This window comes from Kaistia nematophila (genome assembly GCF_026343855.1).
Classification (GTDB): Bacteria; Pseudomonadota; Alphaproteobacteria; order Rhizobiales; family Kaistiaceae; genus Kaistia; species Kaistia nematophila.
On record NZ_JAPKNK010000009.1, the window covers coordinates 1 to 111,005 of the forward strand.

106 protein-coding genes, 1 tRNA gene and 1 other RNA gene (1 of these 108 running past the window's edge) are annotated in these 111,005 nt (G+C 67.1%); 59 read left to right on the forward strand and 49 right to left on the reverse strand.

Translation table 11 applies throughout. The features are described 5' to 3' along the window. The first annotated feature begins 54 nt into the window (after positions 1 to 54). The 3 genes from OSH07_RS18440 (at position 55) to OSH07_RS18450 (ending at position 2,916) form a co-directional block, all read left to right on the forward strand. Positions 55 to 1,485, forward strand: a complete 1,431-nt coding sequence (locus tag OSH07_RS18440) for a homospermidine synthase (protein WP_266340157.1) — start codon at positions 55 to 57, stop codon at positions 1,483 to 1,485. A 404-nt stretch (positions 1,486 to 1,889) separates the two neighbouring features. Then, positions 1,890 to 2,042: a DUF1127 domain-containing protein gene (locus OSH07_RS18445; RefSeq protein WP_336802369.1), complete on the forward strand. Its 153-nt coding sequence runs from the start codon at positions 1,890 to 1,892 to the stop codon at positions 2,040 to 2,042. Between the two features lie 511 nt (positions 2,043 to 2,553). Then, complete coding sequence (locus tag OSH07_RS18450) at positions 2,554 to 2,916, forward strand: heme-copper oxidase family protein (RefSeq protein WP_266340158.1); 363 nt, start codon at positions 2,554 to 2,556, stop codon at positions 2,914 to 2,916. 73 nt (positions 2,917 to 2,989) lie between these two features. On the opposite strand, the gene OSH07_RS18455 is transcribed toward OSH07_RS18450, so the two are convergent. From OSH07_RS18455 to OSH07_RS18510, 12 genes are all read right to left on the reverse strand, one after another. Then, positions 2,990 to 3,973 (reverse strand): WD40 repeat domain-containing protein, encoded by a 984-nt coding sequence (locus OSH07_RS18455; RefSeq protein ID WP_266340336.1) that lies wholly within the window; start codon positions 3,971 to 3,973, stop codon positions 2,990 to 2,992. A 119-nt stretch (positions 3,974 to 4,092) separates the two neighbouring features. Further along, on the reverse strand, positions 4,093 to 5,175 hold the full coding sequence (locus OSH07_RS18460) for a CobW family GTP-binding protein (RefSeq protein ID WP_266340159.1): 1,083 nt from the start codon (positions 5,173 to 5,175) through the stop codon (positions 4,093 to 4,095). Between the two features lie 290 nt (positions 5,176 to 5,465). After that, positions 5,466 to 6,452 (reverse strand): dipeptide ABC transporter ATP-binding protein, encoded by a 987-nt coding sequence (locus OSH07_RS18465; RefSeq protein WP_266340160.1) that lies wholly within the window; start codon positions 6,450 to 6,452, stop codon positions 5,466 to 5,468. Further along, positions 6,449 to 7,456 carry an ABC transporter ATP-binding protein gene (locus OSH07_RS18470; protein ID WP_266340161.1) on the reverse strand — a complete coding sequence of 336 codons (1,008 nt, stop codon included), beginning with the start codon at positions 7,454 to 7,456 and terminating at the stop codon, positions 6,449 to 6,451. The genes OSH07_RS18465 and OSH07_RS18470 overlap by 4 nt, the downstream gene beginning before the upstream one ends. Before the next feature lies 1 nt (position 7,457). Continuing rightward, positions 7,458 to 8,363: an ABC transporter permease subunit gene (locus OSH07_RS18475; RefSeq protein WP_266340162.1), complete on the reverse strand. Its 906-nt coding sequence runs from the start codon at positions 8,361 to 8,363 to the stop codon at positions 7,458 to 7,460. After that, positions 8,353 to 9,363, reverse strand: coding sequence for an ABC transporter permease subunit (locus tag OSH07_RS18480; protein ID WP_266340163.1), 1,011 nt, complete (start codon positions 9,361 to 9,363; stop codon positions 8,353 to 8,355). The genes OSH07_RS18475 and OSH07_RS18480 overlap by 11 nt, the downstream gene beginning before the upstream one ends. A 182-nt stretch (positions 9,364 to 9,545) precedes the next feature. Further along, a complete protein-coding gene (locus tag OSH07_RS18485) occupies positions 9,546 to 11,135 on the reverse strand; it encodes an ABC transporter substrate-binding protein (protein ID WP_266340164.1) in 1,590 nt (529 codons plus the stop codon). A 146-nt stretch (positions 11,136 to 11,281) separates the two neighbouring features. Continuing rightward, a complete protein-coding gene (locus OSH07_RS18490) occupies positions 11,282 to 12,208 on the reverse strand; it encodes an NAD(P)-dependent oxidoreductase (RefSeq protein ID WP_266340165.1) in 927 nt (308 codons plus the stop codon). Positions 12,209 to 12,325: 117 nt separating this feature from the next. Then, on the reverse strand, positions 12,326 to 13,132 hold the full coding sequence (locus OSH07_RS18495) for a creatininase family protein (protein WP_266340166.1): 807 nt from the start codon (positions 13,130 to 13,132) through the stop codon (positions 12,326 to 12,328). 102 nt (positions 13,133 to 13,234) lie between these two features. Further along, positions 13,235 to 14,590 carry an 8-oxoguanine deaminase gene (locus OSH07_RS18500; RefSeq protein WP_266340167.1) on the reverse strand — a complete coding sequence of 452 codons (1,356 nt, stop codon included), beginning with the start codon at positions 14,588 to 14,590 and terminating at the stop codon, positions 13,235 to 13,237. Positions 14,591 to 14,650: 60 nt separating this feature from the next. Then, positions 14,651 to 16,006, reverse strand: coding sequence for an 8-oxoguanine deaminase (locus tag OSH07_RS18505; protein ID WP_266340168.1), 1,356 nt, complete (start codon positions 16,004 to 16,006; stop codon positions 14,651 to 14,653). 83 nt (positions 16,007 to 16,089) lie between these two features. Then, entirely contained in the window at positions 16,090 to 16,479 is a 390-nt protein-coding gene (locus OSH07_RS18510; protein WP_266340169.1) for a RidA family protein, read from the reverse strand. A 366-nt stretch (positions 16,480 to 16,845) separates the two neighbouring features. Between OSH07_RS18510 and OSH07_RS18515 the strand changes: the two genes are divergently transcribed. The 8 genes from OSH07_RS18515 to OSH07_RS18550 all read left to right on the forward strand — a co-directional run bounded on the left by OSH07_RS18515 (position 16,846) and on the right by OSH07_RS18550 (position 24,914). After that, complete coding sequence (locus OSH07_RS18515) at positions 16,846 to 17,853, forward strand: ABC transporter substrate-binding protein (protein WP_266340337.1); 1,008 nt, start codon at positions 16,846 to 16,848, stop codon at positions 17,851 to 17,853. A 139-nt stretch (positions 17,854 to 17,992) separates the two neighbouring features. Continuing rightward, entirely contained in the window at positions 17,993 to 18,811 is an 819-nt protein-coding gene (locus OSH07_RS18520) for an ABC transporter ATP-binding protein (protein WP_266340170.1), read from the forward strand. Next, positions 18,808 to 19,686: an ABC transporter permease gene (locus OSH07_RS18525; RefSeq protein WP_420909656.1), complete on the forward strand. Its 879-nt coding sequence runs from the start codon at positions 18,808 to 18,810 to the stop codon at positions 19,684 to 19,686. Before OSH07_RS18520 ends, OSH07_RS18525 begins: the two co-directional genes overlap by 4 nt. A 1-nt stretch (position 19,687) precedes the next feature. Further along, complete coding sequence (locus OSH07_RS18530; protein ID WP_266340171.1) at positions 19,688 to 21,001, forward strand: cytosine deaminase; 1,314 nt, start codon at positions 19,688 to 19,690, stop codon at positions 20,999 to 21,001. Positions 21,002 to 21,003: 2 nt separating this feature from the next. After that, positions 21,004 to 22,419, forward strand: coding sequence for an FAD-binding oxidoreductase (locus OSH07_RS18535; protein WP_266340172.1), 1,416 nt, complete (start codon positions 21,004 to 21,006; stop codon positions 22,417 to 22,419). Between the two features lies 1 nt (position 22,420). Beyond that, complete coding sequence (locus OSH07_RS18540; RefSeq protein ID WP_266340173.1) at positions 22,421 to 23,002, forward strand: NAD(P)H-dependent oxidoreductase; 582 nt, start codon at positions 22,421 to 22,423, stop codon at positions 23,000 to 23,002. A gap of 4 nt (positions 23,003 to 23,006) precedes the next feature. Then, on the forward strand, positions 23,007 to 23,594 hold the full coding sequence (locus OSH07_RS18545; RefSeq protein ID WP_266340174.1) for an NAD(P)H-dependent oxidoreductase: 588 nt from the start codon (positions 23,007 to 23,009) through the stop codon (positions 23,592 to 23,594). Between the two features lie 699 nt (positions 23,595 to 24,293). Then, positions 24,294 to 24,914, forward strand: a complete 621-nt coding sequence (locus OSH07_RS18550) for an ankyrin repeat domain-containing protein (RefSeq protein WP_266340175.1) — start codon at positions 24,294 to 24,296, stop codon at positions 24,912 to 24,914. A 163-nt stretch (positions 24,915 to 25,077) separates the two neighbouring features. Here OSH07_RS18550 and galU read toward each other — a convergent pair whose 3' ends face one another. After that, positions 25,078 to 25,956 carry a UTP--glucose-1-phosphate uridylyltransferase GalU gene (gene galU / locus OSH07_RS18555; RefSeq protein ID WP_266340176.1) on the reverse strand — a complete coding sequence of 293 codons (879 nt, stop codon included), beginning with the start codon at positions 25,954 to 25,956 and terminating at the stop codon, positions 25,078 to 25,080. Positions 25,957 to 26,104: 148 nt separating this feature from the next. Between galU and galE the strand changes: the two genes are divergently transcribed. The 3 genes from galE to OSH07_RS18570 all read left to right on the forward strand — a co-directional run bounded on the left by galE (position 26,105) and on the right by OSH07_RS18570 (position 29,813). Next, positions 26,105 to 27,097 carry a UDP-glucose 4-epimerase GalE gene (gene galE, locus OSH07_RS18560; protein WP_266340177.1) on the forward strand — a complete coding sequence of 331 codons (993 nt, stop codon included), beginning with the start codon at positions 26,105 to 26,107 and terminating at the stop codon, positions 27,095 to 27,097. 95 nt (positions 27,098 to 27,192) lie between these two features. Beyond that, the gene (locus OSH07_RS18565; RefSeq protein ID WP_266340178.1) at positions 27,193 to 28,446 is read left to right on the forward strand and encodes a lytic murein transglycosylase; all 1,254 of its coding nucleotides are present in this window, start codon (positions 27,193 to 27,195) and stop codon (positions 28,444 to 28,446) included. Positions 28,447 to 28,505: 59 nt separating this feature from the next. Continuing rightward, entirely contained in the window at positions 28,506 to 29,813 is a 1,308-nt protein-coding gene (locus OSH07_RS18570; protein WP_266340179.1) for an SGNH/GDSL hydrolase family protein, read from the forward strand. A gap of 228 nt (positions 29,814 to 30,041) precedes the next feature. On the opposite strand, the gene OSH07_RS18575 is transcribed toward OSH07_RS18570, so the two are convergent. Continuing rightward, positions 30,042 to 31,463: a glutamate synthase subunit beta gene (locus OSH07_RS18575; RefSeq protein ID WP_266340180.1), complete on the reverse strand. Its 1,422-nt coding sequence runs from the start codon at positions 31,461 to 31,463 to the stop codon at positions 30,042 to 30,044. Between the two features lie 10 nt (positions 31,464 to 31,473). Beyond that, positions 31,474 to 36,159 (reverse strand): glutamate synthase large subunit, encoded by a 4,686-nt coding sequence (gene gltB / locus OSH07_RS18580; protein ID WP_420909658.1) that lies wholly within the window; start codon positions 36,157 to 36,159, stop codon positions 31,474 to 31,476. A 696-nt stretch (positions 36,160 to 36,855) separates the two neighbouring features. Between gltB and OSH07_RS18585 the strand changes: the two genes are divergently transcribed. Next, entirely contained in the window at positions 36,856 to 37,914 is a 1,059-nt protein-coding gene (locus OSH07_RS18585) for a threonine aldolase family protein (RefSeq protein ID WP_266340339.1), read from the forward strand. A gap of 57 nt (positions 37,915 to 37,971) precedes the next feature. Here OSH07_RS18585 and OSH07_RS18590 read toward each other — a convergent pair whose 3' ends face one another. Further along, positions 37,972 to 38,436, reverse strand: coding sequence for an Hsp20 family protein (locus tag OSH07_RS18590; RefSeq protein ID WP_266340182.1), 465 nt, complete (start codon positions 38,434 to 38,436; stop codon positions 37,972 to 37,974). Between the two features lie 263 nt (positions 38,437 to 38,699). Between OSH07_RS18590 and OSH07_RS18595 the strand changes: the two genes are divergently transcribed. Together OSH07_RS18595 and OSH07_RS18600 are read left to right on the forward strand one after the other, a co-directional pair. Next, positions 38,700 to 39,104, forward strand: coding sequence for a hypothetical protein (locus tag OSH07_RS18595; RefSeq protein ID WP_266340183.1), 405 nt, complete (start codon positions 38,700 to 38,702; stop codon positions 39,102 to 39,104). A 205-nt stretch (positions 39,105 to 39,309) separates the two neighbouring features. Next, positions 39,310 to 40,254 carry an alpha/beta fold hydrolase gene (locus OSH07_RS18600; protein WP_266340184.1) on the forward strand — a complete coding sequence of 315 codons (945 nt, stop codon included), beginning with the start codon at positions 39,310 to 39,312 and terminating at the stop codon, positions 40,252 to 40,254. Here the strand turns inward: OSH07_RS18600 and OSH07_RS18605 are convergent. Then, positions 40,251 to 40,745: an Lrp/AsnC family transcriptional regulator gene (locus OSH07_RS18605; protein WP_266340185.1), complete on the reverse strand. Its 495-nt coding sequence runs from the start codon at positions 40,743 to 40,745 to the stop codon at positions 40,251 to 40,253. The two genes, OSH07_RS18600 and OSH07_RS18605, sit on opposite strands and share 4 nt — an antisense overlap. Before the next feature lie 128 nt (positions 40,746 to 40,873). Between OSH07_RS18605 and OSH07_RS18610 the strand changes: the two genes are divergently transcribed. The 3 genes from OSH07_RS18610 to OSH07_RS18620 all read left to right on the forward strand — a co-directional run bounded on the left by OSH07_RS18610 (position 40,874) and on the right by OSH07_RS18620 (position 43,317). Then, a complete protein-coding gene (locus tag OSH07_RS18610; protein ID WP_266340186.1) occupies positions 40,874 to 41,191 on the forward strand; it encodes a DUF1330 domain-containing protein in 318 nt (105 codons plus the stop codon). Between the two features lie 54 nt (positions 41,192 to 41,245). Beyond that, positions 41,246 to 42,493, forward strand: a complete 1,248-nt coding sequence (locus tag OSH07_RS18615) for an aminotransferase-like domain-containing protein (protein WP_266340187.1) — start codon at positions 41,246 to 41,248, stop codon at positions 42,491 to 42,493. Positions 42,494 to 42,579: 86 nt separating this feature from the next. Continuing rightward, positions 42,580 to 43,317 carry an SDR family oxidoreductase gene (locus tag OSH07_RS18620; protein WP_266340188.1) on the forward strand — a complete coding sequence of 246 codons (738 nt, stop codon included), beginning with the start codon at positions 42,580 to 42,582 and terminating at the stop codon, positions 43,315 to 43,317. A 93-nt stretch (positions 43,318 to 43,410) separates the two neighbouring features. Here the strand turns inward: OSH07_RS18620 and hisN are convergent, their stop codons facing one another. Both hisN and OSH07_RS18630 read right to left on the reverse strand, forming a co-directional pair. Continuing rightward, positions 43,411 to 44,196, reverse strand: a complete 786-nt coding sequence (gene hisN, locus OSH07_RS18625; RefSeq protein ID WP_266340189.1) for a histidinol-phosphatase — start codon at positions 44,194 to 44,196, stop codon at positions 43,411 to 43,413. Positions 44,197 to 44,564: 368 nt separating this feature from the next. Continuing rightward, on the reverse strand, positions 44,565 to 45,410 hold the full coding sequence (locus OSH07_RS18630) for an N-formylglutamate amidohydrolase (protein ID WP_336802387.1): 846 nt from the start codon (positions 45,408 to 45,410) through the stop codon (positions 44,565 to 44,567). Between the two features lie 281 nt (positions 45,411 to 45,691). Between OSH07_RS18630 and cpdR the strand changes: the two genes are divergently transcribed. Further along, positions 45,692 to 46,054 carry a cell cycle two-component system response regulator CpdR gene (gene cpdR, locus OSH07_RS18635; protein ID WP_244670002.1) on the forward strand — a complete coding sequence of 121 codons (363 nt, stop codon included), beginning with the start codon at positions 45,692 to 45,694 and terminating at the stop codon, positions 46,052 to 46,054. A gap of 101 nt (positions 46,055 to 46,155) precedes the next feature. Next, a tRNA-Val gene (locus OSH07_RS18640) sits at positions 46,156 to 46,230 on the forward strand. Positions 46,231 to 46,562: 332 nt separating this feature from the next. On the opposite strand, the gene OSH07_RS18645 is transcribed toward OSH07_RS18640, so the two are convergent. Then, positions 46,563 to 46,814 (reverse strand): GlsB/YeaQ/YmgE family stress response membrane protein, encoded by a 252-nt coding sequence (locus tag OSH07_RS18645; RefSeq protein ID WP_266340190.1) that lies wholly within the window; start codon positions 46,812 to 46,814, stop codon positions 46,563 to 46,565. Positions 46,815 to 46,975: 161 nt separating this feature from the next. Next, on the reverse strand, positions 46,976 to 47,350 hold the full coding sequence (locus OSH07_RS18650) for an AprI/Inh family metalloprotease inhibitor (RefSeq protein WP_266340191.1): 375 nt from the start codon (positions 47,348 to 47,350) through the stop codon (positions 46,976 to 46,978). A 112-nt stretch (positions 47,351 to 47,462) separates the two neighbouring features. Between OSH07_RS18650 and OSH07_RS18655 the strand changes: the two genes are divergently transcribed. Next, a complete protein-coding gene (locus tag OSH07_RS18655) occupies positions 47,463 to 49,163 on the forward strand; it encodes a dihydroxyacetone kinase family protein (RefSeq protein WP_266340192.1) in 1,701 nt (566 codons plus the stop codon). A gap of 113 nt (positions 49,164 to 49,276) precedes the next feature. Then, positions 49,277 to 49,594 carry a quaternary ammonium compound efflux SMR transporter SugE gene (gene sugE / locus OSH07_RS18660; protein ID WP_266340193.1) on the forward strand — a complete coding sequence of 106 codons (318 nt, stop codon included), beginning with the start codon at positions 49,277 to 49,279 and terminating at the stop codon, positions 49,592 to 49,594. Between the two features lie 11 nt (positions 49,595 to 49,605). On the opposite strand, the gene OSH07_RS18665 is transcribed toward sugE, so the two are convergent. The 4 genes from OSH07_RS18665 to OSH07_RS18680 form a co-directional block, all read right to left on the reverse strand. Beyond that, the gene (locus OSH07_RS18665) at positions 49,606 to 50,313 is read right to left on the reverse strand and encodes a sugar transferase (RefSeq protein WP_266340194.1); all 708 of its coding nucleotides are present in this window, start codon (positions 50,311 to 50,313) and stop codon (positions 49,606 to 49,608) included. A gap of 486 nt (positions 50,314 to 50,799) precedes the next feature. Continuing rightward, the gene (locus OSH07_RS18670; protein WP_266340195.1) at positions 50,800 to 51,693 is read right to left on the reverse strand and encodes a sugar phosphate isomerase/epimerase family protein; all 894 of its coding nucleotides are present in this window, start codon (positions 51,691 to 51,693) and stop codon (positions 50,800 to 50,802) included. A gap of 29 nt (positions 51,694 to 51,722) precedes the next feature. Beyond that, positions 51,723 to 52,760, reverse strand: a complete 1,038-nt coding sequence (locus tag OSH07_RS18675; protein ID WP_266340196.1) for a LacI family DNA-binding transcriptional regulator — start codon at positions 52,758 to 52,760, stop codon at positions 51,723 to 51,725. 144 nt (positions 52,761 to 52,904) lie between these two features. Next, the gene (locus OSH07_RS18680) at positions 52,905 to 53,705 is read right to left on the reverse strand and encodes an IclR family transcriptional regulator (RefSeq protein ID WP_266340197.1); all 801 of its coding nucleotides are present in this window, start codon (positions 53,703 to 53,705) and stop codon (positions 52,905 to 52,907) included. Between the two features lie 239 nt (positions 53,706 to 53,944). Between OSH07_RS18680 and OSH07_RS18685 the strand changes: the two genes are divergently transcribed. The 5 genes from OSH07_RS18685 (at position 53,945) to OSH07_RS18705 (ending at position 58,852) form a co-directional block, all read left to right on the forward strand. Continuing rightward, positions 53,945 to 54,997 (forward strand): ABC transporter substrate-binding protein, encoded by a 1,053-nt coding sequence (locus OSH07_RS18685; RefSeq protein ID WP_266340198.1) that lies wholly within the window; start codon positions 53,945 to 53,947, stop codon positions 54,995 to 54,997. Between the two features lie 10 nt (positions 54,998 to 55,007). Then, positions 55,008 to 56,516: a sugar ABC transporter ATP-binding protein gene (locus tag OSH07_RS18690; RefSeq protein WP_266340199.1), complete on the forward strand. Its 1,509-nt coding sequence runs from the start codon at positions 55,008 to 55,010 to the stop codon at positions 56,514 to 56,516. Next, on the forward strand, positions 56,513 to 57,484 hold the full coding sequence (locus OSH07_RS18695; protein WP_266340200.1) for an ABC transporter permease: 972 nt from the start codon (positions 56,513 to 56,515) through the stop codon (positions 57,482 to 57,484). Before OSH07_RS18690 ends, OSH07_RS18695 begins: the two co-directional genes overlap by 4 nt. Then, positions 57,481 to 58,455, forward strand: coding sequence for an ABC transporter permease (locus OSH07_RS18700; RefSeq protein ID WP_266340201.1), 975 nt, complete (start codon positions 57,481 to 57,483; stop codon positions 58,453 to 58,455). Before OSH07_RS18695 ends, OSH07_RS18700 begins: the two co-directional genes overlap by 4 nt. A 154-nt stretch (positions 58,456 to 58,609) precedes the next feature. Beyond that, positions 58,610 to 58,852 carry a hypothetical protein gene (locus OSH07_RS18705; protein WP_266340202.1) on the forward strand — a complete coding sequence of 81 codons (243 nt, stop codon included), beginning with the start codon at positions 58,610 to 58,612 and terminating at the stop codon, positions 58,850 to 58,852. Between the two features lie 216 nt (positions 58,853 to 59,068). On the opposite strand, the gene OSH07_RS18710 is transcribed toward OSH07_RS18705, so the two are convergent. Then, positions 59,069 to 60,337 carry a D-amino acid dehydrogenase gene (locus OSH07_RS18710; RefSeq protein WP_266340203.1) on the reverse strand — a complete coding sequence of 423 codons (1,269 nt, stop codon included), beginning with the start codon at positions 60,335 to 60,337 and terminating at the stop codon, positions 59,069 to 59,071. After that, positions 60,334 to 61,494 carry an alanine racemase gene (gene alr, locus OSH07_RS18715; RefSeq protein ID WP_266340204.1) on the reverse strand — a complete coding sequence of 387 codons (1,161 nt, stop codon included), beginning with the start codon at positions 61,492 to 61,494 and terminating at the stop codon, positions 60,334 to 60,336. The genes OSH07_RS18710 and alr overlap by 4 nt, the downstream gene beginning before the upstream one ends. Positions 61,495 to 61,624: 130 nt before the next feature. On the opposite strand from alr, the gene OSH07_RS18720 reads away from it, so the two are divergent. Beyond that, positions 61,625 to 62,080: an Lrp/AsnC family transcriptional regulator gene (locus OSH07_RS18720; protein ID WP_266340205.1), complete on the forward strand. Its 456-nt coding sequence runs from the start codon at positions 61,625 to 61,627 to the stop codon at positions 62,078 to 62,080. Positions 62,081 to 62,186: 106 nt separating this feature from the next. Here the strand turns inward: OSH07_RS18720 and OSH07_RS18725 are convergent, their stop codons facing one another. Then, the gene (locus tag OSH07_RS18725; protein ID WP_266340341.1) at positions 62,187 to 62,372 is read right to left on the reverse strand and encodes a KGG domain-containing protein; all 186 of its coding nucleotides are present in this window, start codon (positions 62,370 to 62,372) and stop codon (positions 62,187 to 62,189) included. Positions 62,373 to 62,592: 220 nt separating this feature from the next. Between OSH07_RS18725 and ykgO the strand changes: the two genes are divergently transcribed. Then, positions 62,593 to 62,718, forward strand: coding sequence for a type B 50S ribosomal protein L36 (gene ykgO, locus OSH07_RS18730; RefSeq protein ID WP_029076697.1), 126 nt, complete (start codon positions 62,593 to 62,595; stop codon positions 62,716 to 62,718). A gap of 201 nt (positions 62,719 to 62,919) precedes the next feature. After that, the gene (locus OSH07_RS18735) at positions 62,920 to 63,384 is read left to right on the forward strand and encodes a tetratricopeptide repeat protein (protein ID WP_266340206.1); all 465 of its coding nucleotides are present in this window, start codon (positions 62,920 to 62,922) and stop codon (positions 63,382 to 63,384) included. A 151-nt stretch (positions 63,385 to 63,535) separates the two neighbouring features. Here OSH07_RS18735 and pyk read toward each other — a convergent pair whose 3' ends face one another. Genes pyk through OSH07_RS18750 form a run of 3 tightly spaced genes read right to left on the reverse strand, consistent with a single transcriptional unit; the run spans position 63,536 to position 66,537 of the window. Next, positions 63,536 to 64,975, reverse strand: coding sequence for a pyruvate kinase (pyk, locus tag OSH07_RS18740; protein ID WP_266340207.1), 1,440 nt, complete (start codon positions 64,973 to 64,975; stop codon positions 63,536 to 63,538). Further along, positions 64,972 to 65,580, reverse strand: a complete 609-nt coding sequence (locus OSH07_RS18745) for a DUF1036 domain-containing protein (RefSeq protein ID WP_336801596.1) — start codon at positions 65,578 to 65,580, stop codon at positions 64,972 to 64,974. The genes pyk and OSH07_RS18745 overlap by 4 nt, the downstream gene beginning before the upstream one ends. A 51-nt stretch (positions 65,581 to 65,631) precedes the next feature. Next, positions 65,632 to 66,537, reverse strand: coding sequence for a DMT family transporter (locus OSH07_RS18750; protein WP_266340208.1), 906 nt, complete (start codon positions 66,535 to 66,537; stop codon positions 65,632 to 65,634). Positions 66,538 to 66,606: 69 nt separating this feature from the next. Between OSH07_RS18750 and OSH07_RS18755 the strand changes: the two genes are divergently transcribed. From OSH07_RS18755 to OSH07_RS18765, 3 genes are all read left to right on the forward strand, one after another. After that, a complete protein-coding gene (locus OSH07_RS18755; RefSeq protein ID WP_266340209.1) occupies positions 66,607 to 67,434 on the forward strand; it encodes an N-formylglutamate amidohydrolase in 828 nt (275 codons plus the stop codon). A 32-nt stretch (positions 67,435 to 67,466) separates the two neighbouring features. Continuing rightward, positions 67,467 to 67,784, forward strand: coding sequence for a DUF1244 domain-containing protein (locus OSH07_RS18760; protein WP_266340210.1), 318 nt, complete (start codon positions 67,467 to 67,469; stop codon positions 67,782 to 67,784). 89 nt (positions 67,785 to 67,873) lie between these two features. After that, positions 67,874 to 68,125, forward strand: a complete 252-nt coding sequence (locus tag OSH07_RS18765) for a DUF2312 domain-containing protein (RefSeq protein ID WP_029076691.1) — start codon at positions 67,874 to 67,876, stop codon at positions 68,123 to 68,125. Between the two features lie 66 nt (positions 68,126 to 68,191). Here the strand turns inward: OSH07_RS18765 and OSH07_RS18770 are convergent, their stop codons facing one another. The 4 genes from OSH07_RS18770 to OSH07_RS18785 form a co-directional block, all read right to left on the reverse strand. Beyond that, entirely contained in the window at positions 68,192 to 68,365 is a 174-nt protein-coding gene (locus OSH07_RS18770) for a hypothetical protein (protein ID WP_266340211.1), read from the reverse strand. Between the two features lie 302 nt (positions 68,366 to 68,667). Beyond that, entirely contained in the window at positions 68,668 to 70,326 is a 1,659-nt protein-coding gene (locus OSH07_RS18775; RefSeq protein WP_266340343.1) for a peptidoglycan L,D-endopeptidase MepK, read from the reverse strand. Positions 70,327 to 70,707: 381 nt separating this feature from the next. Beyond that, positions 70,708 to 72,384, reverse strand: a complete 1,677-nt coding sequence (locus OSH07_RS18780) for a L,D-transpeptidase family protein (protein WP_266340212.1) — start codon at positions 72,382 to 72,384, stop codon at positions 70,708 to 70,710. Between the two features lie 97 nt (positions 72,385 to 72,481). Continuing rightward, positions 72,482 to 73,969, reverse strand: coding sequence for a sigma-54-dependent transcriptional regulator (locus OSH07_RS18785; protein ID WP_266340213.1), 1,488 nt, complete (start codon positions 73,967 to 73,969; stop codon positions 72,482 to 72,484). A gap of 226 nt (positions 73,970 to 74,195) precedes the next feature. Between OSH07_RS18785 and OSH07_RS18790 the strand changes: the two genes are divergently transcribed. Next, positions 74,196 to 76,028, forward strand: coding sequence for a M3 family oligoendopeptidase (locus tag OSH07_RS18790; protein ID WP_266340214.1), 1,833 nt, complete (start codon positions 74,196 to 74,198; stop codon positions 76,026 to 76,028). A gap of 289 nt (positions 76,029 to 76,317) precedes the next feature. Here the strand turns inward: OSH07_RS18790 and OSH07_RS18795 are convergent, their stop codons facing one another. Then, the gene (locus OSH07_RS18795) at positions 76,318 to 78,204 is read right to left on the reverse strand and encodes an ABC transporter ATP-binding protein (protein ID WP_266340215.1); all 1,887 of its coding nucleotides are present in this window, start codon (positions 78,202 to 78,204) and stop codon (positions 76,318 to 76,320) included. A gap of 233 nt (positions 78,205 to 78,437) precedes the next feature. After that, positions 78,438 to 79,364 (reverse strand): AraC family transcriptional regulator, encoded by a 927-nt coding sequence (locus tag OSH07_RS18800; RefSeq protein ID WP_420909657.1) that lies wholly within the window; start codon positions 79,362 to 79,364, stop codon positions 78,438 to 78,440. Between the two features lie 81 nt (positions 79,365 to 79,445). On the opposite strand from OSH07_RS18800, the gene OSH07_RS18805 reads away from it, so the two are divergent. From OSH07_RS18805 to OSH07_RS18840, 8 genes are all read left to right on the forward strand, one after another. Further along, entirely contained in the window at positions 79,446 to 80,273 is an 828-nt protein-coding gene (locus OSH07_RS18805) for an oxidoreductase (protein WP_266340344.1), read from the forward strand. A gap of 248 nt (positions 80,274 to 80,521) precedes the next feature. Continuing rightward, positions 80,522 to 81,877: an ABC1 kinase family protein gene (locus tag OSH07_RS18810; protein ID WP_266340217.1), complete on the forward strand. Its 1,356-nt coding sequence runs from the start codon at positions 80,522 to 80,524 to the stop codon at positions 81,875 to 81,877. A 152-nt stretch (positions 81,878 to 82,029) separates the two neighbouring features. Further along, positions 82,030 to 82,140 (forward strand): aa3-type cytochrome c oxidase subunit IV, encoded by a 111-nt coding sequence (locus OSH07_RS18815; protein WP_266340218.1) that lies wholly within the window; start codon positions 82,030 to 82,032, stop codon positions 82,138 to 82,140. 102 nt (positions 82,141 to 82,242) lie between these two features. Next, the gene (locus tag OSH07_RS18820) at positions 82,243 to 83,442 is read left to right on the forward strand and encodes a Re/Si-specific NAD(P)(+) transhydrogenase subunit alpha (RefSeq protein ID WP_266340219.1); all 1,200 of its coding nucleotides are present in this window, start codon (positions 82,243 to 82,245) and stop codon (positions 83,440 to 83,442) included. 2 nt (positions 83,443 to 83,444) lie between these two features. Beyond that, on the forward strand, positions 83,445 to 83,936 hold the full coding sequence (locus OSH07_RS18825) for a proton-translocating transhydrogenase family protein (protein ID WP_266340220.1): 492 nt from the start codon (positions 83,445 to 83,447) through the stop codon (positions 83,934 to 83,936). 10 nt (positions 83,937 to 83,946) lie between these two features. Then, positions 83,947 to 85,353, forward strand: a complete 1,407-nt coding sequence (locus OSH07_RS18830) for an NAD(P)(+) transhydrogenase (Re/Si-specific) subunit beta (RefSeq protein WP_266340221.1) — start codon at positions 83,947 to 83,949, stop codon at positions 85,351 to 85,353. Between the two features lie 138 nt (positions 85,354 to 85,491). Beyond that, positions 85,492 to 86,013, forward strand: a complete 522-nt coding sequence (locus OSH07_RS18835) for a GNAT family N-acetyltransferase (RefSeq protein ID WP_266340222.1) — start codon at positions 85,492 to 85,494, stop codon at positions 86,011 to 86,013. Between the two features lie 301 nt (positions 86,014 to 86,314). After that, entirely contained in the window at positions 86,315 to 87,067 is a 753-nt protein-coding gene (locus OSH07_RS18840) for a DUF6065 family protein (protein WP_266340223.1), read from the forward strand. A gap of 48 nt (positions 87,068 to 87,115) precedes the next feature. On the opposite strand, the gene OSH07_RS18845 is transcribed toward OSH07_RS18840, so the two are convergent. The 5 genes from OSH07_RS18845 to OSH07_RS18865 form a co-directional block, all read right to left on the reverse strand. Then, complete coding sequence (locus tag OSH07_RS18845; RefSeq protein ID WP_266340224.1) at positions 87,116 to 87,997, reverse strand: tetratricopeptide repeat protein; 882 nt, start codon at positions 87,995 to 87,997, stop codon at positions 87,116 to 87,118. Between the two features lie 155 nt (positions 87,998 to 88,152). Next, positions 88,153 to 88,383, reverse strand: a complete 231-nt coding sequence (rpsU, locus tag OSH07_RS18850) for a 30S ribosomal protein S21 (RefSeq protein WP_201400796.1) — start codon at positions 88,381 to 88,383, stop codon at positions 88,153 to 88,155. Between the two features lie 411 nt (positions 88,384 to 88,794). Next, positions 88,795 to 89,514, reverse strand: a complete 720-nt coding sequence (locus OSH07_RS18855) for a DUF1013 domain-containing protein (protein WP_266340225.1) — start codon at positions 89,512 to 89,514, stop codon at positions 88,795 to 88,797. Positions 89,515 to 89,733: 219 nt separating this feature from the next. Further along, positions 89,734 to 90,039, reverse strand: coding sequence for a hypothetical protein (locus tag OSH07_RS18860; RefSeq protein ID WP_266340226.1), 306 nt, complete (start codon positions 90,037 to 90,039; stop codon positions 89,734 to 89,736). A gap of 299 nt (positions 90,040 to 90,338) precedes the next feature. Next, positions 90,339 to 91,337, reverse strand: a complete 999-nt coding sequence (locus tag OSH07_RS18865; RefSeq protein WP_266340227.1) for an NAD(P)H-quinone oxidoreductase — start codon at positions 91,335 to 91,337, stop codon at positions 90,339 to 90,341. 99 nt (positions 91,338 to 91,436) lie between these two features. Between OSH07_RS18865 and OSH07_RS18870 the strand changes: the two genes are divergently transcribed. Beyond that, complete coding sequence (locus OSH07_RS18870; protein WP_266340228.1) at positions 91,437 to 91,628, forward strand: DUF1192 domain-containing protein; 192 nt, start codon at positions 91,437 to 91,439, stop codon at positions 91,626 to 91,628. A gap of 213 nt (positions 91,629 to 91,841) precedes the next feature. Next, positions 91,842 to 92,369 (forward strand): protease adaptor protein RcdA, encoded by a 528-nt coding sequence (gene rcdA, locus OSH07_RS18875; RefSeq protein ID WP_266340229.1) that lies wholly within the window; start codon positions 91,842 to 91,844, stop codon positions 92,367 to 92,369. A 169-nt stretch (positions 92,370 to 92,538) separates the two neighbouring features. Here the strand turns inward: rcdA and rpmE are convergent, their stop codons facing one another. After that, the gene (gene rpmE / locus OSH07_RS18880) at positions 92,539 to 92,763 is read right to left on the reverse strand and encodes a 50S ribosomal protein L31 (RefSeq protein WP_266340230.1); all 225 of its coding nucleotides are present in this window, start codon (positions 92,761 to 92,763) and stop codon (positions 92,539 to 92,541) included. Between the two features lie 236 nt (positions 92,764 to 92,999). Here rpmE and OSH07_RS18885 point away from each other — a divergent pair, with 236 nt between their 5' ends. Next, entirely contained in the window at positions 93,000 to 94,838 is a 1,839-nt protein-coding gene (locus OSH07_RS18885) for an ABC transporter transmembrane domain-containing protein (protein ID WP_266340231.1), read from the forward strand. A gap of 405 nt (positions 94,839 to 95,243) precedes the next feature. On the opposite strand, the gene OSH07_RS18890 is transcribed toward OSH07_RS18885, so the two are convergent. From OSH07_RS18890 to tkt, 6 genes are all read right to left on the reverse strand, one after another. Continuing rightward, the gene (locus tag OSH07_RS18890; protein ID WP_266340232.1) at positions 95,244 to 96,272 is read right to left on the reverse strand and encodes a peptidoglycan -binding protein; all 1,029 of its coding nucleotides are present in this window, start codon (positions 96,270 to 96,272) and stop codon (positions 95,244 to 95,246) included. 2 nt (positions 96,273 to 96,274) lie between these two features. Next, positions 96,275 to 97,288 carry a flagellar motor protein MotA gene (locus tag OSH07_RS18895; RefSeq protein WP_266340233.1) on the reverse strand — a complete coding sequence of 338 codons (1,014 nt, stop codon included), beginning with the start codon at positions 97,286 to 97,288 and terminating at the stop codon, positions 96,275 to 96,277. A 243-nt stretch (positions 97,289 to 97,531) separates the two neighbouring features. Next, positions 97,532 to 98,563 (reverse strand): class I fructose-bisphosphate aldolase, encoded by a 1,032-nt coding sequence (locus OSH07_RS18900; protein ID WP_266340234.1) that lies wholly within the window; start codon positions 98,561 to 98,563, stop codon positions 97,532 to 97,534. 190 nt (positions 98,564 to 98,753) lie between these two features. Next, positions 98,754 to 99,953 carry a phosphoglycerate kinase gene (locus tag OSH07_RS18905; RefSeq protein WP_266340235.1) on the reverse strand — a complete coding sequence of 400 codons (1,200 nt, stop codon included), beginning with the start codon at positions 99,951 to 99,953 and terminating at the stop codon, positions 98,754 to 98,756. A 143-nt stretch (positions 99,954 to 100,096) separates the two neighbouring features. Beyond that, on the reverse strand, positions 100,097 to 101,104 hold the full coding sequence (gene gap, locus OSH07_RS18910) for a type I glyceraldehyde-3-phosphate dehydrogenase (protein ID WP_266340236.1): 1,008 nt from the start codon (positions 101,102 to 101,104) through the stop codon (positions 100,097 to 100,099). An 81-nt stretch (positions 101,105 to 101,185) separates the two neighbouring features. Further along, a complete protein-coding gene (gene tkt, locus OSH07_RS18915) occupies positions 101,186 to 103,177 on the reverse strand; it encodes a transketolase (RefSeq protein WP_266340237.1) in 1,992 nt (663 codons plus the stop codon). Positions 103,178 to 103,465: 288 nt separating this feature from the next. On the opposite strand from tkt, the gene OSH07_RS18920 reads away from it, so the two are divergent. The 12 genes from OSH07_RS18920 to ruvA form a co-directional block, all read left to right on the forward strand. Further along, positions 103,466 to 103,747, forward strand: coding sequence for a DUF4164 domain-containing protein (locus tag OSH07_RS18920; RefSeq protein ID WP_266340345.1), 282 nt, complete (start codon positions 103,466 to 103,468; stop codon positions 103,745 to 103,747). 11 nt (positions 103,748 to 103,758) lie between these two features. Then, the gene (locus tag OSH07_RS18925) at positions 103,759 to 104,130 is read left to right on the forward strand and encodes a cell division protein ZapA (RefSeq protein ID WP_266340238.1); all 372 of its coding nucleotides are present in this window, start codon (positions 103,759 to 103,761) and stop codon (positions 104,128 to 104,130) included. A gap of 95 nt (positions 104,131 to 104,225) precedes the next feature. Further along, a non-coding RNA gene (ssrS, locus tag OSH07_RS18930) (6S RNA) lies at positions 104,226 to 104,384 on the forward strand. Between the two features lie 31 nt (positions 104,385 to 104,415). Beyond that, positions 104,416 to 104,988 carry a 5-formyltetrahydrofolate cyclo-ligase gene (locus tag OSH07_RS18935; protein ID WP_266340239.1) on the forward strand — a complete coding sequence of 191 codons (573 nt, stop codon included), beginning with the start codon at positions 104,416 to 104,418 and terminating at the stop codon, positions 104,986 to 104,988. An 18-nt stretch (positions 104,989 to 105,006) separates the two neighbouring features. Next, entirely contained in the window at positions 105,007 to 105,828 is an 822-nt protein-coding gene (locus OSH07_RS18940; RefSeq protein WP_266340240.1) for a TIGR00282 family metallophosphoesterase, read from the forward strand. A 112-nt stretch (positions 105,829 to 105,940) separates the two neighbouring features. After that, on the forward strand, positions 105,941 to 106,735 hold the full coding sequence (locus OSH07_RS18945) for an inositol monophosphatase family protein (RefSeq protein ID WP_266340241.1): 795 nt from the start codon (positions 105,941 to 105,943) through the stop codon (positions 106,733 to 106,735). An 89-nt stretch (positions 106,736 to 106,824) separates the two neighbouring features. After that, positions 106,825 to 107,496, forward strand: a complete 672-nt coding sequence (locus OSH07_RS18950) for a thiamine phosphate synthase (RefSeq protein ID WP_266340242.1) — start codon at positions 106,825 to 106,827, stop codon at positions 107,494 to 107,496. Between the two features lie 20 nt (positions 107,497 to 107,516). Further along, the gene (locus OSH07_RS18955) at positions 107,517 to 108,623 is read left to right on the forward strand and encodes a tetratricopeptide repeat protein (protein WP_266340243.1); all 1,107 of its coding nucleotides are present in this window, start codon (positions 107,517 to 107,519) and stop codon (positions 108,621 to 108,623) included. 88 nt (positions 108,624 to 108,711) lie between these two features. Further along, positions 108,712 to 109,461, forward strand: coding sequence for a YebC/PmpR family DNA-binding transcriptional regulator (locus OSH07_RS18960; RefSeq protein WP_266340244.1), 750 nt, complete (start codon positions 108,712 to 108,714; stop codon positions 109,459 to 109,461). Positions 109,462 to 109,595: 134 nt separating this feature from the next. Next, the gene (locus OSH07_RS18965; protein WP_266340245.1) at positions 109,596 to 110,201 is read left to right on the forward strand and encodes a hypothetical protein; all 606 of its coding nucleotides are present in this window, start codon (positions 109,596 to 109,598) and stop codon (positions 110,199 to 110,201) included. A gap of 91 nt (positions 110,202 to 110,292) precedes the next feature. Continuing rightward, the gene (ruvC, locus tag OSH07_RS18970; protein ID WP_266340246.1) at positions 110,293 to 110,802 is read left to right on the forward strand and encodes a crossover junction endodeoxyribonuclease RuvC; all 510 of its coding nucleotides are present in this window, start codon (positions 110,293 to 110,295) and stop codon (positions 110,800 to 110,802) included. A 74-nt stretch (positions 110,803 to 110,876) separates the two neighbouring features. Beyond that, positions 110,877 to 111,005 carry the start of a Holliday junction branch migration protein RuvA gene (gene ruvA, locus OSH07_RS18975; RefSeq protein ID WP_266340247.1) on the forward strand. It continues 489 nt past the right edge of the window, so the window shows 129 of its 618 coding nt (coding positions 1–129); the start codon lies at positions 110,877 to 110,879; its stop codon lies off the right edge, out of view.

Sequence of the window (111,005 nt, forward strand, 5' to 3'; positions counted from 1 at the left end):
AAGGAAGGGTACGGTACCCCACTTGTTGATTTCGACTTTGAGGAGTGTCTCGCTATGACGAATTGGCCTGTCTACGGTCGCATCAACGGCCCCGTGGTCATCATCGGCTTCGGTTCGATCGGGCGAGGTTTCCTCCCGCTGATCAAGCGCCACTTCGCGCTGGACCAGCCGCAGATCACGGTCATCGAGCCGAGCAGTGAAAACGTCGGACTGATGGCCACCTATGGCGTGAAGCACGTCAAGGTCGCGCTGACGCGGGAAAACTACCGCGAGATCCTGACGCCGCTTCTCGGCGCGGGCGGCTTCTGCGTCAACCTCTCGGTCGACACCTCCTCGCTCGACATCATGAAGCTGGCCCGCGAGATCGGCAGCCTCTACATCGACACGGTGATCGAGCCGTGGCCGGGCTTCTATTACGACCACAAGGCCGATCCGGCCTCCCGCTCCAACTATGCGCTGCGCGAGGAACTGCTGGCCGAAAAGCGCGCCAGCCCGGGCGGCCCGACTGCGGTTTCCTGCTCGGGCGCCAATCCGGGCATGGTATCGTGGTTCGTCAAGCAGGCGCTGCTCGACGTGGCGCGCGACCTCAACATCGAGCATGACGAGCCGAAGACGCGGCGCGAATGGGCGGCGCTGATGCAGGCGACCGGCGTCAAGGGCATCCACATCGCCGAGCGCGACACCCAGCGCGCCCGCGTCGCCAAGCAGCTCGACACCTTCGTCAACACCTGGTCGGTCGAGGGCTTCATCTCGGAGGGCCTGCAGCCGGCCGAGCTCGGCTGGGGCACGCATGAGCGCTGGATCCCGGACCATGCCCGCACGCATGACACCGGCTCGGGCGCGGCGATCTTCCTGCTCGGCCCCGGCGCCGATACGCGCGTCCGTTCCTGGTGCCCGACGCCCGGTCCGCAGCTCGGCTTCCTCGTCACCCACAATGAGGCGATCTCGATCGCCGACCATTTCACGGTGCGCGAGGGCGGCGAGGTCGTCTACCGGCCGACCTGCCACTATGCCTATCACCCGTCGAACGACGCGGTGCTGTCGCTGCACGAGATGTTCGGCCGCGCCGGCCAGCGCCAGTCGAAGCAGCACATCCTCTCCGAGGAAGAGATCATCGCCGGTCGCGACGAACTCGGCGTGCTGCTCTATGGCCACGCCAAGAACGCCTACTGGTATGGCTCGCGGCTGACGATCGACGAGGCGCGCGAGAACGCGCCCTACCAGAACGCCACCGGCATGCAGGTGACGTCGGCGGTGGTCGCCGGCATGGTCTGGGCGCTCGAGCATCCGAACGCCGGCATCGTCGAGGCGGACGAGATGGACTATCATCTCTGCCTGCGCATCCAGCGGCCCTATCTCGGCACCGTCGAGGGCATCTACACCGACTGGACGCCGCTCACCGATCGGCCGGGCTTCTTCCCGGAGGATATCGACGAGAGCGATCCCTGGCAGTTCCGCAACGTGCTGGTCCACAACCTCGGCTGATCGCCGTTTCGCAACGTTGTCCACTATCGAGACCGGGCCACTGGCCCGGTCTTTTTTTGTGCGCTCGACGGAGCGGGGCGGGCGCGGCGTGCGGATCGCCCAGGAAATGGGCATGCGGCCGCCATGCCTCGACATGCGCCAGCGTCATGTCTTGACCGATTTGGCGCCCGCCTCCCGGCGCAATCGGCAGCCAGGTGCCGCAATCCGGCCATATCGCTTAATGGTGCGGCGCAATATGACACGAGAATTAATGCTGCTCTGCGTTGCGCGCATCGCTGGCATGAGCAATTTCGCAGTGCTCAATCCGGAAGCAGCAGCCTATATCAGCGTCAACAAGAACGGCGACAGAGAAATCCGGCGCCAGTTCGACAGAGATCACACCCTATCCCAAAAGGACGTCCGAAATGGCTATGAACATCCTCGCTTCCTACAAGACCTGGCGCAAGTTCCGCGAGACCTACAACGAGCTTTCCCGCCTGAACAACCGCGAGCTTGCTGACCTCGGCATTCACCGCGGCGAGATCGAGCGGGTCGCCAAGCAGGCTGTCGGCTACTAATACTTCCGACACCGAGCGATACTTCAGACTGCAAGGAATTCGCAGGGATCTTCCTCCCCTCCATGTCCCTGCGATCGGCGCCGAGCTGACCTCCTCCCCGGCAAGGCGCCACCCTTAAAACGCCCGTCGACCTCCTCCCCGACGGGCGTTTCCTATTTGACGCCATGCGTCAGACGCCGGCCGACGCGACCGAGTTCAGAGCCTTCTCCTTCGGCTCCCGGTCGCGCGCCGGCGTCATCTTTTTCGGCCTTCGCCTTTTGCCCTCGCGCGCATCCTTCGGGGCCTCCCGACTTCCGCCACCCGCCGATCGGCCAGATTGCTGATTGCGCCGAGACGAAAGCATCGCCCAGGGGTTGAGGGTGCGATCTTCCTGGGATCGACTGTCGATCTTCTTCCTTAGAATGATTTTGACTTGGCTTCCGTTACGTCGTAACCGCGTTCGGGGGGCCAGAGCCAAGAACGAGTCGGCCCCGTTTCGTCGGAGGGGTTCGACATGCCAAGAATAAGCCAGATGTTTATCGGCACGGCCGTGATCTATGTCATCGTCGGCATGATCGGCGGCATCATGATGGGCGCCAAGCAGGACTTCACGCTGGCCCCCGCGCACGCGCATCTCAATCTGATCGGCTGGGTGTCGCTCGCGCTGATGGGCTTCTACTACAACGCCAATCCCGCCAAGGCGGCGAGCCGGCTCGCCCTGATCCAGTTCTGGGTGTCGACGATCGGCCTGTGGATCATGATCCCGGGCCTCGTGCTGACGCTGAAGGGACTGCCTCCCGGCGAGAGAATCGTCATTCTCGGCTCGCTGATCACGCTGATCGGCATGGTGCTGTTCGCCGTGTCGATCTTCCGCCCGGTGCCGAGCACGCGCTGACGCGCAGGGTGCACTTCCTTAGCTCTCCCGAAGGGAGAGGTGAAGAAAGCCACGGACAAGCGCCTTGCCGGCCTCAGCCGGCGAGGTCGATCACGCCGGCTTCGCCGCCCTCGGTGCCGAAGGCGAGGCGGACGCCCTTCCGGTCCCAGGCGAGCGCGCTGACCGGGCCGCCCTCTGCCGGCTTGCGCAGGATCGCCTCGTCGCTGTCGGCGAAACGCACGGCCAGAACCATGCCGTCCTTGTAGCCGATCGCCACGACCTCTTCGGTGGGGTGGCAGGCGACGAAGGTGACGATCTGGTCGCGGGTGCCGAGTTGCAGCGGCTGCTTGCCCATCGGGCCGTCCTTGAAGTGGAACGGCCAGAGCACGGCCATTTCCGCGCCCGACGTCGCCAGGAAGCGGCCCTTGGCCGACCACGACATCGACTTCACCTTGCCGGGATAGCCGGACATGCGCATGTGGCCGCCGCCATCGGCGACGCGCCAGCCATGCAGCGAATTCTCCTGCATCGAGGTGATGACGTTCTTGCCGTCCGGCGAGAAGGTGACGCCGAGATGCGAGCCCTTCCATTCGAACTCGGTCGGCTTCGCCTCCGTGCCGATCCACCAGAGCGACACGCCGTTGTAGCGCGCCACGGCGAGGCGAAGCCCCTTCGGCGCAAAGGCGAGGCCGGCGGCGGTGCGCTCATGCTCGAGCACGCGCTCCTTGCCATTGGCGAAGCGGACGAAGACCTGGCGACCGCTCGCATAGGCGATGGCGCCGTCCGGGCCGCAGGCGACCTGGTCGATCCACTTCTTTGGCTGGACGGCGATTTCCTCGACATGGCCGCTGGCGTCGATCGCCATGACGCGGCCGTCATCGCCGGTGGTGATCAACCGCTCGCCATCCTGCGTGCGGGCGGCGGCGAGCAGGCCGCCGGAATGCACGCCGACCTTCTCGGCCGCGGGGCCGTCGACCCGCGCGACATGGCCGTCGCCGAGCGCAAAGACCGGCTCGTGACCGAGGAAATCGGCGGCGACGACATAGGCGCCGAGCGGGAAGGACTGGATGGTGGGCAAGAGACGGTTCCGGTCGATGTCGGTCGTGGTGTGGCGAGTGGTCATCCCGGCGGGCCGGGATGACGAAATGCTCGGGCCGGCGCGGAGTGCGCGCCGCCCCTCATGCCGGGCGTTCCGCCTCAGGCGGCGACGAGGCAGTCCTCGAAGCTCTTGCGAAGGGCTGCCTCATTCAGCTTGCGGCCGATGAAGACGAGGCGGCTCTCGCGCTTCTCGCCCTCGGCCCAGGGACGCTGGTGCGTGCCCTCGATGATCATGTGGACGCCCTGCACGACATAGCGGTCGGGGTCCTTGTCCATCGACAGGATGCCCTTCAGGCGAAGGATGTTCGGGCCTTCGGTCTGGGTGATTTCCTGGATCCAGGGGAAGAACTTGTTCGGATCGAGCGAGCCGCCGCGCAGCGAGACGCTGAAAACGGATTCGTCGTGGCGCGGATGATGGTGGTGATGATCGTGGTCATGATGATGGTGGTGATCATGGCCATGATGGTCGTGGTCGTGATGGTCGTGACCGCAGCCGCAATTCTCGTCATGGACGTGATCGTGGTCGTGATCCTCGCCCTCGAGGAATTCCGGGTCGAGAGTCAGGATGCGCTCGAGATCGAAGGCGCCGCGATCGAGCACCTTGGAGAGGTCGATGGCGCAGCGCTCGGTCCGGTAGATCGTCGCATGCGGATTGATGTCACGGATGCGGTGCTCGACGGCGGCCAGCTTCTCGGCGTCGACCAGGTCGGTCTTGTTGAGAAGGATCACGTCGGCGAAGGCGATCTGCTCCTCGGCCTCCGGCGCGTCGTCGAGCCGGGTCAGCAGGTTCATCGCGTCGGCGACGGTGACGACCGCGTCGAGGCGCGACTTGGCGCGCACGTCGTCATCCATGAAGAAGGTCTGCGCGACCGGCGCCGGATTGGCGAGGCCGGTGGTCTCGACCAGGATGCCGTCGAAGCCGCCGGGGCGTTTCATCAGGCCCTCGACGACGCGGATCAGGTCGCCGCGCACCGTGCAGCAGACGCAGCCATTGTTCATCTCGTAGATCTCTTCGTCGCTCTCGACGATGAGGTCGTTGTCGATGCCGATCTCGCCGAACTCGTTGACGACGACGGCGTATTTCTTGCCGTGGTTTTCCGAGAGGATGCGGTTCAGCAGCGTCGTCTTGCCGGCGCCGAGATAGCCGGTGAGCACGGTGACCGGGATCTGGGTTTCCGTCATGAAATGTCTCCGGCGCGGAACGTCAGCCCGCGCAAAAGGGGGAAGAGGTTGCCGCCTGATATAAGGGATGTCGGCGCCGATTGCGATGGGGTGGAACGGATGCGGTAAAACGAGGGCCCTCACCCCGGCCCTCTCCCGCGAGCGGGAGAGGGGGCGCTGACGATCGGCCGCGAGGTCGATGACGGGGGCCGTTGGGCCGGCGTGACCGACAGCGTTGAGACGGGGCGCCATGGGCTCCCTCTCCCGTACCCGGGAGAGGGTTGGGGTGAGGGCTTGTACCTCGTCGCCACCTATGAAGCGGCGGCGTCGCGTTCCACCGCCCAGCAGGCGACCTCCGTGTCGCCGTGGAAGCGCAGTTCCGGCCGGTCGACGCGGCATTTGTCGAAGGCAAGCGGGCAGCGCGGATGGAAGGCGCAGCCCTTGGGCGGGTTGAACGGGGATGGCAGCTCGCCCTTGAGGCGGATCCGCTCGCGCTGGCGTTCCGGATCGGCCATCGGCGTCGCCGAGAGCAGCGCCTGCGTATAGGGATGCAGCGGCTGCTCGAACAGCTTTTCCCGCGGCGCGCGTTCGACGACGCGGCCGAGATACATGACGAGGATCTCGTCGGCCATGTGCCGCACGACCGACAGGCCGTGGCTGATGAAGAGGTAGGACAGGCCGAGATTTTCCTGCAGCTCGACCAGAAGGTTGAGGACCTGCGCCTGCACGGAGACGTCGAGCGCGGAGACGGGCTCGTCGAGGACGAGAATCCTAGGCTTCAGCATCAGCGCGCGGGCGATCGCGATGCGCTGGCGCTGGCCGCCGGAGAACATGTGCGGATAGCGGTCGGCGTGTTCGGGACGCAGGCCGACCCGCTTCAGCATGTCGAGCACCGCCGTCTTGCGCTGGTAGGCGTTCATCTCCTTGCGGTTGATGATCAGCGGCTCGGCCAGCGCATCGAAGATCTTCTGGCGCGGATTGAGCGAGCCATAGGGGTTCTGGAAGACGATCTGCACCTCGGTGCGCAGCTTCCGCAGAGCCGCCTTGTCGGCGCCGACGATGTCCGTGTCGCCGATCACCAGCTGGCCGGCGCTCGGTTCCTCGATCATGGTGACGAGGCGGGCGAGGGTCGACTTGCCGCAGCCGGATTCGCCGACGACCGCCAGCGTCTTGCCGGCCTGAAGCGTGAAGCTCGCCTCGGCGAGCGCCCGGACGGTGGCGGCGGGCTTGAAGGCGCCGCGGGCGACCGAATAGTAGCGGGCCAGCTTGCTGGCCTCCAGGATGACGGGCGCGTTCATGCCGCGACCTCCCTGCCTTCGGGATGGGGATGGCCGATCGGGCGGCCATGCGTCAGCGGATAATGGCAGAGCGCGAAGCCCGCCATCGCGCCCTGGCGCGGCGGCGCCTTGGTGCGGCAGCGATCGGTGGCGAAGCGGCAGCGCGGCTCGAACAGGCAGGCCGGCGGCCGGTCGAACTGGCCGGGCACGACGCCGGGGATCGACGGCAGGTGCCTGCCGGTCGCGCGCTCCGGCAGCGCCGCGAGCAGCGCCGCCGTGTAGGGATGATGCGGATCGGAGAACAGCGGGCCGACGGGCTGCTCCTCGATCTTCTGCCCGGCATAATGGACGGAGACCCGCTCCGCCGTCTCGGCGACGACGCCCATGTCGTGGGTGATCAGCACGAGGCCGGTGTCGGTCTCGCGCTGCAGCGAGACGAGCAGCTCCAGGATCTGCGCCTGGATGGTGACGTCGAGCGCCGTCGTCGGCTCGTCGGCGATGATCAGCTTCGGCCGGCAGGCGAGCGCCATGGCGATCATCACGCGCTGGCTCATGCCGCCGGAAAGCTGATGCGGGAAGGCGGAAAGCCGGCGCTCGGGATCGGGAATGCCGACGGCGTTGAGGAGCTCGATCGAGCGCTGGCGGCGCTCGCTCTTCGACAGGCCGAGATGCACCTTCAGGCTCTCGCCGATCTGGTAGCCGACCGTGAAGCACGGATTGAGGCTCGACATCGGCTCCTGGAAGATCATCGCCATGTCCTTGCCGACCAGCCGGCGCCGCTCGCGCGGCGAAAGCGTCAGCAGGTCGCGGCCGTCGAAGGCGAGCGTCCTGGCGGTGACCGTGGCGGTCCAGGGCAGGAGCCCCATCACCGCCAGCATGGCGACGGACTTGCCGGAGCCCGATTCGCCGACGATCGCCAGGATCTCGCCGCGATCGACGGTGAGCGAGACGTTGTCGACGGCGCGGAACTGGCCGCCGGCGGTCTTGAAGTCGACGGAGAGGTCGGAAATTTCGAGAAGCGGCATGTCAGCTCCTCCGCATCTTCGGATCGAGCGCATCGCGCAGGCCGTCGCCGACGAGGTTGATGGCAAGCACGGTGATCAGGATGGCGAGGCCGGGTTCGGTGACGATCCAGGGCGCCGATTGCAGGAATTCGCGCGCCGAGGCGAGCATCGCGCCCCATTCGGGCGAGGGCGGCTGGGCGCCGAGGCCGAGGAAGCCGAGCGCCGCCGCCTCGAGGATGGCGTTCGAGATGGTCAGCGCCGCCTGCACGATGATCGGCGCCATGCAGTTGGGCAGCACGGTGCGGAACATGATGCGCAACGTGCCGGCGCCGCCGACGCGGGCCGCCGTCACATAGTCGCGCGTCTTTTCCTGCAGCGCCGACGCCCGCACCAGGCGGACGTAATAGGGCAGGTAGACGACGGTGATGGCGATGATCGTGTTGGTCAGGCTCGGGCCGATGATGGCGACGATGACGATGGCGAGCAGCAGGCTCGGCACCGACAGGATGACGTCCATCGCCCGCATGATAACGATTGAAGGCCAGCCGGGGGCGAACGCCGCGACGAGGCCGAGCACGATGCCGACCACCATCGAGGCCAGCACGACGGAAAGGCCGATGAACAGCGACAGCCTGGCGCCGAAGATGAGGCGCGAGAGCATGTCGCGGCCGATCTCGTCGGTGCCGAGCAGGAAGGCGCGGTTGCCGCCTTCGACCCAGGCGGGCGGTATGCGGGTGAACTCGCGGAACTGCTCGGTCGGCGAATAGGGCGCCAGGAAGTTGGCGAAGATGGCGACGAAGACGAGCAGGCCGAGGATGATCAACCCGACCAGCGCGGCGCGGTTCTCCGAGAAGTCGCGGAAGAAGCTGGCGAAGGGGCCGGGCGGCGCCTTCGGCGCGGCGAGGGCGGCGGTTTTCTCAGCGGGCATGGCGGATCCTCGGGTTGAGTACGCCGTAGAGAAGGTCGACGATGATGTTGATCACGATGACGATGCCGGAAACCAGCAGGATGCCGCCCTGCAGCACCGGATAGTCGCGGCGCTGGATCGATTCGATCAGCCAGGAGCCGATCCCGGGCCAGGAGAAGATGTATTCGGTCAGCACCGCGCCGGCCATCAGCGCGCCGACCTGCAGGCCGATCACGGTGACGACGGGGATCAGCGCGTTGCGGAGCGCATGCACGCCGACGACGCGGAACGGCGACAGTCCCTTGGCGCGGGCGGTGCGGACGTAATCTTCGCCGAGGATCTCGAGCATGGCCGATCGGGTCATGCGGGCGATGGTGGCGAGCGGGATGGTGCCGAGCACGATGGTCGGCAGGATCAGGTGCGACACGGCCGAGGCAAACGCGCCTTCCTCGCCGGACAGCCAGCTGTCGATCAGCATGAAGCCGGTGACGGGCTCGAAATAATAGAGCAGGTCGATGCGACCCGAGACGGGTGTCCAGCCGAGATCGACCGAGAAGAACAGGATCAGCAGCAGGCCCCACCAGAAGATCGGCATCGAGAAGCCGGTCAGCGCCGCGCCCATCAGCGTGTAGTCGACGAAGGAGCCGCGCCGCGTCGCCGCGATCACGCCGGCCGGAATGCCGAGCACGGTGGCGAAGATCATGGCGCAGATGGCGAGTTCCAGCGTCGCCGGGAACAGCGTCGTGAATTCGGTCAGGATCGGCGTCTGCGTCGAGATCGACGTACCGAAATCGCCATGCGCGATCTGCCAGAGATAGTCGAGGAACTGCTTCCAGACCGGCTGGTCGAGACCGAGCTCATGGCGGAAATAGGCGAGGCGTTCGGCCGAGATGCCGCGCTCGCCGGTACGGGCTTCGACCGGGTCGCCGGGCACGAGCCGGATGGCGACAAAGGTCAGGAAGGCGATGGCCAGGAAGGTCGGGATGACCAGGAGCACGCGCCGGACAATGAAACTGAACATGGTGTTTACCGCCTGGAAGGCGAGGCAGGGAGCCGTGTCACTGCCGTCATCCCCGCGCGAAGGCGGGGATTCATCCGGCCCCGCGCGGGGCCGGATGAATCCCGGGGCAAGCGATCGCCTCAGCCATCGCCTTGTCCCGGGACGACGGAGGTGTGGTGCGCCTCCGTCCTCGTCGTCGCTTGCTACTCGAGACCGACTTCCGCGAATTCGCGGCGGCCGAGCGGGCTGACCTTGTAATTCGTCACGTTCTTGCGGATCGGTTCGTAGACGACCGAATGCGCGATGTTGAAGACCGGCGCTTCTTCATGCGCGATCACCTGCATCTGCTCGTAGAGCTTGGCGCGCTCGGCGACGTCGAAGGTCGACTTGGCCTTCTGGAAGAGAGCCTCGAAGTCCTTGTTGCACCACTTGGACAGGTTCTGGCCGCCCGGACGGGCGCCCTCGCAGCCGAGCAGGAAGAAGAAGTTGTCGGGATCGCCGTTATCGCCGCTCCAGCCGAGCTGGCCCATCTGGTGCTCGCCGGCCTGCATGCGCTTGCGGTATTCGCCCCATTCGAACGAAACGAGATGGGTCTTGATGCCGACCTTCTCGAAATCGGCCTGCATCAGCTCCGCGACGCGCTTGGCGTTGGGGTTGTAGGGACGCGTGACGGGCATCCACCACAGGTCGCTCTCGAAGCCTTCCTGGACGCCGGCGGCCTTCAGCATTTCCTTGGCCTTGGCCGGGTCGTATTTGTAGGGCTCGATGGCGTCGTTGTAGCTCCAGATCGTCGGCGGAATGAAGTTCTTGGCCGCCTGGCCGGCGCCGCCATAGACGTCCTTGATGATCGTCGCCTGGTCGATCGCCATCGTCAGCGCCTGGCGCACTTCCTTCTTGTCGAAGGGCGGCTTGGTCACGTTGAAGGCGAGATAGGCGATGTTGAGGCCGGGCTGCGACAGCAGGTTGACGTTCGGGTCCTTGCCCATGGCGTCGAGGTCGGCCGGGTTCGGGCCGATCATCACCTGGCACTCGTTCTTCTGCAGCTTGGCCCAGCGCGCCGTCGGATCCTTGGTGATCGCGAAGACGAGGTCGTCGATCTTGGCCTTCGGGCCCCAGAAGTCCGGGAACGCCTTGAAGCGGATGACGGCGTCCTTCTGGTAGGCGACGAAGGTGAACGGGCCGGTGCCGATCGGCTGCTGGTCGACCGTCTCGGGCTTGCCCGCCTTCAGCATCTGGTCGGCATACTCGGCCGAATGGATGGTGGCGAAGTCCATGCCGAGATTGGCGAGGAAGGGTGCGTTCGGCTTGGTCAGCGTGAACTTGACCGTGTAGTCGTCGAGCTTGTCGATCGACTTCAGCAGCGTCGGCATCTCCATGTCGTTGAAGTAGTCATACGCGCCGCCCGACACCTTGTGGTAGGGATTGTCTTCCTTCCACATGCGATTGAACGAGAACAGCACGTCGTCGGCGTTGAAGTCGCGCGTCGGCTTGAAGATCTTCGACGAATGGAACTTCACGCCCTTGCGCAGATGGAAGGTGACTTCCATGCCGTCGGGCGACACTTCCCAGCTCTCGGCGAGGCCGGGGCGGATCTTCGTGGTGCCCGGCTCGAACTCGACGAGCTGGTTGAACACCGGCCGGGCGGCGTCGAAGGACGTGCCGGTGGTGTTGACCTGCGGATTGAAATTCTCGGGGCTGCCTTCCGAGCAATAGACCAGCGTCTTGGCTTCCGCCATCGAAGCGATGCCGGTGACAAGCATGGTTGCCGCCAACAGGCGGGCAAATTTCTTCATTCCTCAACTCCCCTGGCACGCGCCATCCAAAGCGCTTTCAGCCCGCCCTGCAGTCGGGTTCCTTTTGCTGGAACCTCGGTTTGGCGGGAAAGCCCCAATCCAGCCGAGGCGCGTCACTATTGCAAGAGGGATTTTTTGCCGGATGATCAAGGACCGAGCGCGCCGCGCACCTTGGCGACGATCGCGGCCGAGGAGCGCAGGTGCGATTCGAGCGTCAGGTCGGCGATCCTCGGCGTCAGGATCAGGTTGGGGACGGCGGCGAAGATCGACCCGGCCTCGCTGTTGAGCGGCTCGATCTCGAAGCCGTCGAAGGCGGCGCCGCGCAGGCGGCCGATGGCGAGCATGTTGGCGACGGCCGCCTCGTCGACGACGCCGCCGCCGCCGACCGCTATCACCACCGCGCCCGATTTCATCCGCGCCAGTGCGGCTGTGCCGATCCGGCCGACGAATTCCGGCCGCGCCGGCAGATGCACGCTGACGACGTCGGAATCGCCGAGCAGGTCCTCGAAATCGACCCGCTCGACCTCGTTCCAGACCGGGTGCGCCGGCTTCAGGAACGGATCCCAGCTGATGACGCGCATGCCGAGCGCGCGGGCGCGGAGCGCGGCGGCGCGGGCGCCGAAATCGAGCCCGACCAGGCCGAGCGTCCGGCCGCCGATCTCGCGGCCGACGAGATGGCCGCGCGGCCACTTGCCCTGCATCACGTCGCGGGTGGCGAAGAAGGCGCCGCGCGTCAGCATCATCGCGCTGGCGACGACATATTCGCCGATGGCGTCGGCGATCATGTCGGGCGCGCGGACGATGGCGACGCCGCGCGCCTCGCAGGAAAGCATGTCGATATTGTCGGAGACGGGGCCGACCTGGCCGATGACGCGCAGGTGCAGCGCCTTGGCGATCAGCGGCACGTCGACCACCGTGCGGTCGCGGATGATCAGCGCGCGCGCCTGGCGCACCAGCCGCGACAGGCCCGTCAGGTCGCTGCCGAGCGTCGGCTCATAATGAACCTCGAAGTCGCGGGAGAGATCCGCGACCGCGTTCTTGTGGATGAATTCGGAAATGACAATGTCGACCACGCCCGCCCCCGGGACAAACGCTGGGGCCGATGCCGTCGCGCTGCGACTTCATGCTAGCAACAGACACGGGACATTCCCAAGCGTTTTCCCGAGTGTTTTCGGTCGAATTTCGTCGTGTCAGGCAGGCGCCTTCCAGAGCCGGCCGAGGTCGAAACGCGCCATTTCCTCGAGCAGCTCGACGAAGGCCGCCGCCTGGTAGTCGACCATCTGCCGGCCGCGATCTGCGGTTGCCCGCGTGGCGTTGCCGACCGCGCCCTTCGGGTTCAGATCCTGCGCCTTCCAGGCGGCGCGCGCCGGCGCGCCGTGGAAACGCAGGCGCTTGAATTCCTTCAGCAGGTCGAGCTGGGTCGAGCGGAAATCCTCGGCCTTCGACATGTCGACGAGGTCGGGGCGGAAGTGCAGCATGATCGAGGTTTCAACGTCGCCGCCATGGATGCCGTAGAGATATTCCTCCTCGGGCACCATGCCTTCCGGCTCGCCGACATTGGTCCAGCCGGTCGAGACGACCAGCATCTCGTACTTGATGCGCAATTCGCGGGCGAGGATATCGGCAACCGGGACATTGCCGCCATGCGAGGTGACGATGACGAGCTTGCGGACGCCGGCGCGGGCGATGCTGTCGCCGATCTCCATCCACATGCGGATGGCGGTTTCCCACGTGAAGGTGAGCGTGCCGGGCGAGGAGATGTGCTCGTTCGACTTGCCGATCGACTGCAGCGGCAGGAAGGTCGCCGGCAGGCCGTCGGGCAGCATCTCGACGACGCGCTTCACCATGCCTTCGCCGATGCAGGCATCGGTGAAGACGGGCAGATGCGGGCCGTGCTGCTCGATGGCGCAGACCGGCAGGACCGCGATCCAGTCCTTTTCACCGCCCTGGAAAGCCGGGGCCTGCATCTCGTGCCAATAGGGGCGGGGAAGGGTCATTCCGATGGTCTCTCTCAAGGATCGTTTCGCGGCGGCGTCGAGCCGTGCGCTGCGGTTAGGATCGGGGACGGGCCGGGTGGCCGTCGGCAGGGATGCTTGCTGTCATAGCGCTTCCAAGAAGGCGCGCGAAGCCTGATGATGCTCGTGGCGCAGCCTTGCGACATCGACGCCGACCGGCGCGCCGTCCTCGACCCGCCATTCGCCCTTGACCATGACGCGGTCGGCGGCATGCGCGCCGCAGAGCACGAGCGCGGCGATCGGGTCGCCGGCGCCGGAGAAGCGCAATTCGTCCAAGGACCAGAACGCCATGTCGGCCTGCCTGCCGACCGCGATCGCACCGATATCGTCGCGGCCGAGGCAGCGGGCCGAGCCGGCCATGCCCCAGCGCAACGCATCGAGATGGGTGACGCTGGCGGCGTCATATTTGAGCCGGCCGATCATCAGCGCGTGGCGAACGGCCTCCATCAGGTTGGAATTGTCGTTGGACGCGCCGCCATCGACGCCGAGGCCCACCGCCACGCCGGCCGCTTCCAGTTCCTTGGTCCGGCACATGCCGGAGGCGAGCACCATGTTGGAGGTTGGGCAATGGCAGACGCCGACGCCGTGGCGGCCGAGCTTGGCGATCTCCGCATCGTCGAAATAGATGCCATGCGCCAGCCAGGTGCGGTTGGAGAGCCAGCCGCAATCCTCGAGATAGTCCACCGCCGTCATGCCGTGCTTGTCGCGGGCGAAGTCGGCCTCCTGCTTCGTCTCGACGAGGTGGGTATGCAGGCGGCAATCGTGCTTTTCGGCAAGCGCCGCCGTCTCGCGCATCAGCCGCTTGGTGACGTCGAACGGCGCGTTGGGGGCGAGCGCGACGCGGGTCATCGCCCCGTCGGAAAGGTCGTGGTAGCGGCCGATGATGCGCTCGCAATCGGCGAGGATGACGTCGTCGTCCTGGATGGCGCCGCCGGGGGCGAGCGCCTGGCTGTCCTCGGCGCCGGAGAGATCGAGCGCGCCGCGCGTCAGCGTCATGCGCAGGCCGATCCGCGCTGCCTCCTCCGCCTCGATGTCCATCGCGTCCTCGAGGCCGCGGGGAAAGAGATAGTGGTGGTCGGAGGCGCAGGTGCAGCCCGACATCAGCAGTTCGGTCATGGACAGGCGGGCGGCGAGGCGGAAATTCTCCGCGTTCACGTATTTCGTCCAATAGGGATAGATCGAGGCGATCCACGGCCAGAGCGACTTGTTGATCGCCGCTGGATGCGCCCGCGTCATCGTCTGGAAGAAGTGGTGATGCGTGTTGACGAGGCCCGGCGTGACGACATGGCGCGAGGCGTCGAAGATCTTCTGCACGGGATGGACGGGCTCGGCGCCGCGGCCGACGCCTTCGACGATCCGGCCGCCTTCCACCACGACGCCGCGCTCGGCGCCTTCGGCGAGGATGGCGATGGGGTCGCGGATCCAGATGCGTTCGGTCATGGCGGACTGCCTATCCCTTTCCCGCCAGGCGGGAGAGGGTGGGGTTGAGCTCGATGCCACCTATAGCGACTCCAAGAACGCCTTCGCCGCCTCGCCATGCTCGTAGCGAAGTTTCGCGAGGTCCATGCCGACGGGCACGCCGTCCTCGACGCGCCAGTCGCCCTTCACCATCACGCGGTCGGCCTTGTAGGCGCCGCAGAGCACGAGGGCGGCGAGCGGGTCGCCGGCGCCGGAGAAGCGCAGTTCGTCGAGCGTGTAGAGCGCCATGTCGGCCTGCTTGCCGACGGCGATCGCACCGATGTCGTCGCGGCCGAGGCAGCGCGCCGACCCTTCCGTCGCCCAGCGGAACGCGTCGAAATGGGTGACGCTCTCGGCATTGTAGGTGAGGCGGTTGATCATCAGGGCGTGGCGCACGCCCTCCATCAGGTTGGAGTTGTCGTTCGAGGCCGAGCCGTCGACCCCGAGGCCGACCGGCGATCCCGCCGCTTCCAGTTCCTTGGTGCGGCACTGGCCGGAGGCGAGCACCATGTTCGAGGTCGGGCAATGCGAGACGCCGACGCCGTGGCGGCCGAGCCGCATCACCTCCTCGTCGTTGAAATGGATGCCATGCGCCAGCCAGACCCGGTCGTTGAGCCAGCCGCACTCCTCGAGATAATCGACCGGCCGGTAGCCGAAATGCTCCATGCAGTAGTCGTTCTCGTCGCGGGTTTCGCCGAGATGGGTATGCAGCCGGCAGCCGCAGCGCTCGGCCAAGGCCGCCGTCTCGACCATCAGCCGCTTGGTGACGTTGAAGGGCGCGCAGGGGGCGAGCGCCACCTGCAGCATCGCGCCCTCGGAGCGGTCGTGGTAGCGGCCGATCACCCGCTCGCAATCGGCGAGGATGACGTCGGTATCCTGCACGGCGCCCTGGTCGGCATTGCCGCCTTCCTCGGTCGTGAGGTTGAGCGCGCCGCGCGTCAGCGTCATGCGGACGCCGAGCTTGCCGGCTTCCTCCGCCTGGATGTCCATGGCGGCGTCGAGGCCGGGCGGGAAGAGATACTGGTGGTCCGAGGCGGTGGTGCAGCCGGAGATCAGGAGTTCGGTCAGGGCGAGGCGGGTGGCGAGGCGCAGATTGTCGGGATTGACGTTTTTCGCCCAGATCGGGAACAGCGCCTGCAGCCAGGGGAAGAGTTCCTTGTTGATCGCCGCCGGATGGGCGCGCGTCAGCGTCTGGAACATGTGGTGATGCGTGTTGACGAGGCCGGGCGTCACGACATGGCGCGAGGCGTCGAACACCTTGTGGACCGGGTGGCTCGGCTCGGCGCCCTTGCCTACCAGCTCGGTGATCCGGCCGTCCTCGACGACGACGCCGCGCTCGGCCCCTTCGGCCAGCACGGCGATCGGATCCTTCAGCCAGGTTCTTTCGCTCGTCGTCATGTCGCTCCCCGTCCTGTCGCGCGCCGTCCGGCGCAGGCTGTCGGCTGCGAGGCTCGCAAGATGCGCGCCAGCGCGCCCGGCCTTCAGTCCGCCTTGGCGGCCACGGCCTCGATCTCGACCAGGAATTCCGGCCGGGTGAAGCCGGTGACGATGTAGAGCGTCGAGGCCGGCAGCGGCTCGCTGACGAAACGGTCGCGCACGTTCATGTAGCGGCGCATGTCCTCGCGCCGGGTGACGAAGGCGTTGAGGCGGACGATGTCGGAGAGTTCCATGCCGCCGGCGGCGAGGATCGCGCGGATGTTCTCGAAGCAGATCTCGGCCTGCTCCTCGACGCTGTCGGGAACGCTGTCGTCGGCGCGGACCCCGAGCTGGCCGGAAGTGTAGATGAAGCGGCTGCCGGCCGGCGCCTCGACACCATGGCTGTAGCGGCCGAAGGGCGGGCGGATGTCCTTGGGGGAGAGCGGCTGGTTCACCGTGCGAAGCTCCGGGGCTGGAATGAGATCCCGGAGGGTAGGGGGCGGATGGCGGCACTGGCAAGGCCGGGCGGTCGCGCCGCGCGCCTGTCAGCGGGCGCGTTTTGCCGGGAATGCTCAATTTCCTGGCCGCTGCCGCTATCTTGAGCAGGGTTCGTCGCATAATATGGCGCCACTTCCCGAAATCGGGGCGGATGGCTAGGCGGCGGGCGGATGGTGGCGCTTCGCAGGGCGCCTTGGCATATGTCTTGCGAATGGGAAGCTCGATTTCAGGCCAGGGAGGCCGCGAACCGAGGCAATGCGGTTCGGGAGAAACGCGTTTTGGCGACCGCGGGGGCTGTCGCGACAAGGAAAGGCGGAGTGTTTATGACTTCCATCCGGACGAAGTTCATCGGCTTGGCGGCCGGCGCGGCGGCAGTGGCCTTTTCCGGCCAGGCCTTCGCGCTCGACGAGGTCTCCTTCGGCACCAACTGGCTGGCGCAGGCCGAGCATGGCGGCTTCTACCAGGCCGTCGCTGACGGCACCTACGAGAAGCACGGCCTCAAGGTGACGATCGTGCAGGGCGGCCCGCAGGCGGCCAACCGCCAGCTGATGCTGGCCGGCAAGACCAACTTCAACATGGCCGGCAACCTGGTCGAGACCTTCGCGGCCGCCGACGAGGGCATTCCGCTGGTCGAGGTCGCGGCGATCTTCCAGAAGGAGCCGCAGGTCATCATCGCCCACCCGCAGGTGGAGAAGTTCGAGGACCTCGCCAAGCTCGACACGCTGCTGCTGTCGAAGGACGGCTATGCCTCCTATTTCCAGTGGATGAAGTCGGCCTTCCCGGGCTTCCGCGACGAGCAGTTCAAGCCCTACACCTTCAATCCGGCGCCGTTCCTGGCCGATCCGAACTCGGCCCAGCAGGGCTACATCACCTCCGAGCCGTTCGAGATCGCCAAGCAGGCCGATTTCAAGCCGAAGCTGTTCCTGCTCGCCGATCAGGGCTTCAGCACCTATTCGACGCTGATCGAAGCCACGCAGGAATATGCCGAGGCGAACCCGGATATCGTCCAGCGCTTCGTCGATGCCTCGATCGAGGGCTGGTACAACTATCTCTACGGCGACAACTCGGCCGCCAACGCCCTGATCAAGAAGGACAATCCGGAGATCACGGACGAGCAGATCGCCTATTCGGTCCAGACCATGAAGGATTACGGCCTGGTCGATTCCGGCGACACGCTGGAGAAGGGCATCGGCTGCATCACCGATGCGCGCGTGCATGATTTCTACGACAAGATGGTCAAGGCGGGCGTCACCAAGGCCGGTCTGGACCTGTCGAAGGTCTACACCACCAAGTTCGTCTGCAAGGGCGTCGGCAAGGACCTGAAGAAGTAAGATCGCGAAAAGGGAGCCGCGCGGCTCCCGGCATTGCCGGGCTCGTCCCGGCAATGCCATTTCCACTTGCCGGCCGCGGCTGATAGGGCCGGGCCGGGATCGTGGCATGCCAGGCCACGCAGTTGAGGAAACGGAATACTTGTCTCTCGCAACCAGCAGCCCGCCTTCCGCTGAGTCCGGACGGCCCATCGTGCGTCTCGAGCATGTCTCGAAGACGTTCTCGAACGGCACCATCGCGCTGAAGGACATGTCGCTGTCGATCCGCGCCGGCGAGTTCATCAGCCTGCTCGGTCCGTCGGGCTGCGGCAAGTCGACCGCGCTCAGGATGCTGGCCGGGCTCGGCGAGCCTTCCTCCGGCAGCATCGTCTGGCCCGACGGCTCGCATGTCGCGGGCGACAAGAAGGGCGGCGACATCGGCTTTGTGTTCCAGGAGCCGACGCTGATGCCCTGGGCGACCGTGTTCAAGAATGTCTGGCTGCCGCTGCGGCTGAAGGGCATCTCGCAGGCCGAGGCGCGGCCGCGCATCATGGAAGCGCTGGAGATGGTCGGCCTCGACAAGTTCGCCGATTCCTACCCGCGCGAGCTTTCCGGCGGCATGAAGATGCGCGTCTCCATCGCCCGCGCGCTGGTGACCCGGCCGCGCATCCTGCTGATGGACGAGCCCTTCGCGGCGCTCGACGAGATCACCCGCCAGAAGCTCAATGACGACCTGCTGCGGCTCTGGGAACAGTTCGGCTGGACCATCGTCTTCGTCACCCACTCGGTTTTCGAATCCGTTTACCTGTCGAGCCGGATCGTCGTCATGGCCGCCCGTCCGGGCCGCGTGATCGACGAGATCGAGGTCGATGCGCCGCATCCGCGCGGCATCGGCTTCCGCACCTCGCAGGCCTATGGCGACTATTGCCGCCGCGCTTCGGAATCCCTTCTTTCCGCTATCGGAGCGGCTGACCACCTATGACCAGCATCGATCACGGCCCCGCGGCGGGCGAGACAGCCGCGCCGGCGGCGCACCAGGACGCCGCGCCCGTTCCCGCGCCGGCGATGCCGGTCAGCGAGCGCGTCCTGCGCGTGCTCATCCCGCTCGTCATGCTCGCCATGCTGATCGGCCTCTGGGCCTGGTATGTCGCCGCCTACAATATCCCGAAATACATCCTGCCCGGCCCGAACCTGGTGGCGCAGTCGCTCGTCAACGACTGGCCGATCCTCGGCATGGCGCTGCTGGTGACGCTGAAGATCACATTCGCCGCGCTCGCGATCGCGCTGGTCGGCGGCGTGGCGCTCGCGATCCTGCTCACTCAGTCGAAATGGATCGAGCTGGCGCTGTCGCCCTACATGGTCATCCTGCAGGTGACGCCGGTCGTCGCCATCGCGCCGCTGATCCTGATCTATGCGCCGTCGACGCAGGCGGCGCTGCTGATCTGCGCCTGGATCGTCGCCTTCTTCCCGGTCCTGTCGAACACGACGCAGGGCCTGAAGAGCACCGACCACAACCTGCTGAACCTGTTCGAGCTCTACGGCGCCAGCCGCTGGCAGACGATGATCCACCTGAAGCTGCCGGCGGCGCTGCCCTATTTCCTCGCCGGCCTCCGGATCGCCGGCGGCCTCGCCCTGATCGCCGCCGTGGTCGCGGAGTTCGCGGCCGGCTCGGCCGGTGCAGGTTCCGGCCTCGCCTTCCGCCTGCTTGAATCGCAGTATCGCCTCAACATTCCCCGCCTGTTCGCCGCCCTCATCCTGCTGTGCGCGACCGGTGTCGTGATCTATGGCGCCACCAGCCTGATCTCGCACCTGCTGCTGCGTCGCTGGCACGAGAGCGCGATCCGACGGGAGAACTGAGATGGCGAAAGGCTTCGTCGCGATCCCGGAGGCGGATCGCTATGTGCTCGCCAACGCGACCTTGCCGGCGGTCACGGTCGACGGGTTCGACGGACAGGACGTCGGCGAGGGCCTGATGCGGGCCGACATCGTCGTCGCCGGCGGCAAGATCGAGGCGCTCAAGCCGGCAGGCAGCGTCATCGATGCGCCCGTCGTCGACCTGGACAAGGGCCAGGTCTGGCCCTGTTTCGTCGACATGCACACGCATCTCGACAAGGGGCATATCTGGGCGCGCCGCGAAAACCCCTCGGGCAGCTTCGCCGACGCACTAGCTGCCGTCGATGCCGACCGCGACGCCAACTGGACCACGGCCGATGTGCGGGCGCGGATGGAGTTCTCGCTCCGCTCCGCCTATGCCCATGGCACCAGGCTGATCCGCACCCATATCGACTGCGTGCCGCCGCAGTTCCCGGCCTCGTGGCCGGCCTTTGCCGAGGCGCGCGATGCCTGGGCCGGCCGCGTCGACCTGCAGGCCGTGGCGCTGTCGCCGATCGACCTGTTTCTCGACGCGACGGTGCGGGCGCGCCTGACCGACACGCTGCGGACCTATGGCGGCGTGCTCGGCGGCTTCACCTATATGAGCCCCGGGCTAGAGGCCGGGCTCGACCACCTCTTCGCCATGGCGTCGGAGAATGGCTTCGACATCGACCTGCATGTCGACGAGACCGCCGATCCGAACGCCCGCTCGCTGAAGGCGATCGCGGAAGCCGCGATCCGCACCGACTATCAGGGCCAGGTCACGGTCGGCCATTGCTGCTCGCTCGCCCGCCAGGACGAGGACGAAGCCGACCGCACGCTGGATCTCGTCGCCGAGGCGGGCCTCGCCGTCGTCTCGCTGCCGATGTGCAATCTCTACCTGCAGGATCGCCACCCCGGCCGCACGCCGCGCTGGCGCGGCGTGACGCTGCTGAACGAGATGGAGGAGCGCGGCATCCGCGTCGCCGTCGCCTCGGACAACACGCGCGATCCGTTCTACGCCTATGGCGACCTCGACGCCGTCGAGGTGTTCCGCGAGGCCGTGCGCATCCTGCATCTCGACCATCCGCTCGATGGCGCCGCCCGCGTCGTCACCACCAATCCGGCGGCGGTCCTGCGCCGCCCCGACGTCGGCCGCATCCGCGCCGGCGATCCGGCCGACCTGGTGCTGTTCCGCGCCAGGACCTGGTCGGAATTCCTGTCGCGGCCGCAATCCGATCGCACCGTTTTGCGCTATGGCAATGCGATCGACCGGACCTTGCCCGATTATCGCGAACTCGATTCCCTGTTTGGAAACTGATCATGGCTCACCAATTCAGAAACGACCTCGCCGCGCTGAAGGCCGACTTGGACGGCGTCGCGCTCGAGGAGAATCCGGCGCTGGTGAAGCAGAAGAGCCGTGACTTCTTCTGGTATTCGCCCGTTCTGAAGGCGCAGCTTGATCACATCACCGCCGATTTGGTGGCGACGCCGAAGGACGAGGCGGAGGTGATCCGCATTCTGAAGGCCGCCTTCCAGCATGAGGTGCCCGTCACGCCGCGCGGCACCGGCACCGGCAATTACGGCCAGGCGATGCCGCTCTCCGGCGGCCTGATCCTCAATCTCGCCGAAATGAACAAGGTCAAGGCGATCTTCCCCGGCCGCGTCATCGCCGAGCCCGGCGCCGTGATCGCCCAGCTCGACGCCGAGACGCGTGCCCATTCCGGCCAGGAACTGCGCCTGCATCCCTCCACCGCCAAGACGGCGACGATCGGCGGCTTCATCGCTGGCGGCTCCGGCGGCGTCGGTTCGATCCGCTGGGGCGGCCTGCGCGACATCGGCAACGTGCTGCGTCTGCGCGTCGTCACCATGGAGGCCGAGCCGCGCATCCTCGAGCTGACCGGCTGGGAACTGCACAAGGTGATGCACGCCTACGGCACCAACGGCATCATCACCGAAGTCGAGATGCCGCTGACGACGGCCTATGACTGGGTCGACGTCCTCGTCGGCTTCGACGACTACATGGACGCGGTGCGCTACGCCGACGGCGTCGGCAATGCCGACGGCCTGCTCGTCAAGGAACTCGCCACCGTCGCGGCGCCGATTCCCTACGACTACTTCCTGCGCCACCAGAAGTTCCTGAAGCCCGGCCAGTCGCTGGCGATCGTCACGGTCGCCGCGCATGCGGTCGACGCCTTCCTGGCGCTCACCTCGCGCAGCAAGGGCGAGGTGGTGTTCCGCTCGGATACGGCGGAGGACCTCAAGGGCATTCCGCCGAACTACGAGCTCGGCTGGAACCACACGACGCTGCGCGCCATCCGCGTCGACCCGTCGATCACCTATCTGCAGTCGATGTATCCGCCGCCGCACCACATCGAGAAGATCGAGGCGCTGACCAGGCTGTTTGGCGACGAGGTGCCCGGCCATCTCGAATTCGTCCGCTTCGACGGCAAGATCACGCCGATGGGCCTGCCGATGGTGCGCTACACCACCGAGGCGCGGCTGGAGGAGATCATCCGCATCCACGAGGAACATGGATGCCCGATCTTCAACCCGCACCGCTACACGCTGGAAGAAGGCGGCATGAAGCAGACCGACGAAACCCAGCTCGCCTTCAAGCGCGAGGCCGATCCGAAGGGCCTGCTCAACCCGGGCAAGATGATCGCCTGGGAAGACCCCGAATTCGACTTCACCTCGACCAAGACCTTCCTGTTCCCGGGCCTGCAGCAGGCCAGCTGACATGCGCGTGCTGGTGCTCTATGCGCATCCCGTCGAGACGAGTTTCCAGGCGGCGCTGCACGGCGCCGTCGTTGGCGCGCTGACGCGGGCAGGGCACCAGGTCGATGATTGCGACCTCTATGCGGAGGGCTTCGATCCGGTCCTGTCGCGGCAGGAGCGGATCGACTACCACGACCTCGCCGTCAACCGGCGCAACGTCGATCCCTATGTCGAGCGGGTGATGCGGGCCGAGGCGCTCGTCCTGGTCTATCCGGTCTGGAATTTCGGCTTCCCGGCGATCCTGAAGGGCTTCTTCGACCGGGTGTTCCTGCCCGGCGTGTCGTTCCGGATGGAAAACGGCAAGGCGGTCGGCAATCTCGGCCATATCCGCAAGCTCGCGGCCGTGGCGACCTATGGCGGCGCGCGCTGGCGGGCGCTCCTCGTCGGCGATCCGCCGCGAAAGAGCGTCACGCGCGTGCTGCGTGCGCAGGTCGGCAGGCTCGGCCGCGTGCCCTACCTCACCCATTACGACATGAACCGCTCGACGGAAGCGACGCGATCGGCGTTCCTGGAGCGCGTCACGAAAGAGATGGAACGCTTTTAGCCTCATGCGCGCGCTCGTCGTCTTTGCCCATCCCGTGCCGGAAAGTTTTGGCGCCGCCGTCCGTGACACCGTCGTCGGCGCGCTGAAGCGGTCCGGTCACGAGGTCCGCCTGCTCGACCTCTACGCCTCCGGCTTCAATCCGGTGATGGGCGCCGACGAGCGGCGGGTCTACAACGACCCCGTCGTCAACGAGGTGCCGATCGCCGACCATCTCGCGCATATCAAGTGGTGCGAGATCCTCGTCTTCGTCTATCCGACCTGGTGGTTCAGTCCGCCTGCCATGCTGAAGGGCTGGCTCGAGCGGGTCTGGGTGCCGCATGCCACCTTCATCATGCCGACGGCGACGCGCGGCTCGCGCCCGGGCATGAAGAACATCCGCAAGCTCGCCGTGGTGACGACCTGCGGGGCGACCTGGTGGCTTTCCAAGCTGATCGGCGAGCCGGGCCGGCGCATCCTGCTGCGCGGCATCCGCACGCTCTGCCACCCGCTCTGCCGCACCAGCTACATGGCGCACTACAAGATGGACAGCTCGACGCCGGAGAGCCGGGCGCGCTACCTCGCCAGGGTCGATCGCAAGATCGGCAAGCTGTAGCCCGCGCACATCCTGACCATTGCGAGCAGCGGGGCGTTGCTTCATTTTCATGGAATGAGCGCGAGCCTGACAAAGCACGAGCGGATGGTACTGCGGAAAGCCATCGGCAACCGTTCCGTCCCCGGCCCGGTCATCCGACCCTACTTCCGGGGGCCGGACTATCTGATTTCGCACGCGTGCTTTGCTTGTCGGAAATCGTGGAAATGCAGTGGCGACACAGATCATGCGTGTCCCCAATGCCAGAGACCTCTCGCCTTGATGGGGCGCTCCTTCCGCCCGCCGAGAAAGCGCGACGTCGATCAGTGGGAAAAGCTCAGCAGGCTGTGGGCGGCGGGGTTCCGATTCTGGAGCTATCGAAGCTTCCCCGGTGCCGAGCCGTATCCCGACGATCTCCGAGACGTCGATGCATGGATCCGTCGCAACCCCGTCCATCCCATGCGGATGCCGGGCTTGGCGGATAGGCATTGCGAGGCGGCTCCGACTGGCCCGGCGCAGGATCCATGAGGAGACTGCGGTTCGCGATGACCGCCGCGGTGTTCTACAAGGGAAGCTCCTGACGGGCGGCACGCGCTCGTCGTTTCCCGAGTTTGAGGACCGCTGCCCATGCCGATCCGTCACCCGTCCCGGCGAACGCTTCTGAGCGGCAGCGGCGCCGCCGCCGTTGCCGGGATCGCAACCCTTTTCATGGTGTCCGGTGTCATGACCGCTTCCGCCCAGACCGCCCCGAATGCGGCCGCCCTGTTCGAGGCCGTCGAGCGCAACGACGCGGCCGCCGTCGCCGACCTCCTTGCCAAGGGCGTCGCGCTCGATGCCCGCAACGCCGAGGGCGAGACGGCGCTGCTGGTCGCGACGCATCGGGACTTCGTCGAGGTCGCGCGGCTGCTGATCCTGGCCGGCGCCGCCGTCAACGCCAAGGACCGCATCCAGGACAGCCCCTATCTCTATGCCGGCGCCCGCGGTCATCTCGAGATCCTGAAGCTGACGCTGGCGTATGGGGCGGACCTCGGGAGCACCAACCGCTATGGCGGCACCGCGCTCATTCCGGCGTCGGAGCGCGGCCATGTCGAAACCGTGCGCACGCTCATCGAGGCGGGCGTCGCGGTCGATCATGTCAACAATCTCGGCTGGACGGCGCTGCTCGAGGCGATCCTGCTCGGCGACGGCGGCGAGCGCCATGTCGCGATCGTCGGGCTCCTGCTCGACGGCGGAGCCGATCCGTCGCTGCCGGATGGCAATGGCGTCACGCCCTTGCGGCACGCCAGGGAGCGCGGCTTCCAGCCGATCGTCGAACTCCTGACGAAGGCCGGCGCGCGCGGATAGCCGCCCGGTTGCGAGGGCAGGGATAAAGTCGCCGGCGGCGGCGAACATGAAAACGGCGGCCCGATCGCATCGGAGCCGCCGCTTTCGTATTCCCTTCAGGCGAAGCCTGGGGCCGCAACCGTCACCTTCCCGCAGGGAGAGGCGAAGGCAGGTGCCGGTCGCCTCAGCGCGCCAGGAGCTTTTCGAGTTCCGGGCGGAACTCGTCGGCGATATCCGGGCGGTCGAGCGCGAAGGCCACGTTGGCGGCGAGGAAGCCGACCTTGTTGCCGCAGTCATAGGTCTGGCCGTCGAAGCGGCAGCCGTAGAAATACTGGCGGTCCATCAGCTTCAGCATGGCGTCGGTCAGCTGGATCTCGTTGCCGGCGCCGCGCTCCTGCTTCGACAGGAAGTCGAAGATCTGCGGCTGCAGGATATAGCGGCCGTTGATGTAGAGGTTGGACGGCGCCACTTCCGGCTTCGGCTTCTCGACCATCGCGTTGATGCGGAAGGCGGGGCCGCCGACTTCCTGGCCGATGCCGACGATGCCGTACTGGTGCGTCTGGGCCGGGTCGCATTCCTCGACGGCGAGGACGTTGCCGCCCCATTCCTCGTAGACCTTGACCATCTGCTTCAGGCAGCCCGGCTCGCCCTTCATCACCATGTCCGGCAGCAGCACGGCGAACGGCTCGTTGCCGATCATCTCGCGCGCGCACCAGACGGCATGGCCGAGGCCGAGCGGAACCTGCTGGCGGGTGAAGCTGGTCGAACCCGGCTTCGGCAGGTCTTTGGCGAGGAGGCTCAGGGCCTCCTTCTTGCCGCGGTCGGAAAGCGTCGCCTCGAGTTCGTACTGGACGTCGAAATGATCCTCGATGACCGCCTTGTTGCGGCCGGTGACGAAGATCAGGTGCTCGATGCCGGCCTCGCGCGCCTCATCGACGGCGTATTGGATCAGCGGACGATCGACGACCGTCAGCATCTCCTTCGGCATGGCTTTGGTCGCGGGCAGAAAGCGGGTGCCAAGGCCTGCAACAGGAAATACGGCCTTGCGAATCTTCGGGTTCATGGACGCCTCACAGATGCATCGGTACGGGCAGCATATCGACAGATTCCTAACAAGAATACCAATGAAAAGGTAGCGTTTTGGCCTTCATCAAGACTTCGTTTACCTATTCATAGTTCATTAACAATCGGAATATGCTTGGAGTTTTGAAGTGGCGGTCTTGGTGACTGGCGGAGCCGGCTATATTGGTAGCCACATGGTGTGGCGTCTTGTTGACGCTGGTGAGGCAGTGGTCGTGCTCGACCGCCTGTCCACCGGCTTTCAATGGGCCGTTGCGCCGGAAGCCGTCTTCGTCGAGGGCGACATCGCCGACGAGGCGCTGGTCGGGCGACTGGTCGCCCAACATTCGATCGACGCGGTGATCCATTTCGCCGGTTCGATCGTCGTGCCGGATTCGGTCGCCGACCCGCTCGGCTACTATCTCAACAACACCGTCAAATCCCGCGCGCTGATGGCGGCGGTGATCGGCGCCGGCGTGCGCCACTTCATCTTTTCCTCGACCGCCGCCGTCTATGGCGATACCGGCACCGAACCGGTCATCGAGACTGCGCCGACCGTGCCGCAATCGCCTTATGGCCGCTCCAAGCTGATGACGGAGATGATGCTGGAGGACGCGGCCCGGGCGCATGATTTCCGCTATGTGGCGCTGCGCTATTTCAACGTCGCCGGCGCCGATCCGCGCGGCCGCACGGGCCAGTCGACCCGGGGCGCGACCCACCTGATCAAGGTCGCCTGCGAGACGGCGCTCGGCAAGCGCGACGGCATCGACCTCTATGGCACCGACTACGACACGCCGGACGGCACCTGCGTGCGCGACTACATCCACGTCGCCGACCTCGCGAGCGCGCATGCCGATGCGCTCGCCTATCTGCGCGCCGGCGGCGACAGCCTGGTCGCCAATTGTGGCTATGGCCACGGTTATTCGGTGCGCGAGGTGCTGGCGTCGGTGCGGCGCGTCTCCGGCCGGGATTTTTCCGTCATCGAGCGCGGTCGTCGCGCCGGCGATGTTCCCGCCGTGGTCGCAAATTCGACACGTGCGCGCATCACGCTTGGCTGGACGCCCATGCATGACGATCTCGACCAGTGCGTTGCGACGGCGCTGGCCTGGGAGGAGGCGCTCGGCCGGCGCAACCAGCGCGACTGAGCGAAAGGACCGGGCAAGACCCGGCCGGAGCTTGAGAACGAACCGGACGGGGGCCCGGACTTGCATTGACACGAAGACGAGGAGACCTCTGAGACATGGCATTTTTGAGCCCGCCCGTTTCCGCCGCACGGCCGTTCGCGGCCGCCGGAACCCGCGTTGTGCTTCTGTTCCTGATGCTGCTGGCCGGCCTGGTGCCCGCCATGGCGGATGCGGCAGGCGCGCGATGGGTGGCGAGCTTCTGGCCCACGGCTCAGAAGGCCGGCATTTCGCGCAGCGTCTACAACAGCGCCCTCGGCAACTTCACCCCCGATCCCGACGTGCTCGCCAAGGCGAGCTCGCAGGCCGAGTTCGTCAAGCCGCTCTGGGACTATCTCGATAGTGCCGTTTCCGCCAAGCGGCTGGAGAACGGCCGCGAGGCGATGCGCCAGTATGGCCGGCAATTGCAGCAGATCGAGCAGACCTTCGGCGTCGACCGCAGCGTGGTGGTCGCGATCTGGGGCATGGAATCCTCCTATGGCCAGATCCTGACCAACGACAAGATCGTCAAGAACACCATCCGCTCGCTGGCGACGCTCGCCTATCAGGGTGGCTCGCGCGCGAAATATGGTCGCCAGCAGTTGATCGCGGCGCTGAAGATCCTGCAGCGCGGCGATGTCGATGCTCGCCACATGGTCGGCTCCTGGGCCGGCGCCATGGGCCACACCCAGTTCATCCCCACCACCTACCAGGCCTATGCCGTCGACTTCGACGGCGACGGCAAGCGCAATGTCTGGACCTCGGAGGTCGACGCGCTCGCCTCGACCGCCAATTATCTCGCCAAGATGGGCTGGCGGCATGGCCAGACCTGGGGCTACGAGGTCGAGCTGCCGGCCGGCTTCGACTGGCGCCACGCCGATTCCGGCAAGGCGCTGTCGCTCGACCAGTGGCGCAAGCTCGGCATCCACCGCGTCGCGGGTCGGCCGTTCCCTGCCTCGAACGATACGGCGACGCTCTATGCGCCCGCGGGCGCCGGCGGGCCCGCCTTCCTGCTCCTGCATAACTTCAAGGTGATCAAGCGTTACAACAACGCCGATGCCTATGCGCTGGCCGTCGGCCACCTGTCGGACCGGCTGCGCGGCGGCGGCGAGTTCGTTTCGGGCTGGTCGCGCGACGTGCGGCCGCTTTCGGCGGCGGAGCGGGCCGAATTGCAGCAGCTGCTCGGTCGCCACGGTTACTATTCAGGCTCCGTCGACGGCAAGATCGGCGCCGGCACGCGCCTCGCCATCCGCCAGTACCAGGCGGCCGCCGGCGACATTCCGGACGGCTACGCCTCGACGGGCCTGTTGCAGCAATTGCGGTCTGGCAGGTAAGATCGCCCCCTCAGGAAAGGTCGCGAGGGCAGGCGACCCCCAAATGGCGGGATGTCGTCATGCTGGCTGGTATGCTTCGAAGTTGGGTCGCCCTTATCCTGGCTGCCGTCGCGCTGGCGAGCGCGACGGAGCCCGCCGCCGCGCAGTTCCGCGGCGGACCGGCCGGATTCCTCGACCGCCTCTTCGGCATTGAGCGGCCGCCGCCGCAGGACCTGTATCCCGTGCCGCCGGAGGAACTCGGTCGTCGTCGCGGACCGGGCATGCAGCGCCCGCCGCGTCAGTCGAACGATCAGGCGCCGCCGGTGCGCAAGAAGCGTCCGGCCGCGCCGGCCGAACCGATCTATCCGGCGCTCGAGGTCCAGCCCAAGAACCCGGACGCGCGCAAGGTGCTCGTCGTCGGAGATTTCGTCGGCAGCGGCCTCGCCTGGGGGCTGGACCAGGCCTTCGCCGAGGAGCCGCGGCTTGTTGTTATCGACCGCTCCGACGGCTCGTCCGGCTTCGTGCGCGACGATTACCTGGATTGGGCCAGCCGGATTACCGAGCTGCTCGACAGCGAGAAGCCCGACATCGTCGTCGTCGAGATGGGTGCCAATGACCGTCAGCAGATCAAGACCGCGGAGGGCAGGCTTTCGCCCGGCTCGGACGAATGGCGCAAGGCCTATCAGCAGCGCGTCGAGCGTTTCCTGCTGGCGCTGAAGGTTTATGGCAAGCCGGTCTACTGGGTCGGCGCGCCGCCGCTCCGCTCGTCGGACGCCTCGGCCGACATGGCCGAGCTGAACCAGCTGTTCAAGGCGCGGGCCGACGCGGTCGGGGCGCATTTCATCGATGTCTGGGACGGTTTTGCCGACGAGAGCGGCAAGTTCATCGCGCGCGGACCGGACGTCGATGGCCAGATGCGCAATCTGCGCCTCGGCGACGGGATCAATTTCAGCAAGGCCGGCAAGCGCAAGCTCGCCTTCTTCGTCGAGCGCGACATCCGTCAGAGCAGCGGCCTCGGCTTGCCGATGAGCTCGATCACCCCGACCAATCCGAACGCGGCGACCGAGATCGGTCCGGACGGCAAGGAGCGCAAGGTCGGGCCGGTGGTGTCGCTGACGGAGCCGGATCCGGGCGCCGCCAGCGCCAAGCTCGTCGGCGCCGCCAACGAGGCGGGTCCCGGACCCGCGGCCGATAGCCTGCAATATAAGCTGACCGTCCGCGGCCAGGCGCCGGCGCCGCAGCCGGGCCGGGTCGACGATTTCGCCTGGAAGCCGCCGCATGCGGAGGACGACGGCGCCGCCACGTCCTCGTCCAGCATCGTCGACGGCATCGTCATCCTGCCGGCGCCTACCGCCGCCGTGCCGACCCTGGCGCCCTCGGTGCAGTAGGGGAAGCCCGCACCCCAGCCCTCTCCCGCGCGCGGGAGAGGGGGCCGCATGTGCCCCTCGCCAAAGCGCGTGATTGATGAAGAGCGCTGACCGGAACCCTTGCCCGCTTGCGGGAGAGGGCAGGGTGAGGGGCCTGCCGAATCCCATCGCGGAACGCCGCCACCAAAGAAAGAAGCCCCCGCCGGCGACCGGCGGGGGCTTCTTCTTCGGGGATGAGCGGACCGTGCCCTACCAGGCGAGGTTGGTCGCGCCCATCAGCTGCTTGTCGATCGCATGCGCGGCCTGGCGACCCTCGCGGATCGCCCAGACGACCAGCGACTGGCCGCGGCGCATGTCGCCGGCGGCGTACACCTTGTCGACGGAGGTCTGGTAGTTCTTCGTATCGGCGGCGAGGTTGCCGCGCTTGTCGAGCGTGGCGCCAAGCTCGGCCAGCATGCCCTCATGCACCGGATGGGCAAAGCCGATCGCCAGGAAGACCAGGTCGGCGCGGATGATGAATTCCGTGCCCTCGATCGGCCGGCGCTTCTCGTCGACCCGGGCGCATTCGACGCCCGTGACCTTGCCGTTCTTGCCGACGACTCGCAGCGTCGCGCAGGCGAACTCGCGCTCGGCGCCCTCGGCCTGCGAGGACGAGGTGCGGAACTTGGTCGGCCAGTAGGGCCAGACGCTCAGCTTGTCTTCCCTGAGCGGCGGCATCGGGCGGATGTCGAGCTGGGTGACGGCGAGCGCGCCCTGGCGGAACGAGGTGCCGACGCAGTCCGACGCCGTGTCGCCGCCGCCGATGACGACGACGCGCTTGCCGGTGGCGATGATCGGCTCCTCGTGGATCTCCTCGCGGCCGACGCGCCGGTTCTGCTGGACCAGGAACGGCATGGCGTAGTGAACGCCTTCCATCTCGGCGCCCGGCAGCTTCGGATCGCGCGGAGCCTCGGCGCCGCCCGTCAGCAGCACGGCGTCGTGCCCGTCCACCAGCTCGGCCATCGGCTTGGTGACGCCGATGTTCTGGCCGTAGTGGAAGGTCGCGCCCTCGGCCTCGATCTGCGCCACGCGCCGATCGATGAAGTGCTTCTCCATCTTGAAGTCCGGAATGCCGTAGCGGAGCAGGCCGCCGGCCTTGGCCTCGCGCTCATAGACATGCACGTCGTGGCCGGCGCGGGCGAGCTGCTGCGCAGCCGCCAGGCCCGCCGGGCCGGAGCCGACGATCGCGATCTTCCTGCCGGTCTTGACCGAGGCGATCTCCGGCTTGATCCAGCCTTCGTCCCAGGCCTTGTCGGCGATCGACTGCTCGACCGTCTTGATGGCGACCGGCGTGTTCTCGAGGTTCAGCGTGCACGCTTCCTCGCACGGGGCGGGGCAGATGCGGCCGGTGAACTCCGGGAAGTTGTTGGTCGAATGCAGGTTGCGCGCCGCCTCCTGCCAGTCGCCCGAATAGACGAGGTCGTTCCAGTCCGGGATCTGGTTGTGCACCGGACAGCCGGTGTCGCCATGGCAGAACGGAATGCCGCAATCCATGCAGCGCGCCGCCTGCCGAACGACGTCCTGGTCGTTCAGCGGCAGGGTGAATTCCCGGAAGTGCCGGATGCGGTCCGCAGCCGGCTGGTACTTCTGGTCCTGGCGGTCGATCTCGAGGAAACCCGTTACCTTACCCATTTCTTCCCCCTTACTCGGCCGCCACGCCGTAGCGCGCGCGTTCCATCTCGATCAGTGCGCGCCGATATTCGACCGGCATGACCTTGCGGAATTTTGGACGATAGCTCTCCCAGTTCTCCAGGATCTCCTTGGCGCGGGTCGAGCCCGTGTAGTGGAGATGCTGCGAGATCAGGCGGTGCAGGCGCTCGTCATCGAAGCGGTTCATGTTCGACGTGATGTCGATCCGGCCCTTGTGCTCGATGTCGCCGCCATGGTGATGCAGCTTCTCGAGCAGGTCGTCCTCTTCCTGGACCGGCTGGATCTCGACCATCGACAGGTTGCAGCGCTGCGCGAAGGTCTCGTCCTCGTCCAGGACATAGGCGATGCCGCCGGACATGCCGGCCGCGAAGTTGCGGCCGGTCTGGCCGATGACGACGACGATGCCGCCGGTCATGTATTCGCAGCCATGGTCGCCGCAGCCCTCGACGACGGCGATCGCGCCCGAGTTGCGGACGGAGAAGCGCTCGCCGGCGACGCCGCGGAAATAGGCCTCGCCCTCGGTCGCACCGTAGAGCACGGTGTTGCCGACGATGATCGACTGCTCCGGCACGATGCGGGTCGCCTCGGGCGGACGCACGACGATGCGGCCGCCGGACAGGCCCTTGCCGACATAGTCGTTGCCTTCGCCGATCAGGTCGATCGAGACGCCGCGCGCCAGGAAGGCGGCGAAGCTCTGGCCGGCCGTGCCGCGCAGGGTGATGGCGATCGTGTCTTCCGGCAGGCCGTCATTGCCGTAGCGCTTGGCGACCTCGCCCGAGAGCATCGCACCGGCCGAACGGTCGGTGTTGTGGATCTCGGCCTCGATCTTGACCGGCTTGCCGGTGGCGAGCGCGGGCGCCGCCTCGGCGATCAGCTTGCGGTCGAGCACATGCTCGATCGGGTGCTTCTGCAGCTCGGTATGACGGATCTCTTCCGGCCCGGCCTCCACCTTGTGGAACAGCTTGGTGAAGTCGAGACCGGCCGCCTTCCAGTGGTTGACCGCCGCGACCTTGTCGAGCCGGTCGGACTGGCCGATCAGCTCCACCAGGGTGCGCGCGCCCATGGCCGCCATCAGCTGGCGCACTTCCTCGGCGACGAAGAAGAAGAAGTTGATGACGTTCTCGGGCGTGCCCTTGAAGCGCTTGCGCAGCACCGGATCCTGGGTGGCGACGCCGACCGGGCAGGTGTTCAGGTGGCACTTGCGCATCATGATGCAGCCGGCCGCGATCAGCGGGGCCGTCGAGAAGGCGAACTCGTCCGCGCCGAGCAGCGCGCCGATGATGACGTCGCGACCCGTCCGGAAGCCGCCATCGACCTGCAGGGCGATGCGCGAGCGCAGGCCGTTCAGGACCAGCGTCTGCTGCGTCTCGGCCAGGCCGATTTCCCACGGGCTGCCGGCATGCTTCAGCGAGGTCAGCGGCGAAGCGCCGGTGCCGCCCTCGAAGCCGGAGATGGTGATGTGGTCGGCGCGCGCCTTGGCGACGCCGGCGGCGACCGTGCCGACACCGACTTCGGAGACGAGCTTGACCGAGACATCGGCCTGCGGGTTGACGTTCTTCAGGTCGAAGATCAGCTGGGCCAGATCCTCGATCGAGTAGATGTCATGGTGCGGCGGCGGCGAGATCAGGCCGACGCCCGGCGTCGAATGCCGGACCTTGGCGATGGTCGCGTCGACCTTGTGGCCGGGCAGCTGTCCGCCTTCGCCGGGCTTGGCACCCTGCGCCACCTTGATCTGCATCACGTCGGAGTTGACGAGATATTCCGTCGTCACGCCGAAGCGGCCCGAGGCGATCTGCTTGATCGACGAACGCAGCGAATCGCCGTTCGGCAGCGGCTGGAAGCGCTCCGGCTCCTCGCCGCCCTCGCCGGTGTTCGACTTGCCGCCGATCCGGTTCATGGCGATGGCGAGCGTGGTGTGCGCCTCGCGCGAGATCGAGCCGAACGACATGGCGCCGGTGGCGAAGCGCTTGACGATCTCGGCCGCCGGCTCGACTTCCTCGAGCGGCACCGGGGTCAGGCCGACTTCCTCCGCCATCTTGATCTCGAACAGGCCGCGCAGCGTCAGCAGCGCCTTGGACTGCTCGTTCATCGCCTTGGCGTAGTCTTCGTAGCGATCCCACGAGCCGGTGCGGACGGCATGCTGCAGCGTCGCCACCGAGTCGGGCGACCAGGCATGCTTCTCGCCGCGGATGCGGTAGTTGTACTCGCCGCCGATATCGAGCGTGTTGCGCAGGATCGCGCCGTTGCCAAAGGCCTCGGCGTGGCGACGCACCGTCTCCTCGGCGATCTCGGCGAGGCCGATGCCCTCGATGGTGGTGGCGGTGCCGAAGAAGTAGCGCTCGACGAATTCCGACGCCAGGCCGACCGCGTCGAAGATCTGCGCGCCACAATAGGACTGGTAGGTCGAGATGCCCATCTTGGACATGACCTTGAGGATGCCCTTGTCGATCGACTTGACGTAGCGATGCACGATCTCTTCGTCGTCGACCTCCTCGGGGAAGTCCTTCTTCATGTCGGTCAGCGTCTCGAAGGCGAGATAGGGATTGATCGCCTCGGCGCCGAAGCCGGCCAGCACGCAGAAATGATGCACTTCACGCGCCTCGCCCGTCTCGACGACGAGACCGACGGAGGTGCGCAGACCCTTGCGGATCAGGTGATGGTGCACGCCAGCGGTGGCGAGCAGGGCCGGAATCGGGATCCGGTCCGGCCCGACCATGCGGTCCGACAGGATGATGATGTTGTAGCCGCCATGCACGGCCGCCTCGGCGCGCTCGCAGAGCCGCTCCAGCGCGTCGGCCATGCCTTCGGCGCCCTGCGCCGAGGCGTAGGTGATGTCGAGCGTCTTCGACTGGAACGGATTGTCGTCCAGCTCGCCGATGGCGCGGATCTTCTCGAGATCCGGGTTCTCGAGGATCGGCTGCCGCACTTCCAGCCGCTTGCGGCGGCCGGCGCCTTGCAGGTCGAACAGGTTCGGCCGCGGTCCGATGAACGAGACGAGGCTCATGACGAGCTCCTCGCGGATCGGGTCGATCGGCGGGTTCGTCACCTGGGCGAAGTTCTGCTTGAAGTAGGTGTAGAGCAGCTTCGACTTGTCGGAGAGCACCGAGATCGGCGTATCCGTGCCCATCGAGCCGACCGCTTCCTGGCCGGTGGTCGCCATCGGCGCCATCAGCAGCTTCAGGTCTTCGCCCGTGTAGCCGAAGGCCTGCTGGCGATCGAGCAGCGTCACGTCGGTGCGCGGCGCGCGCGGCGGCACCGGCGGCAGGTCTTCCAGCACGATCTGGGTGCGCGCCAGCCACTCCTGGTAGGGGAGCTTGGTGGCGAGCTCGGTCTTGATCTCCTCGTCCGAGACGATGCGGCCCTGCTCGAGGTCGATCAGCAGCATGCGGCCGGGCTGCAGCCGCCACTTGGTGATGATCTTCTCCTCCGGAACCGGCAGCACGCCGGATTCGGAGGCGAGCAGCACGTCGCCATCCTCGGTGACGAGGTAGCGGGCCGGGCGCAGGCCGTTGCGGTCGAGGGTGGCGCCGATCTTCAGGCCGTCGGTGAAGGCGACGGCGGCGGGGCCGTCCCAGGGCTCCATCAGCGCGGCGTGATACTCGTAGAAGGCGCGCCGCTGCTCGTCCATGAGCGGGTTGCCCGCCCAGGCCTCGGGGATCAGCATCATGGCCGCGTGCGGCAGTGAATAGCCGCCCTGGACCAGGAACTCGAGCGCGTTGTCGAAGCAGGCGGTGTCCGACTGTCCCTCATAGGAGATCGGCCACAGCTTCGAGATGTCGTTGCCGTAGAGCTCCGAATCGACCGAGGCCTGCCGCGCCGCCATCCAGTTGACGTTGCCGCGCACCGTGTTGATCTCGCCGTTATGCGCGACCATGCGGTAGGGATGCGCCAGGCGCCAGGACGGGAAGGTGTTGGTCGAGAAGCGCTGATGCACGAGCGCGAGCGCGCTCTCGAAGCGCTCGTCGTGGAAGTCGCAATAATAGGCGCCCAGCTGCTCGGCCAGGAACATGCCCTTGTAGACGATGGTGCGCGACGACAGCGACACGACGTAGAAGTCGTTGTCGAGGCCGGAATAGGCTGCGTAGATGCGGTTCGAGATCACCTTGCGGATGATGAACAGCCGCCGTTCGAACGCCTCGTCGCTCGCCATGCCCTTGCCGCGGCCGATGAAGACCTGGCGATGGTAGGGCTCGGTCGCCGCGATGTCGGGCGCCTTGGACAGCGACGAGTTGTCGACCGGCACGTCGCGCCAGCCGAGCAGCTCCTGGCCCTCGGAGACGACGACTTCCTCGACGATCTTCTCCATGCCGGCGCGGATCTCCGCGTCCTGCGGCAGGAAGAGGAAGCCGACGGCGTAGCTGCCGGGCGCGCCGATGGCAAAGCCCAGCCGGTCCGCTTCCTCGGAGAAGAAGCGGTGCGGGATCTGGACCAGCATGCCGGCGCCGTCGCCCATCAGCGGATCCGCGCCGACTGCGCCGCGATGCTCGAGGTTGCGGACGATCTGCAGGCCGCTCTGGACGATGCGGTGCGACTTCTCGTTCTTCAGGTTGGCGATGAAGCCGACGCCGCAGGCATCGTGCTCATTGCGCGGGTCATAGAGGCCTTGGGCGCCTATTCCGCCGGCCTTGTTGCGTACGGCAGTGCTTTTGGCGGCGCGGGTAGTCGCCGCTGCTGCCATCTGCATTTCCGTCTCGCGCAAGTCCTTCGGCATCTGAGTGCCCTCTCATCCTCTATGGTTCATCATTCGACGATCCAGCCGGCCGCCCGTCCGCCCGTTCCCTCGGGAACGTCTGGACCGGCAACCGGCGCATCGCCGTATTCACTATAAGACGCATCGCGCCCAAACCGCCGCGCCCCGCCGAACCGGCGTTCGCAACCCCGGCCGTCCGGCCGCATCCTCTTGCAAGCAAGGTTCATTCCGAACCTGCCTGCCCGCTTCCGCAATTCGCGAAACCGTCCTGCCGTTACCCTACGATGGGACAGCAAGGCTGTCCTAATTCAAGGCGCGCCAAAATGCCAGAACTCTCTCGCTGCGGCAAGCGTTTCGCTGATCACGCATTATGTTTGTTACGAAACGAACGAGGCCAACAAACTTTAGGTGATGGATCGGCGGTCGCAGCGCAAGAAAATTTCGAATGCCGGTCGCGCGGGGCCGTCGGTCGGGGAAGTGTTTTGCCGCAGAAATGCGCCGGTTTCCGCCGCTCCGACGGCTTGTTGCACAGGCTGGCAGATTCGACCGATTCCAGCCTCGCTCCTTCCGGCGGGCAGCCAGGCCGCGTCGCGACAAGGCTGTCGAGCGCTTTTGGCGGCCCGCCAGGCGGGGAATCGCCGCGGAGGGCTTGCGCTTCCCGGCGCGCCGCCGCGATATGACGCCATGATCTTTGCAAGCGACAACTGGATGGGCGCGTCCGACCGCGTGGCGGCCGCACTCGTCGAAGCGGCGGCGGGCCATGCCCCCGCCTATGGAAACGATCCGCTGACGGCGGCCGTCGAGGCTTCGTTCTCGCGGGTGTTCGAGCGGGAGGTGGCGACATTCTTCGTCGCGACCGGCACGGCGGCGAATGCGCTGTCGCTCGCGCAGTTCGCCAAGCCCGGCGGCGTGGTTTTCTGCCATCGCGACGCGCATATCGCCGTCGATGAATGCGGAGCGCCGGAATTTTTCGGCGGCGGTTCTCGGCTGCATCGCATCGATGGCGCCGGCGGCAAGCTGCTGCCCGCGGATCTCGCCGCCGCCATCTCCGCCTATCCGGCCGAGGCGCTGCATCACGGCCAGCCGGCGGCCGTCTCGATCAGCCAGCTGACGGAGGCGGGCACTGCCTATACGCCGGCGGAAATCGCTGAGATCGCCGCCGTCGCCCATGGCGCCGGCCTGCCGCTGCACATGGACGGCGCCCGATTCGGCAATGCCGTGGCGGGGCTCGGCGTATCGCCGGCGGAAGCGAGCTGGCGTTCCGGCGTCGATGTGCTGTCCTTCGGCGGTTCCAAGAATGGCTGCTTCGCCGCCGAGGCTGTGGTGTTCTTCGATCCCGGGAAGGCGCGCGGCTTCGAGTTCCACCGCAAGCGCGCCGGCCAGCTGTTCTCGAAGAGCCGCTTCGTTTCGGCCCAGTTCGCGGCCTATCTCGATGGGGATCATTGGCTGGATATGGCGGCGCACGCCAATGCGATGGCGCAGCGCCTCGCCGACGGTCTCGTGGCGGCCGGTTCGGCCGTCCCGCTGCGGCCGCTGGGCAACGAGATCTTCGCCACGCTTTCAAAGGCTGCGGACGGGCGGCTGCGCGCGGCCGGTGCGAGCTACTATGAATGGCCGCCGGCAGGACTGATTGCCGCACCCTTGGACAATGACACCATTTTTGTGCGGCTGGTGACCAGTTTTCGTACTGACGAGGCCGATGTGGAGCGCTTCGTGCAAATAGTTTCGGCAGTTGATGCCTAAAATAAAGGCGCCCCACTTGCGTGGGGCGCCCGGTCAACGGAGTGCGCGGGTCGCCGTTCAGGCGGCCTTGGCCTCGATCTGCTGGCTGGTTTTCTTGCCGCTGGTGATGGCGATCGTGCGCGGCTTCATCGCCTCCGGGATCTCGCGGACGAGATCGACGTGGAGGAGGCCGTTCTCGAGGCTGGCGCCCTTCACTTCCACATGGTCGGCGAGCTGGAAGCGGCGCTCGAACGAGCGTCCGGCGATGCCGCGATAGAGCACTTCCGATTCCTTGCCGTCCTCGGGCTTCTTCTCGCCCTTCACAGTCAGCGTGTTCTCACGCGACTCGATCGACAGTTCGCTGTCGCCGAACCCGGCTACCGCCATGGTGATGCGGTAGGCGTTCTCGCCGGTGCGCTCGATGTTGTAGGGCGGGTAGCCCGGCACGCCGGCGTCGACGCCAGAGGCCTGGTCGAGAAGGGAAAAGAGCCGGTCGAAGCCGACGGTGGAGCGATAGAGCGGGCTCAGGTCAAACGTACGCATGGGTGTCCTCCTTGGAGCGACGGGGTTCGAAATTCACGCCGGCTCCGCCATCTCGGCCGGGCCGCGTGTCTCACTCGCGGACCCGGTATCGGCATCCGCTGATTGGATGTGGGGATGGGGCAAAAGCTGTTCAAGGGCCGGTCCATTTCGGCTGAACGCCACATGAACGACCCATTCCAATGGCGTTCAGGCGGCTGCGGATAGCTTCACCATCAAGACCGGCGATGCACAGATCGTCCGGCTCATCCGCTGGAGAAAGACCCATGATCAAGGCCATTCTTGCCACCTCTGCTCTGATTGGCGCGCTGGTCCTGCCGATCGCCGCGCAGGCCCAGGACTATCGCTTCGAGGGCGGCCGCGGCGGATACAATGACGACCGCGGCTACCGGGACGATCGCGACTATCGCCGCCCGCCGCCTCCTCGCCGCCAGCTCGACGGCCGCCAGATCTACCGCGTGCTCGCCCGCCAGGGTTATGCCCGCATCGACATCGTCAACCGCCGCAGCGACGTCTACATCGTCCGCGCCATCGGCCCGCGCGGCCGCGACGTGATGCTGGTGGTGGATTCCTGGTCCGGCGAGATCCTGCGCCGCCGCGTGATCGAGAATGACTGGCGCGGTGATCGCGGCTGGCATGGCGGCTGGGGCAATGACTGGCGCCGCTGGTAAGCGCAGGGCGCACTGACCTGCTGGTCGATCTCGAATCCGCCCCCCGCGCGAGGTCGGCCTGTCAGCCGGCGACATCCCCGGATGTCGCCGGTTTCTTCGTTTCGGCCTTCGCACCGGTGCGCAGCCGTCGCTTGTCGCCTTCCGGTTGCTCGGCTAAGACCGGAGGACCCACGATGCCATGCTCGAATGCGGAACTGCGCGGCGGATGAGTCTGCAATCCTTTCCCGACAACCCCGTCCCGACAGGCGCTGCCGAACAGACGGTCATGACCGCCGACGGGGTCAGGCTGCGCGCGGCCGTCTGGCGGCCGGAAGGACGCCTCAAGGGCACCGTCTGCATCGTCCATGGCCGCGCCGAGGCGATCGAGAAATATTACGAGGTCGTCGGCGAACTGCTGGAGCGCGGCTTCGCGGTCGCGAGCTTCGACTGGCGCGGGCAGGGTGCTTCCGAGCGCCGCCTGCAGAATCCGCGCAAGGGCCATGTCGATGACTTCGTCGAATATGAGCGCGATCTCGAGGCTTTCATCGAAACGGTGATGCTGCCGGACTGCCCGCCGCCCTATTTCGTGCTGGCGCATTCGACCGGCGGGCTCGTCTGCCTCCGACTCGCCAGGCGCCGGCCGCAGGCCTTCTCCCGCATGGTGCTGGTGTCGCCGCTGCTCGATTTCGGCGGCTTCGCGCCGTCGCGCGGTTTCATCAATTTCGCCGCCGGCGCCTTTTCGCTGCTCGGGCTCGGCGACGCCCTGCCGCCCGGCGCCCGCATCGCCGAGGTCGACGAGCGCGGCTTCAAGGGCAACCCGCTGACGAGCGACCCGCGCCGCTTCGACCGAACGATCGCGATCGCCAAGGCGCGGCCGGAGTTGACTGTCGGCGCGCCGACCATCGCCTGGCTGCATGCCGCCTGCCGGGCGATGAACGAGGCCTCCAATCCCGCCTTCGCGGCCGAAATCCGCATTCCGACGCTGATGATTGCCGCCGGCGAGGACAAGGTCGTGTCGCCGCTGGCGATCGAGCGCTTCGCGCGCGAGATGCGGATCGGGTCGCAGATCGTCATCCCCGGGGCGCGGCACGAGATCCTGATGGAGCGCGACCCGATGCGCGGCCTGTTCTGGGCCGCTTTCGACGCGTTCGTTCCCGGCTCCGACGGCTAGCGCTGCTCGCGGCCGGGGCGCGCGGCGGTGTCGGCCGTCGACAGGCCATTCGATTTCGTCGTGTCGAGAATCACCATGGTCGAGGTCTCGGCGACGCAGGGGATCGCTTGCAGCGCGGCCGAGATGAACTGGCGCAGCGCCTCGATATCCTTGACCCAGACCCGCAGCAGATAATCGACGCTGCCGGTGACCAGCAGGCACTCGGTGATTTCCGGCCGGTCTTCGATCGCGCTCAGGAACTGGCTGGCGGCGTCCGGCGTCTGCTTGGCGAGGCGGACGGAGACGACGACGCAGATCGACAGCCCCAGCGCCAGCGGGTTTATCCTTGCCGAATAGCCCTGGATCACGCCGCTATCCTCCAGCCGCTTGATGCGCCGGCTGCACGGCGTCGGCGACAGGCCGACGCGCTCGGCCACCTCCAGGTTGGAGATGCGTCCGTCCGCCTGCAGCACGGCCAGGATGCGGCGGTCGATCGAGTCGAGTTCGACCATTGGCGTTTTTCACTCCCAGGGCGACGTTTCAGAGCGAGTTCTTGCAGGGATCCCCCGTCGAGGGTTGAAAATTGCACGGATTCACTCGGCACTCGAGCGCTAATGTCTAGCAAACAAGGGAGATGACGATGACGGCCTATGTGATCGCGACCATGTCGATCCACGATCCCGCGACCTACAAGAAATACACCGACCGCACGCCGCCGATCGTCAAGCGGCACGGCGGGCGCTTCCTGACCCGCGGCGACGAGGTTTTCACGGCCGAGGGGACGCCCTTCACCGATCGCATGGTCATCCTCGAATTTCCGAGCAAGGAGCATGTCGACGCCTGGATCAAGGATCCCGACTATGTCGAGGCCTGCCAGTTCCGCTACGCCGCCTCGACCGGCCGGATGATCGTTCAGGAAAGCCGCGGCAATACCGAGGATCCCGATCCCCGGCTCTAGCCGCCGGGGCTGGCGCTCCGCCTTTCGATTTCCGACATTCGAGGATTCATGACTATGGCGAGCGCCAAGACCAACAAGGCCCGGCCCGCGACGGCGCAGTGGCTTCGCTCGAGCAACGACATCTCGCAGCAGTTCCTCGCCTTCGGCGGGCGGGCGGATGTCGTCAGCCTCGCCGGCGGGCTGCCGGCGGCCGAGCTCTATCCGGTCGCCGATGTCGAGGCGGCGGCGCGCTCGGCGATCGCCCGCCATGGCTCGACCATCATGGAATATGGCCCGGTCGAGGGCCTGCCGGCGCTCCGGCAGTTGATCGCTGCGCGCGTCGCGGCCGAGACGGGCGGCAATTTCACAGCCGCCAACGTGCTTCTGACCACCGGCTCGATGCAGGCGCTCGACCTGATCGGCAAGGTGCTGGTCGATCCGGGCGAACTGATCGTCGCGCAGGCGCCGACCTATCTCGGCGCCCTCGACGCCTGGCGTCCGCGCGCGCCGAGCTATCTGCCGCTCGACTGGACGCTGCAGGATCCGGGTTTCGATGCCGCGCTGGAAAAGGCGAAGTTCGTCTATTCGGTGCCGAACTACTCCAACCCGACCGGCGTGCTGGTATCGCAGGAGCGCCGTGTCGCCCTGCTCGACAAGGTGCTCGCGGCGGGCACCTGGCTGGTCGAGGACGATCCCTATCTCTCGATCCAGCTCGATGGCTCGCCCGGGCCGAGCATCCTGAGCCATTCCGTCGCTCGCTCGACCAGCCCGGGTCCCTATGACGGCCCGGTGATCTATCTCGGCACGGTGTCGAAGAGCCTGGTGCCGGGCCTGCGCGTCGGCTGGGTGGTCGCCGAGGCCGGCATGATCCAGAACCTGGCGCTGACCAAGATGGCGAGCGACCTGAGCGGCAGCCTGCTGACGCAGGCGATCGCGCTCGAACTGATGGAGCGCGACTTCGACCACGAGCATTCGAGCGCCATCGTGCCGGTCTATCGGGAGCGTCGCGACGCGCTGCTTCGCGAGGCGGCGCTGCGGCTCTCCGACTGGTTCGAGTGGGAGGTGCCGGTCGGCGGCATGTTCGTCTGGATGCGCTCGAAAGACAGCGCCATCGATACCGACGCGCTCTACAAATTCGCCGTCGAGGAGAAGGTCGCCTATGTGCCGAGCAGCGTCTTCGACTTCACCGGCGAGAACCGCTTCGCCATGCGGGTCAATTTCACCCGCAGCTCGCCCGAGGTGATCGCCGAAGGCGTGCGCCGGCTCGCGCGCGCGGTCGAGCATTATCGGTCGGCCCGCCAGCAGCTCGAAGGCGCCGCCTAGGGCGTTTTCCCGGCAAGCTCCCCTGTGGCAATGGCGGCCTGTTTCTGCGAGCCTGCCCATCTTTCAAGGAACAGGACTACTCGGCCATGGATCTGAAACTGAACGACAAGACCGCGCTCGTCTTCGGCGGCTCGCGCGGGCTTGGCCGCGCCGTCGCCGCGGAGCTCGCGGCCGAGGGCGCGACGGTGGTGATCGTCGCCCGCGACGCCGCCCGCGTCGAGAAGACCGCTGCCGAGCTCGGTGTGATCGGCCTCGCCGGCGATGTCTCGAAGCCGGGCGCGAGCCGCGTCCTGGTCCGCCAGGCAGCGGAGAAGCTCGGCCGCGGCGTCGACATCCTCGTCACCAATACCGGCGGGCCGGCGCCCGGCAATTTCGAGCAGATCACCGACGCCGCCTGGCAAGCCGGCTTCGACAATCTCTGGATGAGTTTCGTCGAGAGCGTCGGCGAGGCGCTGCCGTCGATGAAGGCGAAGGGCTTTGGCCGCATCCTCGCCGTCACCTCGGTCGCGGCGCGCGAGCCGCAGCCGGGCCTCGTCGTCTCGAACGGCCTGCGCGCCGGCCTGCTCGGCCTTGTCAACGCGCTCAGCCGCGACGTCGCGGCGGCGGGCATCACGGTGAACGCGCTGCTGCCCGGCTACACCAATACCGACCGGATGAAGGAAGTCGGCGTCACCAGCGCCTCCATGGGCTCGAAGATCCCGGCCGGCCGTATCGGCGAGCCGGAGGAATTCGCGGCGCTTGCCGCCTTCCTCGCCTCCGAGCGCGCCAGCTACATCACCGGCCAGGCGATCGCCGTCGATGGCGGCCTGCTGCAGTCGATCTGACGGCGGTCGGAAGCGGTTTCGCGAGGGGGCGCCGGCCTCGCGGTCCTGCTAACCTTCACCTCTCCCTCAGGGAGAGGTGAAGCGTTTCCTGCCTCAGCCGGCGCGGTTCAGCATTTCGAGGATCTGGTCGTGCAGGCGCGGATCGCCGCTGGCGACCACGCGGCCGCCGGCTGCTGCCGAGCCGCCGTCCCAGCTGGTGACGCGGCCGCCGGCGCCCTCGATCACCGGGATCAGCGCCACGATGTCGTAGGGATGCAGGCCGACCTCGATGACGGCGTCGACGAAGCCGGCCGCCACCATGCAATAGGCGTAGCAGTCGCAGCCATAGCGCACGAGCCGGACCTGGCTCTCGACGCGATCATAGGCCTCGCGGTCGGCGCCCTTGAACAGCGCCGGGGTGGTGGTGAACAGCACGGCATCCGGCAGGCCGCCGCAGGGGCGCGTCCGCAGCGTCCGCTCGCCCTCCGGACCGCGATACCAGGAGCGCGTGCCATCACCGGCGAAGCGCTCGCCGGTGAAGGGCTGCGCCATCATGCCGAGCGACGGCGTGCCGCCGGTGGTCAGCCCGATCAGCGTGCCCCAGACGGGCAGGCCGGAGATGAAGGCGCGGGTGCCGTCGATCGGATCGAGCACCCAGACATTTTCGGCGTCGAGCCGCTCATTGCCGAACTCCTCGCCCATGATGCCGTGCTCGGGATAGTGCTCGTTGATCAGCGCCCGCAGCGCCTGTTCGGCTGCGCGGTCGCCGACGGTGACGGGATCGAAGCCGGTAGCCGCCTTGTTCTCGATCGAATCGAGCGCCCGAAAATGCGGCATGATTGCTTTTCCGGCAGAATCTGCCAGCCGGTCGAGGAAGGCGATCAGGTTCGGATCGGTCATCAGGCGGGCTCCCAGGGGCTCTGCATGCGAGCCATGCGCTGTCCGCATAGCATCGCGCCATTCGATTTCGGATATCTAACAGGCTGATTTTAAATGTCTATTTCAATCGCATCCGGGGCGCTTCCGCTGCTGCGCGGCGTGCGACCGCCCTCGCCGAAGGGTGCGACATCGGTCACGTTGCAAAGCCTCTTGATCTTTTTGCAGTGCAAGCGCAACTTATTGCGGTGCGGTACATCGATTGGCGTCGATCTACCGCTGCCCTTCTTGGGCGTTTCCTCCCTAGACTTGGGCCGCCTCGTTTGACGAGCGGCCCTTTTTTCTGTCCGCAGCGCAGCGTCGATCCGTTCGGGCTTTCCGTTCCGGTCGGCCTATTCGGCCGCCTCGGCGAGCGGATAGAACGGCGCGTCGGGCAGGCTCGACAGCGCGGCTGCGAAGTTCGCCAGGTCGGCGGCGAGCCGGTCATAGCCGGCATTCGGCTGCAGCGTCCGCTCGTTCATGTAGAGACCGCGATTGATCTCGATCTGCAGCGCATGCAGGCCGCGGCCCGGCCGGCCGTAATGCTCGGTGATGAAGCCGCCGGCATAGGGCTTGTTGCGGGCGACGGCATAGCCGGCGTCGGTCAGGAGCGCATAGGCGGCTTCCGATATCTCCGTCGCGCAGCTGGTGCCGTAGCGGTCGCCCAGCACGATGTCGGCCCGCGCCCGCCCGGGCAGGGTCCGCACCGTGGACGGCATCGAATGGCAATCGACCAGCACGCAATAGCCGAAGCGCTCATGCGTCGTCGCCAGCGTCTGGCGCAGCCGCTCGTGATACGGCTTGTAGATCGTCTCGATCCGGAGCAGCGCCTCGGCCACCGGCATCGGCTCGGCATAGATCTCGACGTTCTCCGAGACGACGCGGGCGATGGTGCCGAGGCCGCCTGCGACCCGCAGCGAGCGGATATTGGCATAGGGCGGCAGGTCGCCCTCGAACATGCGCGGATCGAGCTCGTAGGGCTCGCGGTTCACGTCCAGCCAGGCGCGCGGGAAATGCGCGCGCATCAGCGGCGCGCCGAGCGGCACGACCGAGGCGAACAACTCGTCGACGAACGTGTCTTCCGATCGGCGCAGCGTCCGCTCGTCGAGCTTCGACGCCTCCAGGAAGGCGGTCGGATAGACGCGGCCGCTATGCGGCGAATTGAACACGAAGGGAATGCGCTGCTCGGCCGGGGCCACAACCTCGAAGGGCAGCGCATTCTCGAAATCCGGCGCGGCGTCGATGGTCGTTCTCCTTGAAGTTGCGGCGGGCGAGCCCCGATTCCATACGAAGGAGGCCAGCTTATGTCGTCCGGAGCGGTTCGGGCAGCGAAGTTTCGCGCCATTCACCCGATCTTTACTTCGTTCAGCCGTAATTCAATAACCAAATCGCCAAGAACCCAATCGCCAAGCGCCGCACCGCCGACCCGTTGTCCCCGGTCCCGCTGGCGAACGAGATCGACCGTCCAGCCATGGATTTCCTGATGAACCGCATCCTGCTTGCCGAAGACGACAACGACATGCGCCGCTTTCTGGCGAAGGCGCTGCAGAATGCCGGCTATGATGTCGTGTCCTTCGACAATGGCCGCAGCGCCTATGAGCGCATCCGCGAAGAGCCCTTCACCCTGCTCCTGACCGACATCGTCATGCCGGAGATGGACGGCATCGAACTGGCCCGCCGCGCCACCGAACTCGACCCCGACCTGAAGGTGATGTTCATCACCGGCTTCGCCGCCGTCGCGCTCAATCCGGATTCGAACGCGCCCAAGGATGCCAAGGTGCTGTCGAAGCCGTTCCACCTGCGCGACCTCGTCAACGAGGTGGAGCGGCTGCTGGCTGCCTGAGGAGTTTTCAACAGGGTCGAAAAACGAGGCTTGAAGCTTCGGAAATCGCCCTGTATACCCTCGCTCACGCCGCCGGTCCCGCCGGTCGCGACGAAAAGGATGGGCGTGTAGCTCAGCGGGAGAGCACTACGTTGACATCGTAGGGGTCACAGGTTCAATCCCTGTCACGCCCACCATCCTTTCCAAATCTCCCAAGTTTCCGAAGGTCATTCGCTTCCGGTCAAGGCCGACGCCAGCCGCGCCGACGAGGGTCGGGATCGTGAGCCGGCTCCTTGTTCCAAGCGGCGTGCGCGCACGCGAACGCCCGGCTGATATGGGCCGGTGCGAATTCCCCAGTACATGGCCGGGCTCGACGGCGCGCAAGCGGACGACTGCAGCCGGCCGCCCTTGCCGCTCCAGACACCGAGCCAGATCGCTTCATCGTTTCACGGAAAACGACGAAACGATCCAACTCGTTGTCTTGTCGCGTTTTTTTCGCGAACCGGTATCCATTTCGCTCGAAAGCGCTCTAGCGACTGACGGCTCGAACCACGCCGATCAGGATGCAGGCGCCGACCAGTCCGGCGATCAGGTAACCGAGCCAGCCGGCGAATCCGACGCCGATCAGGCCGAACAGGAAGCTCGCGATCGCCGCGCCGACGATGCCGAGAATGATGTTGGTGAGCAGGCCGGTATCGCTCTTCATGATGTTCGACGCGATCCAGCCGGCGATGCCGCCGATGATGATGGCTGCGATCCAGCCAACGCCAGTGCCACTCATGCTGACCTCCCATGTGACGACCAACGGAATCAATCACGCACGCGCAATCCTTGCGGGCAGGCAATTCTAGCGCGATTCTCGCCTTGGTGCGGATCTTCCTGCGCGCGGGCGGGAAGCGGTCGGGATTCGGGCTGCGGGAATTCGGCTCCGGCCTGCCGGCATCAGCTCGCGGGCGTCAGGTTGAGGTTGTCGAGGCCCTCGGCGCTCCGGTCGGCGTAGAAGGAGCCGTCCTCCAGCGCGTTGAAGCGGACGAGCGCATGGCGGGTCGCGTCGATCAGGACGAAGGATCCTTCCCCGTCGATGAACCAGGCGGCGGGATCGCCGCCGAGCTTCAGTTCGGCGAGGCACGCCTCGTCGCCCTCGAGCGCGAAACCGCCGATCGCCGTCTCGTCGCTGAGCGTGACCGGGCAGACCCTGCCGCCTTCGAAGTCTTCCCAGATATCGAACTTGCCCTTCAGCTTTTCGGCGTAAGCTTCGCTGGCGACGGACGCGATGCAACTGGCAACCAGAAATGCAACGCCGATGATCAATCGCATGCCCCGCTCCTCCGGTTGTTGCCTTGATGAGTGACACGGCTTTCTCGGCCGGGCAAGGCAGGCGGGACAGGGGAAACGCGGGGCTGGACGCGACGTTCGGGAGGAGCAAGACGTGAAGAAGCTGATCAACACGACGGGGGCCGTCGTCGACGAGATGATCGAGGGCATCGTGGCCGCCTCGAATCACCTGGCGGTCCTCGACGGGGCGCGCGTCGTCGTCCGTGCCGATTTCGCCGCGCTGCGCGACGCCGGCAAGGTGGCGCTGATCTCGGGTGGCGGCTCCGGCCACGAGCCTGCCCATGCCGGCTATGTCGGCGAGGGCCTGTTGACCGCCGCCGTCTGCGGCGACGTGTTCACCTCGCCTTCCACCGATGCCGTGCTCGCCGCCATCCGCACCGTGACCGGGCCGGCCGGCGCCCTGCTAATCGTCAAGAACTATACCGGCGACCGGCTGAATTTCGGCCTCGCCGCCGAGATCGCCCGCGCCGAGGGGCTCGACGTGCGGATGGTGGTCGTCGCCGACGATGTGGCGCTGGCCGAGGCGTCGGAGACCGCCGGCCGGCGTGGCCTTGCCGGAACCGTGCTGGTCCACAAGATCGCCGGCGCCGCCGCCGAGGCGGGCCAGCCGCTCACGGATGTCGCCCGCGCGGCGCAGCAGGCGATCGACCATCTGGCGACCATGGGCGTCGGCCTGTCGCCCTGCATCGTCCCGGCGGCCGGCAAACCCAATTTCACCCTTGCCGAGGACGAGATCGAGCTCGGTCTTGGCATTCATGGCGAGGCCGGCGTCGCTCGTGAGCGCTTCACCGACGCCGCCGAAATCGTGCGGCGGCTCTGCGCGCGGGTCTTCGATTTCCTGGAACTTGCGCCGGGAGACCGCGTCGCCCTGCTCGTCAACAATCTCGGCGCCACCCCCGGCATGGAGATGGCCATCGTCGCCCGGGAAACGCTGGACCAGGCGGCCCGGCGCGGCCTCGTCGTCGACGCCGTCTGGGTCGGCACCTTCCTGACGGCGATCGAGATGGCCGGTTGTTCGATCACGGCGCTGAAGCTCTCCGGCTCGATGCTGGAAGCGCTCCGCGCGCCGGCTGCCGCGCCGGCCTGGCCGGGGCTGGCAGGCGAGGGCGGCGTCGTCCGCCGTGTGGCGGCGCGCCAGGCGGCGTCCGCGCCGAAATCGGGCGTCGCGCCAGCCAGCGATCCCCGGATCCGCGCTTCGTTGCAGCAGGTCATCGACGCGCTCGGCGAGGCGGAGACCTATCTGACCGGGCTCGACCAGCAGGTCGGCGACGGCGACCTCGGCCTCAATCTCGCGCGTGGCGCCGCGGCGATCGGGAGCGAGCTGGACGCGCTGGCCGGCCAGCATCCGGCCGAACTGCTGCGCAGCCTCTCGGCCATCGTCCGCCGCACGGTGGGCGGCACCTCCGGCGCGCTCTATGCGGCCGGGCTGCTTCGTGCCGCGGCGACGCTGCAGGCGATCGACGCGCCGGGCCGGGGCGACTGGTCGCGCGCGCTTGGCGAAGGCGCGCGCGCCATCGCGCAACTGGGCGACGCGCGGATCGGCGACCGGACCATGCTCGACGCGCTGCTGCCTGCCGCGGCCGTGCTGGAGGCGGAGCCGTCCTCGTCCGGCGATGGCCTCGGGCGGCTCGGCCGGGCGATCGAGGCCGCGCAGCAGGGCGTGCGCGATTCGTCCTCGACCGCCTCGCGCCGCGGACGTTCCAGCTATCTCGGGGCGCGGGTGGTCGGCGTTGCCGATCCAGGCGCGGAGGCTGTCGTCGTCTGGCTGCAGGCGATCCGGCGCGCCCTCGGCTGAGGGGCGCGCCTTGCCCCGGCGCAGCGGCATAAGTATATAAACGGGAAGAGGAACGACCTCCCCAAATCGGGAACCATGTCCGGGACGGCCCGGCCCTTTCGCAGGAGGGCCCGATGGCCTGGATCTATCTCGTTCTCGCCGGCATCTTCGAAGTCGTCTGGGCTTCGACGATGAAATACTCGGACGGCTTCAGCAAGCTGACCCCGTCCGTCATCACCATCCTCGCCATGATCGTCAGTTTCGGCCTGCTCGCGGTCGCGATGAAATCACTGCCGCTCGGCACCGCCTATGCGATCTGGACCGGCATCGGCGCCGTCGGCGCGTTCTGCGTCGGCATCTTCGTCCTTGGCGAGGCGGCGACCCTGCTGCGCATCGGCAGCGTCGCCTTCATCATCCTCGGCCTCGTCGGGCTCAAGCTCTCGGCGTCGTAGCCAGCCGGCCGTCAGCAGTCGCCGCGTCCCATCAGGACGACGGGGATGGTCCTGGCGAGGATGCCGAGATCCTGCGCCAGGCTCATCTGCCGGACATAGAGCGCGTCGAGGCGGATGCGGGCGTGATAATCGGTGTTCGACCGGCCCGACACCTGCCAGAGCCCGGTCATGCCGGGGCGGCACAGATAGTAGGCCTCGAAGTGGCGCCGGTTGTAGTTGCCGGCGTCGGCGATCTCGCGCAGCAGGCGCGGCCTCGGCCCGATGAGGCTCATCTCGCCGCGGACGACGTTGATGAGCTGCGGCAACTCGTCGAGGCTGAACTGGCGCAGAAGGCGCCCGATCCGCGTGACGCGCGGGTCCCCTCGCAGCTTGTAGCGCTGGCTGTAGTCGAGTCGGGTCCGGGGATCGTTCGCCAGCCAGGCGTCGAGGAGGCGCTCGGCGTCCGGAACCATCGTGCGGAACTTGTACATCGGGAAAGGGCGCCCGTTCATCCCCATGCGCGACGAGCGGAAGAAGACCGGCCCGCCACTCAGGCCGATGACGCCGGCGATGAGGATGCCGAACGGCAGCAGGAACAGGAGCAGCATCGACGCGGCGACGACATCGAGGCCGCGCTTCAGCGGGTATTGCCGGATCGACGCCGTCCGCCGGCGGCGCTCCGGCAGGCCCGGCCGGGCCGCCGTCGAGCGAACGAGCGGCTGACTGGCTGTCGCTTCCACATTCCGGTCCATCGCACACCTACGCGCAGATTGAGGCTGGCTGCGGCGGCGCTGCCGTTCGTCGATGCGATTCCGCCGGGGCGATCTTCTCCGAGGCATGGGACGCCGCCGCCCATGCAGGCGTGCGGCATCTGTCTCGAACGACGCCGAGCGAAATACTCTTCCCGAAGGTGTGGCAGGCCCCGATATTTCAAATTCCGTACCAATTTCAGGCTAAGCATTCGCCCTTTGGAGTCAAGGTGATTTCAAGGCCCTGAATTATAGCCTGACTATACTACTCGGCCGGTGTGGATAGATTGGCGCTCGAGCGAGATCCGGACGTCGCCTCGGGGCGCATGGCCGCTTGATTTACTATCCTTCCCTTTCGGAATGTAGCGCCGTCCCGGATGGTCGTTCGCTCCCTCGCGGCGCTGTCGCGGCGGACGCTCCGCGACATGTCTTGCGCCCATGGTCGCCGGCGCGGGGCCGCCGCGCCGGCGTCGTCTCCTACCAGGTCACGCTGCTGTTGATCGAATGCGCCTGCCTGGCGGCGTGCATCTGGGCCTGGGTGAATTCCATGGCGTGGCGGCAGAGGTCGGTACTGTCCGTCCAGAGATTGCGCCAGATGCCGAGAATGCCGGTCAGCGGCTCGCCGGCCACCGCCGAGGAGAAGGATTCGAAGCAGATCGGGCCCTGGTAGTTCGCCTTCACCAAGCCGCGGAAGATCTTCACGAAGTCGATCGAGCCGGTGCCGAGATAGCCGCGATGCGATTCACCGGTGTGGAAATAGCCGAGATAGTCGCCGGTATCGATGATCGCCCGTTCGGCGTCGGCTTCCTCGATGTTCATGTGATAGCAGTCGAGGTGGACCTTGACGTTGGCCATGTCGACGCGCTTGCAGAGCTCGACGCCCTGGGCGGCGGTGTTGATGACGTTGGTCTCGTAGCGGTTCACCACCTCGAGGCCGAGGGTGATGTTGCTCTTCGCCGCTTCTTCGGCGACGCGCTGCAGCACCTCGACCGCGCCGGCGACGCCTTCCGGCGTGGCGGCGGTGAAATACTTCTGGAAGCCGGAATAGAGGATGCCGGTGATGTGGGTGCCGCCGAGGTCGCGCGTGGTGGCGACGACCTTCATCAGGTGCGCCTCGCCGCGCTTTTTCTTGTCGGGATCGCCGGAGGAGATATCGCAGCTGTCGTCGAGGCCGAGCGAGGTGGTGATGCCGAGCCCGCTCTTCTCCAGCTCCTTGCGGGTGAAGTCGATGTCGATCAGCGACGGATCGAGGGCCGGCGCCTCGATATAGTCGTAGCCAAGCGAGGCCGTGCTGGCGATGGCGCGGGCCGCTTCCTCGTGGCTCCAGCCGCCGACCCAGACCTGCGCGTGGACGCCCAATCGGTTTTTCATGGTTTTCCTCCCTGGTGTGAAAAGCGGGTTCAGCCCGCGTTTGTCGAAATCCCGTCCTGCGGCGAAGGCGGGGCGGTCGAGGCCCTGACCTTCAGGCTGCATTCGAGCTGGATATGCGCCGGCGGCGCGGTGTCGCCCTCGATCCGCGCCTTGAGCCTCGCCCAGATCGCCGCCCCGATCTCCGGCACCGGCTGGCGGATGGCGGTCAGCGGCGTCGCCCGCGCCCGCATCCAGGCATAGTCGTCGAAGCCGATCAGCGAGATCGGCCGCGGAACCGCGATCTGCCGGTCGGCCAGCGCCGCCAGCGCGCCGAGCGTGGTGAAATTGGTCAGCGCCAGGATGGCGGTCGGCCAGGGGTTCTCCTCCAGCCACTGGAAGATCCGCACCGCGGCGCGCTCGAAATGATTTCCGGCTTCGAGGAAGGTCGGTTCCGGCGCGCCGGCGCGCGCCAGCGTTTCTGCGATGCCGGCGCAGCGCTCGCGAATGTTGCCGAGCGACAGCACGGAGGCGGCGACGAGGATGTTGCGATGGCCGAGCTCGAGGAGATGCTGCGCCCCGATCGTGCCGGCGTTCACGTTGTCGACGGATACGGTGTCGGCGCTGGGATCGCGGGTGATGCGGTCGGCGACGACATAGGGGATTCTCGTCCGCTCGATCAGGGCGCGGGTGGGAAACTCGTCGGAGCAGGGGATGACGACCAGCCCGGCCGGTCGCCAGGCCAGCATGGCGGCGAGCCGAGACTGCTCAGTCGCCTCGTCGCCATTCGAGCTCGCGACGATGATCTCGTAGCCCTGGTCGCTCAGGCAGCTCTCCACCGCCGAGACGATGGAGGTGAAGAACGGATTGTCGAGATCGGGAACGAGGACGGCGATGATCCGCGCCTTGCCGGTGCGCAGCAGCGCGCCCGCCCGGTCGGCCTGGTAGCCCAGTTCGCGGGCCGCTTCGCGAACCCGCGCCGCCAGCGCCGGGTTGACCGGCTTGCTGCCGTTCATGACATTGGAAACGGTGCCGGGCGACACGCCGGCCCGCTCGGCGACGTCGCGAATGGAGACCGGCTTGTCCGACATGGACGGGACCTCTCGGCAAGGCGGCATCGCCGCAAAACGATTTACCGAAAAACGTTTTACGACGGCGGCGGTCGCTTCGCAATCACGATCTGATGGGCCAATGCGCCCGGCGAGCCGGCAAGCCGGCGATCCGTCGACGAGGCGCTAGTCGCCGGTCAGGTCGAGGCCGGCGGCGCTCTCGCGCAATTGCGCCAGCAGGGCGACGCGGCGGGCTTCCGGCGTATCGACCGGCAGCACGAAGCACAGCGTCAGCGAGACCTGGCCGCGCCCGTCGAGGATCGGCGCCGCCAGGCACCAGGTGAAGCGGTCGGCGAGCGCCGCGGTTTCGCTGTAGCCCTGCTGCTTCGCCAGCGCGATGTCGCCGAGGAACTCCGCCTCCGCGATGACCCGGCCGTCCGGCAGCCGGAAATCCTCGGCCGGGATGAAGGCGCGGACGGCATCATCGTCCATGTGGCTGAGCAGCAGCCGGCCCGACGCGGTCCAGGGAATGGGCACCTCGACGCCGACCTGGCTGGAGATGCGGAACGGGCCGACGGAGTCGCGGCTGTCGAGCACGACATATTTGTTGCCGCGCAGGCCGCAGAGCTGCACCGTCTCGCCGGACTCCGCCGCCAGGCGCTCGAGCGCCTCGATGATGCGCGGGTAGTGGGCGTTGTGATGGCTGTAGGCCCAGCCGAACAGGTGCATGGCGCGGCCGAAATAGACGTGGCCGTCATTGCCGACCGTTTCCAGCATGTCGGCTTCGAGCAGGCGGTTGACGATCTCGTAGGTAGTGGAGCGCGGCGCCCCGATCTTCCGCGCGATGTCGCCGACGCGCATCGGCGCGCGCTGCCGCAGCAGCGCCTCCAGCAGGATGATGACGCGGTCGATGCCGCGCTTGCGTTCGTTGCCGGCTGCCGTCGTTGTCGCTGGCCGGATGGTGTCTGCGCTTGCGAATTCCGTCATCGATGGCCTGGTTGCTCGGGTCGAAGGGAAGGTTCTGGAAGGCTCTTGAAAGATGTCGTGGCTCGGACTAGCCTCTCATTTGTCCGATATACAGGCTTCTTGTCCAGTATATCAGACAAAAAATGGGGGCCCGGGCGGAGAGTTCACGACGATAGGCAGCAAGGCCGCGTCCAGGTGACGCCGCTGTCCCGCATTGTCGTTTCCCTGCGCGTCGAGGCGAAACCTTCCAGGGGAACATCATGAAGAAGTCTTCGCTTTTTGCATCCGCAAGCGTTCTCGGCCTTGGTATCCTGCTGAACGTACTCGGCGCCTCGCAGGCCGACGCCGCCGCCAACTGCATCAAGGGCGATCGCAAGGCGCCCTATACGCTCGGCTGGGCCAACATCTACTCAGTGCCGACCTGGATGAAGCAGACCCAGGGTACGATCGAGGCGGAAGTCGAGCAGCTGAAGAAGGAAGGACTGGTCGACAAGCTTATGGTCACGGACGCGCAGGGTGATTCCAACGTCCAGATCCAGCAGATCCAGTCGATGATCGACGCCAATGTCGACGCCATCATCCTGATCGCCGGCTCCTCGACCGCGCCGGCACGCGTGCTGGCCGACGCCTGCGCCAAGGGCATCGCGATCATCAATTTCGACAGCCTCGTCGACACCAACGACGTCACCGCCAAGGTCAATACCGACTCGCACCAGTGGGGCGAGCAGGCGACCAAGTTCATGATCGATGCGCTCGGCGGCAAGGGCAAGATCCTCATCCTGAACGGCCCGGCCGGCGTTTCCGTCAGCGACGACCGTCGCGCCGGCGGCAACGAGCTGCTCAAGGCCAATCCGGGCATCGAGATCCTGGCCGAGACCAACACGGCCTATAACGTCGCCCCGGCCCAGGAGGCCGTCACAAGCCTGCTGTTCGCCCATCCCGAGATCGACGGCATTCTCTCCTTCGGCGGCGCGCTTTCGGCCGGCGCCGTGCTGGCGCTCGACAAGCAGGGCCGCGAGCAGGTGCCGATCACCGGCGAGAACGCGCGCCAGTTCCTCGAGCTCTGGAAGGAAAAGGGCCTGAAGAGCTGGGCGACGATGCAGCCGAACTGGCTCGGCGCCTTCGCCGCCTACACCGCCGTGCAGGCGCTGGAGGGCAAGGACGTGCCGGCCTTCGTCAAGGTGCCGCTGCCGATCATCGACAATTCCAACATCGACGAGTACCTCGCCCGGGCGAAGGATTTCCCGGCCGACGGCTATATCTTCTCGCCCTACGACCGCGCCCTGTTCGACAAGCTGCTGGCGCAGAAGTAGGGCCAGTCTCGTGGCATCGCCCGCTCCCATCCTCGCCGCGCGCGGGGTGTCGAAGGCGTTCTTCGGCAACCCCGTCCTGCGGACCGTTTCCATTGCCCTCATGCCGGGCCGCGTCCATGCGCTGCTCGGCGAGAATGGCGCGGGCAAGTCCACGCTGATCAATCTGCTGTCCGGCGCGCTGCGTCCGGACAGCGGAGAAATCGAGATCGACGGCAGGGCGGTCGCCCGCCACAGCCCGGCGGATGCGCGCCGGGCCGGCATCGCCGTCGTGCAGCAGGAGCTGAGCCTGACCGGCTCGTTGTCGATCGCCGAGAATATCGGTCTCGGCGACTATCCGCGCCGGTTCGGGCTGGTGGACTATGCGGCGCTCGCGGCGCGGGCGAAGGCGGCCTGCGATCTCGTCGGCCTCGACGAGCCGCTGGCGACGCCGGTCGGCGAGCTGTCGCTCGGCCGCCGGCAGATGGTCGAGATCGCCAAGGCGCTCTATCGCAAGCCGCGCGTGCTCATCCTCGACGAGCCGACCTCGTCGCTCTCCGCCACCGAGACGCGCATCCTCACCGCGCTGCTGGAAAGGCTGCGCGGCGAGGGCATCGCCATTCTCTATATCTCGCACCGCCTCGACGAGGTGATGCAGCTCTGCCAGCACGTCACCGTGCTGAAGGATGGCACCTGCACCGCTGATCGGCCGCTCGAGGGCGTCAACGCGGCCGGGCTGGTGCGGCTGATGGTCGGGCGCGATCCCGGCGACCTGTTTCCGCGCTGGGACAGCACCCGGACGGAGCGGACGGCGATCGCCGTCCGTCGGTTCTCGGCCGGCCTCATGCGCGACGTCGATCTCGAGGTCCGCGCCGGCGAGGTCGTCGGCATTGGCGGCCTGGTCGGGCAGGGGCAGGAGGACCTGCTGCTCGGCCTCTATGGCGCCATTCCGGCGAAGGTCGAATCCGCCACGCTGAACGGCGCCGCCAGCCTTCCCGCCGCCGTGCCCGAGGCCAACCAGCGCGGCCTCGCCTATGTGCCGGCCGATCGCAAGCGCGAGGGCCTGCACCTGATCCATCCGATCCTGACCAATCTGATGCTGCCTTCCTTCGCCCGCATGCCGGCGCTGAAGCTGCGCAGCCGCGCCAGCGAGCGGGAAACCGCCATGGGGCTGGCCCTGCAATTCGCCATCAAGGGCGATCTCGGCCGCGCCGCGCAGGCGCTTTCCGGCGGCAACCAGCAGAAGGTCGCGCTGGCGAAATGGATGCCGCTCGACCCGTCCGTGCTGCTCCTCAACGATCCGACGCGCGGCGTCGACGTCGAAACCAAGCGGGAGATCTACGCGATGCTTCGCGCCTTCGCGGCCTCCGGCAAGGCTGTCGTCCTGCTGAGCTCGGATACGCCGGAGCTGGTGCATCTCTGCGACCGCGTCGCGGTGGTGCGCGAGGGGCGGATCGCGGCGCTGCTCGAACGCGGCGCGCTGAGCGAGGAGGCGATCGTCGCCGCCGCCATGGGCGCCGAGCGCGAGAGGCACGCGGCATGAGCAATGCGAGCGTCTCTCCGCGCGCCCCTTCCGGCTCGCTCTATTGGGCGATCCAGGCCAAGCGCAACATCGGCGTGCGCGGCCTGTTCCTCGTCGTGCTGGCCTTCCTCGTCGCCTATGGCCTGCTGTTCCACGGCCTTTTCACCGGCTCGGGCTTCGCCAAGTTCACCCAGAGCTGGTTCCCGCTCGCCCTCGTCGCCATGGCGCAGGCGATCCTGATGCTGACCGGTGGCATCAGCCTGGCGATCGGCGCGCTGGTCAGCCTCGGCGCCGTGCTCGCCGCCACCACCATGACCGGGCCGCTCGGCGTCGCCGGCGGCGCGGCCCTCGTCTGTCTCGCCGGCTTCGGCATCGGCGCCGCGACGGGCATCATCGTCGTCCGCCTGCGCCTGCCGGCGATCGTCGTGACGCTGGCCGGATCCTTCATCATCGCCGGCGCGGCGCTCCTGGTGCTGCCGCGGCCGGGCGGCGCGATGCCGCCCTGGCTGTCGGACCTGCTCGCCGGCAATACGCCCGCCGCCTTCGGCCTGCTGGTGGTGATCGTCCTGCTCTGGAAGCTCTATCTGGCGACGCCGCTCGGCCTCAGCCTCTATGCGGCCGGCGAGAACCCGGTGGGCGCCTATCGCTCCGGCGTGCCGGTCGATGCCGCCCGTATCCTGGCCTACGCCATCAGCGGCCTGCTCTGCACCGGGGCTGGCCTGTTCGTCGCCGCGCAGACCGGCTCGGGCGATCCGATCATCGGCAACTCGTTCACGCTGAACTCGATCGCCGCCGCCGTGCTCGGCGGCATCGGCTTCCTCGGCGGCCAGGGCACCATGCGCGGCGCGCTCGCCGGCAGCCTGCTGCTCAGCCTGATGATCTCGGTCATGTTCTTCCTCGGCTTCACGCCGGTGGCGCAATATGTGGCGCAGGGCCTGATCATCATCGGCGCCGTCGCCATCCCGCAGTTCCGCATGAGGGCCCGATGAGCATTCTCGACGCCGGACTTCTGTCCCGATCCCGCATTCTCGCGGTCGTCACCAGCCGGCCGTTCCTGACCTTCGCCATCGTGGCCCTGGTCTGGATCGTCGCCAGCTTCGTCTCGCGCGGCTTCGGCGCCTATGGCCATCTGCGCTACCTGGTCGAGCTCGCCGCCGTCATCGGCATCGTCGCGGCGGGCCAGACCTTCGTGGTGATCGCGGGCGGCATCGATCTCTCGGTCGCGGCGATCGTCACCGTCGCCGCCGTCGGCCTGCCGCTCTTCGCCATCGACGCCGACCCGACCGGGCTGACGCCGATCCTCGCCGTGCTGGCGATGACCACCGTGATCGGCCTCGTCAACGGGCTCGGCGTGGCGCTGCTCCGCGTGCATCCGATGATCATGACGCTCGCCATGGCGACGTTCCTGCAGGGCCTGCTGATCATCATCGCCGGCGGCAGCGCCGTCACCGCTTCCAATCCGCTGGTAAGCTGGGTCGGCAATGCGCGGCCGTTCGGGGTGCCAGCCGGCATCCTCGTCTGGGTCGTCGTCTCGGTCGTCGTGCTGGTGGTGATGCATGCGACGCCGTTCGGCGCGCGATTGTTCGCCATGGGGGCCGGGCCGCTCGCCGCCAAGCTCTCCGGTGTGCCGATCGCCACGACGACGATGGCGGTCTACGGCATCAGCGGCTTCATGGCGGGCCTTGCCGGCATCCTCGTGCTCGGCATGAACGGCCAGGGCTATGTCGGCATCGGCGACCCGTATCTGCTCGCCTCGATCGCCGCCGTCGTGCTCGGCGGCACCTCGATCCTCGGCGGGCTCGGCACCTATGCCGGGTCGATTCCGGGCGCCATCCTGCTGGTCACGATCACGGCGCTGATCACCGTCGTCAACGCCTCGCCGGGCTGGCGCAGCATCCTGTTCGGGACTCTGATTCTGGCGTTGCTGCTGCTCTCCGGCCGCGAGGCGGCGCGGCGATAGATCCACGCCATTCGCGCCCGCCGAAGCGAGGCCGAATCGTCGCAGCGACACCTGCCCGACGTTGCCTTTCCCTCCCTGCGCGCCAGTTATCTGGAGTGTCGGCATGGTGTCGCGCATCTGCGCTCGACCGCCGCGCCGGACAATGGAGGACATCATGAGCAGGCATCTTGCTTTGGCCGCCGCTTCGGCGATGGCGCTTTTCGCCTTGACCGCCGCCGCGCCGATGGCGTCGGCGACAACCGAACATGGCCTGACCTGCAAGTCGGGCATGGAGCCGATGCGGGTGATGGAGAAGGGGCGGCATGTCTGGCGGTGCGAGCCGATGAAGGGCCATACGACGATGAAGTCGCATCCGTCGACGATGGGCACCGGCTCGAGCGGTGGAACCAGCTACTAGCGCGCCAGTCGCACACTCTCTAGCGGTTCGCGCGGCATAGGTCGGCGTGAACCGGCCCAGACGCCGGGCCCTTCGGTCGGGTTTCTCGACGGAGCCCCCGGCGTCGGCGCCGCGGCGTCGGAATGAACAGGCATTCGCCGCCGCCGGCATGGCCCATCGGGCATTGGGGACGGCGCGGGCAAATCCCGACCGTCCCGAGCCGGGCCGCCCGCTTCGTCAGGCGGCCTTGCGGGCGTCGTAGCGCTGGATCCCGAGATCGTCGGACTGGATGTCGGGCTTGCGGCCGCCGATGAGGTCGGCGAGCAGCCGGCCCGATCCGCATGCCATGGTCCAGCCCAGCGTGCCATGGCCGGTATTCAGATAGAGATTGGCGTAATCGGTCCGGCCGATGACCGGGGTGCCGTCCGGCGTCATCGGGCGCAGTCCGGTCCAGAAGGTCGCCTTCGACTGGTCGCCGGCGCCGCCGAACAGATCCTCGACCGAATAGACCAGCGTCGCCTTGCGCGAGGGCGGCAGGTCGCGGTTGAAGCCGGCAATCTCGGCCATGCCGCCGACGCGGATGCGGTCGCCGAGTCGGGTGATGGCGATCTTGTAGGTCTCGTCCATCACCGTCGAGACCGGCGCGCGCGTCTCGTCGACGATCGGCACGGTGATCGAGTAGCCCTTGACCGGATAGACCGGCACGCGCAGGCCGAGCGGCTTCAGGAATTGCGGCGTGAAGCTGCCCATTGCGGCGACGAAGGCGTCGGCAATGACCTCGCCGCGCGAGGTCTTCACCGCGACGATGCGCTTGCCCTCGGTGCGGACGCCGAGCAGGTCGACGCCATATTGGAACGTGACGCCGAGGGCTTCGGCGCGTTTCGCCAGTTCGTTGGTGAACTTGAAGCAGTCGCCCGTCTCGTCATGCGGCAGTTGCAGGCCGCCGACGATCTTCTCCCGGACATGCGCCAGGCCCGGCTCCGCCGCGATGCAGCCCGCCGGATCGAGCACGGAGAAGGGGACGCCGTCGCTCTTCAGCACGGCGATGTCCTTGCCGATGCCGTCCAGCTGCTTCTGGGTGCGGAACAATTGCAGTGTGCCCCTGGCGCGGCCGTCATATTCGATGCCGATCTCGTTCCGCAGATCGATCAGGCAATCGCGCGAATACTCGGCGAGCCGCACCATCCGGCTCTTGTTGACCGCATAGCGCGCCGAGGTGCAGTTGCCGAGCATGGCGATCACCCAACGCCAGGTATCGGCGTCGAGCATCGGCTGGATGATCAGCGGCGCATACTTCATGAACACCCACTTCATCGCCTTCTGCGGGATACCGGGGGCGGCCCAGGGCGAAGAATAGCCGGGCGAGATCTCGCCGGCATTGGCGAAGCTGGTTTCCAGCGCCGGGCCCGGCTGGCGGTCGATGACCGTGACCTGGTGGCCCGCCTTGGCGAGATAATAGGCCGAGGTCACGCCGATGACGCCGGCGCCGAGAATGGTGATCTTCATGATTGCCCCTGTCCGCTCGCGCGGCTTGCCGGAAATGCGTAGTGCCGATGGTAGCGCTGACCGAGAGCGGTCAGGATTTCGTAGGAAATGGTGCCGGCGTCGCTGGCGATTGCGTCCAGCGTCTGGCTGGGGCCGATCAACTCGACCAGCGCGCCGGGGGGGAGCGCCGCCGGCAGCGCCGTGACATCGACCATCAGGCTGTCCATCGACACGCGGCCGAGGATCGGAAGGCGCACGCCGTCGAACCAGGCGGCGCCGCGATTGCTGAGCGAGCGCGGCAGGCCGTCGGCATAGCCGGCCGCCAGCGTGGCGATGCGCGTCTCGCCCGTCGTTACATGGGTGCCGCCATAGCCGACCGCCGTGCCGGCAGGGACGGTGCGGGTCTGGATGACGCGGACGTCGAGGCGGACGACCGGCCGCATCGGATTGCCGGCCAACGTCGGGGCGCCACCATAGAGTGCGATGCCCGGCCGGGCGAGGGCGCCGCGATAATCGGGGCCGAGAAACACGCCGGCGGAATTGGCGAAGGAAACGGGCAGGCCGGGAAAGAAGGCGCTTGCCGCCTGCATGACGGACAGTTGCGTCGGGCTCGCCTCGTGTCCCGGCTGGTCGGCGCAGGCGAGGTGGCTCATGATCATCGTCAATCGGATGCCGGAAAGCGCGGCCGGGTCGGCGGCGAGCGCCTGCAATTCGGCGAGCGAAAGGCCGAGACGGGCCATGCCGGTATCGACCTGCAGCACGGCTTCGAGCGTCATGGCGCGAGCGATGGCGAGAGCCGACCAACGTTGCACCTGGTCGAGCGAGTTCAGTACGGGAATGGCGCCGATATTGGCGCAGACGGCTTCGCCGCCCGGTAGCAGGCCGTTCAGCACATAGAGCCGGGAATCGCGCGGGCGGATGGCGGCGAGCCGACGCGCCTCGATGAGATGGGCGACGAAGAAGTCGCGGCAGCCGGCTTCGTGGAGCACCGGAACGACGCGGGCGGCGCCGAGGCCATAGGCGTCCGCCTTGACCACGGCCGCGACGCCGGCCGGCGCGGCGGTCTGGCAGAGGATCCGGTAGTTTTCGGCAAGCGCCGCGAGGTCGATTGTCAGCACGCCGCCTGCCGCGGCCTCGTCGGCGCCAATCCTGGTTTCCAGCCTGACAGTCTCGTTCATGGCGCGTCCGATCCCTCTCGCTGGAGATCAGCATATTGCTTCATCGTGCGAACTTCCGATCGAAGCGCGCACGATGATGCGATAGAGTTACAATGATTGATCGTTTCTTCGAATGGTTGGAATAATCTGCATGTCGGGCCTGGACGCCATCGACCGCAACATCATCCGCCTGCTGCGCCTCAATGCCCGGATGAGCAACGCCAAGCTGGCCGAGGCGGTCGGGCTGTCGGCTTCCGCCTGCCTGCGCCGGGTCAATATCCTGGAGCAGACGGGCGTCATCCGCGGCTACACGGCGCTGGTCAGCACCGGGGCGGAGGAGGGGATCGCCGTCATCGTCCAGATCACGCTCGACAGGCAGACCGAGGAGTATCTGAACCGCTTCGAGGGGGCGGTGCGGAAATATCCCGAGATCCGGGAGTGCTTCCTGATGACCGGCGGTTCGGATTATTTCCTGCGCGTCGAGGTCGACAGCGCCGCCAATTTCGAGCGGGTGCACAAGGAGATCCTGTCGGCCCTGCCGGGCGTCGCCCGCATCCATTCGAGCTTCGCCATCCGCAACGTCCTGTCGTCGCGCCGGCCCGGCTAGTGGCCGCCATCCGATTCGGTCTCGGGCGCCGGAACGGGGCGCGCATGAAAAAAAGACCCGCCCGGGGAGGGGCGGGTCCAGGTCAGTGCCGCGGGGGCAGCGCGGTTCAGCGCTGGCCGCCCTTGTGCGGATCGCGATCCTTGTTCTGGGATCCCTGTTGAGGCGCCTTCTCGGACGCCTGGCTCTGCTGGCGCTGACCCGCCTGTTCGCCGCCCTTCTTGCCCATTTCGGAAGCTCGTTTCGGATCGTTGGCAAAATTGCCGGATCCGCCGCGTTGGTCTTTGTTGGGCATTTCACTCACTCCGATGAACCCCGTCCGGGTAACAAACCCTTCAGTGCGGCGATCGTTCCGAACTTTGCCGCATAACGTTAGGTCGCAGCCCGTATTCTCGGGATTCTGGCGCGTTCGTGTTGACAAGGTAGGGGTGCGCTGCCTATGGTCCGGCCGAATTTTCGAGCGGGCGCCTCTGGCGCTCGTGTCGTTCCTAGAACCCTTTCGCGAGCGTCGCGCCATGAAGATCAAGAACTCGCTCAAGTCCCTGCTCGGGCGCCACCGCGCCAACCGGCTCGTCCGCCGGAAGGGCCGTGTTTTCATCATCAACAAGGTCAATCCGCGCTTCAAGGCCCGTCAGGGCTGATTGGCGGGTGCGCCTTTCCGCGCACCACCCGGATCCGATTTTGACGATGCCCGCATGAAGGCTTAAATTGCCACCATGCGGGCATTTGTCGTTTCGTTGCTTGTTTTCCTTGCGCTTTCGTCGGCGTCGCTTGCAGCGGCGCCGGGCGTTGGTGATTCCGCGTCGAAGGGCGATGGCCTCGCAGGTCAGAGCATCGACCAGTTGTTCACGTCGCTGGCCAAGCCCGGCGATGAAGCGAGCGGCTCGGCCGTCGAGGCCGAACTGGAGCGCCGCTGGCGCGATTCCGGCAGCGATACGATCGACTTGCTGATGCAGTGGGCGGCCGAGGCGATCGCCACCAAGGACTACCCTCGCGCCTTCGACTATCTCGATGCGGTCACGACCATGCGGCCCGATTACATCGAGGGCTGGAACCGTCGCGCCACGCTGTTCTTCCTGCAGGATGAGTATGGCAAGGCCATCTCCGACCTGGAGAAGGTGCTGGCGCTGGAGCCGCGCCATTTCGGCGCGCTCGCTGGCCTCGGCATGATCCTGAACGACATCGACCGCAAGAAGGAAGCGCTGCTGGCGCTGAAGAAGGCGATCGCCATCGATCCCTATCTGGACGATCAGGTCCGCGACGCCATCAAGACACTCGAGCCGCAGATCGACGGCCGCGAGATCTAGTCTCTCTCTCGACCACACCACGGATGCCTGCGGCCGTCTTCGGCGGGTATTCTTGCGCGCGGCTGCGCCGCGTTCCGGGAAAAGGAAAAGGGCGCGCCGCGTGGCGCGCCCTTCGAAATCAGCCGCCCGCTCCGCAGAGCGGGGAAAGGCCTCAGCGGCGGCCTTCTTCCGCGCCGGTGCCGACATAGGCGATGCGCAGCATGTTGGTCGCGCCCGGCGTGCGCAGCGGCACGCCGGCGGTGATGATGATCCGGTCGCCGGGCTTCGCGAACTCCTCGCGATGGGCGATGAAGCAGGCGCGGTTCACCATGTCGTCGAGGTTGTAGGCATCGTCGCTGACGACGCAGTGCAGGCCCCAGACGACCGACAGGCGCCGCGCCGTCGAGACGATCGGCGACAGGGCGATGATCGGGGTCTGCGGCCGCTCGCGCGCGGCGCGCAGCCCGGTCGAGCCGGACGCCGTGTAGCAGCAGATGGCGGCGAGGTTCAGCGTCTCGGCGATCTGGCGCGCGGCGGCCGAGATCGCGTCGGCGCCGGTCGCCTCCGGCTCGGTGCGCTGCGCGTGCATGATGTTCTTGTGGTTCGAATCGAGCTCCACCTGGGTGGCGATCCGGTCCATCGTCGCGACGGCGTCGATCGGGAAGGCGCCGGCGGCGGATTCGGCCGACAGCATGATCGCGTCGGCGCCCTCGTAGACGGCGGTGGCGACGTCCGACACTTCGGCGCGCGTCGGCACCGGCGCGGTGATCATCGATTCCAGCATCTGGGTGGCGACGACAACCGGCTTGCCGGCACGGCGGCAGGCGCGGGTGATCTGCTTCTGGATGCCGGGAACCTGCTCGAGCGGCATCTCGACGCCGAGGTCGCCGCGGGCGACCATCAGCGCGTCGGAGATCTCGATGATCTCGGCCAGGCGCTGCACGGCCTGCGGCTTTTCGATCTTCGACATGATGCCGGCGCGGCCGGCGGCGATCTTGCGCACTTCGGCGACGTCGTCCGGGCGCTGCACGAAGGACAGCGCGATCCAGTCGACATTGGCCTGCAGGGCGGCGTCGAGATCGGCGCGGTCCTTCTCGGTCAGCGCGCCGGTCTTGATCGTCGAATCCGGGACGCTGACGCCCTTGCGGTCGGAGAGCTTGGTGCCGACTTCGACGGTGGTGAGGGCGCTGGTGCCGTTGGTCGAGATGACGCGCAGGCGAACCTTGCCGTCGTCGATCAGCAGGCGATGGCCCGGCTCGAGCGCCTCGAGGATTTCGGGGTGCGGCAGGAACACGCGCCCGGTGGTGCCGGGGGCCGGGTCGCTGTCGAGCGTGAAGTTCTGGCCGACGGTGATGTCGACAGCCTTGTCGGCAAACGTACCCAGGCGGAGCTTGGGGCCCTGGAGGTCGGCGAGGATGCCGATCGGCCGGCCGACTTCGGATTCGACGCTGCGGATGATGCGCACGAGGTCGTTCAGCTTGTCATGGCTCGTATGGCTCATGTTGATGCGGAACACGTCGGCGCCGGCCCGGAACAGGGCCTCGATCATCTTCTTGTCGGAAGAGGCAGGACCCAGGGTCGCGAGAATCTTGACCTTACGCGACCGTCTCATTTGTGCTGCGCTCCTTGCTGTGCGGGTTCGTTGAGCTGGATCGTCCAGCTGGTTTGTTCGCCGGTGTCGACTTCGAAGAAACCGGAACGGTTAAAACCACGAGGCACGCAATCTTCGGTGCCCTCAATGGTAAACATTTTGTCTTTCGTGCACATCACGTATTTGCCGCTCCACTCGCCACCGTGGTCGTAGTCGACCGCATAGACGTAATAGTAGCGTGACACGAGGGTGCCGCTGACGAGGGTCTCGCAGCTATTGATCGGAACGTTCCACCAGCCTTCGGTGGTCCAGACCTTCTTGTCCTTGTAGCCGATGGCGACGCCGACACGACTGGGCGTCTTGTTGCACAGGCGCAAGTCCGCCTTGGCCGGCGCCGACTGCAGGAACAGGACCGCGAGCGCGCCCATGCCAGCGAGGAGGGCCGTGCGCGGCCAATGTCGAAGCTCGTATGATCGCATCGATGAGGTCGCGAACCGGTTGAGGCAGGAGGCAGCTTTATGACGCTGCGGCTTTCCGGCTGTCAACCTTGAGGCGAGGTGAGTTGCTGCTGGCAAGGCCCGTGTCCGATGCGGGCTGGCCGCCGTTTTCAGTCCGATGAATCGCATTTCTATGATCATCAAATTAAACACGGCGGCATGATGGCTGAAACCCCTTCGTCAACCGCGGCGTTGCGGCCGGGCGATGAAAATTCCGGCGAGGATCAGGGCGCCGCCCAGCATCTGGGGCAGCGAGACGGCCTCGCCGAGAAACAGCCAGCCCGCGACGGCGGCGGCGACCGCTTCCAGGAAGATTACCAGCGCTGAAAAAGCGGCGGGCAGATGGCCGAGCGCGAAGGCGAGCAGGCCCTGTCCGCCGGCGTGGCTGATGAAGGCGAGCCCGGCGAGCGACGCCGCGCTGTCGACCGTCGAGGGCAGGATGCGCGGCTCGACGACCATGGCGACGACCCAGAGCGCGGCGGCGGTGATCAGTGTCGACAGGAAGGTGATCTTGCCGGCCGAGGAACGGCGTCGCGCGGCGCGGACGGCGAGGAAATAGCCGCCGAAGAAGAACGAGGTGCAGATCCCGTAGAGGTCGCCGTCGAGATGCTCCGGCCGCATCTTCCAGCTGAGCCCGATCAGGAAGGTGGCGCCGAGCAGGCAGAGCGCCAGCCCCGCCAGCACGCTGCGGCCGACCCTCTCGCCGATGAAGAAGCCGGAGCCCAGCACCACCCAGACCGGCGCCATGGTGGCGAGGAAGGTGGCGTTGGCGACACTCGTCTTCAGGATGGCGAGGTGCCAGAACAGCAGGTCGCCGACGAACAGCGCGCCGGCCGCCAGGATCGCGCCATCGATCTTCCAGATCGAGGCGAGCGGCGTGCCGGAGCGGCGCGCTTCGAGCGCCGCCCAGGCGAACAGGATCGGCACCGCCCCGCCGACGCGCCAGAAGGCGCTCGCGAACGGACCGACATCCGCGAGGCGGACGAAGATCGGCGAGACGCCCATCGCCATCGCGCCCAGGACCAGGGCAGGCACGGCGAGAGCGGCGACGGAGGCGGGCGTCTGGGCGGCGGGCGAGGAGGACAAAGCGATCTCGATGGGGAAGGGGAGCACATTCCTATGGCAGCTCCACGGCCGGGTCACTATCATTTAACCATGCATGACGCTTTAAATCCGACGCGGGCCATGGGCGGCGCGGCCGGGGCCGCCTTCGAGATCGTTCCGGGTGATGCCGCCGCCGGGCTGATCCTGCTCTGCGACCACGCCTCCAACCATGTGCCGTCCGAATATGGTTCGCTCGGCCTGCCGCCGTCCGAGTTCACGCGCCACATCGCCTATGACATCGGCGCCGAGGCGCTGACCCGCGCGCTCGCCGTTCGTTTCGGCGTTCCGGCGGTGCTGTCGCATTTCTCGCGGTTGCTGATCGACCCCAATCGCGGCCTCGACGATCCGACGCTGATCATGCGGCTTTCGGACGGCGCCGTGATCCCGCGTAACGCCCGGATCGACGCGGCCGAACGCGAGCATCGCATCGAGCGCTTCTACCGCCCCTATGATGACGCCGTGACGCGGACGATCGACGCCGGCATGACGACCGGACGGATCCCGATGATCCTGTCGATCCACAGTTTCACGCCGCTCTGGAAGGGCGTGCCGCGGCCCTGGCACGCCGGCATCCTCTGGGACGCCGATCCGCGCCTGGCGCAGCCGCTGATTGCCGGTCTCGCTGCCGATCCGGCCATCGTCGTCGGCGACAATGAGCCCTATCACGGGGCGCTGAAGGGCGACACGCTCTATCGCCACGCGACCCGGCGCGGCCTCGCCCATGCCCTGGTCGAGATTCGCCAGGACCTGATCGCCGATCCCGCCGGCGTCGCCGAATGGACGGACCGGCTTGCGAACGTGCTCGTCGATCTCAGAATCGGCGAGGCGCCGCACAAGGTGCAGTTCTTCGGCTCGCTCGCCGATTCCCGACCGACCTGACCGTCGTCCGTCCCATTTGAAGGCTTGCTGTCATGACCCAAACGGCCCCCGCTCTCGACCCGCAGACGACGACCGAACTCGAGGCGGCGGCGTTCCGCAGCCTTGTCGCGCATCTGCGCGAGCGCAGCGACGTGCAGAACATCGACCTGATGAATGTCGCGGGCTTCTGCCGAAACTGCCTCGCCAACTGGTATCGCGAGGCGGCCGAGGCGAAAGGCGTCGAGCTCTCCAAGGAAGCCTCGCGCGAGATCGTCTACGGCATGCCCTATGCGGAGTGGCAGAAGCTGAACCAGCGCGAGGCGACGGCGGCGCAAAAGGCGGCCTTCGAGACCAATCGTCCCGATCATTGACGCGTCGGCACATCCTCTGCGCACTTGACCCCTTCGGCTAAGTCGGGCACTCACGCTCGCCTGTCGCCAATCTTTTGAGGTTCCCCACCATGGCTGAAGATGAAGTCCAGGGCATAGCCGCTGCCCAGCTCAGGTCCATTGTCGAGCGGATCGAGCGGCTCGAGGAAGAGAAGAAGGCGATCGCCGACGACATCAAGGACGTCTACGGCGAAGCGAAGGCCAATGGCTACGACACCAAGGCGCTGCGCAAGATCGTGGCGCTTCGGAAGAAGGACGCCAACGAGCGTGAAGAGGAAGAGGCGATCCTCGAACTCTACAAGAACGCCCTCGGCATGGTCTGAGCGGCCGGGCTGCCTGACGGGTCGATCGGAGCGCCGCTCCGATCGGACGCCGGGCTCGCGGGAGGGCTACTTGCCCTTGTTGTCGGTCGGCAGGTGCTGGCCATAGGTGCGGTCGCGTTCGTCGCGCGTGCGCACCAGGTCCTCGTAGGCCTGCCGGGCTTCCGCCGAGAGGGCGACCCGCTTGACCGGGGCCTTGGCCCGGCGGGGGGCCTTCTTGAAGCGGTCGTTGGTTTCGGTCATGGCGCTCGCTTCCTTGGTTGGGGGCGCCCAAGGCTATATCAGCCCGCTGCGCGGATCGACAGGGTCCGCCGCCATTTTGACGCGGTCGTGACTGCCTCCCCGGTGCCGCCGGCGACCGACTTTCCCAACGTCCTGATCGAGCCCCTGTATCTCTCCAGCCGTCCGGTCACGACCGCGTCCGCAGGCGTGTTGCTTCGGCGCGTCCCGCTTCGGGCGCCTCGCTCAAGTCGCTGCAACGGAAAAAGAAAAAGCGCCGCGGCTTGCCGCCGCGGCGCTCTTGCATGTCTTGAATTCCGGCGCGGTCAGCGCTTCAGGAAGGCCGTCCGTCCGATCGGGTCGAGCGAGGCGAATTCCTGCGTGCGGAGCTGATGCACCAGCGGGCCGGCGAAACGATCGGTCCGGAGGCCTTCATACGCGATCCGTCCGAATCCGAGGCGGATCGAGCGCTCGGGCGCCGCGAACAGTTCCGGGCTGGAGAATGGCGTCGGCATCTGCAGGTTGGCGTAGTTGCGCTGGCGGGTCGAGCCGGCGCGGGTCACGAGCTCGATGGTCGACGCCTGGTAGGCGACCGGCATCAACCGGGCCAGCGGGTCGGCCGAGGCCGTGGTAGCGGCGTTCTGCAGGCCGTCGGCATTGCCGAGCGAGGCAAGCTTGGGCGCGCCGGTGGAAGACGCCCTGGCGACCGGCTTGTTCGCGCGGCCGGCGACGATGGCGCCCGTGGCGGCGTCAATGTGGACCGTGGTGCTGTCGTCGACCGCGAGCGGCGCGGCATAGGCCATCATCGCGTCGCTGGCCGGTTTGCCCTTGCCGACGGCGTCGGCGATGGCGTCGGCGGCCGTGCCCGGGCGCTGCCCAGCGGTCTGGCCGCCGGCCTTCGCCGCGCTGGTCGCCTCGAGCGCCGCGAGCGTATCGGTGATGCCGCTGCCATAGGCCGGCGTCGGCTGCATGGGCGAAGCCTGCGGGATCGGCGCGACGCTGGCGAGAGCCATGACCGGGCGCACGACCGGCGAGCGGCGCGGTGCCGGCGGGAAAGCGTCTTCCGCGCCGGTATCGGCGACGGCGACGACGGTCTCCGCCTCGCGGTTGGGTGCGGGACGCGGCAGCGGCGCCGAGGCGGTCTCGAACGGGATCGCCTCGGCGTCCGGCTCGGCCGTCTTGGCGACGGCGGCGACCTGGACGGCATCGGCGTCGGCATCCACGGCCGGGGCCTTGCCCGGCTTCGGAGCCGGCGTCGCCGCGGCGGCCGGGATATCGTCCTCGTCGACGGAATCGTTGCCGACCAGGCGGCTGAGCCAGGACTTGCCCTTGCCGGACGAGGCGCTGGCCATCATGACGGAACCGCCGCCCGCCTTGCGGGCCTTGTAGGCGGCGAGCGCCTGCTCATAGCCGGGAAGCGGCCGGCCGTCGGACGGAATATGCAGCGTCTTGCCGTCCGGGAAGACCCGAACGAGCTGTTCGCGCGTCATCTTCGGCCAGTGACGGACGCTGCCCGTGTCCATGTGGACGAAGGGCGAGCCCGAGGTCGGATAGAAGCCGACGCCGCCGACCTGCATGCGGAGGCCGATGGCCCGCAGCTTGGGCAGCGGGACGTCCGGAATGAAGAAGTCCATCGCCTTGCCGAGCATGTGCTGGCTCTGCTTGGCGACGCCGCGGGAACGGGAGCGCAGCATGTTGTTGGTGGCCGGCGAACGATAGCCGCAGACGACGGTGATCGGAACGCGCGATCCGGACTGCTGGTACACTTCCCAGATCAGGTCGAAAAGCTGCGGATCCATCTTGGTCGGCTCGTTCTTGCGCCAGTCGCGCAGGAACACGTTGAGCTGCTTCAGGCCGGCCGGATCGTATCGGCCGTTGCGCTTGAAGACGATGGTCGCGGTTTCGTTGGTGTGGGCGTTGTGGAGCTTCAGCGCGCGGTCGCCCGCTGCAGCTCCAGCTTCGTCCAGTGACGCCGTGACGACCATTGAGCCGGCAACGACGGTTGTTGCGAGGAGCATGCGCAAAGCGGTGCTGCAACGCTGCAGCAGGCTGCGGTCTCGCTCGAACGGATCGGTTTGCTTAATCAATGTGCTTCTGCGTCCTTGCCCGAAATGGGCCCCCGTACAGGGCAGAATGCTTGAAGAGAGTTAACCAGCATTTACCGTAATCGACCTTTTTTACCCCGGCAGTATGGGGTCACCTGCCGATCACGGCATTGTCATTTCGCAACAGTCGAGCACGATCGTGGCATTTGAGGGGCAAAAAGAAAACCGCGCAGGAGCATTTCCTGCGCGGTTTCGCACATTCAATCGATTGATTCATACAAGCTTTGCCCCGCCGAGCGAGGCGCGAGGCCGGTTTCGGGCTCAGAGGCCGAGCGCTTTTTCCACCCGCGCGTTGTAGCCATAAATGTCGGGGCGGGTCTGAACGACGCCGTCATCATCGACGAAAGCGGTGAAATAGGTCAGGTGGATCGGGATCCGATTCGGCAGGTTGATCCACTTTTCCTTGCCGCCGACCATCTTGCGCAGCCGCTGCGGCGACCAGCCGCCCTGATGCGCCAGGAGCACGTCGGCGAACTCCAGCGGATCCTGGACGCGGACGCAGCCATGGCTGAGCGCGCGCACGTCGCGCTTGAAGAAGCTCTTCGACGGCGTGTCGTGCAGATAGACCGAGTGCTCGTTCGGGAACAGGAACTTGACGTTGCCGAGCGCGTTGTCGTCGCCCGGCGGCTGGCGGATCATGATCTGGCGCGCGTTGACGTTGCTCCAGTCGACCATCTGCGGATCGACGGGGCGGTATTTGCCGTCGACATTGGCGAGCACCTGGTAGCCCTTGCGGGTCATGTAGCTCGGGTCGCGGCGCACGGCCGGCAGCATTTCCTTCATCGTGATCGAGGCCGGCACGTTCCAGCTCGGATTGACGACAATCGATTCCATCGCGTCGGAGAAGATCGGGGTCTGGTTGGTGACCTTGCCGACCACGGCGCGGGTGGTGTGGATGACCTTGCCGTCCTCGACGACGCGGACGCTGTATTCCGGGATGTTCGCGATGATGTGGAACTGGCCGAGGTCGCGCGGCATCCAGCGCCAGCGCTCCATGTTGGCGATGATCTCGGCCGTGTTCGATTTGCCGGCGCCGTTGATGAAGGCGACCGTGGCGTTGCCGGCGATGCCGTCGGCCGTCAGACCCTTGTCGGCCTGGAAGCTCTTCACCGCCTGGGCGAGCGTCTCGTCGTAGACCTCGGGCGCCTCGCTCGGGGCGGGCAGGTCGAAGCGGGCGCGCAACAGCGGCACGCGCGGATCGGCGAGGCCGACCTTCATCGACTTGCCTTCCGGCACCGGAGCATGGGCCGTCGGGCTCTCGGCGCCGCGCGCCTTGGCGAGCGCCTTCTTCAGGCGGAGGTAGCCCTCGTGCTGCGGATTGTACGAAGCGATCGCCGCCGCGCCGTCGGTCGCCGTCGAGACGGTGGTCAGCACCTCGATCGGATCGGGCAGGAGCGGCTTCAGCGTGATCAGCTGGCCGATCGAGGACGGATCGAGGCGGCCGGCATAGGCCTGGCGCGCATAGGTGAGGACCGCCTTGCTGAACAGCAGGTCGACGGAAGCGGCGATGTCGGGGCCGGCCGGCGTGGTCGCGCCGATCGCGGCCGGCGGCAGCTTGTAGGCGGCGGGATCGAGTCCGTCCTCGGCGGCGGCGGCGATCCGGGCCATGATCTTGCGGGCCTGGGCGGTGTAGACGCCATTGACCATCCAGACCGGCTGGTAGTCGCGCTCGGCGTAGAACTCGACCATGGCGGCGCGGTCGCGCTTGTCGTTGAACGAGGCCTTGGCCTGCGGCTCGGAGAGCAGGGCCTTCAGGGCGCGGGCGGCCGGGTCGCTGGCGACATCGGCAAGCGCGAGGCTCGCGGCGCTTCCGGCGCGCTCGCGAAACGTCTTGCCTTCCGGCAGGTAGGCATGGGCCGATCCGACCGAGAGGCCGATCAGAGCCACGCCCGTCAGGAGTGCCTTCGCCTTCAACAACATCTTGCCCGAACCCTTCATGACTTCCGAACCTATCGAGCCGTCCCGGGGCGAACCCGTCGCGGTTGGTGCCTGGCACCCATAAACATCAACTGCGTGGACCGCGCTGCGATCCACGTCACTCTGCCGCTATTTTGCGGACGGTGGTTTCTTCGCCCCCCTCGGCAATGCCGAGTTCTTTGAGCTTGCGATAGAGAGTCGAGCGTCCGATTCCGAGTTTCCGCGCCACCGTTGCCATGCGGCCACGGTAGCGGTCGAGCGCGAGGCGGATCATCTCCGCCTCGATCTCGACAAGCGGACGGATGTCGCCGCCGGCATCGACGGCCTGGAGCACGCCGGGCTGCTGCGGCCGCGGGACGGCCGGCGCGGCCGGAGGCGCCGGCTCGCCTTCCGGGGCAAGCGGCATTGGCGTTCCCGGGTTGGCCTCGCCGGGATCTTGCAGCGCGATCTGCGGAAATTCGGCCGGCGTCAGCATCGGGCCATCCGATAGCGCGACGGCGCGAAAGATCGCGTTTTCGAGCTGGCGGACATTGCCGGGCCAGCCATGCGCCATCAGCTGCTCCAGTGCCTCGGGTGAGACGCCGCGCAGGCTGCGCTTGCCCTCCTCGGCCGCGAATCGGGCGGCGAATTGCCGGATCAGTTCGGGAATGTCGTCGTGCCGGTCGCGCAGCGGCGGCACGCGGATCGGGAAGACGTTGAGGCGGTAATAGAGATCCTCGCGAAACCGGCCTTCCTTGACGAGGGCGATCAGGTCGCGCTCGGTCGCCGCGATCAGGCGGATATCGACCTTGACCGGACGGCGGGCGCCGACGGGCTCGATCTCGCCTTCCTGCAGCACCGTGACCAGGCGCGCCTGTACGTCCAGCGGCAGTTCGCCGATCTCATCCAGGAACAGCGTGCCGCCCTGGGCCTTCTGCAGCTTGCCAGGATGGCGCGTAGCGGTGCCGGTCTCTAGGCCGAACAGGACCGAATCGGCCAGCGGCTGTGCCAGCGTGGCGCAGGCGACGGCGACGAAGGGCTTCGTCTTGCGGTCGCCGGAGCCATGGATGGCGCGGGCGATCCGCGCCTTGCCGACGCCGCGCTCGCCCTCGATCAGGATCGGCAGGGGCGAGCGCGCGGCGCGCCGGCCAAGCTGGATCACGCGGTCCATCGCCGGGCTGGCGGCGACGATGTCGTCGAAATCGAGCGTGCCGTCGGCCGAATGCCGGGCGCGCCGCAGTTCCGTCTCCAGCGCCCGCAGGCGGAGCGCGTTCTGGATCGACACCTCGATCCGCTCCGGCGCGGCGGGCTTCAGCAGGAAATCCGTGGCGCCGGCCCGGATCGCGGCGGCGGCCTGGTCGATGCGGCTTTCCCTGGCCTGGACGATGACGGGCAGGGAGCGGCCGGTCCGCGGCAGGCGCTCCAGCACGCCGAGGCCGTCCAGTTCCGGCAGGACGAGGTCGAGGATCATCAGGTCAAAGCGGCCGCCGTCCGGCGCGGCGAGGCGCTCGAGCGCCGAGCGGCCATCCGCCAGCAGCTCGACCTCGTGCCCGAGCCGGTTCGCCGCCGCAGCCAGAAGCCGCCGCTGGGCGGGGTCGGCGTCGACGATGAGGATCTCTGCGGGCATGACGTCGCTTCACGATGTTTCGGCGGGCGAGGGCGGCGCGATGTCGGACATCGCCGGGGCGCCGGTCGGGGCATGATCGGATCGCAGCGTTAACGCGCTGTTACCCCTGTCGCCGGGCGCGGCCGAATCCCCACTCCGTTGCGCCGAGGCGGGGACGGACGGGTTGATCCGGATGGGGGTGGACCCCTAAGTATGAGCCAATCTTTCTCGCGTTATCGGATCTTCCATGTCCTTCACCTCCGCGATCCCGAAGAGTTCCGCCCTTGCCAGCCAGCCCGCCGACGCGGCGCTCGGCCCGTTGCCGGAATGGAACCTGGCCGATCTCTATCCCGGCATGGAATCGCCGGTGCTCGTCGCCGATCTCGCCAAGGGGCAGGCCGATTCGGTCGCCTTCGAGACCGCCTACAAGGGCAAGCTCGAGGGTCTCGCCCGCGACGGCGGCCTCGTCGCCGCGATTCGCGCCTATGAGGCGCTCGACGAGCTGCTCGGCCGCATCATCTCCTATGCCGGCCTCGTCTATTCCGGCGACACCACCGATCCGGTCGGCGCCAAGTTCTATGGCGACGTGCAGCAGAAGATCACCGACGCCTCGACGCATCTGCTGTTCTTCACGCTGGAGCTGAACCGCGTCGACGACGCCGTGCTCGAGGCGGCGATGCAGGCGGATCCGGCGCTCGCGCATTACCGTCCGTGGATCGAGGATGTCCGCAAGGAGAAGCCGTACCAGCTGGAAGACCGCGTCGAGCAGCTCTTCCACGAGAAGTCGGTCACCGGCCGCGGCGCCTGGAACCGGCTGTTCGACGAGACGATGGCCTCGCTGCGTTTCGACGTGAACGGCGAGGAGCTGACGCTCGAGCCGACGCTGAACCTGATGCAGGACCCGGACGAGGCGAAGCGCAAGGCCGCCTCCGAGGCGCTGGCTGTGACCTTCGGCAAGAACATCCGCCTGTTCACGCTGGTCACCAACACGCTCGCCAAGGACAAGGAGATCTCGGACCGCTGGCGCGGCTTCGAGGACGTCGCCGCCTCGCGCCATCTCGCCAACCGGGTCGAGCCGGAAGTGGTCGACGCGCTGGTCGCCGCCGTGCGCGACGCCTATCCGCGCCTGTCGCACCGCTACTACAAGCTGAAGGCGAAGTGGTTCGGCAAGGATGCGCTCGACCACTGGGACCGCAACGCGCCGCTGCCGAAGGTGCCGAGCCGCACCATCCCCTGGACCGAGGCGCGCGACACCGTGCTCTCCGCCTATGGCGCCTTCGCGCCCGAGATGGCGTCGATCGCCAGGGATTTCTTCGACAAGAACTGGATCGACGCGCCGGTCCGTCCCGGCAAGTCGCCGGGCGCCTTCGCGCATCCGACCGTGCCCTCGGCGCATCCCTATGTGCTGCTGAACTACCAGGGCAAGACGCGGGACGTGATGACGCTGGCGCATGAGCTCGGCCATGGCGTGCACCAGGTGCTGGCCGGCCCGCAGGGCGCGCTGATGGCGCCGACGCCGCTGACGCTCGCCGAGACGGCCAGCGTGTTCGGCGAGATGCTGACCTTCCGTGCGCTGCTCGACAGCCAGACCGACCCGATCCAGCGCAAGGCCATGCTCGCCTCGAAGGTCGAGGACATGATCAACACGGTCGTGCGCCAGATCGCCTTCTATTCGTTCGAGCGCAAGGTCCACATCGCCCGCCGCGAGGGCGAGCTGACTTCCGACCGGCTGAACGAGATCTGGATGGAGGTGCAGGCCGAGAGCCTCGGCCCGGCGATCCGCCTCGGCCCCGGCTACGAGACCTTCTGGACCTACATCCCGCACTTCATCCATTCGCCGTTCTACGTCTACGCCTATGCCTTCGGCGATTGCCTGGTGAACTCGCTCTACGCCGTCTACCGGCAGTCGGAGAGCGGCTTCCAGGAGAAGTATTTCGCCCTCCTGAAGGCCGGCGGCACCAAGCATCATTCGGAGCTTCTGGCGCCCTTCGGCCTCGACGCCACCGACCCGTCCTTCTGGCAGAAGGGCCTTTCGGTGCTCGAAGGCTTCATCTCCGAGTTGGAGGCGATGGAGGCGTAGTCGCTGACGTCGTTCTGAACAACGAGCCCGGCGCTGTCCTGATCGGATGGCGCCGGGCTTTTTCGTATGCCTCACGCGCCGTCATCCCCGCGAAGGCGGGGATCCATGCAGCCGGGTTCGCGGGGTTTTCACATTGACCGCCGAGCCAAGTTCCCGCGTCGCTGCCTGAATGGATCCCGGATCGCCGCTGCGCTTCGTTCGGGATGACGGCGAGGGTGGGGAGGGGATGGATGGAGCGAGGCGTGCGGAGAGTGGTACGCCGCGCCGTTACCGGCGCAGCGTAGTTCGTCTACAGGCTCGCCTGCGCCCGGTAGAGCCGGGCATAGGCGCCGTTGGCGGCGATCAGTTCCTCGTGGCTGCCTTCCTCTGTGATCCCTGTCTCCGTCAGCACCAGGATGCGATCGGCGCGCTGCACCGTCGACAGGCGGTGGGCGATGACGAGCGTCGTGCGGGATTTCGCCAGCGACAGCAGCGCCTGCTGCACGGCCCGTTCGCTCTCGTTGTCGAGCGCGCTGGTCGCCTCGTCGAAGATCAGGATCGGCGCGTCCTTCAGGATGGCGCGGGCGATGGTGAGGCGCTGCTTCTGGCCGCCCGAGAGCTTCACGCCGCGCTGGCCGATGTCGCTGGCATAGCCGTCCGGCAGCGCCCGGATGAAGTCATGCGCGTTCGCCGCCCGCGCCGCCGCCTCGACCTCGGCGTCGGTGGCGTCGGGCCGGCCGTAGCGGAGGTTTTCCATCACCGTTCCCGCGAACAGGTAGACGTCCTGCTGCACGATGCCGACATTGCGCCGGAGCGCGTCGAGCCGGATGTCGCGGATGTCGATGCCGTCGACGAGGATCCGCCCTTCCGTAACGTCGTAGAAGCGCGGGATCAGCGCGCAGAGCGAGCTCTTTCCCGCGCCCGAGGCGCCGACGAGCGCCACGAACTCGCCCGGCCGGATCGAAAGCGACAGGTTCTTCAGCACATGCGGGCCGTCCTCCTCGTAGCGGAAGCCGACCGTCTCGAAGGTGATCGCTCCCTTCGCCCGGCCGAGCGCGATGGCACCTAGCCTGTCCCTTATGTCCGGCTCCGTCTCGAAGATCTCCATCACGCGGACGAAGCCGGTGAAGCCGCTCTGCCAGAGCCGGGCGAGATTGGCGAGGCGGTCGACCGGGTCGACCAGCACGGCGACGCAGAGCAGGAAGGTGAGGAGTTCCGCGACGCCGAGCGCGCCCTGCGCCACGCGGACCGCGCCGGCGACGATCACCATCACCGTCACGATCTGCGGGAATACCGTGGTGCCGGACCAAAGAAAGGCCTCGCTGCGATAGCCGATGCGCCTGCCTTCGAGGAAGTCCCGGTTCGCGACGTCGAAGCGCCGGTTCTCGAGCGCCTCGTTGGCGAAGGATTGCACGACGCGGATGCCGGCGAGCGAATCCTCGACCCGCTCGCTGACGCCGCCGACCCGCTCCTTCACCTGCAGCATCGCCGCGTTGACGCGGCTGTTGAAATGGAGCGCGTAGAAGGCCGCCGGCGGGATGAAGGCGAGGATCATCCACGCGAGCGGAACGTCGAGCGTGAACAGGATCGCCGTCACGCCGGCGAATTTGAGGACGGCGATGGCGAGGTCCTCCGGCCCGTGGTGGTAGAGCTCGCCGACATCGAACAGGTCGTGCGTGACGCGGCTCATCAACTGGCCGACGCGCTGGCGGTCGTAGAAGCTGAAGGAAAGCCTCTGGCAGTGGGCGAAGAGCTCGCGGCGCAGCGCCGCCTCCATCTTCGCGCCCATCATGTGGCCCTGATAGTCGACGAAGAGGGTCGCGAAGGCCTGCACGGCGAGGAGCGCCAGCATCAGCCCGCCCATGGCGTAGATGGTCGGCAGCGTCGCCGAGGGATCGTCGGCGCCGAGGAGGAGGCGGGTCACATGGTTGGCGCAGAGCGGCAGCAGCAGAGCCGTCACCGAGATCAGCACGGCGCAGGCGAGGTCGAGCGCCAGCAGCGGCAGATAGGGCCGGTAATAGCCGAGCAGCTTCGCGAGCCGCGCGCGCGTCAGCCGCGGCGTCGAGGCCTCGTTCGGATCTTCCGACAGCGATGCGGCGCGCCGGGTGCGCGTGATCGGCGCGGTCGGAGGAGGAGAGGGCTCGCCGGGGCTAGGGGCGTCGTCGCGTGTCTGCGGTTCCGGAGAACGGATAAGCATGGAACGTCATGTCCTGGTAAATTTCAAAAACTCCTTTCTGGCTGGACATGAAGGTTCTCATCGGAGGCTCCCGGGCTTTCGCTGGACGAGGCGGCACTATGGCCCTGCGCCCCCCGCCCGGCAATGCCGGTCCGGCCGAAACCGGCCGTTCGTGGCTTTTCGGCACTGGCCGTCCCGAACTGCCGCTGGGCGGCCGCGCACGTGCACCCGACCTTGTCCGTGCTGTCCGGCGGTCAGGCGATTTCGCCCAGGTGACGGCGCACCCACTTGGCCTCTTCCGACGCCGTGCGTCCGAAATGGCGTTTGAAGTCCCGGCTGAACTGGGCGGAGCTCGCATAGCCGACGGAAGCCGAGACATCCGCGATCGTCCGGCTTTGTCGAGCGATCATCAGCCTGGCCTCGTGCAGTCGCATGGCCTTCACGTACTGCATCGGGCTGGTGCCCGTCATGCCCTTGAAATGGGCGTGATAGGACGGAACGCTCATGCCGACCGCGCCGGCCAGATCGGGGACCGAGATCTCGGTCCCAAAATTGTTCCGCAACCAGGCCAGGCTCTGAAAGACCTTGCCGGCCGCGTTATTTTGTCGGAGCGCCGCGATCATCGCGCCGCCTTGCGGGCCGATCAGAACGCGGTAATGCAGCTCGCGCAGGAGGCCCGCTCCCAGCACGTCCACCTCGACGGCGTTGCCGAGCGCCTTCAGGAGGCGCAGCAGCACGTCCTCCAGGTCGGGGGCCATCCGGCTCGAAACGAGGCCCCGCGGCCTGTCGGTCAACCGGGCGCCGTGCCCCTCCAGTTGCATGGCGATCTCGCCAGCCAGCTGCATGTCGAAATCGACATAGAGCGCGATCAGCGGCCGTTCCGGGCTGGCGAGCGAATCCATCCGGAACGGGACGGGCACGGAAACGGCCAGATAGTGGTCTTCGTCATACTGGAAGACCTCGCCGTCCAGGATGCCCCGCTTGCTTCCCTGCAGCACGAATACGGCGCCGGGCTCGTAGAGGACCGGGATGTCCTGCAGCACGGCTTCGGTGCGGAGGATGCGGACACCCTTGAGCGCGGTCGGGTTGTAACCGTGCTGGGGCGCAAGCAGGCCCGCCATCGCCACCAGGGCGCGCCGATTGGGCGGCTCGTTTTCTCGGTTCATAGGATTCGGCAACAAACCAAGAGGATATGCCGTCGTCGAGGCACACGATCCATATTATCGGTCAATCAAGTGCCTCAGCAAGGAAGTTTGCCGACCATGTCATCTAGAACCTTCTTCATCACCGGCGCCAATTCCGGTTTCGGCCTGACGATCGCATCCGCCGCGGCCTTGTCTGGCCACAAGGTGATCGGAACCGTGCGCTCGGAGACCGCCCGCGCGGTGCTGGCCGATGCCGTGCCGGACGTCCGTCCCGTGCTTTGCGACGTGACGGACTTCGACCGCATCCCGGATGTCGTTCGTGAGGCGGAGGACGAGCACGGGCCCGTCGATGTCCTGATCAACAACGCCGGTTACGGCCATGAGGGGGTGCTGGAGGAGTCGCCGCTCGAAGAGATGCGGCGACAGTTCGACGTCAACGTTTTCGGCGCCGTCGCCGTCGCCAAGGCGTTTCTGCCGCGATTCCGCGAGCGCCGCAGCGGCTTCATCGTCAACGTCACATCGATGGGCGGCATGATCACCATGCCCGGCATCGCCTATTACTGCGGCAGCAAGTTCGCGCTCCAGGGCATATCGGAAGTGATGCGCATGGAAATGGCGCCGTTCGGCGTTCACGTCACGACCCTTTGCCCGGGTTCCTTCCGGACGGACTGGGCGGGACGATCGATGGTGCGCACGGAAAGGTCGATCGCCGACTACGACGCGCAGTTCAACCCGATCCGGGAAACCAGGCAGGCCGTCAGCGGCAGGCAGCTGGGCGATCCGGAAAAGCTGGCCGATGCCGTTCTGACCCTGGTGCAATCCGGAAATCCACCGCCGCAGCTTCTGCTCGGCAGCGATGCCGTCCGGCTCGTGTCGGCGAGGATCGAGCGGCTTCAGCAGGAAATCGAGGCCTGGAAGGCGGTCAGCTTGTCCACGGACGGCTGACGAGGGTGGGAACTCGCATCCGGTGGCGCGGAGCGCGGACCTTCTGAGCCAAAGGAATGCCTGCTGGATCCGGGACGATCTTCCGCCAGCGACGGAGTAGCGCGGGCTCTTTGGTGAGCCGGCGCTTGCGTGCGGCGCAAGGGATCGCATCTTAGGCTGGGTCCGATCGATTCCCGTCGCCGCGTGCCTCCGTCCGGCACGTCCGTCTTGTGAGGGCGCTCGCCGAACGCCCGAGAAGAGAGCCGCCCATGTCCGATTCCGAACGCAACCGTCTCACCGGCCGCCTGTCGCGCTATGCCCGCGTCGGCGTCAATGTCGGCGGGGTCGCGGCCAAGGTGGCGGGGGCGCGCCTGTTCGGCGGCTCGCTCGACAAGAACAAGAACGCGTCGGAACTGGCCGCCGCCCTCGGCGGGCTCAAGGGGCCGCTGATGAAGGTCGGCCAGATCCTCTCCACCGTGCCGGACCTCGTGCCACCCGAATATGCCGAGGAACTGTCGCAATTGCAGGCGAACGCGCCGCCGATGGGCTGGCCCTTCGTGAAGCGGCGCATGCAGGCCGAACTCGGCGCGAGCTGGGAAAAGCGCTTCCAGCTGTTCGAGCATCAGCCGGCCGCCGCCGCTTCGCTCGGCCAGGTGCATCGGGCGATCGCCAGGGACGGCAAGGCGCTGGCGATGAAGCTGCAATATCCGGACATGCAGTCGGCGGTCGAGGCCGACCTGGCGCAGTTGAAGATCCTGCTTTCCGTCTATCGCCGCATCGACAAGGCGATCGACACCAGCGAGATCTACGAGGAGATCGGCACGCGCATCCGCGAGGAGCTCGACTATGGCCGCGAGGCGCGGCATGCGCTGCTCTACAAGATCATGCTCGACGGCGAGACGCTGGTCCGCGTCCCGGAAGTGGAGCCTCGGCTGTCGACCAACCGGCTGCTGGCGCTCGAATGGCTCGACGGCAAGAGGCTGCTCGACTATCGCGACCGCTCGCTGGAGGAACGCAACCGCATCGCCACCGCCATGTTCAATGCCTGGTGGTCCCCCTTCGCCCGATACGGCGTCATCCATGGCGACCCGCATCTCGGCAACTACACGGTGTTCGAGAACGGCGCCGGCGAGGCGGCCGGCATCAACCTGCTCGACTATGGCTGCGTCCGCATCTTCCCGGCGCCGTTCGTCGCCGGCGTCGTCGACCTGTTCCACGGCCTGCGCGACAACGACCGCGACCGCATCGTCTCGGCCTATGAGGTGTGGGGCTTCGGCGGGCTATCGAACGAACTGATCGAGGCCTTGAACATCTGGGCCCGCTTCATCTACGGGCCGCTGATCGACGATCGCGTCCGCACCATCGCCGATGGCGTCGCGCCGTCGGAATATGGACGGCGCGAGGCGTTCCAAGTGCACCAGGTGCTGCGCGAGAAGGGGCCGGTGACGGTGCCGCGCGAATTCGTCTTCATGGACCGCGCGGCGGTCGGTCTCGGCTCGGTGTTCCTGCACTTGAAGGCGGAAATGAATTTTCACCGCCTGTTTGCCGAGACGATCGAGGGATTCGACCGCGAGATGCTCGATTACCGCCAGAAGGCGGCGCTCGGCGGGGTCGGATTGGCCTGATCGGGAGGCGGCGGCTCTGGGCGCCCGCAGCGCCGGACTGCCGCGTCCTGCCGCAGTGCGGCGATGCCGGATTGCCCGCCCCGGCCAAGTGTTGTAAACGCCGAACACGTTTGGTTCCGCTGGAGGATTGAGACAACATGGCCGAAAGCCCGATGGACTACGCTGAGCACGAGAGAACCTACGCTTTCTTCACCGGCCTTACCAAATACGGCACGATCGCCTGCGTCGTGGTCCTCGTTCTCATGGCAATCTTCCTGCTCTGAGTTCTGATAGAGGCCATCCGGCCATCTCCGGATGCAGCAATACCCGAGTGACTTGACTGCGCGGGTGTGCCGATGACCCCCGCCGTGCCAAAGGGATACGCCATGAAGATTGGTGTGCCGGCGGAGGTTGACGGGCTGGAAAGCCGCGTCGCCGCGACGCCTGAGACCGTGAAGAAGTTTATCGCGCTGGGCGCCGAGGTTTCGGTGCAGTCCGGCGCGGGATTGGCCTCGCGCATTCCCGACGCGGAGTATGCCGCCGCCGGGGCGACGATCGCCGCGGACGCCGCCGAGGCCGTGCGCGACGCCGACGTCGTGCTGAAGGTCCGCCGACCGCAGGCCGAGGAACTCCCCGCCTACAGGAAGGGCGCGCTGGTCGTCGCCACCATGGATCCCTATGGCCATGAGGACGCGGTCGCGGCAATCGCCGGCGCCGGCGTCACCGCCATCGCCATGGAGTTCATGCCGCGCATCACCCGCGCCCAGGTGATGGACGTGCTGTCCAGCCAGGCGAACCTCGCCGGCTACCAGGCCGTCATCGACGCGGCCGCCGAATATGATCGCGCCTTGCCGATGATGATGACCGCCGCCGGCACCGTGCCGGCCGCCCGCGTCTTCGTCATGGGCGCCGGCGTCGCCGGCCTGCAGGCGATCGCCACCGCCCGCCGCCTCGGCGCCGTGGTGACCGCGACCGACGTGCGTCCCGCCGCCAAGGAGCAGGTCGAGAGCCTCGGCGCCAAGTTCGTCGCCGTCGAGGACGACGAGTTCAAGCAGGCCGAGACCGCCGCCGGCTACGCCAAGCCGATGTCGGCGGAATACCAGGCCAAGCAGGCGGCGCTCGTCGCCGAGCACATCAAGAAGCAGGACATCGTCATCACGACGGCCCTGATCCCCGGCCGCGCCGCGCCGCGCCTGGTCTCGGCCGCCATGGTCGCCTCGATGAAGCCGGGTTCGGTGCTGATCGACCTCGCGGTCGAGCGCGGCGGCAATGTCGAGGGCGCCAAGCCCGGCGAGGTCACGGTCGTCGACGGCAAGAAGATCGTCGGCCACCTGAACGTCGCCGGTCGCATCGCCGCCACCGCCTCGCAGCTCTACGCCAAGAACCTCTATGCCTTCGTCGAGACGCTGATCGACAAGGCGTCGAAGACCGTCGCCGTCAACTGGGACGACGAACTGGTCAAGGCGACCGTGCTGACGCGCGACGGCGCCGTCGTGCATCCGGCGTTCAAGCCCAAGGAAGCGCCCAAGGAAGCGCCGGTCGAAGAGCCGAAGCCAATTCTCGTTGCTGAGCAGGGGGCCAGCTGATCATGGCAAGTCTTACGCCCGACCAGGCGGCCAGTGCCGCCAAGTCCGCCGCCGACGCCGCGAGCGCCGCGGCGAGCGCCGCGCAGGAAGCCGCCGCCGCCGCGCAGATCTATGCCGAGCAGGCGGCCGGCGGTCTCGGCGATGCCGCCGGCGCCGTCGCTCATGCGGTTTCCGGCGGGGCCATCGACCCCTTCGTCTTCCGCCTCTCCGTCTTCGTGCTGGCGATCTTCGTCGGCTACTACGTCGTCTGGTCCGTCACGCCGGCGCTGCACACGCCGCTGATGTCCGTCACCAACGCGATCTCCTCGGTGATCGTCGTCGGCGCGCTGCTCGCGGTCGGCGTCGACGCGGCGGTCGATGCGGCCGCGGCCTCCGGCCATGCCTGGGCGCAGGGCTTCGGCTTCGTCGCCCTCATCCTCGCCAGCGTCAACATCTTCGGCGGCTTCCTCGTAACCAGTCGCATGCTTGCCATGTACAAGAAGAAGACGAAGTGAGGCCGCGCCGATGACAACCGCAAATATCACGGCGCTGCTCTACCTCGTCTCCGGCGTCCTGTTCATCATGGCGCTCCGGGGCCTCTCGAGCCCGGCCACCTCGCGCCAGGGCAATCTCTACGGCATGGTCGGCATGGGGATCGCGATCGTCACGACCCTCGTGCTCGCCGCGCCGAAGAGCGCCTCCGCCTGGGGCATGATCATCCTCGGCCTCGCCATCGGCGGCGGCGTCGGCGCCGTCATCGCCCGCCGCATCGCCATGACGGCGATGCCGCAGCTGGTCGCCGCCTTCCACTCGCTGGTCGGCCTCGCCGCCGTGATGGTGGCCGCCGCCGCCCTCTATGCGCCCGCCGCCTTCGGCATTGGCGACATCGGCCACATCCACGGCCAGGCGCTGGTCGAGATGTCGCTCGGCGTCGCGATCGGTGCGATCACCTTCACCGGCTCGGTCATCGCCTTCGCCAAGCTCAACGGCAACATGTCGGGCAAGCCGATCCTGCTGCCGGCCCGGCATCTGATGAACGCCGGCCTCGCCATCCTGCTGGTGGTGCTGATCGTCGCGCTCGTCTTCACCGAGAGCCACCTGGTCTTCTGGCTGATCGTGCTGGTCTCGCTGGTGCTCGGCGGCCTGATCATCATCCCGATCGGCGGCGCCGACATGCCCGTCGTCGTGTCGATGCTGAACTCCTATTCGGGCTGGGCCGCGGCCGGCATCGGCTTCACGCTCGGCAACACCGCGCTGATCATCACCGGCGCGCTGGTCGGCTCGTCGGGCGCGATCCTGTCCTACATCATGTGCAAGGGCATGAACCGCTCGTTCATCTCCGTCATCCTCGGCGGCTTCGGTGGCGAGACGGCGGGAGCGGCTTCGGGCGGCGCGGTCGAGCAGCGTCCGGTCAAGCAGGGTTCGGCCGAGGACGCCGCCTTCATCATGAAGAACGCCTCCAAGGTCATCATCGTGCCGGGCTACGGCATGGCGGTGGCGCAGGCGCAGCACGCGCTGCGCGAAATGGCCGACAAGCTCAAGGCGGAAGGCGTCGAGGTCAAGTATGCCATCCACCCGGTGGCGGGCCGCATGCCGGGCCACATGAACGTGCTGCTGGCCGAGGCGAACGTGCCGTATGACGAGGTCTTCGAGCTCGAGGACATCAATTCGGAGTTCGCCCAGGCCGACGTCGCCTTCGTCATCGGCGCCAACGACGTCACCAACCCGGCCGCCAAGACCGACCCGACCTCGCCGATCTTCGGCATGCCGATCCTCGACGTCGAGAAGGCCGGCACGGTGCTGTTCATCAAGCGCGGCATGGGTTCCGGCTATGCCGGCGTCGAGAACGAGCTGTTCTTCAAGGACAACACGATGATGCTCTTCGCCGACGCGAAGAAGATGGTCGAAAGCATCGTCAAGTCGCTCGACTGATCGCCGGCCGGCCAAGGAATACGAAGAGGCCGCCCTCGGGGCGGCCTTTTTGTTTCCGGGGACTTCCCGTCACCGGGGGCTTGCGTGGCGCCCGGAATATCCGTTCCCTGCGCGGGATCATGGGAGAGGGGAGAACCGATGGGCTCCGACGTGACGGTCCGCCGGCTCCAGGCCGGGGATGTCGAGGGCTTTCGCGCGCTGCGTCTTCGGGCGCTGCTGGATACGCCGACGGCGTTCGGCTCCAGCTATGAGGAGGACTCGGCGCTCTCCGAGGCCGCGCTGCTGGCGCGACTCGCGGGCGCCAGCGCCGTCTTCGCTGCGTTCGAGGACGGGGCGATGGTCGGCATGGCCGGCTTCCACCCACAGTCGGGCCCCAAGCGACGCCATCGCGGCCTGCTCTGGGGCGTCTTCGTCGCGAAGGAGCAGCGCGGGCGCGGCCTTGCGCGCCGGCTGGTCGAGGCGGTCATCGGCCATGCGAGCCAGCATGCGCTGGTGATGGAGGCGGGGGTAACGGTCGGTAATCAATTCGCACTCGCGCTTTATGAGAGCCTCGGTTTCCGCCAGATCGGCCGGCTGCCGCGCGCTCTTTTCGTCGACGGCGTCTTCCACGACGAGATCCTGCTGGTGCTGGATATGGAGCCGTCCGCGCCGGAGGTCTGAAGACGGGAAGACGGCGTCATTGCCGAACTTGGATTGACGCTGCGGAATCAATTGTTCAGTCTCGCTGCGGGGGCGATTCACAAGCAACGGGGCTCTACTGATGTCCGACCGCAAGACCTATGTTCCGCCTGTCCTTATCAAGCGTTCCAAGATCGGCCCGATCGTGGCCCTTACGTCGCCGGTGATCTGGTCGCCGACCTAGTACGGGACACACGGTCCGTCGCCGTGACGGGCCGGATTGTGTCGAACCCGGTGGCCCCAGGCCATCGGGGATTGAACTTGGCGAAAATGATCGGCCAGCATGAAGCTCATCGCCTATGTCATGGATGGCCACGAACTGGACATCCGGCCGGCGCGCCCGAATCGCGCGTGGATGGACGCGTATTTCGAACGTTACGCCTATGGCTGCCTGCCGCTACTGATGGCCAATATGCACGGCTGGGAGATCCTCTCGCCGGTCAGTTTCACCGCGATCTGGAACGGCGGCGGCCACAAGGACGGCGTGGCCATCCTCGAGGACGAGGATTCGAACGGCCAGATCCTGAGCTTCTTCGGGAGCGGGATCATCACCTACAAATTGCCGGCGGTGTTCCGCACCGAGCCGGGCTACGACCTCTACGTCCAGGCGCCGCCGAACAACCCGATCGACGGCGTGGCGCCGCTCGCCGGCATCGTGGAGATGGACTGGGCCACCACCATCATCTCGATGAACTGGCAACTGACGCGTCCGAATTTCGCCGTGCGCTTCAAGAAGGGCCAGCCGCTGTGCCAGGTCTTTCCGGTGAAGCGCGGCGAATTGGAAAACTTCGAGCCGGAGAAGCGCCGGCTTTCCGACGAGCCGGAGCTGGCCGCCTATATCGATGAATGGCTCGCGCGCCGCAGAGGGTTCCAGGCAGCGTTGAAGGATCCCGATTCGCCGGAGCGGCGACAGAAATGGCCGGGGAACTATCGGCGCGGCACCGACGTCTTCGACGAATCGGCGGCGCCCTCGGATCACCTGACCCGGCTTCGGTTGAAGCCCTTCAAGGAAAAGCCGGATGGCGACGGAGGATGAGGCGCCCGGCGAGCTTCAGGACGCCCGCCGGGGCGCGTCTGGAGAATGTCAGCTGCTGGTGCCGGGGGCGGTGCGGCGCATGCCGTCGCGGGCCGGCGCGTAGCCGGGATTGAGCGTGTGGGCGCGATTGAAGGCCGCGAAGGCCGCGTCGCGCTCGCCGAGTTTCTCCAGCGCCAGGCCCTGGTTGGTCCAGCCCTGGTAATTGTCCTTGTCACGGCGGACGACGGCGTTGAAGTCGTCGAGGGCCGCCTTGTAGTCGCCGGTGGCGAGGTAGGACAGGCCGCGGCCGAGATGCGGGGCAGGGGCGTTCGGCACATAGGTCATCGACGCGGTGAAGTCGGCGATGGCGTCGTCGTGGCGGCCCTGGCCCTGGTAGATCAGCGCGCGGTTGTTGTAGGCCTTCGGGTCCGTCGGCTCGAGTTCGATCGCCTTCGAGAAATCGGCGAGCGCCAGGTCGATCTGGCCCTGCGAGCGATAGAGGTTGCCGCGGCCGACATAGGCTTCGTTGTAGCTCGGATTGATCTCGATCGAGCGATTGTAGTCGCTGAGGGCCTGGCCGTTCTGGTTCAGCTTGCGCTGCACGAGGGCGCGGTTCGAATAGGCCTGGTAGAAGCCTGGATTGATCTCGATCGCACGGTTGAAGTCGGCCAGCGCCTGATCGTAGCGGCCGGCTCGGCCGAGCGCCGTGCCACGAACATTGTAGCCCGAGGCGTCGCTCGGGTTCTGGTTCACGACGGCGGAGAGCGACGAGATATTGGCCTCGGAGCCCATGGCGCGGTCGACGTCGTCGAAGTCGTGGACGTTCGAGGCGGTCTGGCAGCCGGCCAACGCCAGAGCGCCGAGGATCGAACCGAGCAGCAGCGTCCGCGTCGGCCGGGTCGCGCCGTTCGAGAACGGGCCCGCGAGCGAAAGGCGATGCTGCGCCACCATGGACGTTGCTCCGAATGGGCGCCCATGGCGATCGAGCGGGCGCTAGACAACAAAAGGAAACGAGCCCGAATGAACGAGCTCGTTACCTTGGAACTTCAAGCGTAAGATAGGCGAAAGCAGGGCGGGACAGCCCGGGCCGTCACCGCCTCAGCGTATCAGCGCTTCGGCTTGGGAGCCGCAACGAGGCCGCCTTCGCGCTGGGCGCGCTTGCGGGCCAGCTTGCGAGCGCGACGGACGGCTTCCGCCTTCTCGCGAGCCTTCTTCTCGGAGGGCTTCTCATAGAAGTTGCGAAGCTTCATCTCGCGGAAGATGCCTTCACGCTGCATCTTCTTCTTGAGAGCCTTGAGCGCCTGATCGACGTTGTTGTCGCGAACGAGTACCTGCACGCGGGAGCGTCCTATCTTGATCCGGTCCGGATGAAATCTCGGGAGAGACGACGCCGGGCGACAGAAGCCGCCGATCAACACCGTCCCATTTGTGGTGGCTCTCTTAGCAGATGGGGCGAGGCCATGTCAAAGCGAAGCACTGCCAAAACAAGGTAAAATCTCGCCCTGGCCGGCCTGGCGTGTCATTTCTGCCTGCGATTGCGGACATCGGATCCGAATTCGGCCGGCGACGACACGCTGAATTCAAACAGAATCGGCGGCCGGGTGCAATTCTTCGCGACCGAGTCGCGGCGGGTCATCACGACATCGGGCGGATCCGGCCGGATCGCACGAAAAAGGCCCCGCCGATGGCGGGGCCTGCTGTCCGAGTCGTCCGGGCGCGGCGGCCGGGGAGGCGCTTTCGCGCCAGCCTCAATCCTCGTCGTCCTCGTCGACCGGCCCCTTCAGCGACTTCAGCTTGGCGAAGACGGCGTCGGCGTCGAGCTCGTCCTTGCTGGTCTCCTCGTGGCGATAGGAGCGCAGCGCAGCCGAGGCGAGCGCGTCGGCCGCGGTCGTCTCCTCGGTCGGCAGCAGCGTCTCGCCCTCGGCGCCCGGCTCGCGCGGCGGCGCGTTCTTGGCGGCTTTCTCGACTTCGAAGTCGAGATCGATCTGCGAGCAGAGGCCGAGCATGACCGGATCGGACGGCGTCAGGCTGGCGGAATTCCAGTGGCTGCGGTCACGGATCGAATCGATCGTCGGCTTGGTGGTGCCGACCAGGCGCATGATCGCCGCGTCCTTCAGTTCCGGATGGTTGCGCAGCAGCCAGAGGATGGCGTTCGGACGATCCTGACGGCGCGACACAGGGGTGTAGCGCGGACCCTTGCGCTTCTGCACCGGCACGCGGACGCGCGTCTCGGCCATCTTCAGCCGATACTTCGAATCCTTCTGGGCGCGGTCGATTTCCTCGCGCGTCAGCTGGCCGGTGGTGATCGGATCGAGTCCCTTGATGGTCTGCGCTGCCTCGCCATCCGCGATCGCCTTCACCTCGAGCGGGTGCAGCTTGCAGAAATCGGCGATCTGGTCGAAGCCGAGAGAGGTATTCTCGACGAGCCAGACGGCGGTTGCCTTCGGCATCAGCGGGATAGTCGACATAATTCTCTCCTGGTCGCTCTCCCGGTGGTCGGCCGGAGGAGCAGAGCAATCGTCTGAATGACGGGGATGGCCCGATATATAGACCGGCGCCCTCGACGACGCAAACAATGCTTGTTCACGCCCGCGGGCGCGCGGCCAGTCGCGCCCCCTCCATCGCCACCCGGACGAGCGGCTGCCGGATGCGGGCGCATCCGGCAGCCAGACGATCCTGCGGCGCGCCTACGGGGCGGGCTTGGCCGGTTCGGCCGGTGCCGGCGTCGCGGGAGCCGGGGTGGCGGGCTCCGGCGTTGCCGGAGCAGCCGGAGCAGGCGTTGCCGGGGCAGGCGTGGCCGGCTCTGCGGGCTTGGCCGGTTCAGCCGGCTTCGGAGCTTCCGCCGGAGCGGCCGGAGCAGGGGCCGGTGCCGATTGCTCGGTGGTGGTGGGAGCCGGCGGCGCGACAGGCGTGCGCGACTTCCACCAGAAATAGGCGATCACCAGGACGATGATGACGACGACGACCCAGACCCAAGTATTTTGGCGTTGCATGTTGTCCTCCGGGGTGCGTGCTGCACCGACAGCTGCAATCTTACATCGAATCGACCCATTCCACGAAGAGGAAACAATGGGTTACGTTTCGGACGGTCTCGAATTCTACTGCATCGAGGCTGATCTTGGTGGCCGGAGCCTGGGAATTCAGCCTCTATCCAGCGGCTCTCGGCAGGAAGGGGTGGTGTTACGCTGCGGTATGCGCCGAAACATCCTCCCCGCCCGAAAGCGCAACGGCTTTCGCGCGCCATGGTTTCATCGGACACGCATATAGTGCGCCTTCGGGCCGGGAGCAGCGCTCAGAGCGTCAGCACGATCTTGCCGATATGGCCCGAACTCTCCATCCGGCGATGGGCTTCCGCCGCCTGGGCGAGCGGGAAGGTGGCGTCGATGCGCGGCAATACCTCGCGCCGCTCGATCAGCGGCCAGACCTTCTCATGCAGCGCGCTGGCGATTCCCGCCTTGAAGGCGACCGTGCGGGGCCGCAGCGTCGAGCCGGTAAGCGTCAGCCGCTTGGCCAGAAGGCGGGTGAAATTGACGTCGGCGATGGCGCCGTTCAGGAAGGCGATCTGGCCGATATGACCGTCGAAGGCGGCCGCGTCGAAGTTGCGCTCGATATAGTCGCCGCCCACCATGTCGAGGATAACGTCGGCGCCATGGCCGTCTGTCGCTTCCTTCACCGCGGCGACGAAATCCTCCAGGTGGTAGTCGATCGCCCGGCTGGCGCCGAGTTCGACGCAGGCGGCGCATTTTTCCGGCGAGCCGGCCGTCGCCAGCACGGTGGCGCCGAACGCCTTCGCCAGCTGGATCGCCGTGGTGCCGATGCCGGAGGTGCCGCCATGGACCAGGAAGACGTCGCCGGCCTTCAGGCCACAGCGCTCGAACACATTGTGCCAGACGGTGAAGAAGGTCTCGGGCAGGGCGGCCGCCTCGACCAGGCTGAGGCCCTTCGGAACGGGGAGCGCGTTGGTCTCGTTGACGGCGACATATTCGGCGTAGCCGCCGCCGGCGACGAGCGCCGTGACCGCGTCGCCGATCTTGAAGCGGCTGGCGTTGCGGCCGAGCGCCACCACATGGCCGGCGACTTCCAGCCCCGGCAGGTCGGAGGCGCCCTTGGGCGGCGGGTAGTGGCCCTGGCGCTGCGCGACATCCGGCCGATTGACGCCGGCCGCCGCTACCTGGATCAGGATTTCATGTTCGAAGGGATGCGGCAGCGGGCGCCGCGTCGGCTGCAGCACGTCCGGCCCGCCGGGCTCGGAGATTGCCATCGCGGTCATGGTTTCGGGCAAGGCGTTCATCGGGCTCTCCTGCGGCTTCGACGCCCCTGGCTGGCAAAGGCGGATTCGATCTTGCTATCTTTGGCTCAGACGGGACCTGAAAACGAGATGGAGCGCATCATGGCTCTCTTCGACGACGCGCCGGTGGAAAAGCCGGTTCCCCACCGGATCGGCGAGGATCTCGGCCGACTCTCGATCGACGAGCTCACCGATCGGATCGCGCTGCTGGAGGCGGAAATCGGCCGGCTCCGCGAGGCGATCACTGCCAAGACGGCTTCGCGCGCCGCCGCCTCGTCCTTCTTCAAGAGCTAGCACGAGGACCTGGCAAGCCATTGCGAAGGCCCGGCACCCCCGCGCCCGCCGCGGGCGTGCCCCTTTGTCACAGCGGCCGATTCCCTGGCGTCAGGAGGCCGTTGCGCACGGCTCATTCTTTGACTTCCGTGCCGGCTGGCGGCAAAATCGCCAAAGACTTGCGCCCCGTTCGCATCTTGATGGACGAGCGCGGCTGCGCAATGGAATGGCCTCATGACAGACGATAGCCCTGGGCAGAGCAACGCGCCGGTCGTTTTCGGCAGGCGCTTCGCGTTTTCTGATACTTTCCGAGGACTTTTCCGGGAAGGGATGCTGCTCGTCGAGGAGACGGCGGCTTATCTCGACGGTGACGGCCGCGCCGAATCGCGCGATCTCGCCCGTGCCGCCTCGCTGACCTACGCGACCGAATCGATGCGCTTGACCACGCGGCTGATGCAGATCGCGTCGTGGTTGCTGCTGCAGCGCGCCGTCAACGAGGGCGAGATGACCTTCGAGCAGGCCGGCGCGGAGAAGGCCAAGGTGCGACTGCGCGGCTTCGGCACGCAGACCGAGGGCCCGAACTGGGCCGAGCTGCCGCTGCGCCTGCGCGAGCTGATCGAGCATTCGGTGCGGTTGCAGGAGCGCGTCATCCGCCTCGATGACGCCATGTACAATGCCGCCCAGGCCGAGGAGCCGGCGGAAAATCCCGTCAGCCGCCAGCTCGGCCAACTGGCGCGCGCCTTTGGCGCCGGTGGCGAATAGCCCCTCTTCGGACGCTCCCTGACAGATCGGACGGGCCGGCGGCGCGCGGAAGCGGCGCTGCCGGGTCCTTGCTGGCGCGTGCGCGACTTGTGGCGACCGGTTTCCTTCGGACAAACAAAAAGCCCGGCCAGAGGCCGGGCTTTTCGAAACGTCGTGCTTCGAGGGCGAATTAGCCGCCGATGAAGCCCTTGAACTTGTTGTTGAAGCGCGAGACGCGACCGCCGCGATCGAGCAGGGTCTGCGTGCCGCCGGTCCAGGCCGGGTGGGTCGTCGGGTCGATGTCGAGGTTCATGACCGCGCCTTCTTCACCATAGGTGGACTTGGTCAGATACTCGGTGCCGTTCGTCATCACGACCTTGATCGTGTGATAATCGGGATGAATGCCATTCTTCATTGTCTGGTCCTCGCGGCTCGGTCCGTTGGACCGCATGGTCGTCGCCCGCCGAAGCGGCAGCGCCGTCCTGATCAATGGGGAAAACGGCTGCTTGCGACGGGCCGTCCTGTGGGGCGACGATATAGCCCAGCGTTCCGGCCGGCACAAGAGGCGGCTTAGCTTGAAACACCGCCGCCATCGGTGCATCTAGGCGCCATCGAGGCGATCGCCTCCGCGAAGGATTGAGACGGGAGCCGATGGCGGACCGAGACGCGATACCGAGCGCCGCCGCGCGCGCTTCTGGAGTTTCTGACTCTGCGGCCGCCGCCGACGCTCCCAAGGGGGGGCGCCGCTCGCTGCGGCCGCTGGCGATGCTGCTTCCCTATGTGCTGCGCCGCAAGCCGCAACTGGTGGGCGCAATCCTCGCGCTCGTGATGGCGGCGTTGGCGACGCTGACCGTGCCGCTCGCCGTCCGCCGCATGATCGACCACGGCTTCACCGCCGACAGCGCCGGCACCATCAACGTCTATTTCATGGCGCTGATCGGCGTCGTCGCCGTGCTCGCCGCCGCTTCCAGCCTGCGCTTCTATTTCGTAACCTGGCTGGGGGAGCGCGTCGTCGCCGATCTGCGCGCCGATGTTTTCCGCCATCTGGCGGCCCTCGGCATCGACTTCTTCGACCGCAACCGATCCGGCGAGATCGCCTCGCGGCTGACCGCCGACACGACCCAGATCAAGGCGGTCGCCGGCGCCAACATCTCGATCGCGCTGCGTAACCTGGTGATGTTCCTCGGCGGCGTGACGATGATGATCGTCACCAGTCCGAAACTGTCGGGCATGGTGCTGATCGCGCTGCCGATCGTCGTGCTGCCGCTGGTCGGCTTCGGTCGCCGGGTGCGGCTGCGCTCGCGCAAGGCGCAGGACATGCTGGCGGATGCCTCGGCCTATGCGTCGGAGAGCATCGGCGCCATTCGCATCGTCCAGGCCTTCACCGCCGAGGCGACGGTGGCGCGCCGATTCGCCGACAGTGTCGAGGGCGCCTTCGTCGCCGCGCGCAATTCGACGGTGGCGCGCGCGGCGCTGACCGGCTTCGGCATCTTCATGGTCTTCGCCAGCATGGTGGCGGTGCTCTGGTGGGGCGCGCAGGACGTGCTCGCCGGCCGGATGACGCCGGGTACGCTCGGCCAGTTCCTGATCTACGCGGTGATCGCCGCCGGCGCACTCGGCGAGCTTTCGCAGGTCTGGGGCGATATCTCCAACGCCACCGGCGCGGCCGAGCGGTTGGCCGAGATCCTGGCGGAAAAGCCGTCGATCGCCGCCCCCGCCCGGCCGAAGCATCTGGCCGAGCCGGTTCGCGGCGGCCTTGCCTTCGAGGATGTCGGCTTCGCCTATCCCGAGGGTGGTCGCGGCGCTGCCATCCGCCATATCGGCTTCCGGGTCGAGCCCGGCGAGCGCGTGGCCGTCGTCGGCCCCTCCGGCGCCGGTAAGAGCACGCTCTTCAACTTGATCCTGCGCTTCTACGATCCGCAGCATGGCCGCGTGACGCTGGACGGCGTCGACATCCGCGAACTCGATCCGGTGGCGCTGCGCAGCCACATCGCCATCGTGCCGCAGGATACGGTCGTCTTCGCCGCGAGCGCCGCCGAGAACATCGCCATCGGCCGGCCCGGCGCGGACAGCTCCGCGGTCGAGCGCGCCGCCGTCTCCGCCCATGCGGACGGCTTCCTCGCCAGTCTGCCGGCCGGCTATGCGACCGAACTCGGCGAGCGCGGCGTGACGCTATCGGGCGGCCAGCGCCAGCGCATCGCCATCGCCCGCGCCATCCTGAAGGACGCGCCGATCCTGCTGCTCGACGAAGCGACCTCGGCCCTCGACGCCGAGAGCGAGGTGGCGGTGCAGTCGGCGCTCGACCAGCTGATGGAAGGCCGCACGACGATCGTCATCGCCCACCGGCTTGCGACCATCCTGAGCGCCGACCGCATCCTCGTCATGGATGGCGGCGCGATCGTCGAGGAGGGGACGCACGATTCCCTCGTGCGGCTCGGCGGCCTCTATGCCCGGCTGGCGCGGCTGCAGTTCCGCGAAGACGCGGCCTGACCTCAGGCGGCGGCGAGGCGTCCTCAGCTCAGTTCGGGATGTGGCGTGCAGCCCTCATCATTCCGAGGAGCCCGAAGGGGCGTCTCGAAGGATGCAGGGCGCTCATGGCCAAGCGCCCTGCAATTCCGACGTGCGTCCTTCGAGACGGCCTGCTTCACAGGCCTCCTCAGGAGGACGGGAATTGGGTCTGGCAGGCGAACAAAAGGGCGCATGCCTTCATGTCGACAATTGCTCTCTGCCCTCCGACCTAGACCGACGTCATCCCGGGCTTGACCCGGGATCCATCCAGCCGCGGGATTGGGAGGTCCGTGCGCCGAGGTTCATGCTGCATGGATCATCGCCTCCGCGAGAATGACGGCGGAGCGGAGGGCAGTGCGGCAAACCTCGTCCAGTCGCGAGGGCAAACTACCTTTCGGTCAGCTTCAGCTCGATGCGGCGATTGCGGGCATATGCGGCGTCGTCATTGCCCTGGACCAAGGGCTGGAACTCGCCGAAGCCGGCGGCGACCAGGTGGATCGGCTGCACGCCCTGATCGACCAGGAAGCGCACCACCGCGATGGCGCGGGCCGAGGACAGTTCCCAGTTGTTGCGGAAACGACCGGAGCCGGAAAGCGGACGCGCGTCGGTATGGCCGTCGACGCGCAGCACCCAGGCGATCTCGGGCGGGATCTCGCCTTCCAGCACCTTGAGCGCGTCGGCGAGCTTGGTCATCTCGACCCGGCCCTCTTCGTTGATCTCGTCCGAGCCGGACGGGAACAGCACTTCCGACTGGAAGACGAAGCGGTCGCCGACGATGGTGATGTCGGGCCGGTTGCCGAGGATCTCGCGCAGGCGGCCGAAGAAGTCGGAGCGATAGCGCGACAGTTCCTGCACGCGCTGCGCCAGCGCCACGTTCAGCCGGCGGCCGAGGTCGGCGATCTTGGTCTGGCTTTCGGTATCGCGCTTCTCCGAGGCGCCCAGCGCTTCTTCGAGCGCGCCGATCTGGCGGCGCAGCGCCGCGATCTGCTGGTTGAGGATCTCGACCTGCGACAGCGCCTTCTGGCTGACGACCTTCTCGTTCTCGAGCGCCTTGGTGATGATGGCGATCTGGCCCTCGGCCGAGCCGGCGGCGGCGGTCGAGCTGTCGGCGGCGCCCTTCAGGCGGTCGCGTTCCGCCTCGGCGGAGGCGAGGCTCGCCTGCAGATTGGCGAGCTGGTCGGCGACGTCCTGCTTGCCGGCGCGCTCCATCGCGAGCAACTCGGTCAACTCGGCGATCTGGCCGTTCAGCCGGTTCAGCACCGTGTCCTTGCCGGTGATCTCGCGGCTCTGCAGGAACTGCAGCAGCGCGAAGATCGACAGCAGGAAGATGAAGACGAGCAGCAGGTTCGACAGCACGTCGACAAACGCCGGCCAGACATCGCTCCTGGCCTCGCGGCGGCGGGCACGGGCGGCCACGCTTATTCTCCGGCCGGTTGCTTGAGGGCCCTGGCGATCACTTCAAGCAGCTGCTGCATCTCGCGCTGCTGGTCCGCCTGCTGCTCGACCCAGCCGCGCACCACCTGCTGTTCGCTGCGCATGTGCTGGACCAGGCCCTGGATGCCCTCGGCGAGGTTGGCCATCGCCGCGGTCGCGCGCTGCGTCGAGCCGCCGGCGCCGGCGCCGCCGCCTTCATGCACGGCGGCTGCCAGCCGTTCGATGGCGACGCGGAGATCCTCGCCCGAGGTGGCGCCTTCGCGCACGTCGAGCATGCTCGGGTCGAGATCGGTGACGGTGGAGAGCCAGTCTTCCAGCTCGGTATAGAACTTGTTCTGCGCCTGCCCGGCCTGCAGGTCGAGGAAGCCGAGGATCAGCGAACCGGCGAGGCCGAACAGCGAGGACGAGAACGCCGTGCCCATGCCGGTCAGCGGGCCCTCCAGGCCAGCCTTCAGGTCCTCGAAGATCACCGTGCTGTCGCCGGCGCCGATGTTGAGGCCGCGAATGGCGTCGGCGACGGCGCCGACGGTCTCGAGCAGGCCCCAGAAGGTGCCGAGAAGGCCGAGGAAGATCAGCAGGCCCGCCAGATAGCGCGACGTGTCGCGATCCTCGTCCAGGCGCATCAGGATCGAATCGAGCACCGAGCGCATCGTCTGGGTCGAGATCGACATGCGGCCGAGGCGGTCGCCGAGGATCGCCGCCATCGGCGCGAGCAGCACCGGGGCGCGCTCCAGCTCGATCGAGCGGTCGGAATTGCGGAAGCCGTTGACCCAGCGGATTTCCGGGAAGATGCGGATCACCTGCCGGAAGGCCAGCAGAATGCCGATGAACAGCACGCCGATGATGACGCCGTTCAGGGCCGGGTTGGCGAGGAAGGACGTATAGACCTGGCGATAGAGGATCAGCGCGACGAAGGCGGCGATGACCAGGAAGATGATCATCCGCCACAGATAGACCTGCGGGCTGGCAAGTTTGTAAGGGTCGAAGTCTCTTGCCATCGTTCTCCGCCGGATCACGCTGCGTCTCGTTTCGCCTTCGCGCATCCTGGCCCAGCGATTTCCGCTGGCCGAAGCGATGCGCCAAGTCCGGTTCGAGAGTGCCAGTTCTTGCTCCGGAATGCGGCGACAGCAAGCCGCGCCGCATTCCGTCGATCAAGGTTTAACGTGATTTGACAGAGGATAGAAAGTCCCTAACGCAAGCGTCCGTCACGATGGACTCCCTGCCTCCGTCGACGCGTGGCGTCAGGCGATCTCGCGCTCCAGTTCCGGCGTCCACTGGCCGAGCGCGGCGAGGCCGTTCATGCGGCTGCGGTGCAGGAACGCGGCCTGGCCGGCGGCGATGTTCTCGCGCTTGCCGCCCCATGCCTTGAGGGCGGCCGCCTGCAGCGCGCGGCCGTAGGAGAAGGTGATCGCCCACGGACGGTCCGGGATCTGGTTGATCCGAGACAGGTGCTCGGTGGCCAGCACGTCGGACTGGCCGCCCGACAGGAAGGCGATGCCGGGCACGCTGGTCGGGACGGTGGCGTGGAAGGCGGCAACGGTGCGCTCGGCGACTTCCGTCGTCGAGGCGTTCTGGCCGCTGTCCTTGCCGGGAACGACCATGTTCGGCTTCAGGATCATGCCGGTCAGGTCGACGCGGGCGCGTTCCAGCTCCTCGAACACGGAAGCGAGCGTCGCCTCGGTCACCTTCTGGCAGGTCTCGATCGTGTGGGTGGCGTTCGGATTGTCCATCAGGACTTCCGGCTCGACGATCGGGACGATGCCGTTCTCCTGGCAGAGCGCCGCATAGCGGGCGAGCGCATGGGCGTTGGCCGAGATCGCGCCGGGCGTCGGCAGGCCGGCGCCGATGGTGATGACCGCGCGCCACTTCGCGAAGCGGGCGCCGAGCTTGTGGTACTCGACCAGGCGCTCGCGCAGGCCGTCGAGGCCCTCGGTGATGGTTTCGCCGGGGTAGAGGGCGAGGGGCTTGGCGCCCATGTCGACCTTGATGCCGGGGATCGAGTTGTTGGCCTGGATCAGCTGCACCAGCGGCCGGCCGTCGCGGGCCGACTGGCGGATGGTCTCATCGAACAGGATGACGCCGGAGATGTGTTCGCGCATCGCCGTCTCGGCCGAGAACAGCATTTCGCGATAGTCGCGGCGGTTGTCCGCCGTCGATTCCAGCCCGATGGAATCGAACCGCTTCTTGATCGTGCTCGAGCTTTCGTCGGCCGCGAGGATGCCCTTTCCGGGGGCGACCAGACGACGGGCAATATCCTGAAGGCTCTCGGTCATGCGGTGCGATCTCTTCCCAAACGCGGTCCTGGACCGTCCAGGCCGTCCGCAGGACGCATACCGCGTCGGAATAGATTTTGCACTGCAAAATAAAACAACTTCCAAGTCGTCAGAACTCGGAAGTTGTTTAATTTTAACGATCAAATTATCGCAACGATAGCGCGAATTGCTTGGTTGCGGTCCGCGATACTCAGCCGTTCTGCCGCAGCACTTCGACGCCGGGCAGGGGCTTGCCTTCAAGCCACTCCAGGAAGGCGCCGCCGGCGGTCGAGACATAGGAGAAGTCGTCGGCGACGCCGGCATGGTTGAGCGCCGCCACCGTGTCGCCGCCGCCGGCGACCGACAGGAGCTGGCCGGCCTTGGTGCGCTTGGCGGCATGGCGGGCCGCCTCGACCGTGCCGCGGTCGAACGGCTCCATCTCGAAGGCGCCGAGCGGGCCGTTCCAGACGAGCGTCGCCGCCTCGTCGATGGCGGCGTTGATGCGCTCGACCGACAGACCGCCGACGTCGAGGATCATGCCGTCCTCGGGGATGGCGTCGACGCCGTAGGTCTGGGTCGGCGCATGGGCCTGGAAGTGATAGGCGACGGTGGCATCGACCGGCAGGATGATGGCGCAGTTCGATTCCTGCGCCTTGGCCATGATGCGGCGGGCGGTGTCGGCGAGGTCCTTCTCGCAGAGCGACTTGCCGACCGGATAGCCCTGGGCGTGCAGGAAGGTGTTGGCCATGCCGCCGCCGATCACCAGCGCCTCGACCTTGGTGACGAGGTTTTCAAGCAGCTCGATCTTGGACGAGACCTTGGCGCCGCCGACGAGCGCGATCACCGGGCGCTGCGGGCTGGTCAGCGCCTTCTCCAGCGCCTCCAGCTCGGCCTGCATGGCGCGGCCGGCATAGGCGGGCAGCTGGTGGGCGAGGCCCTCGGTCGAGGAATGGGCGCGATGGGCGGCCGAGAAGGCGTCGTTCACATAGACGTCGCCGAGTTCGGCGAGAGCGCTCGTGAAGATCGGATCGTCCTTCTCCTCGCCCTTGTGGAAGCGGGTGTTCTCGAGCAGCAGCACGTCGCCGTCCGACAGCTTGGCGATCGCCTGGGCGGCGTCGTTGCCGATGCAGTCATTGGCGAAGCCGACGGGGCGGCCGAGCAGGGTCTCCAGCGCCGGCACGACGGGGGCGAGCGACATTTCGGGCACGCGCTCGCCCTTGGGACGGCCGAAATGGGCCAGCAGGATCGCCTTGCCGCCGCGCTTCGACACGTCGCGGACGGTCGGCAGGATGGCGCGGATGCGCGTGTCGTCCGAAACCATGCCGTCCTTCATCGGGACGTTGAGGTCGACGCGGATCAGGACGCGCTTGCCCTTGATGTCGGCGGTATCGAGGGTTCGGAAGGTCGACATGCGCGCTCTCTCCTACAGGGCGTCGATCGCCCGAAATGTGAAAATGGCCCGGAGGGTGTCCGGGCCATCTGGTTCTAGCTGATCTGGTTTCGCCGGATCAAATCGTCTTTGGCGCGAGAGCCCCGAACGATCCGATCGCGATGTCAGATCGTCTTCGCGAAATAGGCCGCCATGTCGGCCATGCGGTTCGAGAAGCCCCACTCGTTGTCGTACCAGGCCAGCACGCGGACGAAGTTGCCGTCGATGACCTTGGTCTGGTCGAGGTGGAACGTCGCCGAATGCGGGTCGTGGTTGAAGTCGTGCGAGACGTTCGGCTGGTCGGTGATCGCGAGCACGCCCTTGAGCGGGCCGGCAGCGGCCGCCTTCATCGCCGCGTTGACCTCGTCGATGGTCGTCGCGCGCTTGGCGACGAACTTCAGGTCGATCAGCGAGACGTTCGGCGTCGGCACGCGGATCGACGAACCGTCGAGCTTGCCCTTCAGTTCCGGGATCACGAGGCCGATCGCCTTGGCGGCGCCGGTCGAGGTCGGGATCGAGGAGAGCGCCGCCGCGCGGGCGCGGTAGAGATCCTTGTGCATGGTGTCGAGCGTCGGCTGGTCGCCGGTGTAGGAATGCACCGTCGTCATGAAGCCGTGCTCGATGCCGACCGTCTCCTGCAGGACCTTGGCGACAGGCGCCAGGCAGTTGGTGGTGCAGGAACCGTTCGAGATCACCAGGTGGTCCTTGGTCAGGCCCTCATGGTTGACGCCGAAGACGGCGGTGTAGTCGGCGCCGTCGGCCGGGGCCGAGACGATAACGCGCTTGGCGCCAGCGGTCAGGTGCGCGGCGGCCTTTTCGCGGCTGGTGAAGATGCCCGTGCACTCGAGCGCGATGTCGATGCCGAGCTCCTTGTGCGGCAGCTCGGCCGGATTCTTGATCGCCGTCACCTTGATGCGGTTCTTGCCGATGACGAGCGTGTCGCCGTCGACGACCACTTCATGCGGGAAGCGGCCATGGACCGAATCGAAGCGGAGCAGGTGGGCGTTGGTCTCGACCGGGCCGAGATCGTTGACCGCGACGACCTCGATGTCGGTCCGGCCCGACTCGACGATCGCACGAAGGATGTTCCGGCCAATCCGACCGAAGCCGTTGATAGCTACCCGCACCGCCATATTCGATCTCCTTGAGGCGCGCATCGCGCCTTCGTCCAGGTCGGCCGGGCGCGTGCCCGGCCGGGGTTCAGTTCATTGGGTTCAGGCGTTGGACTTCAGCCGTGCCAGCGCCGCATCGGCGGCGTGCTGCGCCGTGATGCCGAAGTACTCGTAGAGCTTGTCGGCCGGCGCGCTGGCGCCGAAGCCGTTCATGCCGATGAAGATGCCGTCATTGCCGATGACGCGGTCCCAGCCGAGGCGGATCGCCGCCTCGATGCCGACGCGCACCTTCGAATTGCCGATGGTCGCCGCCTTGTAGGCGTCGTCCTGCGCTTCGAACAGCTCGAAGCTCGGGACCGAGACGACGCGGGCCGTGTGGCCGGCTTCCTCGATCTTCGCCTTGGCGTTGACGGCGATCTCGACCTCGGAACCGGTCGCGAACAGCGTCACGTCGGCCTCGGCCGGGCCGGCGAGCAGGTAGGCGCCCTTGGCCGACTTGTTCTCGCTGACATGCTCGGTGCGCAGCGTCGGCAGGTTCTGGCGCGACAGCGCCAGCACCGACGGGTTCTTCGGGCTCTCGATCGCGATCTGCCAGACTTCCGCCGCCTCGACGGCGTCGGCCGGGCGGAAGACGAGCATGTTCGGGATGGCGCGCAGCGCCGCCAGGTGCTCGACCGGCTGGTGCGTCGGGCCGTCCTCGCCGAGGCCGATCGAGTCATGCGTCATGACGTAGATCACGCGCTCATGCATCAGCGCCGAGAGGCGCATCGCCGGGCGGGCATAATCGGTGAACACCAAGAAGGTGCCGCCATAGGGGATGAAGCCGCCATGCAGCGCGATGCCGTTCATCGCCGCCGACATGCCGAATTCGCGGATGCCGTAGTGGATGTAGCGGCCCGAATAATCGTCCGGCGTCAGCGGCTGCTGGCTCTTGGCGCGGGTCAGGTTCGAACCGGTCAGGTCGGCCGAGCCGCCGGCGAGTTCCGGCACGACGGTCGCCAGCATGTCGAGCGCCATTTCGGACGACTTGCGGGTCGCGACCTTCGGCTTCGTCTCCGACAGGGTCTTCTTGTAGGCGTCGATGGCGGCGTCGAGGCCGGCCGGCAGCTCGCCCTTCATGCGGCGCTCGAATTCCGAGCGCACGGCGGCGTCGGTGGCGGCGAGGCGGGCTTCCCACTCGGTGCGGGGCGCCGCGAGCTTCGCTGCCGCGCCATGCCAGTCGGCATAGACATCGTCCGGAATCTCGAACGGGGCGTAGGGCCAGCCAAGCGCCTCGCGGGCGCCGGCGATTTCCTTGTCGCCGAGCGCCGAGCCGTGCGAGGCGTGGCTGTCGGCCTTGGTCGGCGCGCCATAGCCGATGATCGTCTTGCAGGCGATCATGCTCGGGCGGTCGGAATTGCGGGCGCGCTCGATGGCGGCGGCGACCGCCTCCGGATCGAGGCCGTCGACGCGCTCGGCGTTCCAGCCGCTCGCCTTGAAGCGGGCGACCTGGTCGACCGAGGTCGAGAGATCGGTGTGGCCGTCGATGGTGATGCCGTTGTCGTCGAACAGCACGATCAGCTTGTTCAGCTTCAGGTGGCCGGCGAGGTCGATCGCCTCATGGCTGACGCCTTCCATCAGGCAGCCGTCGCCGGCGATCACATAGGTGTAGTGATCGACGAGGCCGTCGCCATATTCGGCATTCAGCATGCGCTCGGCCAGCGCGAAGCCGACCGACATGGCGAGACCCTGGCCGAGCGGGCCCGTGGTGGTCTCGACGCCCGGCGTCACGAAGTTCTCGGGATGGCCCGGCGTCTTCGAGTGAAGCTGGCGGAAATTCTGCAGCTCGCTGATCGGCAGTTCCTTGGAGCCGAGCAGATGCAGCACGGAATAGAGCAGCATCGAGCCATGGCCGGCCGACAGGATGAAGCGGTCGCGATCCGGCCAGTGCGGCTGGTTGACGTCGTATTTCAGGAAGCGCGTGAACAGCACCGTGGCGACATCGGCCATGCCCATCGGCATGCCGGGATGGCCGGACTTGGCCTTTTCGACCGAATCCATCGCGAGCGCACGGATGGCGTTCGCCATGCGCTTGTGAGTCTCAGGAGCTGTCATATCTGCTTCCACGCTTGTGGGCCGGACCGCTGCTCACTGATCGAGCAGCGAGCGGCCTCGTTGTTTTGTGGGGGTCTGTACCCGGCCGCCGACCGTCGCGGAAAGGCGCTGCGACAAATAACAGACCACCTTGGTGAGTCAATCTCGTGACCACGTCGCACAACCGGCGCGCGCCCCGGAAATGCGCGGAGAATCCCCGCCGCAGCTTAGGCCATTGACGCCCTGTTTCGGGCCTGCCTAATGTCCGGGACGATTTCAGGCCGGCTGCATCAGGGAGATTCCGCCACAATGCGAGGGGCGTCGCCCATTGACGGTGCGTTGCGGCGCTTGAGCGCGGCGCTGGACGGGCTGGAGGGCGCGGTCGATCGCCGCCTGAATGCCGGGGCGCGCCTCGGCGAGATCGAAATCGAAATGCAGCGCATCGGCCTCGACCGTTCGCGGCTGGCCCAGTCGGTCGATGCGGCGGAGGCCCGTTCCGAGCGCCTGGAAGAAGCCAACAAGGAAGTTTCCCGCCGTCTCGTCGCCGCCATGGAAACGATTCGTTCCGTGCTCGAGCGGAATGACGGCTGACCGGAGCGACAATGCCGCAAGTCAACGTCACGATTAACGGCAAGACCTACCGCATGGCCTGCGACGACGGCCAGGAGGCGCATCTCGAGGGCCTGGCCGATCGCTTGAACGAGATCATCGGCCAGCTGCGCCAGAGTTTCGGCGAGATCGGCGACCAACGCCTGACCGTCATGGCGGCGATCACCATGGGCGACGACCTGGCCGAGGCGCATCGGCGCATCCGCCGGCTGGAGTCGGAACTCGCCGCCGTCAACGAGACCAAGACCGCCGTGATTTCCCGCTTCGAGGAGTCGGAGGCGAGCATCGCCCGCGCCATCGACCAAGCGGCCGGCCGGCTCGAGAGCCTGGCCCAGAAGCTCGTCTCCGGCGACAAGCGCGACTGATCCGCGCCCACGCGCAGCCGGCAGAAAAAAAGTCCTGCGCACATCGCGTCGAGATTGCTGGCTAAGCGGTCAGCGGTCCCCTATATTTGGGGTCGGCGAGGCTGCGCGGTGCGACAGGAGCTCACAATTCCCCGGGGCCTTATCGATCCAAAAGGGAGCTGTCCCTGACCGGAGCCCTGGTTCCGGACATACGGCGCCCACCTACGCTGTAGGTTCCCGGGATCGATCACTCCATCGGCCCATCGTGGCTCGCCACCCTTCTTTCCTTCCAGTTTTTCCATTGCCGTGACGAACAAGAACCAGCTTCGCGCCGCCGCCCTTGCCCGACGCGATGCCGTCGGTTCCTCGTCGCGCGCCGCTGCCCGCGAGCGGATCCTCGATCATGCCGGACCGCTGTTCGACCGGCCGGGCCGGGTCGTCTCCGGCTACTGGCCGATCCGCAGCGAGGCCGATCCCGGGCCGCTGCTCGACCGGGCCCGGCAGGCCGGCGCGACGATCGCGCTGCCGGTCCTGCTCGACGCGGAGACGCTTCTGTTCCGTCGCTGGGACCCCGGCGCCGTGCTCGAGCCGGCCGGTTTCGGCACGGTCGGCCCTTCCGTCGCCGCGCCTTTCGTCATTCCCGACATCGTCATCCTGCCGCTCGCCGCCTTCGACCGGCGCGGCCATCGGATCGGCTATGGCAAGGGCCACTACGACCGCGCCGTCGCCGGTCTGTTCGCCTCGGGGAGGCGGCCTTTGCTGGTTGGGCTTGCCTTCGCGGTGCAGGAGGTCGACAAAGTTCCCTTTGAGCCGCACGACATCCCCCTCGACTTCATCCTGACCGAGGAAGAACTGATCGCTGCGCCGAAACATGGCTGACCGATCAAGGGGGTTTGTGTGCGACTGCTGTTTCTGGGTGATATCGTGGGGCGGACCGGGCGCAACGCCGTCATCGAGCGGCTGCCCGGCCTGATCGACCGCTACAAGCTCGACTTCGTCGTCATCAATGGCGAGAACGCCGCCGGCGGCTTCGGCATCACCGAGGAAATCGTGCGCGACGTCCTCGATGCCGGCGCCGACGTCATCACCACCGGCAACCACGCCTTCGACCAGCGCGAGGCGCTTGTCTTCGCCGAGCGGCAGCCGCAATTTCTCCGCCCCGTCAATTATCCGCTCGGTACGCCCGGGCGCGGCGCCAACCTTTTCGTCGCCCGCAACGGCGCGCGCGTGCTTGTCGTCAACGCGATGGGCCGGATCTACATGGATGCGCTCGACGATCCCTTCGCCGCCATCGACCGCGAGGTCTCGGCCTGCCCGCTCGGCGAGCAGGCCGACGCGATCGTCATCGATTTCCACGCCGAGGCGACCAGCGAGAAGCAGGCGATCGGTCATCATCTCGACGGCCGTGTCACCCTCGTCGTCGGCACGCACACCCATGTGCCGACCTCGGACTGCCGGGTGCTGCCGGGCGGCACCGCCTACCAGTCGGATGCCGGCATGTGCGGCGACTATGATTCCGTGCTCGGCATGGAGAAGGAAGAGCCCGTCCGCCGTTTCCTGACCAAGGTGCCGTCCGGGCGCTTCCAGCCGTCGGGCGGTCCCGCCACGCTGTGCGGCCTCGCCGTCGAGGTCGACGACACCACCGGACTGGCTCGCGCCGTGTCGCCGCTGGCGATCGGCGGTGTGCTTGAAGAGCGGTTGCCGACCTTCTGGGGTTGACGCCGGTCGTCATTCCGTGATGGGAGAGGCAAACGCTTCCCCCATTTCAGATTTGCTCCGTCCGGGCGGGTTCGCCTCGATACCGCCGGACGATGCTGCAGGAGTTTCGCCCATGGCCCGCTCGGCCCTTCTCAACGTCATGGTCAATGCGGTCACCAAGGCCGGCCGTCCGCTCGCGCGCGACTTCGGCGAGATCGAGAACCTGCAGGTTTCGCTGCGCGGCCCGGCCGATTTCGTCATGGCCGCCGACCGCAAGGCCGGCCAGGCGCTGATCGCCGAATTGACCAAGGCGCGTCCGGGCTACGGCTTCCTGACCAAGGATCGCGGCGCGCTTGCCGGTACTGACGAGACGCATCGCTGGATCGTCGATCCGCTCGCCGGCGCGACCAACTTCCTGCACGGCATCCCGGTGTTCGGCGTCTCGCTGGCGCTGGAGCGGGAAGGGCAGATCGTCGCGGCGGTGCTGTTCAATCCCGTCACCAACGACCTCTACGTCACCGAGCGCGGCACGGGCGTGTTCCTGAACGACCGCCGCCTGCGCGTCGCCGGACGTAGCGCGCTCGCCGACGCCGTCGTCGCGACCGGCATTCCCCATCTCGGCACGCCGGACCATGCCGGCGCCATCCGCAAGATGCAGGGCGTGATGATCGAAGTGGCCGGCATGCGCGCCAGCGGTTCGCCGGCGTTCGAGCTTGCCTCCGTCGCCGCCGGCCGTCTCGACGGCTTCTGGCAGGAAGGCCTGCAGCCCTGGGATATCGCGGCTGGCGCACTGTTCGTGCGCGAGGCGGGCGGCAAGAGCACGGATCTCTGGGGCGGCGAGCGCATGATCGACACCCGGACGATCTGCGCCGGCAACGAGAAGATCCAGGGCCGGCTGCTCGCCGCGCTCACCAACGCGCGCGGCTGATACGCCTGACGTTCCGCGCGATGGCTTGAATGCCGTCGCGCTTTCGCCATAAGGCTGTGGCGTTTTCGGATGCGTTGTTGAAAGCGATCATGGCCAAGAAGAAAAAAGCCCCTCCGCCAGAGCCGTTTGCGCGCCTGTGCCTCGTCACGCCCGCGGGCCTCGATCCCGAGGCCTTCGCGCCGATGCTGGACGCGGTGCTGAAGGCCGGCGACGTCGCGACGCTGTTCATCGTCTCGGAGACGTCGAACGCAGCCGAGCTGCAGCGCATTGCCGAGGCGCTTGTGCCGGTGGCGCACGCAAACGGCGTCGCGGCCATCGTGCCGAACGACACCCGCCTGTTCGGCCGCGCGCGCGCCGACGGCCTGCATGTCGATACCGGGCTCGCCGATCTCAAGGACGCTGTCGCGGCCCTGCGGCCCGACCATATCGTCGGCGCCGGCGGCGTCACCACCCGGCATGATGCGATGCTCGCCGCCGAGACGGACTGCGACTACATCTTCTTTGGCCGTTTCGACGGCGATACCGGCGAGCAGAGCTTCGACAAGGCGTTCGATCTCGCGGCCTGGTGGTCGGCCGTGTTCGAGATACCGGCGATCGTCATGGGCGGCAGCAGCCTCGCCTCGGTCGAGCCCGCCGTCGACGCGCATGTCGAGTTCGTGGCGCTGCGCTCGGCGATCTGGAACCATGCCGCCGGCCCCGTCGCCGCCGTCACCGAGGCGAACGCGTTGATCGCCGCCCGCCAGGCCGAAGCGACCGAATGAAGCGGAGAGGCGCAATCCCGATGAGAGCCGCGATCCTGGGCGTCGTTCTTGTCGCTGTTGCGCTGCCGGCCCAGGCCGAGAAGGCCGTGTCCGTTCCGGCCAAGGCCACGCAATCGGCCAAGCAGGCTGCCTCCGACAAGGCGGCGCCGGCGAAGGACGCCGCCGCCGAGAAATCGATCGGCGTCGCGCCGGTGCTCGATTCGGACGGCACGCTCGGCGTGCCGCCGCCGGCCGCCGGCCTGATGCCGAGCGCCGACGACCTGATCCGCTCCGGCCGGGCTTTGACCGACGAGGGCGAGGGAGACCTGGCGTTCGGCGCGTTCCAGCGCGGCCTCTACCTCACCGCCTTCCAGATCGCCATGAGCCGGGCGCAGCGCGGCGACGCCATTTCCGCGACGCTCGTCGGCCGCCTCTATGGCGAGGGCCTTGGCGTCAAGCAGAACGACAAGGCCGCCGCCGCCTGGTATCAGCAGGGCGCGCTCGGCGGCGATCCCAATGCGCAGCTCGCGCTCGGCCTGCTCTATCTCGACGGGCGCGGCGTCAAGAAGGACCGCGCCAAGGCCGCCGACGCTTTCGAGCAGGCGGCCGAATGGAACGAGCCGCAGGCGCTCTACAATCTCGGCCTGCTCTATCTCGACGGCACGGCGCGGCCGCGCGATCCGGAAAAGGCGGCTTCGCTGTTCAGCAAGTCGGCCGGCCAGGGCAATATCGACGCCGAGTTCGCGCTGGCGCAGCTTTATGCGGAAGGCGAGGGCGTGCTGCTCGACGACGGCATCGCGACCATGTGGATGGCCAAGGCGGCCAAGGCAGGCCATCTCGACGCGGCGGTCGAATATGGCATCCGCCTGTTCAACGGCATCGGCACCCATAAGGATATCATCGCCGCGGCGGGCTGGTTCCAGCGCGCCGCCGAGGCCGGCAATCCGATTGGCCAGAATCGCTATGCGCGGGTCCTTGCCAGCGGCATGGGCGCCGACCCCGATCCGGTCGCGGCGGCGAAATGGCACCTGATCGCCGAGAAGCGCGGCGCCAAGGACGAATGGCTCGACGAATTCGTCGAGAAGCTGCCCGAGAGCCAGCGCAAGGCCGCCGAGATCGCAGCGGAACGCTGGCCTGCCGGCCACTGAGCCGACTTTATTTCAAGCCTTCTTGCCCCTATAAGCGGGGCGATCGCGCGGCGCCGCGCCGCCCATTTGCTTCAATAGGACGCCCCAGATGGCCGGACATTCCCAATTCAAGAACATCATGCACCGCAAGGGTGCGGCCGACGCCAAGCGGTCCAAGCTGTTCGCCAAGCTGGCGCGCGAAATCACCGTCGCCGCGAAGCTCGGCCTGCCGGATCCCAAGATGAACGCCCGCCTGCGCCTCGCCATCCAGAATGCGCGCGCGGAAAACATGCCGAAGGATAACGTCGACCGCGCCATCAAGAAGGCGTCCGGCTCCGACAGCGAGAACTATGACGAGATCCGCTACGAGGGCTACGGCCCCGGTGGCATCGCCGTCGTCGTCGAGGCGCTGACCGACAACAAGAACCGCACGGCGAGCGCGGTGCGCTCCTACTTCACCCGGTCCGGCGGTGCGCTCGGCGAAACCGGCGCCGTCTCGTTCATGTTCGATCACGTCGGCCAGATCGTCTACAAGCCCAAAGCCGGCTCCGCCGACAAGGTGCTCGACGCCGCGATCGAGGCAGGCGCCGACGACGTGCAGAGCAACGAGGACGGCCACGAGATCATCACCTCCTTCGAGACCCTCGGCGATGTCGCCAAGGCGCTCGAGGAGACGCTCGGCGAGCCCGAGTCCGTCAAGGCGATCTGGAAGCCGCAGAACCTCGTCCCGGTCGACGAGGAGAAGGCCGTCGGCGTGATGAAGCTGATCGATGCGCTCGACGACGATGACGACGTCCAGAACGTCTACACCAACTTCGAAGTCTCCGACGAAGTCATGCAGAAGCTGACCGCCGCCTGAGGCTCTTTCGATCCGGCCGGCCCGCCATGCGCGGGCCGGTTTCCGCCTTTGCGGCAGCGCGCTCGACAGCGCGCCGATGCGCCCTAGTTGCTCCTTCCGATGGCCATGTCGGCCGTCCCGCCCCGGAGCGACCCATGCGCCTTCTCCCCCTTGTTACCGCCGGCTTCCTTCTGATCTTCGGCTCCCTCGCCGCGCAGGCGCAGCAGGCGGCGATGCCCGACCGCGTCGGTGGCACGGTCGTGAGCTTCGCCGGCGACATGCTGACGATGAAGACCGGCGACGGTCAGACCGAGACGGTGCGCGTTCCGCCCACCGTCAACGTCACCGCCCTGCAGAACCGCAAGCTCAGCGACATCAAGGCCGGCGATTTCGTCGGCTCCGCCGCCGTGAAGGGGCCTGACGGCAAGCTGCACGCGCAGGAAGTGCATATCTTCGCCGAGAGCATGCGCGGCACGGGCGAGGGACAGCGGCCGATGTCGGGCGTCAACCGCTCGATGACCAACGCCACCGTCACCACCGTGATCGCCGACCCGAAGGGCCAGACCCTGCGCCTGACCTACAAGGGCGGCGAGCAGGACATCGAGGTGGGGCCGGACGCCCGCATCGTTGCCATTGTCCCGGGCGACCGCTCGCTGCTGAAGCCGGGCGCCGCCGTCTCCGCCTTCGTCGTCAAGGGCGCCGACGGCAATCTGTCGGCCCGCGCCGTGCAGGCGGAAAAGGACGGCGTCAAGCCGCTCTAGGCGCCTCCGCAGGGCGACCGCGTGTCTCGTCGGCTGCCGATGTTCCCCGAATGTTCTTCACAAGCGGGCGAGGGTCGGCTAGGCCTTTGGCATGACACATACGATTCGCATCATCGGCATCGACCCGGGGCTCCGCCGTACCGGCTGGGGTGTTGTCGACAGCCGCGGCAATGCGCTTTCCTTCGTCGCCTCCGGCACGGTCAAGGCACAGCTCGACGGCGAACTGGCGCACCGGCTGGTGACGCTGCATGCGGGCCTGACGGAAGTCATGCAGCAGTTCAAGCCGGACGAGGCGGCGGTCGAGCAGACCTTCGTCAACAAGGACGCGGGCGCGACGCTGAAGCTTGGCCATGCGCGCGGCATCGCGCTGCTGGTGCCGGCGCTCGCCGGTCTTTCGGTCGCCGAATATTCGCCGAACGCGGTCAAGAAGACGATCGTCGGCGCCGGCCATGCCGGCAAGGAGCAGATCCGCATGATGGTGAAGGTGCTGCTGCCCAAGGCCGAATTTGACGGGGACGACGCGGCGGATGCGCTCGGCATCGCCATCTGCCACGCTCATCACCGCGTCTCGCTCGCCCGTATGATGCGGGCGGCGGGGTAGTTCGTCTCGACGCAGGATCCGATCCGGTGGGCTCGCCGCCTTACGGGTCGCCGTTTTCGGAGGCTGGGGAAAGCATGATCGGCAAGCTCAAGGGGATCGTCGATTCGTTCGGCGATGACTGGGTGATCCTGGATGTCGGCGGCGTCGGCTATCTGGTGCATTGCTCGACCCGCACCCTGCAGGGCCTGCCCGCGCCGGGCGAG

What these genes read in the sequence shown, in the direction of transcription:
- OSH07_RS18550 (WP_266340175.1), top strand. Translation starts at nt 24,294, where the DNA reads ATGACCGCTTCCGCCCAGACCGCCCCGAATGCGGCCGCCCTGTTCGAG.
- OSH07_RS18845 (WP_266340224.1), bottom strand. Translation starts at nt 87,997, where the DNA reads ATGGTGGCGCAGCATCGCCTTTCGCTCGCGGGCCCGTTCTCGAACGGC.
- OSH07_RS18540 (WP_266340173.1), top strand. Translation starts at nt 22,421, where the DNA reads ATGCGCGTGCTGGTGCTCTATGCGCATCCCGTCGAGACGAGTTTCCAG.
- OSH07_RS18610 (WP_266340186.1), top strand. Translation starts at nt 40,874, where the DNA reads ATGACGGCCTATGTGATCGCGACCATGTCGATCCACGATCCCGCGACC.
- OSH07_RS18905 (WP_266340235.1), bottom strand. Translation starts at nt 99,953, where the DNA reads ATGTCGACCTTCCGAACCCTCGATACCGCCGACATCAAGGGCAAGCGC.
- OSH07_RS18500 (WP_266340167.1), bottom strand. Translation starts at nt 14,590, where the DNA reads ATGACCGAACGCATCTGGATCCGCGACCCCATCGCCATCCTCGCCGAA.
- sugE (WP_266340193.1), top strand. Translation starts at nt 49,277, where the DNA reads ATGGCCTGGATCTATCTCGTTCTCGCCGGCATCTTCGAAGTCGTCTGG.
- OSH07_RS18950 (WP_266340242.1), top strand. Translation starts at nt 106,825, where the DNA reads ATGGCCAAGAAGAAAAAAGCCCCTCCGCCAGAGCCGTTTGCGCGCCTG.
- OSH07_RS18530 (WP_266340171.1), top strand. Translation starts at nt 19,688, where the DNA reads ATGGCGAAAGGCTTCGTCGCGATCCCGGAGGCGGATCGCTATGTGCTC.
- galU (WP_266340176.1), bottom strand. Translation starts at nt 25,956, where the DNA reads ATGAACCCGAAGATTCGCAAGGCCGTATTTCCTGTTGCAGGCCTTGGC.
- OSH07_RS18495 (WP_266340166.1), bottom strand. Translation starts at nt 13,132, where the DNA reads ATGACCCTTCCCCGCCCCTATTGGCACGAGATGCAGGCCCCGGCTTTC.
- OSH07_RS18870 (WP_266340228.1), top strand. Translation starts at nt 91,437, where the DNA reads ATGGCTCTCTTCGACGACGCGCCGGTGGAAAAGCCGGTTCCCCACCGG.
- OSH07_RS18620 (WP_266340188.1), top strand. Translation starts at nt 42,580, where the DNA reads ATGGATCTGAAACTGAACGACAAGACCGCGCTCGTCTTCGGCGGCTCG.
- OSH07_RS18835 (WP_266340222.1), top strand. Translation starts at nt 85,492, where the DNA reads ATGGGCTCCGACGTGACGGTCCGCCGGCTCCAGGCCGGGGATGTCGAG.
- pyk (WP_266340207.1), bottom strand. Translation starts at nt 64,975, where the DNA reads ATGAGACGGTCGCGTAAGGTCAAGATTCTCGCGACCCTGGGTCCTGCC.
- OSH07_RS18450 (WP_266340158.1), top strand. Translation starts at nt 2,554, where the DNA reads ATGTTTATCGGCACGGCCGTGATCTATGTCATCGTCGGCATGATCGGC.
- OSH07_RS18720 (WP_266340205.1), top strand. Translation starts at nt 61,625, where the DNA reads ATGTCGGGCCTGGACGCCATCGACCGCAACATCATCCGCCTGCTGCGC.
- OSH07_RS18815 (WP_266340218.1), top strand. Translation starts at nt 82,030, where the DNA reads ATGGACTACGCTGAGCACGAGAGAACCTACGCTTTCTTCACCGGCCTT.
- OSH07_RS18765 (WP_029076691.1), top strand. Translation starts at nt 67,874, where the DNA reads ATGGCTGAAGATGAAGTCCAGGGCATAGCCGCTGCCCAGCTCAGGTCC.
- OSH07_RS18770 (WP_266340211.1), bottom strand. Translation starts at nt 68,365, where the DNA reads ATGACCGAAACCAACGACCGCTTCAAGAAGGCCCCCCGCCGGGCCAAG.
- OSH07_RS18830 (WP_266340221.1), top strand. Translation starts at nt 83,947, where the DNA reads ATGACAACCGCAAATATCACGGCGCTGCTCTACCTCGTCTCCGGCGTC.
- ruvC (WP_266340246.1), top strand. Translation starts at nt 110,293, where the DNA reads ATGACACATACGATTCGCATCATCGGCATCGACCCGGGGCTCCGCCGT.
- OSH07_RS18585 (WP_266340339.1), top strand. Translation starts at nt 36,856, where the DNA reads ATGATCTTTGCAAGCGACAACTGGATGGGCGCGTCCGACCGCGTGGCG.
- ykgO (WP_029076697.1), top strand. Translation starts at nt 62,593, where the DNA reads ATGAAGATCAAGAACTCGCTCAAGTCCCTGCTCGGGCGCCACCGCGCC.
- OSH07_RS18795 (WP_266340215.1), bottom strand. Translation starts at nt 78,204, where the DNA reads ATGCTTATCCGTTCTCCGGAACCGCAGACACGCGACGACGCCCCTAGC.
- OSH07_RS18710 (WP_266340203.1), bottom strand. Translation starts at nt 60,337, where the DNA reads ATGAAGATCACCATTCTCGGCGCCGGCGTCATCGGCGTGACCTCGGCC.
- OSH07_RS18480 (WP_266340163.1), bottom strand. Translation starts at nt 9,363, where the DNA reads ATGTTCAGTTTCATTGTCCGGCGCGTGCTCCTGGTCATCCCGACCTTC.
- OSH07_RS18825 (WP_266340220.1), top strand. Translation starts at nt 83,445, where the DNA reads ATGGCAAGTCTTACGCCCGACCAGGCGGCCAGTGCCGCCAAGTCCGCC.
- OSH07_RS18570 (WP_266340179.1), top strand. Translation starts at nt 28,506, where the DNA reads ATGCTGGCTGGTATGCTTCGAAGTTGGGTCGCCCTTATCCTGGCTGCC.
- OSH07_RS18525 (WP_420909656.1), top strand. Translation starts at nt 18,808, where the DNA reads ATGACCAGCATCGATCACGGCCCCGCGGCGGGCGAGACAGCCGCGCCG.
- OSH07_RS18700 (WP_266340201.1), top strand. Translation starts at nt 57,481, where the DNA reads ATGAGCATTCTCGACGCCGGACTTCTGTCCCGATCCCGCATTCTCGCG.
- OSH07_RS18535 (WP_266340172.1), top strand. Translation starts at nt 21,004, where the DNA reads ATGGCTCACCAATTCAGAAACGACCTCGCCGCGCTGAAGGCCGACTTG.
- OSH07_RS18460 (WP_266340159.1), bottom strand. Translation starts at nt 5,175, where the DNA reads ATGACGGAAACCCAGATCCCGGTCACCGTGCTCACCGGCTATCTCGGC.
- OSH07_RS18960 (WP_266340244.1), top strand. Translation starts at nt 108,712, where the DNA reads ATGGCCGGACATTCCCAATTCAAGAACATCATGCACCGCAAGGGTGCG.
- OSH07_RS18575 (WP_266340180.1), bottom strand. Translation starts at nt 31,463, where the DNA reads ATGGGTAAGGTAACGGGTTTCCTCGAGATCGACCGCCAGGACCAGAAG.
- OSH07_RS18675 (WP_266340196.1), bottom strand. Translation starts at nt 52,760, where the DNA reads ATGTCGGACAAGCCGGTCTCCATTCGCGACGTCGCCGAGCGGGCCGGC.
- OSH07_RS18780 (WP_266340212.1), bottom strand. Translation starts at nt 72,384, where the DNA reads ATGAAGGGTTCGGGCAAGATGTTGTTGAAGGCGAAGGCACTCCTGACG.
- hisN (WP_266340189.1), bottom strand. Translation starts at nt 44,196, where the DNA reads ATGACCGATCCGAACCTGATCGCCTTCCTCGACCGGCTGGCAGATTCT.
- OSH07_RS18705 (WP_266340202.1), top strand. Translation starts at nt 58,610, where the DNA reads ATGAGCAGGCATCTTGCTTTGGCCGCCGCTTCGGCGATGGCGCTTTTC.
- OSH07_RS18670 (WP_266340195.1), bottom strand. Translation starts at nt 51,693, where the DNA reads ATGAAAAACCGATTGGGCGTCCACGCGCAGGTCTGGGTCGGCGGCTGG.
- OSH07_RS18505 (WP_266340168.1), bottom strand. Translation starts at nt 16,006, where the DNA reads ATGACGACGAGCGAAAGAACCTGGCTGAAGGATCCGATCGCCGTGCTG.
- gltB (WP_420909658.1), bottom strand. Translation starts at nt 36,159, where the DNA reads ATGGCAGCAGCGGCGACTACCCGCGCCGCCAAAAGCACTGCCGTACGC.
- rpmE (WP_266340230.1), bottom strand. Translation starts at nt 92,763, where the DNA reads ATGAAGAATGGCATTCATCCCGATTATCACACGATCAAGGTCGTGATG.
- OSH07_RS18785 (WP_266340213.1), bottom strand. Translation starts at nt 73,969, where the DNA reads ATGCCCGCAGAGATCCTCATCGTCGACGCCGACCCCGCCCAGCGGCGG.
- OSH07_RS18565 (WP_266340178.1), top strand. Translation starts at nt 27,193, where the DNA reads ATGGCATTTTTGAGCCCGCCCGTTTCCGCCGCACGGCCGTTCGCGGCC.
- OSH07_RS18680 (WP_266340197.1), bottom strand. Translation starts at nt 53,705, where the DNA reads ATGACGGAATTCGCAAGCGCAGACACCATCCGGCCAGCGACAACGACG.
- OSH07_RS18860 (WP_266340226.1), bottom strand. Translation starts at nt 90,039, where the DNA reads ATGCAACGCCAAAATACTTGGGTCTGGGTCGTCGTCGTCATCATCGTC.
- OSH07_RS18595 (WP_266340183.1), top strand. Translation starts at nt 38,700, where the DNA reads ATGATCAAGGCCATTCTTGCCACCTCTGCTCTGATTGGCGCGCTGGTC.
- OSH07_RS18445 (WP_336802369.1), top strand. Translation starts at nt 1,890, where the DNA reads ATGGCTATGAACATCCTCGCTTCCTACAAGACCTGGCGCAAGTTCCGC.
- OSH07_RS18885 (WP_266340231.1), top strand. Translation starts at nt 93,000, where the DNA reads ATGGCGGACCGAGACGCGATACCGAGCGCCGCCGCGCGCGCTTCTGGA.
- OSH07_RS18605 (WP_266340185.1), bottom strand. Translation starts at nt 40,745, where the DNA reads ATGGTCGAACTCGACTCGATCGACCGCCGCATCCTGGCCGTGCTGCAG.
- OSH07_RS18470 (WP_266340161.1), bottom strand. Translation starts at nt 7,456, where the DNA reads ATGCCGCTTCTCGAAATTTCCGACCTCTCCGTCGACTTCAAGACCGCC.
- OSH07_RS18925 (WP_266340238.1), top strand. Translation starts at nt 103,759, where the DNA reads ATGCCGCAAGTCAACGTCACGATTAACGGCAAGACCTACCGCATGGCC.
- OSH07_RS18790 (WP_266340214.1), top strand. Translation starts at nt 74,196, where the DNA reads ATGTCCTTCACCTCCGCGATCCCGAAGAGTTCCGCCCTTGCCAGCCAG.
- tkt (WP_266340237.1), bottom strand. Translation starts at nt 103,177, where the DNA reads ATGACAGCTCCTGAGACTCACAAGCGCATGGCGAACGCCATCCGTGCG.
- OSH07_RS18545 (WP_266340174.1), top strand. Translation starts at nt 23,007, where the DNA reads ATGCGCGCGCTCGTCGTCTTTGCCCATCCCGTGCCGGAAAGTTTTGGC.
- OSH07_RS18805 (WP_266340344.1), top strand. Translation starts at nt 79,446, where the DNA reads ATGTCATCTAGAACCTTCTTCATCACCGGCGCCAATTCCGGTTTCGGC.
- OSH07_RS18645 (WP_266340190.1), bottom strand. Translation starts at nt 46,814, where the DNA reads ATGAGTGGCACTGGCGTTGGCTGGATCGCAGCCATCATCATCGGCGGC.
- OSH07_RS18840 (WP_266340223.1), top strand. Translation starts at nt 86,315, where the DNA reads ATGAAGCTCATCGCCTATGTCATGGATGGCCACGAACTGGACATCCGG.
- gap (WP_266340236.1), bottom strand. Translation starts at nt 101,104, where the DNA reads ATGGCGGTGCGGGTAGCTATCAACGGCTTCGGTCGGATTGGCCGGAAC.
- OSH07_RS18945 (WP_266340241.1), top strand. Translation starts at nt 105,941, where the DNA reads ATGGCCCGCTCGGCCCTTCTCAACGTCATGGTCAATGCGGTCACCAAG.
- OSH07_RS18685 (WP_266340198.1), top strand. Translation starts at nt 53,945, where the DNA reads ATGAAGAAGTCTTCGCTTTTTGCATCCGCAAGCGTTCTCGGCCTTGGT.
- OSH07_RS18440 (WP_266340157.1), top strand. Translation starts at nt 55, where the DNA reads ATGACGAATTGGCCTGTCTACGGTCGCATCAACGGCCCCGTGGTCATC.
- OSH07_RS18745 (WP_336801596.1), bottom strand. Translation starts at nt 65,580, where the DNA reads ATGCGATTCATCGGACTGAAAACGGCGGCCAGCCCGCATCGGACACGG.
- OSH07_RS18865 (WP_266340227.1), bottom strand. Translation starts at nt 91,337, where the DNA reads ATGAACGCCTTGCCCGAAACCATGACCGCGATGGCAATCTCCGAGCCC.
- OSH07_RS18900 (WP_266340234.1), bottom strand. Translation starts at nt 98,563, where the DNA reads ATGACCGAGAGCCTTCAGGATATTGCCCGTCGTCTGGTCGCCCCCGGA.
- OSH07_RS18775 (WP_266340343.1), bottom strand. Translation starts at nt 70,326, where the DNA reads ATGGTCGTCACGGCGTCACTGGACGAAGCTGGAGCTGCAGCGGGCGAC.
- OSH07_RS18810 (WP_266340217.1), top strand. Translation starts at nt 80,522, where the DNA reads ATGTCCGATTCCGAACGCAACCGTCTCACCGGCCGCCTGTCGCGCTAT.
- OSH07_RS18760 (WP_266340210.1), top strand. Translation starts at nt 67,467, where the DNA reads ATGACCCAAACGGCCCCCGCTCTCGACCCGCAGACGACGACCGAACTC.
- OSH07_RS18590 (WP_266340182.1), bottom strand. Translation starts at nt 38,436, where the DNA reads ATGCGTACGTTTGACCTGAGCCCGCTCTATCGCTCCACCGTCGGCTTC.
- OSH07_RS18755 (WP_266340209.1), top strand. Translation starts at nt 66,607, where the DNA reads ATGCATGACGCTTTAAATCCGACGCGGGCCATGGGCGGCGCGGCCGGG.
- OSH07_RS18475 (WP_266340162.1), bottom strand. Translation starts at nt 8,363, where the DNA reads ATGCCCGCTGAGAAAACCGCCGCCCTCGCCGCGCCGAAGGCGCCGCCC.
- OSH07_RS18965 (WP_266340245.1), top strand. Translation starts at nt 109,596, where the DNA reads ATGCGCCTTCTCCCCCTTGTTACCGCCGGCTTCCTTCTGATCTTCGGC.
- OSH07_RS18650 (WP_266340191.1), bottom strand. Translation starts at nt 47,350, where the DNA reads ATGCGATTGATCATCGGCGTTGCATTTCTGGTTGCCAGTTGCATCGCG.
- OSH07_RS18920 (WP_266340345.1), top strand. Translation starts at nt 103,466, where the DNA reads ATGCGAGGGGCGTCGCCCATTGACGGTGCGTTGCGGCGCTTGAGCGCG.
- OSH07_RS18485 (WP_266340164.1), bottom strand. Translation starts at nt 11,135, where the DNA reads ATGAAGAAATTTGCCCGCCTGTTGGCGGCAACCATGCTTGTCACCGGC.
- OSH07_RS18515 (WP_266340337.1), top strand. Translation starts at nt 16,846, where the DNA reads ATGACTTCCATCCGGACGAAGTTCATCGGCTTGGCGGCCGGCGCGGCG.
- OSH07_RS18955 (WP_266340243.1), top strand. Translation starts at nt 107,517, where the DNA reads ATGAGAGCCGCGATCCTGGGCGTCGTTCTTGTCGCTGTTGCGCTGCCG.
- alr (WP_266340204.1), bottom strand. Translation starts at nt 61,494, where the DNA reads ATGAACGAGACTGTCAGGCTGGAAACCAGGATTGGCGCCGACGAGGCC.
- OSH07_RS18695 (WP_266340200.1), top strand. Translation starts at nt 56,513, where the DNA reads ATGAGCAATGCGAGCGTCTCTCCGCGCGCCCCTTCCGGCTCGCTCTAT.
- OSH07_RS18615 (WP_266340187.1), top strand. Translation starts at nt 41,246, where the DNA reads ATGGCGAGCGCCAAGACCAACAAGGCCCGGCCCGCGACGGCGCAGTGG.
- OSH07_RS18855 (WP_266340225.1), bottom strand. Translation starts at nt 89,514, where the DNA reads ATGTCGACTATCCCGCTGATGCCGAAGGCAACCGCCGTCTGGCTCGTC.
- OSH07_RS18895 (WP_266340233.1), bottom strand. Translation starts at nt 97,288, where the DNA reads ATGGCAAGAGACTTCGACCCTTACAAACTTGCCAGCCCGCAGGTCTAT.
- OSH07_RS18465 (WP_266340160.1), bottom strand. Translation starts at nt 6,452, where the DNA reads ATGAACGCGCCCGTCATCCTGGAGGCCAGCAAGCTGGCCCGCTACTAT.
- OSH07_RS18725 (WP_266340341.1), bottom strand. Translation starts at nt 62,372, where the DNA reads ATGCCCAACAAAGACCAACGCGGCGGATCCGGCAATTTTGCCAACGAT.
- rcdA (WP_266340229.1), top strand. Translation starts at nt 91,842, where the DNA reads ATGACAGACGATAGCCCTGGGCAGAGCAACGCGCCGGTCGTTTTCGGC.
- OSH07_RS18600 (WP_266340184.1), top strand. Translation starts at nt 39,310, where the DNA reads ATGAGTCTGCAATCCTTTCCCGACAACCCCGTCCCGACAGGCGCTGCC.
- OSH07_RS18820 (WP_266340219.1), top strand. Translation starts at nt 82,243, where the DNA reads ATGAAGATTGGTGTGCCGGCGGAGGTTGACGGGCTGGAAAGCCGCGTC.